This is a genomic window from Aeromonas sp. Y318-3 (genome assembly GCF_027706185.1).
GTDB classification, from domain to species: Bacteria; Pseudomonadota; Gammaproteobacteria; order Enterobacterales; family Aeromonadaceae; genus Aeromonas; species Aeromonas veronii.
This window is the reverse complement of sequence record NZ_JAPDCN010000003.1, coordinates 288,358-375,855: the sequence shown is the minus strand read 5'-3', so window position 1 is coordinate 375,855 and position 87,498 is coordinate 288,358. Positions and strand designations below refer to the sequence as shown.

The following is an 87,498-nucleotide window of genomic DNA, read 5'->3' as shown; positions in this document are numbered from 1 at the left end:
CAGAGGCAGAGGCAGAGGCAGAGGCAGAGGCAGAGGCAGAGGCAGAGGCAGAGGCAGAGGCAGAGGCAGAGGCAGAGAATGATTCCATAGTCACAGGCTTATGGGTATTGCTTGATACCCGCGATGGCGCCTCTGTTCACCCCTTAAACCTGATCAGCTGTTCCACGAGCCATAGCAACACTGATGAAATGGCAGGCAAAGCAACCGCCTATCCCCTTAGAGTGCTAATAAAGCATAATCGCATTACAGACGGGGCCTAGGTCAATCCTGGTGAGCCCCTCCCCTTAATCCTCTTCGAATACCCAGTAACAACTGTTGTGGTTGCGATGGAACTGGAGGCGATTCACAGGGGATGATTACTCCCCCTGAATCGCACGCATAAAAAAACCGGCGCCTTGGCGCCGGTTTTTGCTCACTATCTCTCGATTACAGAGAAGCAGTGAAGGTACGGGTGATGACGTCTTGCTGTTGCTCTTTGGTCAAAGAGTTGAAGCGAACGGCATAACCGGATACGCGGATGGTCAACTGCGGATATTTCTCCGGGTTTTCCATGGCGTCCAGCAGCATTTCACGGTTCATCACGTTAACGTTCAGGTGCTGACCACCCTCTACGTTGGATTCGTGGTGGAAGTAACCGTCCATCAGGCCAGCCAGGTTGGCTTTCTGGGCTTCCATATCTTTACCCAGTGCGTTCGGAACGATGGAGAAGGTATAGGAGATACCATCTTTAGCGTAAGCGAACGGCAGCTTGGCTACGGAAGTCAGGGAAGCAACAGCACCTTTCTGGTCACGACCGTGCATCGGGTTTGCACCCGGGCCGAACGGAGCACCGGCACGACGGCCATCCGGGGTGTTACCGGTCTTCTTGCCATATACCACGTTGGAGGTAATGGTCAGAACAGACTGGGTAGCAACAGCACCACGGTAGGTGTTCAGCTTCTGAATCTTCTTCATGAAGCGCTCAACCAGGTCACAGGCGATATCATCAACGCGAGCGTCGTTGTTACCGAACTGCGGGTATTCGCCGTCGATTTCGAAGTCGATGGCAACGCCATCTTCGTCACGAATCGGCTTGACCTTGGCGTACTTGATGGCAGACAGGGAGTCAGCCGCTACAGACAGACCAGCGATACCACACGCCATGGTGCGATATACGTCACGGTCGTGCAGCGCCATCAGAGAGGCTTCGTAGCTGTACTTGTCATGCATGTAGTGGATGATGTTCAGCGCAGCAACGTATTGCTTGGCCAGCCAATCCATGAAGTGGTCCAGACGATCCATTACGTCGTTGTAGTCGAGGTACTCGGACTTGACCATCTCGGTTTTCGGACCGACCTGGATCTTGAGCTTCTCGTCCATACCACCGTTGATTGCATACAGCATGGTTTTGGCCAGGTTGGCACGAGCACCGAAGAACTGCATCTGCTTACCAACGATCATCGGGGATACACAGCAAGCGATGGCGTAGTCATCGTTGTTGAAATCCGGACGCATCAGATCGTCATTCTCGTACTGAACGGAAGAGGTCTCGATGGATACCTTGGCACAGTACTTCTTGAAACCGACCGGCAGCTTCTCGGACCACAGGATGGTCAGGTTCGGCTCAGGGGACGGGCCCATGGTGTACAGGGTGTTCAGCATACGGAAGCTGTTCTTGGTGACCAGAGTACGGCCATCAACGCCCATACCAGCCAAGGTCTCGGTCGCCCACATCGGGTCGCCGGAGAACAGTGAATCGTATTCCGGAGTACGCAGGAAGCGAACCATACGCAGCTTCATGACCATGTGGTCCATCAGCTCCTGGGCTTCTTGCTCGGTGATCAGGCCTTTCTGCAGGTCACGCTCGATGTAGATATCCAGGAAGCTGGAGGTACGACCGAAGGACATGGCTGCACCGTTCTGGGACTTGACTGCCGCCAGGTAGGCGAAGTAGGTCCACTGTACGGCTTCTTTGGCGTTCTTGGCCGGTACGGAGATATCGCAACCGTACTTGGCAGCCATCACCTTCATCTGTGCCAGGGCACGGTGCTGCTCGGAGATCTCTTCGCGCAGACGGATGGTGGCTTCCAGGTTGACGCCGTTTTCCAAGTCAGCTTGCAGGGACTTGAACTGAGCCAGTTTGTCGGCCATCAGGAAGTCAACACCGTACAGAGCAACACGACGGTAGTCACCGATGATACGGCCACGGCCGTAGGCATCCGGCAGACCGGTGATAACACCAGACTTACGGCAGTTCAGGATGTCTTTGGTGTAAACGTCAAACACGCCCTGGTTGTGAGTCTTGCGGTATTCGGTGAAGATCTTCTCGACCATCGGGTCCAGTTGACGACCGTACACTTCGCAAGAAGTTTTAACCATCTTGATACCGCCGTTGGCGATGATGGCGCGCTTCAGCGGCTTGTCAGTCTGCAGACCAACGATCTGCTCCAGGCTCTGATCGATATAACCGGCATCGTGTGCGGTAATGGTGGAGGGCAGGTCAGTATCAAAATCAACCGGCGCATGAGTGCGGTTCTCGATTTTGATCCCTTCCATGACCTTGTCCCACAGCTTGGTGGTCGCTTCGGTCGCGCCAGCCAGGAAGGACTCGTCACCTTCATACGGGGTGTAGTTCTTCTGGATGAAGTCACGGGTGTTGACAGAGGTCTGCCATTCACCGGCCGCGAAGCCTTCCCATGCTTTTTGGAACTGTTCGTTAAGTTCTGCCATTTTTCATTACCTCACACGGTATTGATGTAGTATCCCGCAATCATCCTTAATGATGACGACGGAAGATAAACCAGTAAGTCAGACCAACCATCACGCCACCACCGATGATATTGCCGATGGTCACGGGGATGAGGTTGTGTAGGACAAAGTTGGATACGGTCAGGTCAGCAAAGGTTGCCGGATCCTGGCCGATGGCCTGCCAAAATTCCGGACTAGCCACGCTGTGGATAGCGATACCAACCGGAATCATAAACATGTTTGCGATGCTGTGCTCGAAACCTGAGGCAACGAACATGGCAACAGGCAGCAGCATAACCACTACCTTGTCAGTCGCGCTGCGGGCACCAAAGGCCATCCATGCAGCAAGACATACCATCAGGTTACAGAGGATACCGAGCGCCACCGCTTCGAAGAAGGTGTGGTGAATTTTGTGTTGGGCCACTTTGAGGGCGTTAAGGCCCCACTGACCGTCTGCTGCCGTGTACTCTGCAGAAACGATGATCAGCGCCACCATCAGCAGACCGCCAATCAGGTTACCGAAGTAGACCAGACCCCAATTCTTGAGCAGCTGAGCCCAGCTGATGCGATTGGCAGCCTTGGCCACCAGTGTCAGGGTGGTGGAGGTGAACAGCTCGGCACCGAGCAGCACACAGAGAATAAGTCCGAGAGAGAAGCAGAGACCGCCCACCAGCTTGGCCATACCCCAAGGCATGGAGCCGGTTCCGGTCGTCACTGTGATGTAGAAGATAAATGCGATGGCGATGAAAGCGCCTGCGGTGATGGCCAGTGGAATGACCTTGTATGCCGGCTTGGTAGCCTTGGCATAGGTGATGTCTTCAGCCAGTGCAGCGATGGCTTCGGGCTTGAGACAATCGAATGGAGATTCAGCTTTCAATTATTTTCTACCTGAATGTTTTGCCTGTTGAAATCATAACAAAGGGCCAAATAGCCAAAATTGACATTGATCAAGTTTATCAGAGTGCGAATGTAATTTTACTACAAATATTTTAGTGCGATGGCTACGCCACTTTACACCAGGTATCAGCTGAAACAGAAATATCACATTTTTAATGCAATGATTTTAAAGAATTTATTCCAGAGCATGGAAATGTGGCATTGGCAAGATATCTTTGCAGATCGACAGCACATCCCCTGCCCTGCCATCAACCCCCTTAGGGGTATTTTTTGTTTTTTATTTCATCTTTGAATAACTATCCCGTGCCTTGCTGCACGATAAACAGAAGGGGCCACTCGGCCCCTTCCTTTACAGCAACAATCACGCCCAGTGATGGGCTCGCTTGGCCTTCTGCAGCTTCTCGTAAGCCGCCAGCAGCTTCTGGTGCAGCGGGAACTGGGAGAGCGACAAGTCGGCCGCCTCCAGACCGTGGAAGCGTGCTTCGCCAGTGGCGTTGGCCCATGCCTGTGCCAGCGTCTCTTCACCATACATGCGGGTGAAGACGGCGCGATACTGCTCCGGATCCCGCTCCTCGTCGAGGAACAACTCGACGCAGGCACGCAGGGCGCGGTAGTAGCTGGCTCGCTCGGCAGTGAACACCGACTGGTTGAACTCCATGGTCCAGTCGATGAGATCCAGTGCGGTCTCCAGCTCACCGGCGGCCAGCGCCAGCATGGCTTTCAGCTCGCCAACGCGCAGGGTGTGCAGCGCGGTACCCTTGGCAGCGGCGATGCCCAGCAGCTCGCGTACACGGGTACGCTCGTCGTGCCCCTCTTCATCCAGTTGATCAAACAACGCCATGTACTGCTCGGCATCCCAATCAAGTGATGGCAGTGCCAGGATCACTTCGCGCAGGTTGGCGCCCATATTGTTGTTGGCCAACAGCAGATCTTCAGCCGGATAGATGTCGGACATGCCCGGCACCAGGATGCGGCAGGCGTAGACACCCAGATGCTCGTAGTCGGCGATATAGACCGGCTGCTCCAGCTCATGGAAGATGCCGATCAGGTGATCGAACTCCTCCTGCGAGGTGCCACGAAAATCCCAGTCGGCAAACTCGAAGTCCGCATCCTGCTTGAACAGATCCCAGCTGATAAGGCCCGAGGAGTCGATGAAGTGAGTCTCGAGGTTATGGTGATCCGCAACCTGCTCGTTATCGAATGACGGCGGCACGAACACGTCGAGATCTTTGAGACCACGGCCCTGCAGCAGCTCGGTCACGGTGCGTTCGAAGGCCACTTCGAAGCGCGGGTGGGCGCCGAAGGAGGCAAAGCAGGTGCCGTTGCTCGGGTTGAGCAGCACCACACAGATGACCGGATAACGGCCACCGAGGGAGGCATCGAAGCTGTAAATGGGGAAGCCTTCCGCTTCAAGGGCGGCGATGGAGGCGGCAATTCCCGGATAACGGGCAATCACCTCGTCCGGGATCAGCGGCAAGCTGATGGCCTCGGCAATGATCTTGTTCTTCACGTGGCGCTCGAACACCTCGGAGAGCGCCTGGGTGCGCGCTTCGGTCTTGGTGTTGCCAGCGCTCATGCCGTTGGAGACATAGAGGTTGCCGATGATGTTCATCGGGATGTAGACGGTCTCGTGATCGGACTGACGCTCGAACGGCAGGGCGACGATACCGCGCTCTTCGTTGTTTGACTGCAGATCCACCAGCATGTCGGCGGTCACTTCACCGTCCGGGTTGTAGAACTTGCGGGTGAAGCTGTCGAGCAGACCGGCCGGGAACTGGTCACCCTCGATGGGGAACCACTTCTCGTTCGGGTAGTGAACGAAATCGCCGTTGGCGACCTGCTCGCCCAGATAGAAGTCGGCGAAGAAGTAGTTGGTGGAGAGACGCTCGAAATATTCGCCAAGGGCAGACGCGAGGGCCGCCTTCTTGCTGGCACCCTTGCCGTTGGTAAAGCAGAGGGCGCACTCTTTGTCGCGAATATGCACCGACCAGACGTTCGGCACGGGGTTGAGCCAGGAGGCCTCTTCGATATCAAACCCTAAGGCTTGCAGCTTGGTCTGGAAGCGTTCGATGGAGTCTTCCAGCGCCGCGTCCTTGCCGGGAATAAAAGTGTGGTCAGTCATCACGATATCCTGATTTTTATTGGCTCATGTTCGGCCGCAGATAATAGCAGGGGTCGGCAGCTTTGGCAGGACAAAAATCAGCAAACAGGGGTGAGTCGCACGGTGAGAAACCGGCTTGCCCCCTCTCCCCCGCCACAAACAGCGCGGGCCCGGGGATTGCCCGGGCCCGCTGGTTACGCGACGCGATAAACCGTCAGAGCTGCTTGCCCTGGCTCGCAATCACCTGGCTGTACCAGTGGAAGCTCGCTTTCTTGATCCGGCGAAGGGAGCCCCCCTGCTCGTCACGCTCCACATAGACGAAGCCGTAACGCTTCTGGTAGCCGTTGAGCCAGCTCAGGATGTCGGTGAACGACCAGGCGCAGTAGCCGAGCAATTCCACCCCATCCTGCATCGCCTCCTGGCACGCCTTGACGTGGCTGCGCAGGTAATCGATGCGGTACTCATCGTTCACCTTGTCGCCCGCCTCCAGCTTGTCGAACTCGCCAAGACCGTTCTCGGTGATCATCAGCGGCAGACCATAGCGGGAAGAGAGGCGACGCAGGGCGATACGCATCCCGGTCGGGTCGATGGCCCAGTCCCAGTTGCTGGTCTCAAGGTGCGGATTGGGCGCCGTCTTGTAGAGGCCCGGGATGCCGCTGGACGGTGTAGTGCCCTTCTTGCCGGTGGTGTTGATCCGCTGCAGGGTCTGACCGCCCAAGGGGTTATCAGTGTAGGTCAGGGTGTAGTAGTAGTTGACGCCGATGTAGTCGGGCGTCCCCTCTCGCAGCAGCTCCATATCACCCGGCAGGATCTCCGGCGCCTCGCCGTTTTCTCGCAAGTAAGCGAGCGCCGCCTGCGGATAGCGGCCAAAGCAGTAGGCATCCAGCCACCAGAGGTTGTTGAACTCCTCGGCGTTCTCATAGGCCAGCATATCTTTCGGATTGCACGACGCCGGATAGGCAGGGGAGTAGGCAAAGCTCGGGCCGATGAGGCCATTTGGCACATGCTGGCGAAACGCCTTGATCACTCGGGCATTGGCCAGAAACGCGATGTGGTTGGCGGCAAAGAAGCGCTTGCGATCCTGCACGGCAGGCGGATGGGTGCCGAGCTGATAGGCGTTGGTCAGGTTGTAGTTCTGCTCGTTAAGCGACACCCAGTACTTCACCTTGCCGGCAAAACGCTGATAGAGGGTCACGCAGTAGCTCTCGAAATCCTCGATAATGCGTCGGTCTTCCCAGCCGCCGTACTCATCCTGCAGCGCCTGCGGCAGATCCCAGTGATAAAGGGTCAGCACCGGTTCGATCTGGTGGGCCAAGAGGGTGTCGATCAGCTTCTCGTAGAAGGCCAGCCCCGCCTCGTTCACCTCCCCCCGACCGGTGGGATAGATGCGCGGCCAGCTCACCGAGAAGCGGTAAGCCTTGAGCCCCATCTCGGCCATCAGCGCCACGTCCTCTTCCATGCGGTGGTAGTGATCCACCGCCACATCGCCGTTGCTCCCCTCAAAGGTCTTGCCCGGCAGCTTGGTGAAGAGATCCCACACCGAGGGCCCCTTGCCATCGGCATTCCAGCCTCCCTCCACCTGATAGGCGGCGGAGGCGGCGCCCCACAGAAAATCGCTCGGGAAGTCGTTGAACTTGTGGTGATGCATCTGGTGTTGCTCCTTCTGCGCTGATGGTGTCAGCCATCTCTGATAACTCGGCGCCCCCGTGCCGGGGCATCCGAAATGAATTGGCATAAGCATCCATCACTTCTAAAATTCCGTCCAATGACAAATTTGACCACTCAACATTCCCAACAGGAATGAAAGGAGCCCTGATGGAGCTACGGGATCTGAAAGCTTTCGTCACTCTGGGGGAAGTGCTGCACTTCGGCCAAGCAGCGGTACGTCAGCATGTTACCCAGTCGGCCCTGAGCAAACAGATAAGGCGGCTTGAGGAGGAGCTGGGCGGCGAGCTGTTCGAGCGCAACGCCAGTACCACTCGCCTCACCGGACTGGGCAGGGCGCTGTATGAGGATGCCCGCGCAGTGGTCATCCAGAGCGAGCTGCTCTCGCGCACCGCCCGCGACGTGCTGGCGGGCAATGTCGGCACCCTGCGCATCGGCTTTGGCGTGGCCACCAAAATCCTGGTGCCCGCCGCCATTGCCCGTTTTCGCGCCGAGCGGCCGCAAGTGACCATCGAGCTCAACGATCTCTCCACCCACCACCAGCTACTGGCGCTCAGTGAAGGCAAGCTGGATCTCGGTTTTTGCCGCATGCCCGCCCCCAAGGGGTGGCACGCCCTGCCGGTGGTCGAAGCCCACTTTGTCGCCGTACTGCCCGCCAGCTACCGCGATGTGAGGGAGTTGGCGGATCTGGTGGACAAACCGCTGGCGATCCTGCGTCGAGACAAGGCGCCGTCGTTTTACGATCACCTGATGAACTATCTGGCCCAGAGCGGGCTGCGTTTTCGCGATATCCAGTACGTCAACGACTTCGCCGCCGGTGTTGCCACCGCGGCGGCAGAGATCGCCTGGACCCTGGTGCCCTCCTCCACCACCATCGAGCACCCGGATGTGCTCACCCTCCCCTTGAGAGACGGGGAAGCCTGCTGGACCATTGGCCTTATCCGTCCGCCCCACAGCAAGGGGCCCTTGATCGATGCCTTCTGGGCAACCATCGCCGATATGGCGCCAAGATAAACACGCCGTTGGCAAACAGCAGATGGCGGCCGCGCATCAACGATAGCGTTCGACGATACGCGCCAACTCGCCGCTTTGTCGCAGCTGTTGCAGGGCACGGTTGAACTCGGTTATCCGGGTATTGAAGCGGGAGTGCTTGCCGATGCAGAGATTGAACGGGGTAGAGGCAAGCTGCAGCGGCACCTCGACCACCTGCCCGGACAATCCCAGCTGGTTGAGTTTGAAACGAGCCACCAGTGGGTCGGTCACCATCAGATCCCCCCGACCCGCCGCCAGCATTTTGAAGACATTATCAACATTGATGGTGTGATGAACGGTGAAGCCCGCCAGGTTCTCCTTGCCCCAGCCGTTACCGAAATAGTCGAGAAAGGTAAGCGATTTGAAGTCGCTCAAGCGGCTGGCTCGCTGAAACTCCGCCATGCGGGGATGGGCGCGCTGGGTAAAAATGGTTAGCACTGTGGTGGTGACCGGCTCTTCCACAACCAGGGTATAACTGCGCCGCTCCCGGGTGGCGATGGTGACAAAACCATCGGCCTGCGCCATCCGCACCATTTTTTGCGCCCGTTGCCACGGATAACCTTCATGGCGCACCCGCAGCCCCATGTGCGCTGCCACCCGCTCCATCACGTCGATCATCAGCCCGCGCATCTTGCCCTGTTCGTCACGCCACGAATATGGGGCAAAGTCGTCAAAGTAGACCAACTTCAACTCGGCCGCTGGCGCCGCCCAGACACTCTGCCACATCAGCAATCCCCACAAGATTGCGCTCCCCAGACTGACTCTCATGGCCGCGACTCCATCCACTTCTGCCACCTCTGAGCCTAGTGCAAAGCGGGCTGCGGCAAGGTTCAGGATCCAGTGGAAAAAGTGGCCAACGAAAAAAGAGAGAGGAAGCAGTGGCTTCCCCTCTCTCGTTCGTTTTTCAGCACGCCACCTTACCGATGGCGGTCACGGCTTGCCGGTTACGCCAGCTCGGCCCGCAGCGCCCTGGTGGCATCGACCATCACCTTGAGGGCGGCCTCAGTCTCTTCCCAGCCGCGAGTCTTGAGGCCGCAATCCGGGTTGACCCAGAGCCGCTCGGCCGGGATCTGTTTGGCCGCCTTGCGAAGCAACCCCTCAATCCAGCTCTGGCTCGGCACGTTAGGCGAGTGGATGTCGTAGACGCCCGGGCCAATCTCGTTGGGGTAGTTGAAGCGTTCGAACGCTTCGAGCAGCTGCATCTGGCTGCGGCTGGTCTCGATGGTGATCACGTCCGCATCCAGCGCCGCCACCGCCTCGATGATGAGGTTAAAGTCGCTGTAGCACATGTGAGTGTGGATCTGGGTGCTGTCCGCCACCGGGCTTGCGCTCAGACGGAAGGCCCGCACCGCCCAGTCGAGATAGGCCTGATGATCCTGCTTGCGCAGGGGCAAGCCTTCGCGGATCGCCGGTTCGTCGATCTGGATGATCTTGATGCCGGCGGCTTCCAGATCTGCCACCTCGTCGCGAATAGCCAGCCCGATTTGCAGGGCCGATTGCTCGCGGCTCACATCTTCCCGCGGGAAGGACCAGCAGAGGATGGTCACAGGGCCAGTCAGCATCCCCTTGACCGGCTTGTCGGTCAGGCTCTGGGCAAACTTTGTCCATGCCAGGGTCATGGGAGTCGGGCGGTCAATATCGCGGGTGATCACCGGCGGCTTGACGCAGCGGGAGCCATAGCTCTGTACCCAACCGAAGCGGGTGATGGCAAAGCCATCCAGCAGTTCACCGAAATACTCCACCATGTCATTGCGCTCGGCCTCGCCGTGCACCAGCACGTCCAGCCCGATGGCCTCCTGACGCGCGATGGCATCGCGGATTTCGGCCTTTATGCCCGCCTCGTAGGCGCTGTCATCGATGCGACCAGCGCGCCAATCCTGCCGCAACCCCCGGATCTGCGAGGTCTGCGGGAAGGAGCCGATGGTGGTGGTGGGCAGCAGCGGCAGTTTGAGATCCGAGCGCTGCAGCTCGGCCCTGACCGGATAGGGGCTGTGGCGATCAAAATCGCTGTTGGTGAGGCTGGCGAGCCGTGACTGCACCGCTTTTTTGTGCACACGGCTGTCGGACTCCCGAGCGACGATGGGCTGGCTGTAGGCGGTGATTTTGTCGAGCTCGCCCCCATCCAGATACTCTCTGAGCAGTCCCAGCTCGAAACATTTTTGCAAGGCGAAGGCGAACCAGCTGCGGGTCTGGGGATCCAGCTCCTGCTCCAGAGTCAAATCCACCGGGCTATGCAGCAATGAGCAGGAGGAGGCCACCCAGAGCCGCTCGCCGAGTTTGGCTTTCAGTGCCTTCAGAGTCGGCGCCAGCTTGGCCAGATTGGCACGCCAGACGTTGCGGCCGTTGATCACCCCGGCGGAGATGACCCACTGGGCCGGCAGATGCGGCACCAGGGTCTCCAGCTGTTCGGGGGCGGCCACCAGATCCAGATGCAGGCCATCTACCTTGAGGCTGGTGATGATGTCGCGCTGATGAGCCACCGAACCGAAATAGGTGGTGAGCAGCAGCTTGCAGGGGCCCGTGAGGCGCTCGTAGGCGTTGAGATAGGCCAGCCGCCACTCGTCCGGCAAGTCCAGCGTCAGCGCAGGTTCATCGATCTGCACCCACTCCACCCCTTGGGCGGCCAACTTGGCCAGGATCTCCTGATAGACGATGAGCAGGCGATCGAGCAGTTCAAGGCGAGAGAAGCCGCTCTCTTTCTCCTTGCCGAGCCACAGATAAGATACCGGTCCCAGCAGCACCGCCTTGACCGGCAGCCCCAGCGCTTTGGCCTCTTCGACCTCGTCAAACAGCTGGCTCCAGCCCAGCTTGAAGCGCTGATCACGGCTGAATTCCGGCACCAGATAGTGATAGTTGGTGTTGAACCACTTGGTCATCTCGGCGGCCGCCGCCGCCGGGCCGGTCGGCGCACGGCCGCGGGCCACCCGGAACAGGGTGTCGAGATCGGTCTCGCCATGGCGGTGGCGGGCAGGCACCGCATCCACCAGCAGGCTGGTACCGAGCACCTGATCGTACCAGGCAAAGTCGCCCACCGGCAGCAGATTGACCCCGGCGCCGTGCTGGGCCTGCCAATGGCGCTCACGCAGCGTCTTGCCCACGGCAACGAGTTCGGCCTGAGTGGTCTCGCCACGCCAGTAGGATTCGAGGGCAAATTTCAGCTCGCGCTTTGCGCCGATACGGGGGAAGCCCAGGGTGTGTGCTCGTGTCATAGGTTCATTTCCTTATGCTCATTCATCTGATGGGAAGCTGGATGATTTAGCCATCCAGATGTTTACACATCCAAAATGACAAGATAAGGTGACGCTGGCTATTGAATCCTCTTCAAGTGGCTCTCAAATAATCCTCAACTGGCCGCCGAACAGGTTCACCGCGAGGATACAGAGGCCGATGTTTACAGGTGCAAGAGGTGCCGGAGTCAAGAAGCGCAGCAGGGTAACCGCCGGCCGCAACCTCAGCGCCATACGCAATCTCACAAGGAGCCATCTTATGGCAGTGCCAAGCAATGCAGGGATAGAGATCAAACACTTGAAAACATTAACCGCGCTGGCCGAGCAGGGCTCGCTGGCCGGTGCGGCGCTGACCCTCAACCTCACCCAGTCCGCCCTCTCCCACCAGCTCAAAGAGCTGGAGACCCGCCTCAATCTGGAGCTTTACCTGCGCAAAAGCCGCCCGCTGGTGCTGACCGCAGCCGGCAGCCAGCTGCTCGCCCTCGCCCGTCAGGTGTTGCCCGCTCTGGCCCAGACCGAGAAGCAGTTGCAAGCCCTGCAGAGCGGCGATGCGGGCAGGCTGCATCTGGCGCTCGATTGCCACAGTTGCATCCAGTGGCTGCTGCCGCTGTTGCCCGATTTTCGCCGCCAGTGGCCCGGGGTAGATCTGGAGGTGGAGTCAGTGCCGGGCTTTGATGCCATCAATGCCCTGCTCGGCGGCCAGCTCGATCTGCTGCTCACCTCCGATGTGCAGGCCCGCGGCGATCTCCACTTCGAGCCGCTTTTTGCCTTCGATCTGACTCTGGTGATGGCGCCGGATCACCCCCTCTGCCACCAGAGCCGCATCGAGCCGGTCGATCTGGAGCCGGAGGTGCTGCTGGTCTATCCGGTGGAGCGCAGCCGCATGGATATCTTCAGCCGCTTTTTGCAACCCGCCGGGGTGGAGCCCGCCCGTTGCAAGCCGGTGGACAACACCTCGGTGATGCTGCAGATGGCCGCAGCCGGCCTCGGGGTTGCCGCCCTGCCACGCTGGGCCAGTGACGAGTTTGTCAGACAGGGAATGCTCTGCGCCCGCCCCCTAGGGAGCGGTATCCGTCGCCATATGTACGGCGCGGTGCGGGCCGCCGATCGGGATCAAGCCTGCCTGCAGAGCCTGTTCGAGCGCATTCGCCGCAAGATGGAGGGATAGCCCTCCTCAGCGTGGCTGACCGACCTCTGCCAGCAGTGCAGGCAACTGCGCCTTGATAAAGTCGATGAGGGCCCTGACCGCCGGTGACAAACCGCGCCGCGCGGGATAGAGCATCACCAGCTTGCCATCTTTGGGACGCCACTCGGGCAACAGTTGTTGCAGCCGCCCATCCGCCAACTCATTCACGCAGGCGTAAAGTGGCAAGCCCACCATCCCGACCCCCGCCAGCGCCGCCTGTTTGAGGGTTTGCACATTGTCGCTGCGCAGCAGCACATTGACCGCCACCTCCTCACTCTCCCCACTGTCGTGCCGCAGCCGCAGCAGATCGGCCTGACGCTCCAGCGAGCTGAAAAGCAGGGCATCCTCTCCTTCCAGCTGCCGTGGATGCGCCAGCGCATTGTGGCGCGAGAGCCATGCCGGGGTCGCCAGGACGCCCCTCTGCACCGTGCAGAGCGGCACCTGCACCAGACTGGAGGGGGCCTGCTCGAAGGCCACCCCGCGGATCACCACATCCAGCCCCTCCTCCAGCAGATCCACCTGCCGATTGCTGGCTTGCACGGCGAGCCTCACCTTGGGGTATTGCGCCATAAAAACGGGCAACAAGCGGGCAAGCAGCGCATCGGCAATGGTAATGGGCACGCTGATGCGCACCAGACCGCTCGGCTCCTGCTGCCGTTGCCGCACAGCCGCCTCTCCCGCCTGCGCCTCGGCCAGCATCGCCTGACAGTGGCGATAGAGCACCTCACCGGCATCGGTCAGGCTGAGCTGGCGTGAGGTACGTTGCAGCAGCCGGGCATCCAGTCGCTCCTCCAGCAGCCGGATCCGGCGCGAGATCCGCGACTTGGGCACGCCAAGCGCCCGCGCGGCGGCAGTGAATCCCTGCCGCTGCACCACATGGGTGAAGAGATAGAGATCATTCAAATCAAGTTCCAGTGGTGTCATCGGGCAGCCTTGGTCAGGGTGAGGTGCATTCACATCGTTCCACCAATAGAACGATAAGAACCTATTTCACCAGATTGTCGCCATTTTTGCAGCCATCATAATGGCCCTGTCCCCATCAGACGGTTGCTGTGCGGGCAATCCGCCCCACCAGCAAGGGCCGTTTGACTGTTCCGATATCACAAGGAGTTCACCATGAAACTGCGACAAATCTGCTCTGCCACCCTGCTCGGTCTGGCGACCCTGACCACCACGCTGGCCACCACAGCGACACCGGCCATGGCCGCCGAGGCTGCCAGCCATCCAACCGTATCACCCAACCGCTATCTGGAGATGCTCTCCCGAGACAATGCGGTACTGCTGCTGGTCGACCATCAGGTCGGCTTGCTGAGCGGCGTGCGCGACACCACGGTGGGCGAGCTCAAGCACAACGTGGTGGCGCTGGCCAACGCCGCCCGCGCCCTCGGCGTGCCGGTGATCGTGACCGCTACCATGCCCGATGGCATGTGGGGCCCCACCATGCCTGAACTGACCAGTGCCCTGCCGGATGTGAAGGTGATCAACCGCACCGTCATCAACGCCTGGGACGATCCTGCCGTGCGCGCCGCCATTGAGAAGACCGGCCGCAAACAGCTGATCATCGCCGGGGTATCCCTCGAGATCTGCGCCAGCTTCCCGGCCCTCTCTGCCAAGGCTGCCGGCTATGATGCCCGGGTGGTGCTCGATGCCTCCGGCACCTTCAACGAAGCCAAGCGTACCACTGGGCTGCAACGCTTGCTGGGGGCCGGTATCCCGGTCACCGACTACGCCTCCGCCGCGGTCGAGATGCTGCGCAGCAACGTCGACCCCAAGGCGCACGATGTCTACAGCGCCCTCGACATGCCTTTCGCCACCCTGGTGTGGCAGATGCAAGAGGGTGCCAAGAAGTCGTAACTCGCCCCGCCTTCGGTCAGATGACCGAAGGCTTCTTTTGTCTTCAAGAGGTTATATCGATGACCAGACGTCTGACTCTCTCCGCCCCCGTCAAGGGCCAACCGCTGCGCATTGGCAGCGGCTTTGCAGCCAGCCATTTTGGCGAACACTTTTTCAACGGTCTGATAGACCCCGTGGTGATGGTGGATCACTTCCAGATGACCGCCCCCACCTTCGAGCCCCATCCCCACGCCGGGATCTCTGCCGTCACCTATCTGTTCGAGGATTCGACGAGCCCCCACGTCAACTACGACTCCCTCGGCAATCAGGGCCCCATCGAACCGGGAGCGCTCCACTGGCTGGCGGCCGGGCGCGGGGCCGTGCATACCGAGCAGCCGGAGGGGGCATCGCCCTATGTCCACGCCCTGCAAATCTTCGTCAACCTGCCTGCCCGTCAGAAGATGGCGTCGCCTTTTGCCGTCCACGCAGCCGCAGCCACCATCCCCGAGTTTCATGGCGAAGGGGTGCGAGTACGGGTGGTCGCAGGCCACAGCAACGGGATAACGGCACCACACTCAGTAGAACTGCCCCAACCCTTTACCCTGCTCGATGGGCATTGCGCGCCCGGCAGCCGCTTCACCCATCTGCTGGCGGCAGGCTGGAATGCCATGATCTATCCCCTGACCGGATCGCTGACCCTGCAGGCGGAGGGTGAGCGGCACCTCATCCCGGCAGGTCACGGGATGGGTGTCAGCCTCTCTGCCGATGGCGGCGAGGCGGTGGCACTGCAACTTGAGGCCACAGAGCCCTGCCACTTCGTGCTGCTCTCAGGCCAGGCGCTCAATGAACCCCTGGTCAAACATGGTCCCTTCGTCATGAACAGCCACGACGCCATTGCAGATCGGCTGCATGCCTATCAGCGCGGCGAATTTGGTCAGCTCAACGATGAGTGGCTGCGCAACGGCCAATATCGGCCATGAGCACGCTCGCTGGCCACCAGCCACAAAGCACGCGCTGGCCTCTGGTCTTCCTCGCCATTTTTGCCGGTGCCAGCGGCGCCCTCTGCCTTGGCAAAGTGCCCGCCGTACTCGGCATACTGCGCAGCGAGCTGGGGCTGACACTGGTTGAAGCCAGCTATCTCGCCTCAGCTTTCAATACGCTGGCGATCCTCTTCAGCCTCTTTCTCGGCCTGCTGCTGACTCGCTGGAGTGGGCGGCAAACCGGGGTTGTGGGGCTGCTGGTTATCGTCACAGGCGGGGCGTTGGCACTGCCCGCCACCGGGCTGGCCATGATGCTGCTGTCGCGCATTGTCGAGGGGATTGGCTTTTTGCTGGTCTCGGTGGCCATGCCCGCCTTTATCGTGGCGGTGACCCGGGAGGAGGATAAGCGGCTGGCCCTGAGCCTGTGGGCGGTCAACCTGCCCCTTGGTGCGGCGGCCGGCATGCTGCTCACCCCCTGGCTCACGGCGCAAGGTGGCTGGCGACTGGCCTGGCTGATCCTGATGTTCCCGCAACTCTCTGCCCTGCTGCTTCTGCTCGCCAGTCGTTCGGCAGATAAACTGCGGGTCTGGGCACCCCAAAACTCGATCAACTCGGGCCACCCGCTGCGCCAACTCACGGTGCTCCGGCAGAAGGCACTCTGGCGCTACGGGTTGGCGTTCACGCTCTACAGCCTGATGCTCTGGGCGCTCTTTGTCTGGCTGCCAACCATGTTGCAAGGCAGCCCCGGGATTGGCCAAAGCCAGATCGCCCTGCTTTCAGCGCTGGCGGTGGTCGCCAATATTCCCGGCAACCTGATGGGGGCATGGCTGCTGCGCCGGGGCGTGGCACGAGATCGGCTCATCAGCTGGGCACTGGGCCTGATGGCGCTGTGCGGCATGCTCGCCTTCTGGCCCGGCCTGTCGCCGTGGTGGGCCTATGGATTGTGCCTCGTCCTCTCCCTTTCGGGTGGCATGGCGCCGCCGGCGATCCTCTCGTCTGCGCAGGGAGTGAGTCAGGGGCCGGTGCAACTGGCCATCGTGCAGGGATTTTTTGTCCAGCTCGCCAACCTCGGTCAGCTGCTGGGGCCCTTGCTGCTGGCCGCCCTGATGACAGACAACGGCTATTGGGGAAATGCTCGCTGGCTCTTTCTGGACGGCTTGCTGCTGGTCGCGCTACTCTATGCCGCGGGCCACCTGCCGGGCTCAAGCATGGCTGCAAAACAGGCTCGATCGCATTCGCGGCAAGATGGAAAATGACGAATAGAGAGTGAAACATCACAGTTATCGCAGGGAATGCTAGCCGGACAAGAGGCTGTTCAGTATGTTAACTGTTTAATTTTGCTTAACGGTAGCCACCATGTCTCAAGTCGATCTCAATCTCTTTCGCGTCCTCGATGCGGTGATCCGCTATGGTGGTGTCACCACGGCCGCCGAGATGATGGAGATGACCCCCTCGGCCATCAGCCAGGCCATCAGCCGCCTGACCACCCTGGTGGGCGAGCCGCTGTTTGTCCGCCAGGGACGCGGCATCACCCCCACGGCGCGAGCGCTCAGTCTGCACCACGAGATCATGGTGCCGCTGCACGACATGGAGCGCAGCCTGCAGCGCACCGATCTCTTTGATCCCCAGACCAGTCGGCGCACCTTTCGCATCGCGGGGGTGCCCGATATCGATATCTTCTTCCTGCCGGAGCTCAACAACCTGCTGCAGACCCAAGCCCCCAACTGTCAGCTGGAGTGGAACACCCAGGTGCAGGACGAAGCCCTGCGCCAGAACAGCCTCTATCTGCACAGCGTGGATCTGGTGCTGGCCACCAAGCCGATGGCGGAGCAGGGGATCGAAAACGAGCAGATCATGTCCCAGGCCCTGCGCATCGCCTGCCGCAAGGATCACCCCAGGATCCGCCAGGCCCCCGACATGGCCACCTTCTTCAACGAAAAGCATGTGGTATTGCAAACCAGGCGGCTCGACAGCTTGCTGCTCAACACCCTGACCAAGGCGCCGCTGCCGCCGCGCCAGATTGCCTACGAGAGCGACTCCCTGCTCACCGCTCTTCATCTGGTGAGTCGTACCGACTGGCTCTGCGTCGCCAGCCAGTGGCACATGGAGAAGCTGGGGCAGGCGCTGGATCTGGCCAGCTATCCCCTCCCCTGGCTCTCGGAGGATTGCCCCGTCTACATGAGTTGGCACAAGAGCTCCGGTCAGGATACCGGGCTTAATTGGCTCAAAGATCAGGTGCGGGCCGTCAGTTCGTTTTAATTATGCTTAACAGTCAAGCATGCCCTTCTCCTCATCCGGGCTATCGCTCTTCTCGACAAACCGCCTTATGGATAATCCCCCTTCAGGATAATCGGGGGCCTTTTCTCAACCATTAAGGCGCAGCTCATGACGACATCGTCGTGCCGAAATAGCTGCGCAGCGCCTCCACCACCCGCCGCACCTTCTCCGGGATCTCCCGCTGCGGCGTGATGGCGTGGATCTCCATCGGCTGCACCCGAAAACCGGGCAACAGTTCGAGCAGACGCCCCTGCGCCAGATCCTCGCCAATCTCCCCCTCCGGTTGCAGCGAGATCCCCTGCCCCGCCAGCGCAAACTGGCGCAAGGGCAACACGTTATTGCAGAGCACCTTGGCCTTGAACCTCACCCTGTGCTCGCCCCCCTTCTCATCCTGCAGCAGCAAACCGTTGCCCAGCATGTCGCCGCAAAGCCAGTCGTGGGTGGCCAGATCGGCGGGCGTGCGCGGCGCTCCCTTGCGCGCCAGATAGGCGGGGGCGGCGCAGAGCAGCATCCGGGTCTGCCCCAGTTTGCGGGCCACCAGGGTCGAGTCGGGCAAGGTGCCGACCCGCAGTGCCACATCGATCCGCTCGGCAATCAGATCCCGCTTCTCGTCGTCGGCGATGATCTGGATGGTGAGGCCGGGGTGGGCCTGCAGCAGCGGAGAGAGGGCCAGCGCCAGCGGCTGGCCCGCCATCCCCACCGGGGCGGTGATCCGCACTTCCCCGAGCAGGGCGTCGCGCACCTCCGAGAGGCGCAGCTCGGTCTCGCTCAGAGTCTGCTGCAACGCCCGACACCCTTGCCACACCACCTCTCCCGCCTCGGTCAGACTGAGACGACGGGTGGAGCGATGGAGCAGGGGCAGTCCGAGCAGGCTCTCCAGCTGACTGATATGCTGACTGACGGCGGAGGGGGTCATGCCAAGGGATTTGGCCGCCCCTGTCATGCTGCCCGCTTCCACCACGGCGGCGAAGATGGCGTAACGTCTGAGCTGTTCCATTATTAAATCCAGCTTATAAGTGAATGCATTTTTGAGGTGATTATTAAATCATAAATGGCGGCGTAGGATAGCCCCATTCCAACAGTGAAGGAGAGTTCCCCATGAAGATTGCCCTGATCGGTGCCAGCGGTTTTGTCGGTTCAGCCATCCTGAACGAGGCCATCAGCCGCGGCCATCACGTCACCGCCATCGTCCGCGATGTCAGCAAGGTGGCCGCCCATCCGCAGGTCACCGCCGTGGCGGTGGATGCCCAAAACCCGCAGGCATTGGCCGAGGTGCTCAAGGGGCACGATCGGGTGATCAGCGCCTACAACCCGGGCTGGAGCACACCGGATATCTACGACCAGTACCTCAAGGGCGCCAACGCGATCGTCGCAGCAGCCAAAGCGGCCAACAGCTGGCTGCTGGTAGTAGGTGGCGCCGGCAGTCTGGAGGTTGCCCCCGGCGTGCAACTGGTGGATACCCCTGAGTTTCCGGCCGAGTGGAAACAGGGGGCGCTGGCGGCCCGCGACGGTCTCACCGCCCTGCGTCATGAAACCACCCTCGACTGGCGCTTTGTCTCTCCCCCGGTGTTCCTCGAACCGGGCGAGAAGCGCGGCGGCTATCGGATTGGTGGCGATCAGGTGCTGTTCAGCGGCGAACAGCCTGCCGGGATCACCGCCGGTGATCTGGCTGACGGTGTGCTGAACGAGGTGGAAAAACCGGCTCACCAGCGCCAACGCTTTACCCTGGGTTACTGAGAGCCAGCAATCGGTTAAGGCCAGAATGCGCGGTCACTCACCTACGCTTCCGGTCAGGTGAACACCCGCTCAACCAGAAGGGAGGCATCCGCCTCTCTTCTGTTTTGGCCATTTTCTGTTTTGGTCATTTTTGCCGCTGGTAGCTTGCCTCTGGTTATCACTCTCCCCCTCATCGTTGCCCCTTTACCCCGCAATGGCTGCGCAAAAAACCTTCAGCCCATCAGGCGCCGAATTCCATTTCGAATTTTGTATATAACTAAGAATAATTTGTTGTTTCATTCTTATAACACCGAACAGTAGCATCCCCTTTATCCCAGATGGCGCCACACTGTCGCGCCATCCCGTTTGCCGCTTATCAGGTCTGCCAACAGCGGAGGCAGTGCAAGAGATGGCGCCAGAGATAACGAAAGAGTGAGGAGGTGCACATGGAACATTCACCACTGCCGATCATCGATCTGGCTGCCCTCAACGGGGCACCCGAGGTGCGTCACCCTATGCTGGCCAGGCTGGCCGCGGCCGCCCGCGATGTGGGCTTTTTCTATCTGGTCGGCCACGGCTTGAGCAAGATTGAGATGCTAGAGACTCTGGCGCTGGCAGAGCGCTTCTTTGCCCTGCCGGAGCAGGAGAAGCTGACGGTGCAGATGGTCAACAGCCCCCACTTTCGCGGCTACAACCGGGTCGGTGCCGAGCTGACCCGCCAGCGGCCGGATCTGCGAGAGCAGTTCGATATCATGAATGAGGCGCAAGCCCTGCCTGCGGCCCTGACCCGTGCACCCTGGCAGCGGCTGATCGGCCCCAACCAGTGGCCAACCGCCCTGCCCGAGATGAAAGGCCATCTGCTGGCGTGGCAGGAGCGGCTGAGCGATATCACCCTCACCCTGCTGGCCGCTTTTGCCGAGGTGTTGGAGCAACCGGCCAACGTGTTTGACGACAGTATTCGCGGCGCCCCCTACCAGCACATGAAGCTGATTCACTACCCGGGGCAAGAGGCGGGTGGCAACAGTCAGGGGGTCGGCGCCCACAAGGATCCTGGCTACCTGACGCTGGTGATGCAGGACAATCACTCGGGGCTTGAGGTCGAGACGGCCGACGGCTGGATCTCCGCACCGCCCCTGCCGGGAGCGCTGGTGGTCAATATCGGCGAGCTGTTGGAGCTGGCCTCCAACGGCTATCTCAAGGCGACCCTGCATCGGGTGGTAAGCCCGCCGCCCGGCGTCTCGCGCCTCTCCTGCGCCTTCTTTATGGCGGCGCGGCTTGATGCCACCGTGCCACTGCTCAGCCTCTCCCCCGCGCTGGCAGCGCAGGCGCAAGGGCCGGAGAGTGACCCGACCAACCCGCTCTTTAATCAGGTGGGGAAGAACGTGCTGAAAGGGCGGCTGCGATCCCACCCGGATGTGGCGGCGCGTCACTATGGGGAACCCGCTCGCCTCCCGTGCACAGAGAGCGAAGCGATACCGGCCTAAGCAGCGCAGAGATCCGCCGGCGGGTATATGCATAAGCCACAAGCAGCATGGATATACCCGCCCAGACAAAACACAACATGTAACGAACAACAAAACACAACCAGTCATGGCCAGAGCCTGGCCATCACGGAGCAACACGATGAAATTCAAGACCATGAGCGTACACAGCGGCCAGCGGATCGACCCCCAGACCGGCGCCCTCACCACCCCGCTCTACCAGAGCAGCACCTTCAGCTACTTCAACGCTCAAGCGGGTAAGGATCGTTTCGCAGGTCAGGCCCCCGGCTTTATCTACAGCCGCTTTGGCAACCCCACCACCGCCGAGCTGGAGCAGAAACTGGCGGCGCTTGAAGGTGCCGATGAAGCGCTGGTGGTGGCGAGCGGCATGGCGGCGGTGAGCGCCATCATGTATGCCCTGGCCGACAGCGGCGATGAGGTGGCCTATATCGGCCCGCTCTACGGCGGCACCGATGCGTTCCTCAAGCAGACCTTCAGCCGCGCCGGTATCAAGGTCACCGCTTACGAGAGCGATCGGGATCTGCTGGCCAACATCCGCCCTGCTACCAAGGTGGTACTGTTCGAAACCCTGACCAACCCCACCCTCAAGGTGGTGGATCCGCGGCTGGTGGTGGAAGCGGCCCGCAAGGTGGGCGCCATCACAGTGTGTGACAACACCTTCCTCACCCCCTACCTGCTGCGTCCGCTGGAGCTCGGGGTCGATGTGGTGATGCACAGCGGCACCAAGTATCTGGGTGGCCACGGCGACATCATCGCCGGGGTGGTGGCGGGCTCTCACGCCCTGATGAAGTCGATCCGCACCGTGGCCCTCAAGCATATCGGCTCCCCCATCGGCCCGCAGGAGGCCTACCTGCTGCAACGCGGGGTCAAGACCCTGCCGCTGCGGATGGATGCCCACCTGCACAATGCCCAGAAAGTGGCCGAGTTTCTGGCCGCCCACCCGGCGGTGAAGAAGGTGATCTACCCGGGGCTTGCCAGCCATCCGGGCCACGATGCTCTCAGCGCCTTCGCCAGCGGCTTTGGCGGCATGGTGAGCATTGAGCTGGCAGGCGGGTTTGAGCGCTGCGCTACCCTGCTCGACAACCTGCAGCTATTCGTGCAGGCGGTGAGTCTGGGGGATCTCGAGAGTCTGGCCTGCCATCCGGCCAGTACCACCCACGCCGCCATGGACGAGGCGAGCCGCCTCGCCGCCGGGGTCAACGACGACCTCATCCGCTTCAGCATCGGGGTGGAAGATGCGGACGATCTGATCGCCGATCTGGCCGCCGCGCTGGCGCAGATCTAACCGGGAGCACGCATCTCACTTGCCCGCCAAATGGCGGCGAGTGAGATGCCCCAAACACAACAACGGCCCATCAAGGGCCGTTGTTGTTTGTTGCGCTATGGAAAAACGGGATTTACTCCTCCCAGACCACCACTTGGGATGAGGGCCAGCGATCCCCAACCTGGGCGTACTTTTGCTCCAGCAGGTGACGCTTGATCTTCATGGTGGGGGTCAGCACGCCGTTTTCGATATTCCAGGGAGTCTTCACTACCAGAATGCCGCGAATTTTGGCATGAGATTCCAGCTGATCGTTGACCCGTACCCGCGCCGCTTCCAGTCTGGCGTTGACCTCCTCCCGATTGCCCCTCATGGCGCTCTCGGCCAGTTGCACCAGCGCAATGGGCTGGGGCATGCCATAACCAATCACGCAGAGCTGTTCGATAATGGGCTCCTGCCCCAGCAGTCCCTCGATGGGCACCGGCGCCACATACTTGCCCTTGGCGGTCTTGAACACATCCTTCATCCGGCCGGTGATGGTGAGATAACCCTCCTTGTCCAGCTTGCCCATGTCGCCGGTATGGAGCCACCCCTCGGCATCGATGGCCTCGGCGCTGTGCTCGGGATCCTTGTAGTAACCCAGCATCATCCCTTCGCAACGGCAGAGGATCTCCCCCTCGTCGGAGATCTTAATGGTCACCCCGATCCCCGCCTTGCCGACGGTGCCGATCTTGTCGGCACGGAACGGGTAGTTGATGGTGGAGTAGGCGTGGTTCTCGGTCATGCCCCAGGCTTCAGTCACCTTGAGACCGATGCTCAGATACCACTCAAGCAGCGCAGGGGAGACAGGCGCGGAGCCGCAGCCGAGTACACGGGCCTGATCCAGTCCCAACCCCTTTTGCAGCTTGCGTTTAATCAGGCCTGAGATAAGCGGGATCTTGAGCAGCAGTTCGAGTTTCTTCTGGGGCAGCTTCTCGTGGATCTTGATGCGGAACATGGCCCACAGCCGTGGCACCGAGATAAAGACGGTGGGACGGCAGCGTTTGACATCTTCGATAAAGGTGTCGAGAGATTCAGGGAACGCGATGGTAGCGCCGCCATAGAGACTTCCGCCGTAGATGTACACCCGCTCGGTAATGTGGGCCAGCGGCAGGTAGGAGAAACCCCGATCGGCCTGGCTCAGGCTCACCGTCTCCACCAGCTTCTCGCACGACCAGGCGTAGCGCTCGACGCTCAGCATGGCCCCTTTCGGCTTGCCGGTACTGCCGGAGGTGTAGACCAGACTCAGCAGGGAGTCAGGGGCCTGCACCGGGCTGTCAGGGATCGGCTCATGCGCCTCCAGCAGATCGTCCCACTGGTGGCTGGCCGGCATGGTGTCATAGGGGAAGGCGATGCGCAGCAGATCGGCGGGTACGCCCGCCTCCTGACTCTTCCAGTCATCCAGCTTGCCGACGAAGATCGCCTTGGCCTCGCTGTGGCGCAGCACATATTCGATGGTGTCGACGTTGGCAGTCGGGTAGATGGGCACGCTCACATACTGCCCCATCTGCATCGCCAGATCGGCGATAAACCACTGGGCGCAGTTCTTGGAGAGCAGCGCCACCTTGTCACCGGCCACCAGACCGAGGTGACGCAAGGCCGTCACCATCCGCCGCGCTTCATCGGCCACTTCACCCCAGGTGAAATCGACATATTCGCGGTTGATGGTTTGACGCAGGTAGATTCGATCAGGACACTGCCGCTCCCAGTGATAGAGCATCTCGAGCGGCAGTTTATTGGCAATGCGTGAGGAGGAGGCCATAGTTTAATCCCTGAAACAAAAGGCGAAACTTATTATTAACCTTTCACTAACTTCAGGGGAAGAATAAACTCAAACTTCAGTTTGAATTGTGTATCCGATCAAGCTTCTGCGTCTTGTTGCAAACGACTCCACATCGCCTGCACCAGTTTTTCATCCTCTTCAGAAAGCTCACCTTGCAAGATCGCCTCGTTGAGGCTGCGCAGCACATAGCTCTTGACGTCCCGCACCAGGGTCTTGCCTTCCAGCTCGGCCCGGGCAACGGCCAATGAGATATGACCTCGCAGGTAACCCCCCGCAAACAGCTCATCGTCGGTCGCGGTGGCAACCATGCTGTCGATCAGTCCCAACAACTTGTGCTCAAAATCGTGAATCGTCATGTAACGCAGCCTCATTTGCGGCAAAAAATTCGGGGGTATGGAACCGCAATCCGGTTGATTGCAGCTCTCTGGCGCCAGGCCAGCAGCGTCCTTGGCGTCCTATTCCGGGTTGGCCACCGGGTAGATGACCTGATCCTTGTATCCCGTGGTTATTCGCAGATAACCACGCAACGCCCGGTTTAATTGCGGATCATCGGTGTCCACCAGCAGCGGCCTGCCCACAAGGGCGGCAAGCTTGTCTTTGGTTGCCAGCACCTGGATATTGTCCAGCCCGACACACCGAATCACCTCAGGACTCAATTGCTGATTTCCGCGCCCGAACAGATGTCCCTGTCCGCCTATCAGGGTAATGATCAGTCGGCAGCGACGACCGCGGATCCGGGTCAGGATCTCGGCGGCGCTGAGATCCTGCCCGATAAGTCGGCCATTTTCCACCAGATCCACACCGAGCAAAGTATTTTCCAGACCGAGCTCTGCCATACAGGCTGCCACCGTGCTGCCGGAGCCCATCAGATAGAGGGTATCGGGCTCCATCTGCTCCACCACACCGGCGGCGAGATCCGCCAACACCAGCTCTTCGGACTCCTTGCCCCCCTGTTTTACCGCCTGTACGTAACGCAGATCGCCGGGCACCTTCAACTGGCCGTAGTGGCGGGCCCGCACCTTGCCCGCGCGAAACGCCTCCTCGTCGATGTCGCGCACCTCGGCATCGATCAGGCTGAGCAGTTCCCCTGCAATCATCCGCGCCACCACCCGCCCGCTGGCGGCGGGCGTCACCCCGTAGACACCGGAGTGGATCTTGCACCCCGCCGGAATGCCGAGCACATGGCAGGACTCCCCCACCGCGGCGCAGATATCCCGCGCCGTGCCATCGCCACCGGCAAACAGCAGCAGATCGACCCCAGCTTCGCGCATCAGCCTGGCGGCGTGGCGGGTATCATCGGCCGAGGTGCTCTCCCCGGCCGGTTGATAGATGACCCGACAGGGTAGTCCCAGAGATCGGGCTACCGTCTCCCCCATCTCTCCCGCCACCGTCAGCAGTTCGAACGGGACGCTCAACTCGCACAGTGGCAACAAGGCTTGCCGCGCCCGCTCCTGCGCCTTGGGCACGGCACCACGAGCAAGCGCCTCATCCACCACGCCGTCACTGCCCTTGAGCCCCACTGCGCCGCCAATCCCGGCGACCGGATTAATGATGAACCCTAATCGAAACATGCCTGCCTCCCTTGCGATGGCCACCATTTTTATCTTTTCCCCCCTCTGGGACAAGCAGTGGCGCCCCTGCTAGAATGCGCTGCTTCAATTTTCCAACCAATTTTCAACCAAGGTTCAATCATGCTGGAATGGGTTCTTGATCCCTCTGCCTGGGTCGCACTCGCCACCCTTACCCTGCTCGAGATCGTGCTGGGCATCGACAACATCATCTTTATCTCCATCCTGGTCGGTCGCCTGCCGGAGGCGCAGCGTCAAAAAGCGCGCATTCTGGGTCTGGGGCTCGCCATGGGTACCCGGATCCTGCTGCTGCTCTCGCTGGCCTGGGTGATGCGCCTCACCGATCCGCTCTTCACCGTGCTGGGTGAAGCCATCTCCGGCCGCGATCTGATCCTGCTGCTGGGGGGCCTGTTCCTCATCGGCAAGAGTGCTCACGAGATCCACGTCACCCTGGAAGGGGCGGCCGAGCCGGAGAGCGTCAGCAAAGCGGCCTCGGGCTTCATCAGCACCCTGATCCAGATCGCCATCCTCGATATCGTCTTCAGCCTCGACTCGGTGATCACCGCAGTCGGCATGGCCGATCACGTGCCGGTGATGGTGCTGGCCATCATGATCGCCGTCTTCATCATGATGTTTGCCGCCAAATCCATCGGTGATTTCGTCGACAGCCACCCCACTATCAAGATGCTGGCCCTCTCCTTCCTCACCCTGGTGGGCTTCGCCCTGATGGCCGAGGGGATGGACCTGCATATTCCGAAGGGCTACATCTACTTCGCCATGGCCTTCTCGCTGGTGGTGGAGATGATCAACATCCGCCTGCGCAGTCATCACGACAATAACGGGCAAAATAGCGCGCAGTAACCCTGCCCCCGCATGCCCTCGCGACCCCAGCTGTCGCGATCAAAAAGAGCGCCGATCGGGCGCTCTTTTTTGTATGGGTAACGAAACGATGAAAGGGTTATTGATCGCTGATGACGATGGCAACCCGGCGGTTGGCGGCCCGGCCCTCTCTGGTCTTGTTATCCGCCAGCGGCATGGTCTCGCCACGGCCATGGATCTCCAGATTGGCTGGCTTCATGCCGACCGAGACCAGCACATCGGCCACCGACTGGGCCCGCTTCAGGGAGAGCTGCTGGTTGTAGCTGCTCTCGCCGGTATTATCGGTGTGGCCATCCACCCGCGCCTTGTCCAACCCTACGCCAAGCAGTGTTTTACCCAGTTTTTCAACGGATTGGCGAGTCTGGGAATTGAGCGCCCCCACGTTGTTGGCAAACAGCACCCGGTTGGCCAGATCCAGCGTCCACCCCTCATCGGTCAGATAAAAGCCCTGCTCCTTGAGCACGGCGATTTGCTCCGGGGTCAACCCTTTGGGCGCGCTCTGGCAACCGGCCAGCAGCGACAACATCAACCCCAGCAGGGTCACTTTCAACAGGTGGGTGATCTTCATGGTTTGCTCCTTGTTTATGTTGTTATGCTTGCCAGTCAGGCGATGGTTTGCTGTTCGCTGCGGCGCGCCCGTTTCGCCAGATACATGGCTGCATCGGCCTGATCACACAGCACGCTGGCACTCATGCCCGCCTGATAGACGGCAAAGCCGACACTCACCCCGGCCACCAGCTGACGACCGTCACGCAGCGCCACCGGTTCGCTCATCGCCTGCTGGATGCGGCCAATCACCTCTTCCACCTCATGCTGTCGCTGGAGTGGGCCAACCAGCACTGCAAACTCGTCACCACCGAGGCGAAACACCAGATCATCCGGACGCAGCTGATGTTGTACCCGTCTTGAGAGCGCGATCAGCACATCGTCACCGGCGTTGTGCCCCAGCGTGTCATTAATTTGCTTGAAGCGATCGCAGTCGAGATAGAGCAGCGCAAACCCCTCTTGCTCGCCGAGGGAGATGGCCTGCGCGAGCCGCGCTTCAAACAGGGCGCGATTGGGCAGTCCGGTGAGAGCATCGTGGGTCGCCTGATGTAGCAGGCTGGCATTTTCGCGGGCCTGCTGGGCCTGCCAGGCTTGCAGCTCGTCCAGCAGGGAGTTGAAGTCATCCCCCAGCTCGTTAATCTCGACGATATCGGCCGGTGGTGCCCGCATCCCCAGGGTGCGTTGTCGGCGTACCGAGTGGGCGACAAGTGCCAGTTTGCGCAGCGGTGCGGTGATGGAGACCTGCATCCGGTCAGCCACATAGAGTGCCACCATGGCGCTCAGCATCAGGCAAACCACCATCGCCAGCAGCGCCGAGAGCAAAAACAACAACAGGTATTCACCGTGGCCGCGCAGCTCGATGGTGGCGATCTGTTCACCACCCCGCAGCATGGGGAGTTTGACAGGCCCCGGCATCAGCAGTTGGGCCAGATAGTCTTCGAGCGTCACCAGCGGGTTGCTTCTGGGGCGCTCCCAACTGGCGAGCAGCTGGCCATTGGTCAGCACGATAGTGGCTTCGGCCACCTCTTCCTTGGCAACGATGCCACTGAGCGCCTCGCTCGCCGCCTCCTCATCGTGGAACACCACCGCCGCCTCGGCACTGTAGCTGATGGCGCGGGCTACCAGCTCCAGATTGTGGTCGGCGTAAAAACGCACTACCAGCAGTGCCACCAGAGTAAAAAAGAGTCCTGCCACGCTGACGGCTGTGATGGCGGCCACCAGATGGGTTCGCCCCAGGCTCTGACGCAGGGTCAGACGGCGAGGAGCCGCGCTCACCTGTCGTCTCATGGGACCCCCTTGTCGGCATGGGCCAACTTGAGCACGGCGGGATGCACCCGCACGCCGCTCAGGGCCAGAGCATCAAGGTTCACTTTAAACCGCACCCGCACGCTGTCCGGCGAGGTCTGCAGGCAGAACACCGAGCTGGTGGAACAGTCGTGGTTGTATTCGCTGATGCTGAGCACTGGGTGTCCCTGCAGGCGGGCAAACAGCGCAATCCGGGTCGGCTCGTCGAGCACTCCCAGATAGAGTACATCGCAGTGATCGCTGATGGCCGGATCGCTCGCCTCGTAACGATGGACCTGCACGGTACGGCCATTGGCCTGACGATCGATGGTAAAGAGGGCGCCGGCATATTCGGTCGGCGCCGCCACGCACATACGCAGCACCGCAGGCTCGGTGGGCCAGCGGGTGTAACTCATGATATCGAGCACCAGCTCCCTGACCGCCGTCGCCCGGCTCTCTGCGGCCGTTTCCGCCAGCGCGCGGGGCAACAGCAGGCCAAACGCAACCAACAGGAGCGCCAGACGGGCAGTTAAACGGGGGGAAAAGAGTAACAGCATGATCGGGAGGTAGTCGCCTTGACAATACCGCTGCTATGGCATTGCGGTTCGGGTAGATGAACCCAGATAGTAAGTTGGCTGACACTGGCCTGACAAGTCTCACCCCGCCATCATCTACCGAGTTCGTGTAAAGAAAACGGAGAGCCCGTCTGGTAACGGGCTCTCTGGTGGCAGGCAGCAAGGCGGGAATCACTTCTTGCTGATGCCGTATTCCCGCAGCTTGTTGGCGATGGCGGTATGCGACACGCCCAGGCGTTTGGCCAGCTGGCGCGTCGACGGGAAGGCGGGATAGAGCCGGGCCAGCAGCTGGCTCTCGAAGCGCTTCACCGCATCGTCGAGATTCCCCTCAAACCACTCGTCGATCAGCGGCATGGTATCGGCCGCCACCGGCAGGTCGATCTGCTCGGGCCCCAGCTCATCCCCTTCCAGCAGGGTCATGGCACGGTAGAGACAGTTGCGCAGCTGACGCACGTTGCCCGGCCAGCGGTAGGCGGTCAGGTAGTCGGCCATGTTGCGGGTAAAGCGCGGACGGGGTCGCTGCAACTCGCTGGCAAACCGGGAGACAAACTGCTGGGCCAGCACCATGATGTCTGCCTTGCGCTCGCGCAGGGGGGGCAGCGCCAGACTGAGCACGTTGAGACGGTAGTAGAGATCCTCGCGGAAGGTTCCTTCGTGCACCAGATCCAGCAACTGTTTTTGGGTGGTGCAGATGAAACGCACGTTGACCTTCACCTCCTGCTCGTCACCGACCCGGCGGAACACCCCATCCTGCAACACCCGCAGGAACTTGGTCTGCAGATGGGGAGACATATCGCCGATCTCGTCCAGCATCAGGGTGCCGCCGCTCGCCAGCTCCAGCACGCCGCGCTTGCCCTCGGTGTTGTTGCCAAAGGCGCCGGGGGCATAACCAAACAGCTCGCTCTCGGCCACGTTATCGGGCATGGCGGCGCAGTTTAGGGCCATAAAGGGGTGGCTGGAGCGCAGGCTGGCCCCGTGACAGGCACGGGCCAGCAGCTCCTTGCCGGTACCGGTCTCACCGACAATCAGCAGCGGCGCATCCTGCATCGCCAGTTTGCGCGCTTGCGACAGCACCTCTTTCATCTTGGGGCTCTCGGCCTGCAGATGCTCGAAGCCCCCCACTTCCACCGCATGAAGCGCGCTGAAGTGCAGGCCGACCCGACGGGCAGATTTGAGCACCACCACGGCACCGGCCAGCGCCTGCTTGCCGCGGGCTTCTGCCACGAACAGCGGCATCAGATCTGCCAGATACTCTTCGCCATTGAAACTGAGCTTGCAGGTCTGCGGCTTGATCTCGCTCGCCTCCAGCCAGCGGGTGAAGGAGAAACCCTTAACCAGCGAACCGAGCGCCACGCCGCGCACCTCCTCCACCGGCAAGCCGAGGGTGGTGAGGGCAGACTGGTTGGCCTGGGTCACCTTGCCCTTGCTGTCGAGGGAGAAGACCAGATCCGGCAGCGCCTTGAGCAGCGCCTCGATCTCGTGGTGCTCTCGCTCGGAAGGCATGTAAGGGATGGTCTTGACGTCGTAGACGCCGGGAATGCGGCGGATCTCCGGCATCAGGTGCTGAAAATCACTGAACTCCAGCTCGGGAAAGTTGAGATAGATGATGCCTGAGGTATCGATTTCGATGCCGCGCAGATCGATATTGTGCTCCACCAGGCGGTCGAGCAGTTCCCGGGTCAGGCCCAGGCGGTCTTCACAGCTGACTTCAAGACGCATTCGGGACACACTTCCTAGCTAACTCTATGAATGAGCGGATAATACAGTCTCGATCCCCCCAGTGCGAGCGCCAGCCCATAAAAATGCGGGCCTGCCCCGCTTTCGCAGGCAGGCCCGGGTCAACCGATGACGCTGGTGTGGGGTGCGATTACCGGAGCAACTGATCGGTGCACGCCGCCATGATGAAGTCGTTGCGATGCAAACCGCCGATCTTATGCATCCACCAGCTGACGATCACCATATCGCTCACTCGATGAGTGGTGGCGTTCACTTCAGCAGCTCATCCGTGCGTGCAGCCATGATGAAGTCGTTGCGGTGTAATCCGCCGATCTTGTGGGTCCACCAGCTGACGGTCACCTTCCCCCACTCGGTCAGGATGGCCGGATGATGGAACTCCGCTTCCGCCAGATCCCCCAGGCGGTTGGTAAAGGCCAGCGCCTCCTTGAAGTTGCGAAACGTAAATTCCCGCCGCAGTTGCAGCGCCCCCTCCACCACCAGCGGCTGCCAGTCGGGAATAAGCTGCATCAGCTCGCGCAGCTCCTCATCGCTCACCTTGGGGGCATCGGCGCGGCACGCTTCACACTGCTGGCTGGCCAGTTCGGACATGGGTTACTCCTGCTTGAATTAATGAAAATGAAATAGGGTTGTTTGCTTTTGGTCAGCTCGCCTGTTTGCCAGCGGCAACCTCAAAACGCGGCGGATAGAGGCCAAGCCGACTGGCCTCGGCCAGAGCAGCCATGATCTCCTCCCCGGTCAGCTGGTAGAGATGATCGAGACTCGGCAGCACAAAATAGGTGGGCTGCATGATGTCAATGCGATACGGGGTGCGCAGCACAGTCAGTAGATCGAAGGGTTGCAGCAGCGGCTGGCCGGAGAGGGCATAGGCGGTCTCGCCGATGGAGGAGAGAATGCCGCCACCGTAGATACGCAGCCCGTCCGGCGTCGCCAAGAGGCCAAACTCCACGGTGAACCAGTAGAGCCGCGCCAGAAAGACCCGCTGCTCCTTGCTCGCCTGCTGCCCCAACTGGCCGTAAAGATGGGTAAAGTGAGCAAAGGCCGGATTGGTCAGCATGGCGCAGTGGCCGAAGATCTCGTGAAAGATATCCGGCTCTTGCAGGTAGTCGAGCTCGTCCCGGCGCCGGATAAAAGTCGCTACCGGAAACTGGCGGTTGGCCAGCAGGGCGAAGAAGCGATCGAACGAGATAAGCGCAGGCACCGCCGCCACCGACCAGCCGGTCACAGGCTGCAAGACGGCGTTGATCTCGGCCAGCTGGGGGATGCGATCACGGGGCAGCCCCAGCCTGTCGAGACCGGCCAGATACTCGTTACACCCCTTGCCAGCAAGAGCGGCGAACTGACGCTCGATCAGGATCTGCCAGGTGCCATGCTCCTCGTTGCTGTAGTGGATCACCCCGTCAGCATCCGGCTGGTGGGCGGTGTAAAAGGTTGCCATAGCGGTTCCATCCTCTGGCGCCACATCAGGCGCCTTGCCGTTTCATCACGGCTTCACTGTAACGAAATGGCAACAAAAAAAGCAGCCGACCCATGAGTCGGCTGCCGGAAACAGTTGTAAATAAATTGTGACAACCCGCTAACCAATCCCCACTACAGCTTGACCATGATATGGCGCGGCACCGTGTAATCCTCCAGCGCATAGAGGGAGAGATCCTTGCCGTAGCCCGACATCTTCATGCCGCCGTGGGGCATCTCGGAGGTGAGCATGAAGTGGGTGTTGATCCAGGTGCAGCCATATTGCAGGTGGCTGGCCACCTTGCTGGCGAGGCTCAGATCCTTGGTCCAGACCGACGAGGCGAGACCATAGTCCGAGTCGTTGGCCCACTGCACCACCTGCTCGGCATCGTTGAAACGGGTCACCGACACCACAGGGCCAAACACCTCACGGCGCACGATCTCATCCTCCTGCCGGGCCCCGACAATCAGGGTCGGCTCGAAGAAGAAGCCGTTGCCTGGGCGGATCTTGCCCCCCGCCGTCACCTCCACATGACCGCTGCTCTGGGCCCGCTCGACAAAGCTGGCGACCCGGTTGCGCTGTCTGTCCGAAATAAGCGGCCCCATCTCCACCCCCTCCTCGTACTGGCTTCCCACCTTGATGGAGGCCACCGCATCGGTCATGGCGGCGACGAACTTGTCGTAGATCTTGCCCTGGGCATAGATACGGCAGGCGGCGGTGCAATCCTGGCCAGCGTTGTAGAAACCGAAGGTGCGAATGCCCGCCACCACCGCCTCCAGATCAGCATCGTCGAAAATGATGACCGGCGCCTTGCCTCCCAGCTCAAGGTGGGTGCGCTTCATGGTGCGGGCAGCGCTTTGCAGGATCTTCTGGCCGGTTGCGATATCGCCGGTGAGCGACACCATCCGTACCAGCGGGTGCTCCACCAGCGGTGCCCCCACGCTTTCCCCCCGCCCGCAGATGACGTTGATAACGCCGCGGGGGAAGATCTCGCTGGCCAGCTCCGCCAAACGCAGCGCGGTGAGCGGGGTCTGTTCGGAGGGTTTGAGCACCACCGTATTGCCCGCTGCCAGCACCGGCGCCATCTTCCAGGCCGCCATCATCAGCGGGTAGTTCCAGGGGGCGATACTGCCCACAACACCTATGGGGTCGCGGCGGATCATGCTGGTGTGCCCCTCGAGATACTCCCCCGCCAGCGGCCCTTGCAGGCAGCGGGCCGCCCCGGCAAAGAAGCGGAAGCAGTCCACCACCGCGGGCAGCTCGTCGTTGAGCACTGCCAGATAGGGTTTGCCGCAGTTGAGGGATTCGAGCGCCGCAAACTCCTCGGCGTGGCGCTCGATGAGATCCGCCAGACGCAGCAGCAGGTTGCTGCGGCTTGCCGGGGTGGTGCGGCTCCACTGGGCGAAGGCGCGCTGGGCACCGTTCACCGCCCGGTTCACCTGTTCGAACGAGGCTTCGGGCACGGCGGCGATCTGTTCGCCGTTGGCCGGGTTGAGAATGGGTTCGGCCTGCCCCTCGCCGGTCACAAACTGGCCATCAATCAAGAGTTGGGTTGAGAGTTTCATGGTTGCATCCTTGCGCACGCGTTGAGTCATCATTTGCCACTGCCAGCGACATCATGGGTGTCGCGAGTAAGGTAGTAGGCAAGCAAAATGGGGATAGTGGTGAAGGCCACTATGATGAGGGCCACCACGTTGGTGACCGGCCTGTCTCGGGGACGGATCAGCTCCTGATACATCCAGATGGGCAGCGTGGTCTGCTGGCCCGCCGTAAAGGTGGTGACGATCACTTCGTCAAAACTCAGGGCAAAGGCCAGCATGCCCCCCGCCAGCAGCGCCGTGGCCAGATTGGGCAGGATCACGTAGCGCAGGGTCTGGAAGCCGTCGGCCCCGAGATCCATCGACGCCTCGATGAGGCTCTGGTTGGTGCGGCGAAAACGGGCCAGCGCATTGTTGTAGACCACCACCACGCAAAAGGTGGCGTGGCCGATAACGATGGTCCAGAAGCTGAACGGGATCTCCATCAGGCCGTAGGCTGAGCGCAGCGCGATACCGGTGACGATACCGGGAAGCGCGATGGGCAGCACCAGCAGCAGTGACACCACCTCCTGACCGAAAAAGCGGCTGCGAGCAATGGCCCCTGCTGCCAAGGTGCCGAGGATCATGGCCGCCAGTGTCGCCAGCCCCGCGACCTCCAGTGACAGCTGGATGGCACGCCACACATCGGGGCGATTGAGGGTCACCTCGAACCACTTGAGGGTGAGCCCGGGGGGCGGAAACTGGTAACTCTTGCTCTCGCTGGTGAAGGCGTAGAGGAAGATAAACAGAATGGGAAAGTGCAGGAACAAGAGTCCACCGATGGCGGCGTACTTGAGCAGGCCCGAAGGGCGCTCTCCCTGACGGCTCACTGAGCTAGCTGACATGACGGCCTCCTTGCTGCCGGTTCAAAGCGATAGAGTCAAAGCGCATCAAAGGCTCCTAACCGTTTCGCAATCGCCAGATAGATGGCGATGATAAGGATCGGCACCAGCGAGAAGGCGGCGGCAAAGGGCAGATTGCCCGCCGTTCCCTGCTGCATGTAGACCACCTGACCGATATACATGGTCGAGTTGCCGATGATGCCGGGGATGATGTAATCACCGAGGGTCAGCGAGAAGGTGAAAATGGAGCCCGCCACCACACCGGGCAACGCCAGCGGCAGGATCAGGTTGCGAAAGGTTTGGGCGGGTGTCGCCCCCAGATCGCTGCTCGCCTCCAGCAGGGATCGCGGAATACGCTCCACCGCCGCCTGAATAGGCAGGATCATGAAGGGCAGCCAGACATAGACGAACACGATAAAGGTGCCGAGCCGCGAGAAGGAGAGCGACGGGCCACCTATCACCGGCAGGGAGAGGATGGCATCGAGCAGCCACTCCAACCCCATGCTGTCGGCCAGCCAGCTCACCACCCCCTCTTTGGCCAAGATCAGCTTCCAAGCATAGACCCGTACCAGATAGCTGGACCAGAGCGGCAGCATGATCCCCACATAAAACAGCGCCCGGGTCTTGCCACTGGTGTAGCGTGCCATGTAGTAGGCAACCGGAAAACCGAGCAGGGCGCAGGCCAGGGTCACCAGCAGCGACATGCCGACGGTGCGGCCGATCACATCCAGATTCTCCGGTCGCAGCAGGGCGACGAAGTTTTGCAGCCCCAGCTCGTGGCGCACCTGACCGCTGAACTCGTCCAGCCCGAACAGAGAGTTGGAGAGCAGCATCAGCAAGGAGCCGACATAGATGATGCCGAGCCACAGCAACGGCGGCCCCAGCAGGATCGCCAGCAGCAGGCCGGGCCGACCATAGAGCAGGGTCGAGAGGCGCCGCAGCGGCCTGAAACGGGCAGGTTCGGGCTGATGGTTCATGGCAAGACTCGCACTGTGAGGGGCACTCATGGCTGCGCCCCCTGATGGGCGCCGCTCAGGCGGTGGATGGCCTGCTCCGGCCAGCTGAGGCTGACCCTGCTGCCACGCGCCAGACGGGCCTGCCCCTCATTGGGGTGGTTGATGATGATCTCGAGTTGCTCCCCGAGATCAACCCGATAACGGACGAAAGGGCCCAGATACTCCACCTCGCGGATCTCCCCCGACCAGCCCGGCGTGCCCGCCTCAGCGAGCCGGATCCGCTCCGGGCGCACCATCATCTGGCTGCCGTCGCCGCACAGCCGTCTGGCCTGCTCCCCTTCGAACAGATTGACGGTGCCAACGAAGCGGGCCACAAACGGCGTCGCCGGAGCGTCGTAGATGGTATCGGGGGCGGCAATCTGCTCGATCTTGCCCTGACTGAAGATGCAGATCCGGTCGCTCATTGAGAGCGCCTCCTGCTGATCGTGGGTGACGAAGATAAAGGTGATGCCCAACTGGCGTTGCAACGCCTTGAGCTCAAGCTGCATCTGCTCGCGCAACTTGAGATCGAGGGCCCCCAGCGGCTCGTCCAGCAGCAGGATGCGTGGCTGGTTGATAAGCGCCCGGGCGATGGCGATGCGCTGGCGCTGGCCGCCGGAGAGCTGGCTTGGGCGGCGCTTGCCGACCCCGGGCAGTCGCACCAGCTCCAGCATCTCGTCCACCTTGCGGTAACGCTCCGCCTTGGCGACCCCCTTGAGCATCAGGCCATAGCCGATGTTGTCGCGCACATCCATGTTGGGAAACAGGGCGTAGTCCTGAAACACGGTGTTGAGGTTGCGATCATAGGGGGGCACGGTGGAGCAGGGCTCGCCGAACAGGCGGATCACCCCGTCGCTCGGGTACTCGAAGCCCGCGATCATCCGCAGGCAGGTGGTCTTGCCGGAACCGCTCGGCCCCAGCAGGGTAAAGAATTCCCCTGAGGGGATCTGGAAAGAGATGTCATCGACCGCCTTCACCTCGCCATAGTGGCGGCTGACCCGGTCAAATTGTACGGCGTTCATGGGGCGTCCTTGTCTGTGCTGGGATGGGCCGGACTCCTGTCCGGCCCGCTTGATTATCCGCTCTCGGCAGTCGTGCAGAGGAGGCGCAGCTCCCCTGCCGTTGGCAAGGTGGCAGCGGTTCCGACCACCTTGCTCACCCCGCCTTAGCGGCCGCCCAGAATGGCGATATAGTCGGAAACCCAGCGGTAATAGGGCACGCAAGTTCCCTGGCTCTTGCACTGGGAAACCGGAGTGCGCCAGAAGCGAACCCGATCGAAGTTGTCGATACCGTTGGTTTTGCACCCGGTCGGGCCCAGCAGGGCATTGCCCTCACAGGCGGCAGGTACCACAGGCACCGAGCCAAACCAGGCGGCGAGATCCCCCTGCAGCTTGTTGCTCAGGGAGTGCTCCAGCCACTTGTAAGCGCAGGTGAGGTTCTTGGCATCGCTGTGCACCATGCTGGTATCGGCCCAACCGGTCACTCCCTCTTTCGGCACAGTGGTGGCGATGGGCTGCTTGTCGGCAATCAGGGCATTGGCCTGGAACGGCCAGGAGCCTGACGCGACCACCCCTTCGTTCTTGAAGTCATCGATTTGAACGAAAGCATCATGCCAGTAGCGTCCCACCAGCTGGCGCTGCTTGCGCAGTAGATCGAGGGAGGCCTTGTACTGATCCTCGTTCAGCTCGTAAGGATCCTTGATGCCCAGGGCAGGCTGATGGGTCATCAGATAGAGGGCGGCATCGGCGATGTGGATCGGGCCGTCAAAGGCCTGCACCCGCCCCTTGTTGGACTTACCATCCGCCAGAGTCTGCTCCTCGAACACCACGTTCCAGGAGTCCGGAGCCTTGGGGAATACCTTGGTGTTGTACATCAGGATATTGCCGCCCCACTGGTAGGGCACGCCGTAGTGCTTGCCATCCACTGTGTGCCAGGGGGCATTTTGCAACCGGGGATCAATCTTGCTGTAGCTCGGGATGAGTGCCAGATTGAGCGCCTGCACCTTGCCACCGGCAATCAGACGCAGACTGGCATCGCCGGAGGCGGTCACCAGATCGAAGCCCCCCTCGTTCATCAAGGCCACCATCTCGTCCGAGGTGGCCGCCGTCTTGACGCTCACCTTGCAGCCGGTCTCTTTCTCGAATCCGGTCACCCAGTCGTAGTTCTTGTCTGTCTCGCCACGCTCAAAGTAGCCAGCCCAGGCCACGATATTGAGCTGGCCTTCACCCTTGCCGAGCTCGGTCGGGGCAGCCTGGGTCTGGCCTGCCAGCAGCGCCGGAACAAGAGCCAGCATCAGAGGGGTCAATTTCATCATGCACTCCTTGCATTGTGTTGACTTGCATCAGGTGAGGGAACGCCGCCGTGGGCGTTAACATCCTGTTAACCAGCAATGAGCTTAGGGGAGTGGCAATACGATGAATATTTCAATTTTTGGTGGCTCAGGTATCAGCTAAATCGATATCGAGTGCAGATGAATCTGATTTTTGGTGGCTACCCCGCAAGAGATGGCTAGCGAGGGAGCGCCTGACGGGCCCGCAACCGGCTCTGATCCCGCGCAATATCGATAAATTCCCGCGCCGTCCAATCCAGCCGAGAACCACGGCGCCACACCAGCCCGATATCGATGGCGGGAATGGGCTCCTTGATGGGGCGCGCCTCGACCCGCTCCTGCTCCAGCGACCAGGGGCGATAGGCAAAATCGGGTAACAGCGCGACCCCGAGCTGGCTGGCGACCAGACTGCGCACTGCCTCCACCGACGCAGTGCGCAGCACGATGCGAGGGGAGATGCCGTAACGGCGCAGGCCGCCCCCGATGATCTGAGCGAGCTGATCGGCGGTCAGCGAGATCATCGGCTCCTCCCCCAGCGCGGTGAGCGAGAGAGTCGACTCGGCACAGAGCGGGTGGTTGGCAGCCAGCCAGAGCCGCAGCGGGGAACGGGTCAGCAACTCGGTATCAAACGCCTCTTGCCGGATGGTGCGGTTGGTCATCAGGATCCCCACATCCACCTCGCCATTGACGATCTGGTGCTCCAGAAAAGGCTGTTCATCCTCCTTCACCTCAATCTGTACCGCCGGAAAGGCACGGCGAAAACGGCCAAGCGCCTCAGAGAGGTAGTAACCCGCCACCAGAGTAGTCACACCGATGGTGAGTCGTCCCTGATCCTGCTGGGCCACCGCTTTGAGGGAGTGGCTCGCCTCGGTCATGGCGCCGAGAATGCGGCGGGCGTGGAGCAAAAACTGGTGGCCCTGAGTGGTGAGGGTGACGCCGCGCGGATTGCGCTCGAATAGCGGGGCGCCGAGCTCGGTCTCCAACTCGCGAATGGCGCTGGTGACCGCCGACTGGGAGATATGCAGCTCGGCGGCGGCGCGACTCACTGAGAAACTGTCGGCCACGGCCACAAAATAACGGATCTGGCGAAAGGTAAAGTTCATCGGGCATCCTTGCCGATTGGTACTATTGGTGTGATTGGTAAGATTGACTGCCAGCTTAACCGTAAACGGGCGCCTCGCCAAAACCGGGCACTGCTGCCAACTCAATGATCTGCCGATTAAAACCATGCCCCTGCGGCTTGGCGAGCACGACAGGGGCATGGGTCATCGCAGCAAGGTGCAGACAGGGCTATCAGGATTTGTTGAGATACCCCGCCAGCTGGCCGATCAGCCGCTTGCGCAGCTCGCCGAGTTTGGGTTTCTCGTCCGCACACCAGGGCAGCGGTCGGCACGCCTCTATGGTGCGCAGGCCAAGGCGGGCGGTGAGCAGACCGGCCCCCACCCCTTGCGCCGCGCGGGCAGAGAGCTTGGCGGCAAATTCGGCGCCCAGCAGATCCATCCCCACCTCGGTCACCAGCTCGGTGGCACCGGCGTAGAGCATGTTGCGAAACACCTGACGGATGAGGCGTATGCGGCTCCAGTAGCCGAGCTCGATGGCATAGACATCGGCGATATCCTCGATCATCCGCAGGTTGCGCCACAACATCAGCATCATGTCGACGGTGGCGAGCGGGCTTAGCGCCACCAGCACGGCGGCCTCCCCCGACCATTTGGCCACCCGCGCCTGGGCCAGCTTGTCGCGCTCGCCGAGCACCAGCTGGCTATAGAGGGTCAGCACTTCCCGATCGCTGTGGCTCTCGTCGAGCTGAGCCAGCCAGGTCTGATACCCCTCGCGCCCCTTGTCGCCACTTTTGACCGCCAACCCTTCGCAAAAGGCTTGCCCCTGCCCGACTCCCTGATGAGCAAGCAGATCTTCTGCTCGCGAGCGCACATCCTGGCGCCGCTTGAGGGTGCGCAGCCGCAGCCACTCGCGCCCCACCACGCTGGCGGTCCCCGCCGCCACCAGCGCCGAGGCTGCCAGCCAGGCGCTGCCCCAGAGCGGGGTGGTGAGGAATTGATCGTAAAGAAAGGCGCCATACTGGCCCAACGAGAGCAGACCGACCGCCCCCAGCCCCCACGCCAACAGCCGATGACGGCGACGCGGTTTGATGACGAGGGCACTCTCCACCTCGGTGAAATCGTCCAGCTCGTCGAGGCGCTCGAAGCTCGCCTCCTCCAGCCGCTGGGCCGGTGCGGGCGGGCGCTCGTCACTGGCCACCGTCAAGGCAGGCTCAAGGATCACCTTGCCCTGCAGCGGTGGCCGCTCTTTTACCTGATCGTTCATCGCATTGTTCTCCTGTGCGCAGCCTTCGGCTCAGGTGCCAAGACCGCACACCGTTATTCGAGGTGATCCCCGAGCAGAAACTCCAGCGCCGCATCGAGCCGGATATGGGGCAGCGCCTGATGGGCGCTCATGGACATGGGGCGAAACGCCTGAAAATCAAAGCCCTGACTGTTCCACCACTGCGCAGACGGAATATGGGGCGGCACCTCCCCCGGAAAGAGCAGCAGCGGCTCACCCGCGAGGCTGGTGCCGCGGATGGCGGGGAACTCGCGGCCATTGGCCACCCCCTTGCCCACCTCGGTCGCCTTGATGGCTGCGAGCGCCAAGCACTCAGTGGTGATCCCCTCAAAACGAGCCTGGCCGCGACCGCTGCGTACCAGATGCTGGAGCAGGGAGACCATGGGCGCATGCTGTTCGGGGGTGACGTGATCGGCCTTGCTCGCCACAAACAGCAGCTTGTCGATACGGGGCGAGAAGAGTCGCCGCCACCAGTTGCTCTTGCCGTAGGCAAAGCTCTCCATGATGCGGGCGATGGCCTGCTGCATGTCGCCAAAGCTGGCCGCCCCGGCGTTGAGCGGCTGCAGGCAATCCACCAGCACGATCTGGCGATCAAAGCCGGCAAAGTGCTGCTCATAAAAACCCTGCACCAGATGCTGCTTGTACTGCTCGAAGCGCTGCTTGAGAGTGGCGTAAAGAGTGCCATCGGTGGGCTCGCTGGCAGGCATCTCCCACACCCAGGGGACAAATTGCAGCATGGGAGCACCGGCATACTCCCCCGGCAACACGAAGCGACCGGGTTGAATGAGGTGCAATCCCAGCTCCTGTTTGCAGGCATGCAGATAGGCGGTGTAGCGCTCGGCCAGCTCCGCCACTGGCCGCTCTTCGAAGCGCTGATCGACCTGCCACCCGGGTGTCAGCCAGCTGGCAGCGAGCGCCTGCAGCTCGGGACGACGCATTTGCTCGCGCACCTGTTCACTCCACTGCTCGTAGTTCATCTCAAGGAGCGGCAAGTCGAGCAGCCACTCCCCGGGATAGTCCACCAGATCCACGTAGAGGGTCGAGATCTCCCCCAGATGTTTGCGCAGGGGATGACGGGTGCGATAGCGAATTTCGAGACGCACTTCGGCCACGCCGCGGGTGGGCTCGGGCCAGGCTGGTGGATCGCCAAACAGGGAGTCGAGGCCACGCTCGTAGGCAAAGGTAGGGATGTGGGCATTGAGCTGCGGCACCCGGCGGGCGCCGAGGATGCGCCCCTGACGCAGGGCATCCCACAACGGCAAACGGCCGTCGATGGCCGCGTGTTCCAGCTGGTTGACCAGCGCCGTGATAAAGGCGGTTTTGCCGCTGCGAGAGAGGCCGGTCACCGCCAGCCGAATATGGCGATCCCGCACCCGGTTCACCACGTCGTTCGCCTTGTGTTGCAGGCGAGTCAACTTCTGTTCCAGTTTATTGAGTATCAAGGCTTGACCCGTTCTCCCTTGGTGGTTGCATCCGGCGTGTTCAGCCGTGCGAGAGGTCGACCGCTTATCCACGTCTGGATAGTTGTCGTCGATGGTGGATCCTCGCAGAAGATTCCACCATCGACATTGAGTGCTTTGGCAAGCACTACAGCTTGCGAAACTCCCGCTGCAGGGTGAACTCCCTGGAGGTCACCAGCTTCTCGATCCGCTGAACTCTGGGCTCCAGCGCGTCAAGTTCCTGCGCGATGCGGCCCAGCGCCTGATGAGGGGTGATCCCCGCCTGCCAGCTGCGCGCCTTCATCCGCACCTCGGCAAAGTCGGCATCCTCTTGCGAATAGAGGGTGACCGGCTTTTTGTCGAGCAAGAACCAGGCAGCGATATAGGCGGTGAAGGTAATGAAACCGGCGAAGATAAGGCCACTGATGGCGAGCAGCCGCACGATCCAGGTCTCCACCCCGAAGTACTCTGCCAAACCGGCACAGATCCCGGCTATCTTGCCACGCTGGGGATCACGATAAAGGTTACGCCCTTCACGACTGGCACTGCTCATACCTTGTTCCTCCAACCGGGTACTTCCGCGTCCAGAATCGACTCCAGTGCCCCTACTCGCTCCTGCATCTTCTCGGTGCGAGCCAGCAGCCCTTGCAGCTGTTCCCGCTCGCTATCGGCAAGACCGGCGCCAATCCGCCCCTTGGCACGATAGTGCAGCACCAGCCAGATGGGGGCCACCACCACCATGAAGACCACCATGGGAACCATCAATACGCCCAGCAGATCTTCCATCTGTTACTCCCCCTGTTTGCCTTCGCTTTTGCTGTCGCCCTGACCCAGCTTCTGGCGCATCGCTTCCAGCTCGCGGCTTATCTGATCGTCCACTTCCAGCTCGGCAAACTGCTGCGCCAGCGCCTTGTCGGACTGTCCCAGATCGGCGCGTGCTTCCATTTCGTCGATACGACGCTCCATCCGCTCGAACTTGCTCACCACCGCCTGGCTCTCGCCACGGGCGACCTGACTCTGCACATTGAGACGGCTGCTGGCCGCTTCGGTGCGAATGGCCATCGCCTTTTGACGGGCGCGGGCATCTTCCAGCTTGGCTTCGAGCTGACGGATCTCTTCACCCAGCTTCTCGATGCCGCTGTCGACCGCCTGCTGCTCGCGGTAGAGGGTCTCTGACAACTCGGTCTGTGTCTTCTTCTCGATAAGGGCGGCGCGGGCCAGATCTTCACGTCCCTTGGTCAGGGCCAGCTCGGCCTTGGCTTGCCACTCGTCGACCCGCTCCTGATGACGGGCGACCTGACGACCAATCTCTTTCTGGCTGGCGAGGAAGCGGGCCAGATTGGAACGCTCCTTGACCAGCTCGTCCTCCATCTCCTGGATGATCAGGCGCACCATCTTCTGGGGATCTTCTGCCTTGTCGAGCAGGGCCGTCAGGTTGGAATTGATGATGTCGGCCAGACGGGAAAAAATACTCATGATTGCACTCCTGTTATTGGCATGGCGTTGTTTCTCCATTGACAATGGCAACTTGTGTGCCAATCTGGAACAAAATTTAACTTGTTGATTTATATGGGGCAGAATAACCGGATTGCAAGATGCCTCGCGCAAGAGATGATTAAAATCACCAACTTTTGGTAAGATTGACCAGCTTTTACAACTGACAGGGATCACTATGACCACGGCCACGGAAAGCCTGCTGGGGGAATCCAACGCATTTCTCGAGATCATTGAGCAGGCCTCACGGCTCGCCCCGCTGCGCAAACCCGTGCTGATCATCGGTGAGCGTGGGACGGGCAAGGAGCTGATCGCCCACCGCCTACATTATCTCTCGGCGCGCTGGGATCAAAGCTTTGTCACCATCAACTGCGCCACCCTGAGCGAGAGCCTGCTGGAGACCGAGCTGTTCGGTCACGAGGCGGGATCGTTTACCGGTGCGGCCAAGCGCCATCAGGGCCGCTTCGAGCGGGCCGATGGCGGCACCCTGTTCCTCGACGAGCTGGCCACCACCAGCGCCCGGGTGCAGGAGAAGTTGCTGCGGGTCATCGAGTATGGCGAGTTCGAGCGAGTGGGTGGGGCCAAGCCCCTCAAGGTGGATGTGCGGCTGGTCTGCGCCACCAACGAGGATCTCCCTGCGCTGGCCGACAAGGGGCTGTTTCGCTACGATCTGCTCGATCGGCTCGCGTTTGATGTGATCACCCTCCCCCCCTTGCGGGAGCGGCGGGAAGATATCCTGATGCTGGCGGAGCACTTCGCCCACAGCATGACCCGGGAGCTGGGCTATCCGCTGTTTGCCGGTTTCTCGCGCAAGGCAACCCAGCTACTGCTGGATTACCACTGGCCGGGCAACGTGCGGGAGCTGAAGAACGTGGTGGAGCGCAGTATCTATCGTCAGGGCAATCCCCAGCTGCCGCTCTCGACCCTGGTGCTCAACCCGTTTGATTCCCCCTGGCGACCACAGGTCACGCAACCTGCGCAAGAGGCCCGAAGCGAGGTACAATCTGCATCCCCCCTCGCCTTGCCGCTCGATCTCAAGCAGGCGGTGGCGGAGTACGAGATTAATTTACTCAAGCAAGCGATGCAGCAATCCCAGTATAATCAGCGCAAAGCCGCTCAACTGCTGGCCTTAAGCTATCACCAGTTCCGTGGCATGCTACGCAAATATCAGCTGCTGGATGGCGATAACGATGCAGAACAAGAGTGAAGGAGCGCGGTTGATGCCGACTCCAGCAACACGCCAGCCTTCGCGCTGGCACATTTGTATCAAAACGTGCGTACAAAACCCCTATAAGAACATGGTTCAACAATGAGAATGCTCACACCCTTGCTGCTGGGTATGCTGGTGCTGGTCACCGGCTGCCAGAAGCAACCCGAGGCCTCCAAAACCGGACTCATCTATTGTGCTGAGGGATCCCCCCTCTCCTTCAATCCCCATGTTTCCAACTCCGGGGTGACACTGGATGCCAGTGCCCGTCCGCTCTACGACCGCCTGCTGGAGGTGAACCCCAACACCCTGGCGCTGGAGCCGGCGCTCGCCACCAACTGGCATGTCAGCGAGGATGGCCTCACCTATACCCTGACCCTGCGCAAGGGGGTGACGTTTCACCATACCCCCTGGTTCAAGCCCACCCGCACTTTCAATGCCGATGACGTGGTCTTCACCTATGCCCGCCAGCTGGACGAGCAGCACCCCTATCACAATGTGTCCGGCGGCGATTACCCCTACTTCTACAGCCTGGGGCAAGATCTGCTGATCAAGCGGGTGAGCAAGAAGGGGCCGCAGACGGTAGTGTTCGAGCTGAACCAGCCGAACGCCTCCTTCCTCGCCACCCTGGCCAGCGACTATGCGGTGATCCTCTCCGCCGAATACGCCGAGCAGATGTTGCAGGCGGGCACGCCAGCCCTGCTGGATAGCCGCCCCATCGGCACCGGGCCGTTCAGCTTCAAGGAGTATCGCCACAACGAGTTCATCCGCTATCTGCGCCATCCCGGCTACTGGGGCGGCGATGCCAAGATTGAACAGCTGGTCTACGACATCACCCCCAAATCCGCCAAACGGCTGGCCAAGCTGCTGACCGGCGAGTGCGACGTGATGAGCACTCCTTCTGCCAGCCAGCTCTCGGTGATCAAGCAAAATCCGGCGCTCAGTCTCTCGGTCCAGTCGGGGATGAACGTGGCCTTTTTGGCCCTCAATACCCGCAAGCCGCCGTTCAACAACGTCAAGGTGCGTCAGGCCATTGCCAGCGCCATCAATATCGACAACCTGTTGCAGGCGGTCTATTTCGATACTGGTCTGCCCGCCAACAGCCTGCTGCCGACCCTCTCATGGGGGTACAACCCCAGCCTGCCCGAGCGAAAACCCGACCTGAAACGGGCGCGCCAACTGCTCAAGGAGGCGGGGCTGGAGAAAGGGTTCGAGATGCAGGTGCTGGTACAACCGGACGCCCGCCCCTACAACCCGGATGCGGTCAAGACCGCCCAGCTGATCCGCAGCGATCTGGCCAAGGTCGGGATCAAGCTCAAGATCGTGCAACGGGAGTGGCCGGTGATCGAAGGCCGCCTCACCAAGGGGCTGTACGACAGCCTGCTCTCCGGCTGGATTGCCGATAACGCCGATCCGGACAACTTCTTCCGCCAGCTGCTGAGCTGCTCGGCAGTGGAGCGGGGCAACAACTACAGCCGCTGGTGTAGCCCGGCCTTCGATCAGTTGCTGGATGATGCGGTCACCACGCCCCAGCTCTCGTTCCGGCTGCGCAACTACTACTATGCCCAGACCCTGCTCAACGAACAGCTGCCGCTGATCCCGCTGGCGCACGCCTTGCGTACCCAGGTCAGCCGCAGCGACATCGAGGGGCTGACGCTGATGCCCTTTGGCGGCACCTCCTTCAACCAGGCTCACAGGGAGTAAGCATGCTTCTATACACCTTGCGCCGCATCAACCTGCTGCTCATCACCCTGCTGGCGCTGACCTTTGTTGCCTATCTGCTGGACTATCGGCTGATCGGCCATCAACTCAGCTTCTGGAGCGGCTACCCCGATTTCCTGCGTCGCATTTTCGCAGGTGACCTGGGGCTCTCCAGCGTCTCCGGGCTACCGGTGCTGGACGAGATCCGCCACTACTTCCCGGCGACCCTGATCCTCTGTCTGGCGGCGTTCGCCATCTCACTACTGGTGGGGATCCCTCTCGGCACCCTGGCGGCCCTGTCCCAGGGCAAGACGCTGGATCTCTCCATCATGACTGCCGGTCTTATCGGCTATGCGGTGCCGGTGTTCTGGCTGGCGCTGCTGGTGGTAATGCTCTTTTCGCTGGATCTCGGCTGGTTGCCAGCCTCCGGGCAGATCAGCCTGCTCTACGACGTCCCCCCCATTACCGGCATCGCGGTGATCGATGTGCTGCTCAGCAACGAACCCTGGCGGCAAGCGGCGCTGCACGATGCCCTGCGCCACCTGATCCTTCCGTCATTGGTGCTGGCGGTGGTGCCCACCACCGAGGTGATCCGCCATGTGCGCAGCTCCCTCATCGACGTGATGAAGCAGAACTACATCAAGGCGGCAGCGAGCCGGGGCCTTTCCAAAGCGCAGATCGTCTGGCGCCATGGTCTGAAGAACGCCCTGCCGCCGGTACTGCCGCTGCTGGGTCTGCAGCTAGGCAGCGTACTCACCTCCGCCATGATCACCGAGGTGGTGTTCGAGTGGCACGGGATCGGCCGCTGGCTTATCAGCAGCATCGCCCTGCAGGATTACGCCGCCATTCGCGGCGCAACCCTGGTGGTCGCCAGTTTCGTGATCCTGACCAGCGTCAGCACCGAGTTGCTGACCACCCTTATCTATCCGGCACGGCGCAAAGAGTTGTATGCCAAACAAGATTGAACGCGCTCATGGCGTGACCAGGAGCCAGGTATCCTATGCAAGATAAATCGAACATCTATCCCGAGCTCAAGATCCTCTCGCCCCTTGAGCAGACGTGGGCCTCCTACAGCCGCAATCCGTTGGCAATGGCGGGGCTATGGTGCTTTTTGCTGCTGCTGCTCATCACGCTGGTGGGGCCGCTGGTCGTCCCCTACGGCATCGATGAACAGCACACCGACAAGCTGCTGCTGGCCCCCTCGTGGGCGGCGACCGGCAACATCGACTACTTCCTCGGCACCGACGATCTGGGGCGCGACATGCTCTCCCGGCTGGTGGTGGGGGCGCGTCTCACCTTCGGCTATGCGCTGGTCGTGGTGGTGATCGCCATGGTGGTGGGCTCCGCCATCGGTATCCTCGGCGGGATGAGCAAGGGACTTAAATCGAGCGTGCTGCACCACCTGCTCGATACCCTGCTCTCCATCCCCTCGCTGCTGATGGCCATCATCATGGTCGCCATCATGGGGCCGGGTTTTGGCAATACCCTGATAGCCATTACCCTGGCGTTGATCCCGCCCTTTATCCGGGCCACCTACAACGCAGTACATGCCGAGATGCAGAAGGAGTACATCACCGCCAGCCGCCTCGATGGCTCGCCCCCCTTCCGGATCATGCGTCTGGCTATTTTGCCCAACATTGTCGAAACCCTGGTGGCCCAGACCACCCGCACCTTGTCGGCGGCCATTCTCGATATCTCGGCGGTCGGTTTTCTCGGCCTCGGCGCCCAATCCCCCCAACCGGAGTGGGGCACCATGCTGGCCGATTCGAGCGACCTTATCTATCTCGCCCCCTGGACCGTCACCCTGCCCGGCATCGCCATCCTGTTCAGCGTGCTGGTGACCAATTTAGTTGGTGAAGGCATTCGCGAAGCACTCAAAGAGGGGAACGACTGATGCCGCTGCTCGACATTCGCAATCTCACCATCGAGATCGACACCCCGCAAGGCAAGGTCAAGGCGGTGGACAAGGTGAGCCTGACCCTGACCGAGGGGGAGATCCGCGGTCTGGTGGGTGAATCCGGCTCCGGAAAAAGTCTGATCGCCAAGGTGATCGTCGGCATCGAGAAAGACAACTGGACGGTTCGTGCCGACCGGATGCGTTTCAACGACATGGATCTGCTGACCATGGCTCCCAAAGAGCGCCGTCGCATCATGGGTCGCGAGATCGCCATGATCTTCCAAGACCCCATCAGCTGTCTCGATCCCTCCGAGGAGATCGGCACCCAGCTGGAAGAGGCGATCCCGACCGATTCGTTCGAGGGACAATTCTGGCAGCGCTTCCAGTGGCGCAAGAAGAAAGCCATCGCCCTGCTGCACCGGGTAGGCGTCAAGGATCACCGCAAGGTGATGCGCGCCTATCCCCACGAGCTGTCGGATGGCATGTGCCAGAAGGTGATGATCGCCATGGCCATTGCCAACCAGCCGCGTCTGCTGGTAGCCGACGAGCCCACCAGCGCCATGGAGTCCACCACTCACTCCCAGATCCTGCGACTGCTGGACAAGATGAACAAGCTGGGCAACACCACCATCCTGATCATCAGTAACGACATCGCCGCCATCGCCAATCTGACCGATACCATCAACGTGATGTACTGCGGCCAGATGGTGGAAGTGGGCACCCGGGAGCAGATCCTCGAGACCCCGCACCACCCCTATACCGATGCCCTGCTCAAATCGATCCCCGACTTTGACAAGCTGGTGCGCCACAAGTCGCGCCTCGAGACCCTGCCCGGCGTCATCCCACCACTGCAACACCTGCCCATCGGCTGCCGTCTGGGGCCGCGCTGCCCCTACGCCCAGAAGCAGTGCGTGCAGACCCCCCTGATGAACAAGATCAAGGGCCATCAGTTCAGCTGTCACTTCCCGCTGAACATGGAGGAGCCGAAAAAATGATGACCGTTAATGCCCCCATGAAGGAGCCCCGCTTGTGATCGAGCCATCCCTGTTGCAGGTCAGAGGCCTTAGCAAAACCTACCAGAACCGCACCGGTCTGTTCCGTCGTCAGGCGGTGGAAGCAATCAAGCCCCTCTCGTTCGATCTCGAAGTGGGCCAGACCCTCGCCATCGTCGGCGAGGCAGGCTCCGGCAAGAGTACCCTCGCCCGCATTCTGGCTGGCATGATCGAACCCACCAGCGGCGACATCGCCATCGACGGCCAGCTGATGGTGCATGGCGATTACCAGACTCGCTGCAAACTGCTGCGGATGATTTTTCAGGATCCCAACACCTCGCTGAACCGCAAGATCCGGGTCGGCCAGATCCTGGAAACCCCGCTGCGTCTCAACACCGAGATGACCGAGGAGGAGCGCCGCGAGAAGGTGGTGCAGACCCTGCGTATGGTGGGGATGCTGCCGGATCACGCCCTGTTCTATCCGCAGATGCTCTCCTCCGGTCAGCAGCAGCGGGTGGCGTTGGCGCGTGCGCTGATCCTCAACCCCAAGATCGTGGTGGCCGATGAGGCGCTCTCCACCCTGGATATCTCGGTGCGCTCCCAGATCATCAACCTGCTGCTGGAGATGCAGGAGACCATGGGGCTGAGCTATGTGCTGGTAGCCAACGATCTGGGCATCGTCAGCCATATCAGCGACGAGGTGCTGGTGATGCACGAAGGTCGGGTGGTGGAGCGCGGCAAGACTCTCAAGGTGTTTGCCGATCCCCAGCATGAGGTGACTCGCCGTCTCATCCAGAACTACAACAACGAATACCGCAAATAGAGAGGCGCTGGCCACCTCCCTCACCGCTGTGTTTCGCCGAGCTCACACAGCGTGTCTAGTCCTGAAATAGGTTTACACATTTTCAACTAGCATTTCTCTACTCAGAACCCCCTATGTACCGCATCGGGGGTTCTGTATTTCAACGCATGATGCGGCCGCTCCGCGTTGTAAATATCCACTGCTTCACGCACCATTTCCCGCGCTTGCGTCAAATCCTGCGGGCTTTGCAACAATAACTCTCCTTTCAAAATCCCGTTCACCCGCTCCGCCAACGCATTCTGGTAACAGTCATACCCATCCGTCATCGAGCATTTCACCCCGTACCGTTCATGTAGTGACTGATACAGCCCAGAGCAATACTGCACGCCGCGGTCTGAGTGATGGATTAGCTCCCCGCTGCCACGCCGTTGCTTCAGTGCTTTCTTGAACGCCATCGCAACCGACTCCGCGTGCATTCCTTCGTGTACGTGATGGCCTACTATCTTGCGTGAGTAGGCATCCGTCACCAGGCTCAGGTACAGCGGTCCGCTCCTGGCTGGCAGATAGGTGATATCAGCGACCCAGACCTGCTCCGGGGCCACCGGCGTAACCTGTTCTGGCCCCGCCTTGAGCAAGTTGGGATGACGGTAGAAACGGTGAAAACTGTGGGTGGTCTTGTGATACGCCCGCCTAGGCAGCACCAGCAGGCGGTGCTCGGCCAATATCTGAAACAGCCTGTCCCGCCCGACCTTGAGCCCGCCATCATCCTGACCCTGCAGCAGATAATGCAGCTTGCGGGTGCCCACCCGAGGTTGTCGCAGTCGAACCTGACGCACGAAGCGCACCACCTGCAGCCCCTGTGCATGGCGCACGTCTGCAACCCGATTGCGCTTGTAGTAAGCCTGCCGGCTTATTCCCAGAAACAGGCAAGCCCTGACGATGCTCAGCCTCTCGACTTGCCGCTGCGAGAGGACTTGCCGGGTCGCTTTTTTACGATGGAGACGCCGTAGTCATTCTTCAGTACATCGACGACGGCCTCAAAGAACTGGGCCTTCTGACTCATCAGCGCCAGCTGCTGCTCGAGTTCCTTGATGCGCTGTTCGGGTGTCTGGTTGTCGGGGTCAGGCATGGTGATGCTCCTGCCGGCACGCACAGAAGCCCCCTGGCTCCAATCTTGCCGACCATGTTTACGCAACCATACCAGAACGGTGGAGCGGCCCTGAATGCCATAGCGCACCTGAGCCTGTTTGTAGGTGAGCTCGCCTTTTTCAATCTGCTCGACCAGTGCCAGTTTAAAAGTCAGCGAGTAATCGCGCTGTGTCCGTTTCACACCTTGTCCCATCGGGTTCTCCATTTATTGGGAGGAAAGGTGTAAACCATATTCAGGATGGGACAGCGGGATCAAAAAAGCCCACTGCATGCAGTGGGCTTTCTGTTACCGGCGTTGCTGCTTAGGCTTGCAGCAACAGGCGGTTGATGCGGGAGACGAAGCTCGCCGGATCGTTCAGCCCGCCCTGCTCGGCCAGCTGGGCCTGTTCATGCAGCAGGGTGACCCACTCACCGAACAGTGCCTCGTCTTCAATGGTGTCGAGTTTCTTCACCAGCGCATGGTCAGGGTTGAGCTCCAGAATGTACTTCTGCTCCGGTACCGGCTGGCCGGCCGCACGCATCAGCTTGATCATCTGGGTGCTCATACCGTAGGCGTCGGTGACGATGCAGGAGGGAGAGTCGGTCAGACGGTGGGTGACACGCACCTCTTTCACTGCATCGCCCAGGCTCTTCTTGACCCGCTCCACCAGACCGGCGTTGGCCTTCTCGGCCTCCTCCTGCGCCTGTTTGGAGGCTTCGTCTTCCAGATCGCCGAGATCCAGTTCGCCACGGGTGACGGAGATAAGCTGCTTGCCGTCGAACTCGGTCAGGTGGCTCATCAGCCACTCATCCACACGCTCCCACATCAGCAGCACTTCGACACCCTTCTTGCGGAAGATCTCGAGATGCGGGCTGTTCTTGGCAGCGGCATAAGAGTCGGCGGTGATGTAGTAAATCTTCTGCTGACCTTCCTTCATGCGGCCAACGTAATCCTCCAGCGACACGGTCTGGGCTTCGCCCTCACCAGCGGTGCTGGCAAAGCGCAGGAGCTTCGCGATCTCTTCGCGGTTGGCGTAATCCTCGGCCGGGCCCTCTTTGAGCACATTGCCGAACTCGCTCCAGAACTTGGCGTACTTCTCGGCATCGTCTTTCGCCAGCTTGGAGAGCATGGTCAGAACCCGCTTGGAGCAAGCCTTGCGCAGGGAGGCGGTCACCTTGTTGTCCTGCAGGATTTCACGGCTGACGTTGAGCGGCAGATCGTTGGAGTCCAGCACCCCTTTGACGAAGCGCAGGTAGGTCGGCATAAACTGCTCGGCATCGTCCATGATGAAGACGCGCTGCACATAGAGCTTCAGACCGTGCTTCTGCTCGCGGTTGTAGAGGTCGAACGGTGCGCGGGCCGGTACGTAGAGCAGGCTGGTGTACTCCTGCGCCCCTTCCACCCGGTTGTGACCCCACAGCAGCGGATCTTCAAAGTCGTGGGCGACGTGCTTGTAGAACTCCTGATACTCCTCGTCCTTGATATCTTTCGGGTTGCGGGTCCACAGTGCCGTGGCGCGGTTGACCTGCTCCCACTCGCCCGGGGTGCCGACGATGGTCTCGCCATCCTCTTCCCGATCAGGGGTGCCCTCTTTGAACATCTCGACCGGTACGCTGATGTGATCGGAATATTTGCCCACCACGGAGCGCAGACGCCAGTCGTCGAGGAACTCGTCCTCTTCGGCGCGCAGATGCAGGATAACGTCGGTACCGCGACCCTCTTTGGTCACGTCAGCCACGGTGAAGGAGCCTTCCCCTTCCGATTCCCACTGCACGCCCTGCTCCGGAGCAGTACCGGCGGCGCGGGAAACCACGGTCACCTTGTCGGCAACGATAAAGGCGGAGTAGAAACCGACCCCGAACTGACCGATCAGCTGGGAGTCACGTCCCTGATCGCCAGAGAGGTTTTTGAAGAATTCTGCGGTGCCGGACTTGGCGATGGTACCCAGGTGCTCGATCACCTGATCACGGGTCATACCGATCCCGTTATCGGAGATGGTCAGGGTACGCTTCTCTTTGTCCACCACCAGGCGCACACGCAACTGGCCGTCGTTTTCGAACAAAGAGGCATCGGAAAGCGCCTTGAAGCGCAGCTTGTCCGCCGCATCGGATGCGTTGGAGATCAGCTCGCGCAGGAATACTTCTTTGTTGGAGTAGAGGCTGTGAGCCATCAGGCTCAGCAGTTGTTTGACTTCAGTTTGAAAGCCGTGGGTTTCGGCATGAACACTTTGGGTCATGGACCAATCCTCAGAAACATCGGGTTGAACATACGCCCAACCTAGATGGGGACAGCGATCCAAATATCAAGGGGGCGAATGCGCAATCCTGCTCATTCGCCCCCTTTTTCCATTCAACTGCCGATTTTCTGATCAGGCCGCAATGATACAGCCCTATCCAGCCCCTTATTTGAGACGCTGGCGCCCCATCAGGGAGTGGGAGAGCGTGGTGCCATCCACCAGCTCCAGCTCGCCCCCCACCGGTACGCCATGGGCGATGCGGCTCACCTCCACCCCGGCGGCACGGGCCATATCGGCGATATACCAGGCGGTGGCATCCCCTTCAATGGTGGGATTGGTGGCGAGGATCAGCTCGCTGATGTGCTCTTCCTTCAGACGGCGCTCGAGAATATCGAGCCCCAGCTCCTCCGGGCCGATACCATCGAGCGGGGAAAGATGACCCATCAGCACGAAGTAGCGGCCGGAAAACTGGCCGGTCTGCTCGATGGCGGCCACGTCGGCCGGACTCTCCACCACGCAGAGCAGACCGTTCTCTTCCCGCTTGGGATTGGCGCAAATATCGCAGCGATCGTTCTCGGTAAAGGTGCGGCAGTGGCTGCAGTGGCCAATCTCGGTCAGGGCGCGAGAGAGCAGCTGGGCCAACCGCAAGCCGCCGCTGCGCTCACGCTCGAGCAGGGTAAAGGCCATCCGCTGGGCAGACTTGGGCCCCACCCCCGGCAATACCTGCAGGGCTTTCATCATCTCATCGAGCAGGGGACTGAACTTCATAACACTCCTTACACAGGCCTGCCCCTCGCCACCACCAGGGCCACGACGGGTCAGCAAAACAGGATAACGCTATTGGCGCAGGACTATACCCGAGCCCGCCGCCCATCGCCATCGGCTTGCCCACAGCGCCCGCAAAAAACCGGATAGCAAAAAGCCCCGATGTTTCCATCGGGGCTTTGCAATTTGGCGGTGAGGGAGGGATTCGAACCCTCGATACGTTGCCGTATACACACTTTCCAGGCGTGCTCCTTCAGCCACTCGGACACCTCACCAAATTTTGGTCTGTGGTTTAACGTGTTCAGCCAACACGGTGTTCTCTGCGCCGTTGCGCTGGAACGGGGCGTAATTTAGGGGAAAGCCCCGCCCGCGTCAACGGCTTTTTTCACCTGGCGAACCGTTCGAACACTTAATGCACAGATTCCGGCGCAACCTGGATTTCTGGCAGGTTGAGGAAGCCGGAACGTTCGCATTCGGCAACCAGTTCGTGGGTGGCAGCGATGGTGCTTTGCACGAACAGCAGGAACTGCTCGACGCTGAGTCCGGCCTTGGTAAAGACGGTATGGCCGACCACCAGCCGCGGCAGGTTGTCATCGATGATATCGAGGAACACCTTGAGGGAGGGGTACTGCATATTGAGTCGTCCCAGTTCGGCAACCAGTGGTAACAGGGCCGAGGGGCGAACTTCCAGCTCGGAGGAGAACAGCAGACCTTCCTCTTCCACGAAGATCCGGCTCTCCTGAATACCATCGACCGACTGCAAAGAGACAATGTGGATACCGTGACACTGGTCGCAGACATAGTGCTCGATACGAGCCTGTTGCAACCAACGCATTATCATTTCGGAGCTGGGGATATTCATCATTTCCACGACAAGATTGGGATCAAGGGGCGCAGTCTAAACCAATTTGCCAGCAACAAAAAGCGCGCCAACCCGATAACCATGCGGCTCGCTTCTTTTTGGCAAGCGCTATGCATATACTCAGCCAAATCCACGATGACGCTTGCCCCACAGGGGGCCCCATGACCATCCAAGAAAAGTATCGCCTTCATCTGAAATCACTCTCGGATGAGCTGCTCACCCTGCAAAAACCCATCCGGATTCTGGATGCCATCAAGTGGCCACGCCATCTGCAAGAGCGCTTTCTGGCAAGCAGTGGCAGAGAGCAGCCCGCTATCGACAGGCACTTCTATGATGCCCTCCCCCTTGGCTTCGAGCCGCGTAACAAGTATCTGGAACTCAAGGAGCTGCGGGACAGGATCCGCAGAAAATTGGGGCCACAGGACGATCTTGGCCGGATCCTGCAAGAGACGGTCGATCAGTACATGGTGGTGATCGAGATGCTGCGCCAGCGAGGCCAACCCGATTTTCAGCGTTACAGCCAGCTGCTTTATGGCTCTGCCAGCGATCACCTGCGCGGGGATCGCAAGACCCTCAAGGAGCTGGGCTCCCGCCTGTGCGATATCTTCTCCCTACCCGGAGCGCGCCATCTGGTGCGCCCCTACCCCAAGGAGTTCGAAGGAGAAGCGGCAGTTGCCAAACTGCAGGGCAAGCTGTCGAGCTACTTCAGTGACGGCACGGTGCAGGTGAAGCTGAGCGATGGGATTGTCTCCGACGCCGCAGCCGGTGGCGACTACATCAAGCTCAACTCCCACGCCCGTTTCTCCGAACTGGACTTGCAGGTGCTGGAGGTGCACGAGGGCTGGGTTCATGTCGGCACCACCCTCAACGGTCGCCAGCAGCCCTATGCCACCTGGCTGAGCGCAGGTTCACCGCGGATCACAGCGTGCCAGGAGGGGCTGGCGGTATTGATTGAGACACTCACCTTCAGCTCCTTTCCGGATCGGGCCAAGCGCATCTCGGATCGGGTGATGGCCATCGACATGGCCGAGCGGGGCGCCGATTTTATCGAGGTGTTTCAGCACTTCGTACAGCAAGGCACCAGCGAGCACGACGCCTACAAGATCACCCAGCGGGTCTTTCGGGGCGGCATGGTGGGCGGCGGCGCCTGCTTTACCAAGGATCTCTCCTACGTGCGTGGCTATGTGGAGACGGTCAATTTTATCCGCAGCGCCGTGCTGGAAGGGGTGCCCGAGATCCTGCCGATGCTGTTTGTCGGCAAGGTGACGCTTGATGATATTCCGGTACTCTATCAACACTATCTGGAGGGGCTGATTGCCGCCCCCCGCTATTTGCCGCCGATGTTTCGCGATCTCACCGGCCTCTATGTCTGGTTCGGTTTTGCCTCCGGCATGTCGCTGGTGGATATCGGCCAGGTACAGCACCATTTTCGCCAGCTATTTCAACGCCTGCCGGTGGCCGACCCCATCATTGCGCCGGTGGATATCGAGATAGACTGAACCACAGCGATACAAGTTGGGGAAAATAAAAAGGGCGCCAGATGGACGCCCTTCTCGACGATTCAAATATCGCAGCCGAATTACTTGTAGGCCCGACCTTCCAGATAGTGTTTGCGGCACAGTGACACATAGCGATCGTTGCCACCGATCTCCACCTGCTCGCCATCACGCATCACCTGACCCGCCTCGTTGACCCGGGAGTTCATGTGAGCCTTGTTGCCGCACCAGCAGATGCTCTTCAGCTCTTCAAACTTGTCGGCCAGACAGAGCAGATGGTATGAGCCCGGGAACAGCTCGCCGCGAAAATCGGTCTTGAGGCCATAGGCCATCACCGGAATATCCTGCTCATCAACGATGCGGGCCAGCTGGTAGACCTGCTCACGGGTCAGGAACTGGGCCTCGTCCACGATAAAGACATCGATATGTTTCTTCGCATGACGCTCTTTCACCATTTCAAACAGATCACAGCTGTCGCTGAACACGTCCACCTTCAGTTCAAGACCTACCCGGGCACTGATCACCCCGACCCCGAAACGGTCATCGATGGCTGGCGTCATCGCCAGAGGATGCATGCCCCGCTCCAGATAGTTGAAGTGCGCCTGAATGAGCTGGGTGGATTTGCCTGAATTCATGGTGGCAAATTTGTAGTGCAGTGAAGCCATGATACTGTTCCGAAACTGAATTTATGGGGCGCATGCTAACCAAAGCCCCTGACAAAACCAAGGGGCCCGCGGGCCCCTTGCTCTATAAATGTTACGCGGTGGCCAGCGCTGGCCGCGCTTTGGCCTTTTTCAGGTGATAGCTGGTAAAGAGCACAAACCAGAGGGCACTGACACTGAAACCGGCCAGGCTGGAGTGCATCAAGCCCATCGCCAGGTAACCGATGGCCGCGCCGAAGGCGATGGCCAGTGCATAGGGCAGCTGGGTCATCACGTGATCGATGTGATGGCAACCGGCACCGGTGGCAGAGAGGATGCTGGTGCTGGAGATGGGTGAGCTGTGATCCCCGAACACCGAGCCAGCCAGTACCGCAGCCAGCATCGGCAGCATCAGGCTGATGTCGCTGGCGGCGGCCATGTCACCGGCCAGCGGCAGCATGATGCCGAAGGTACCCCAGCTGGTGCCGGTGGCAAATGCCATGGCACAGGAGAGGATAAAGACCACGGCAGGCAGCACTTCGATCGGCAGGTTGCCGTTAGCCAGCGAAGCCAGGTACTTGCCGGTCTCAACGTCGCGCACCACGGCACCTATGGTCCAGGCAAACAGCAGGATGTTGATGGCTGGCAGCATGGCCATGACGCCTTGCGGCGCGGCCTTGATCCAGTTCTTGGCACCCAGCTTCAGGCGCATAGCCAGACCGATGGAGACCACCAGACTGCACAGGGCACCGTAGACCAGCGAAGAGCCGACGTTGGTATTTTCGAACGAGCCGAGCACGCTGAAGGGCAGCCCTTTCTCGCTCAGCACCGCAGCACCGGAATCAATCATGAAATAGATGGTGGCGGCGGTCAGGGTCAGGATCGGCAGTACCATGTCGATCATGCCGCCGTTGCTCTCTTCCGGGCTCTCCATATCCAGACCGATGGGGCGGCCCTTGGACTCATCCCACAGCTTGCCTTCCAGCGCCCACGCTTCGTGTTGACGCATCGGGCCGATATCCAGCTGACAGGCGATCACCACCAACACCATGATCAGGGTGAAGACGGCGTAGAGGTTCATCGGGATCATCTCGACAAACGCAGCGATGGGGCTCTGCTCGGTCAGACCGTGGGCCGCCATGATGCCGCCAACCAGGGCGATGATATAAGCCCCCCAGGAGGAGATGGGCATCAGCACGCAGACCGGCGCCGCGGTGGAGTCCAGCAGATAGGCCAATTTGGCACGGGAGATCTGGAAGCGGTCGGTCACCGGACGGCAGATGGCCCCCACCGACAGGCTGTGGAAGAAGTCATCGATAAAGAAGGCAAACACCATCATGCCAGTCAGGGCTTTGGCGCCCTTGCGGGTCTTGGCACGACGCTCGGCCCACTCGGCAAAGGCACGGGTCGCCCCGGAGACGCTCATCAGGCTGATGAGGCCACCCAGCAGCAGCATAAACAGGATCATGTTGACATTGTCACTATTGAGCGCGCCATCGACCCAGAAGATCTTGAGCACGGTATTCAACATGTAATGCAGGGATTCGAGGGGTGAAAACTGATTGAGCAGCAAACTGCCGGTGACGATGCCCACACCAAGGGACAGCAGCACGCGGCGGGTCATGATCGCCAGCGCGACAGCCAACAGGGGGGGAAGAACGGACCAACCGGAGTCGGCGAAATGACTAATGTCCATGATCTCTTTGCACCTAAAGATTACAGGTGGAGATCTACCGAGAGGATCTAAAGAAACAAAACCTATGGGGAGGTCATACTCCTCAGCCCCTTCAGGTAGCGCTCCATAGTGGATGACTATGGCAGTCCTGCACCTATTAGATGCAGAACCAGCAGCCCGGTATGATGGCCTGGCCACTTCGGCGCTGACTCCTTTCCTTGTGCATCACAGGCATCACCCTCCGCACAAATACTCATAGGCAGCGCGCCTCTACTTAAAGGTATTCGCTGCATATTTTATCGAGATGGCAGCTTATAGCAAGTTTTTTGATTAAATAGTCACGATAAACATATCAAGGTCGAAAAATGGTAGTCAAATGATGCAACAACGCCTGTTTTGACGCTATTTTCACCTACTGCGGCTTCATTGGCCGCGAATTCAACTTCGAAGTGCAATTCCCGATTAAAAATCAGGCTGCTTTCAGAAGTTCGTCAAAAACCACCTGTGGCTGTTTAAATCCCAAGCATTTGCGCGGCCTGAAGTTCAGCCGCTTTTCGACGGCTGACAGTGCCTCTGCTGTCACCACACTCAAATCACTGCCTTTGGGCACATATTGCCGCAGCAGACCATTGCTATTCTCATTCTGTCCCCGTTCCCATGCACTGTATGGATGCGCAAAGTACACCTGCGCTTCCAGCTCTGCTGCAACACGTTCATGTTCGACAAACTCGCTACCATTGTCAGCTGTGATGGTATGGACATGTGCCTGGTAGGGTTTCAGCATGCTGATAATGGTGTCCGCCACCGCGCTGGCTGTTTTGCTGGGAACGTATTGAACCAGGTAGAGCCGGCTCTTACGCTCCAACAGACTCACTATTGCACCGCTGCCTTGCTTACCCAACACGGTATCGACTTCCCAATCTCCCACACGGCTCCGCTCATTGACTATCGCAGGGCGTTCATCAATCGATACCGGATTGGGAATGACACTGCGTTTGCTGTTCTTACCCTTGCGATAGCGTTTGTGACCCTGACGCAGATGCCGGTATAGCGTGCCACCGTTGGCCTTGTCGCGTGCCACATAGCGGTATATCCACTCGTGGCTAACCGGGCAGTTAATCATGTCTCCAACGCCACTGATTTGCTCGGGACTCCAGTCCGCGACCAGCGCCATGCAAACAAAGTCGATGGTATCAGACGGGACAGTACGCTTCTGACTCGTCAGCCGTCGTGCCGTGGCAAGTTGGTGAGCCTGCTGCGGCTGATAGGCCTGCCCAGCACAATTACGACGAAGCTCACGACTGATAGTCGATGGATGAACCCCGAGCTGTTTGGCAATGCGGGCCTGTGACAGGCCATGGTCACGGAGGCAGGCAATCTGGTATCGTAGCCCCTCGGTCAACTGCTGGTATTTCATGGTGTATCGCTTTGTTTCTTTGGCGAGAAGAAGCGTACCCTAACTGGTAGTTGACCGCCTCTCTCCTATGCACCATGGGCATTGCACTTATTATCTGAATTCACGGCATCCAATCTCCAAGCCTATTGCAGGCCATATTAAATATCTGTATTGATGTTCCCCACGGATATTATATTTAACCCGGCTTGACTTATTTAAATCGCCAAGCAAGAATCAGCTAGAACATAATATTTTTCTCTGACTCGACGTGGTAACTCCTATGAATGAATTTTTAAAGGTACTGCTTAATATCCGCAGTCTGCGTGCTACCTGCCGCGAACTTTCTCTGGAACAACTGGAAGAGGCACTGGAAAAACTCTCTGCGATCGTTGCTGAGCGTCAGCAGGATGAAGCTGCCGAGCGTCAGGCCCGTGAAGAGCATCTGCGGAAAATTAACGAATATAGCGAAATGCTGAAAGCCGCCGGTATTGACCCGGCCGAGCTGGTCAATGCCGTTGCAACAACATCTGGCAAGACCGAAAAAACAAAGCGGGCGCCACGTCCTGCCAAATATCGCTATCAGGATAATGGCGTAGAGAAAACCTGGACCGGCCAGGGCCGTATGCCTTCGGCTATTGCCAGCGCAGTGGCAGCAGGCAAATCACTGGAAGACTTTGCTATCTGATCTCAATCTCGTTGCTAATAAAAAACCTCGCCAAGGCGAGGTTTTTTATTGCCGCTTAAACGTGAAATATCAGATAGCCGATTGCGGGCGATCTGCTGCCTTGACCCACAGCACTTCACGATCCCCTGCTACGCAGATGAGATAGCGGGCAACGGTAAAGAACCAGTCACTCATCCGGTTCAGATAGGGCAGCACCTCGGGATTGACCCGCTCTTCCCGGCTCAATGTCAGCAGCAAGCGCTCGCAATGACGCACCAGAGTACGCACCACATGCGCTTGCGCCGCGGCACGGGAACCACCCGGCAATATAAATTGGCGCAGCGGTGGCAATGGCTCACTATAACGATCTATCTGCTGTTCAAGGCGAGTGGTCCAAGCGGCATTAACCTGCCAAATCGATTCATTCTGGGCGTCACTGGAGAATGCCAACTCCCCCCCCAGATCAAACAACTCCTGTTGCAACAGCTGTAAATCAGCCAATAAGCAGAGCTCTTGCGGCGGGACGTCACAAATCAGCAAGCCAATATGGGAGTTGAGCTCATCGATATAACCGTAGGTCTCGACCCGCAAATGATCCTTTGGCAACTGGATACCATCGGCCAGCCGGGTCATGCCCTTGTCGCCCTGCCTCGTATATATTCTCATACCGACATCCTGTTAATAATGGGAATAATCATGGATTCGAGTCCATTGAGCTTGATTTCGTAAGCCAACGCCAGCGTCTGGCCCAATTTACCCGCCGGAAAACCGCTGCGCGCCATCCACACCAGATAGGGCTCTGGAATATCGATGATACGCCGCCCCTGATATTTACCGTAAGGCATCTTGTTGGTCAGGGTCAGCAGTACCTGCTCGTCGGATAGCCAATCCATATTAATCAATATCCAGATATTTATGAGTCTGGATTGAGAGTCGCCAGTTACGCGCGATACAGGTATCCATCGCCAATTGGGTGGCCCTTGGCTTCTGGCTGATCGGCTGCAAGGCAATGACCACATCAGGGCGCAGGGTAGCGGTAGCGAGCAGCATATCCAGCTCTTCAATATGGTGCTCGGTCGCCACCGGATGCTTGATCTCGTTGGCCCGCTCCAGCGCCGAGACCAGCACAGGCAGCCCCCCTTTCATGCCAATTTTGGGGGAGACGGTCACCCAGGTCTGCTCATGGGTCTTGATCTCGCTGGTGCCACTAGTTTCAATCTGCACCTGATAACCCGCCGCCAGCAGGGCTGACGAGAGTTCGTGCAGATCGTAGAGGCAGGGCTCGCCACCGGTGATCACCACATGGCGCGCCTGATAACCCAGATCGCCAAAGCTCTTGATAATCTGCGTGGTGCTGAGTTGGCTCCAGCAATCGGATTCATTGGAGCGATCCAGCACCGCCGCCTTGCCCACTTCACGAGCCGGATCAACAACCCAGGTATGACGGGTATCGCACCAGGGGCAGCCCACCGGGCAACCCTGCAGGCGAACAAAGATGGCGGGCAGGCCGGTAAAGATACCCTCCCCCTGGATGGTCTGGAAAATCTCGTTGATTGGGTAGTGCATCTCGATCACGGCTTGTTGCAAAAGTCGCGGATTATACCCCAAGCCACGGCAAGACGCAGGCTCACTCTGCGCTTTTCTCACCCAGCCCGGTTTTCTCAAACAGTCTGGCCATGATGCCCGCCTTGTCGGCCAGATAGTTGTTCAGGCCGCGACTGCGCAGTTCACACGCAGGACACGTGCCGCAGCCGTCACCGGCAATGCCGTTGTAGCAGGTCAGGGTCTGCTGGCGCACCGTGTCGAGGTGACCATAGTGATCCGCCAGTGCCCAGGTTTCGGCCTTGTCGAGCCACATCAAGGGAGTTTCAAAACGGATACCGCGATCCAGCCCCAGCGACACCGCCTGATTGAGGGCCTTGACGAACTCGTTACGGCAATCGGGATAGCCGGAGAAGTCGGTCTCGCACACACCGGTGATCACCGCTTCGGCGCCTACCTGATAGGCATAGATGGAGGCCAGGGTCAGGAACAGGATATTGCGGCCCGGCACGAAGGTGTTGGGCAGCCCGTTATCCTGCAGCTCGCTGCTGACAGGAATGTCGTCACGGGTCAGGGCAGAGACCGCCAGCTCATTGAGCAGCGTCACATCCATCACCTTGTGGGCGGTAATCCCCAGTGCACAGCCTAGACGGCGCGCGGTGTCGATCTCTTCCCGATGGCGCTGGCCATAGTCAAAGGTGATGGCGTGCACTTCATCATACTGAGCCAATGCCTGTACCAGACAGGTGGTGCTGTCCTGACCGCCACTGAAAACCACGACTGCTTTTTTCATCTTGATAACTCCTTCAAATGTCACGCGCGGCGGCCTTCGGCAAAGTCCTGCCACTGGGTATTCAACCGGTTAAACAGGGTCAGCAAGGGCGCATAGTGCTCCGGCCTCCCCTCCCACCGGGACAAGAGGTGATAGCCCGCCTCTATGGTAGAGAGGGCATCGGGAAAGGGTTTCTTGCGAATGGCATATTGACCGGCAATGGCACCAATACCGATGCGGGGCAAGCGGGCCAGTGCCGGGTTGCTCTGCAACATGCGATAGGCTTTGCGCCAGGTGCCGTCAAGCAAGATAAAGGCGACTGATGCGGAGCCAGAGGATTCACTCTCCCACTGCTGGCGAAGATCGGTCAGCGAAATGGCATCCTCATCCGGCCAGAGCAAATAATAACGACGGGATTGGTCAGCCAGCAGCACATTGAGCCACTCATCGCGGGAAAAGTCCTCCCCCACATGGATCTCGCACTGTTGCAAAGAGGCCGCCAGCAGCGCCGCAGTCCCCTTGGGATGTGCCACCTCGTTGGAGTGCTGCAAGATGTAGAGGGGCGTGTGATTGTCAACCGGCACAATATAATCGCACAGGCAGGCTTTGAGGGCTCGGGTGCAACGTGTACAGTATCGACTGTTCTTGTCGTTGGACTGTTTCATGTTGTCAGACAAATCTGGATTGCTCTGGGTTATCACGCTCTCTCTCACCAGCTTGCTACTCTTCTTTACCGTTCCCAATCTTCAGCTCTCCTTCGATCGGCCCTTGATCGCCGGGGGCGAAGGGTGGCGGATCATAACAGGCAATCTGGCTCATACCAATCTGTGGCACCTGCTGCTCAATCTGGGCGGCCTCGCCATCCTCTATAGCCTGTTTCGCGACTATCTGGGTGGGGCTCGCCTGCCGCTGCTGATGTTGCTGCTCTGGCTGGCAGTGGGCTTGGGGATCTGGTGGTGGTGCCCGCAGACCCAGTGGTACATGGGACTATCCGGCTCGCTGCATGGTCTGTTTGTCTGGGGGGCAATGCAGGATATCCGCCACGGACGCCGCACGTCGGGCTGGCTACTGTTGGCAGGGATGGGGCTCAAGCTGGCGATGGACTTCTACAACGCAGGAGAGAGCCCGATATCCACCCTGATCAATGCCAAGGTACACATCGGCTCTCATCTTATCGGGGCAGGTGCAGGCCTGTTGCTCGGCCTGCACCGTGTATCACTGAGTGAGCCTGTTACGCACCAACCAGCTCGGCATTGATGCTGGCCAGCATGGCGGCCGGATCGGCAGCCTGCGTAATGGGGCGACCGATAACCAGATAATCGGACCCCGCCTCGACCGCCGCTTTCGGTGTCATCACCCGGCGCTGATCCCCAGCCGCTGAACCGGTCGGGCGAATACCCGGGGTCACCAGCTTGAAATCGGCGCCCAACAAGGCTTTCAACTCATGGGCCTCGTTGGCAGAGCAGACAACCCCATCCAAGCCGGATGCCTTGGTCAAGGTAGCCAGCCGGATCACCTGCTCGGCCGGGCTCACATCCAACCCGAGGGGGATCATGTCGGACTGCTCCATGCTGGTCAGCACGGTCACGCCGATAAGCAGGGGGGCCTTGTCGCCATAAGGCAGCAGCGCCTCTTTGGCGGCACGCATCATCCGCTCACCACCACTGGCATGCACGTTGACCATCCAGACACCGAGCTCGGCACTGGCTGCCACCGCTTTGGCAACAGTATTGGGAATATCGTGAAACTTCAGATCCAGAAAGACATCGAATCCCTTGGCCACCAGCTGGCGTACAAACTGCGGGCCAAACAGGGTAAACATCTCCTTGCCTACCTTGAGACGGCACTGGGCCGGAGAGATACGTTCAACGAACGCTAAGGCATCTGCCTCGTGCTGATAATCCAGCGCTACCAGTACTTTGGGATCTTGCATCTCACATCCTATTGCTTGTTATTCACCGTCCAGACCGCGGATCGGCTTGATGGAACCCCACTGGCGACAAGACGGGCACTGCCAGAACAACGAGTGAGTGGCAAAGCCGCACTGCCGACACTTGTGGGTTGACTTGATTTTTATCTGCTCGCCGACCAGCTGTTGCAGCAGTTCGAGGCTCTCCTTGGCAGGCCCCTCCTCCGCACTGGCCAGTTGAAAACCCACCAACTGGTAAAAACCTTTCATCGAGGGATGACGACGCAGCTGACGCAGCACCAGTGAACGGGCCTGGCTCAGGCCATCACGCTCTTCAACCAGCTTGGCAAGGGCCAGGGTCACGCTGACACCGGCGTGATCTTCCACTGCCTTCTCAAGCAGCGGGATCAACGCAGGCGTGCGCCCCAACTGCTGATAGCACTCGAGCAATTTGGGCATCGCCTCGGAGGCAAAGTCGATATCCTGCTCGAACACCCGCAGCAGCTCCTTGCTGGCCTGCTCATACTCCCCTTCCGCCATGGCAAGCTCAGCGAGGCGCAAACTGGCCCGGGCACATGCCGGATTGATACTGAGCGCCCGTTTGAGCTTGGCCAGCCCCTCCCCTTTATTGCCCTCACGCAGCGCGATCTCGGCTTGTTCGCAATAGAAATGGGAGATGGGGTCGGCCAGCTTCTTGCCCTGGAATTTTTGCAGACGCACCGCCACATCGATGGCCTTATCCCAATCCCGCAACTGCTGATGGATGATCAACAGCTGTGCCAGCGCCGTCTCTTCAAAATCGCTGTCGTCACACAGCTCATTCCAGAGCGCTTCCGCCCGGTCCAGCAGACCAGCAGCCAAAAAGTCGCGCGCAAGCTCCTGCAGGGCAAGCTGTCGCTGCTCCCGGGTCAGTTGGCGGGTTACCAGGTTCTGGTGGATCTTGATGGCACGATCGACCTCCCCACGCTGGCGAAACAGGTTGCCGAGGGAGAGGTGTGTTTCGATGGTTTCACTGTCCACCTCAAGCAGCTGGATAAAGAGATCCACCGCCTTGTCGGATTCATCGGACAGCAAATAGTTGAGGCCCGCCACATACTGGCGGGAAAACTGGTTACTCTGTTTTTGGGTGTCCTGGCGAACACTCCTGCGACCCATGTACCAGCCATAACCGGCGGCGATGGGCAACAGCAGGAAAAGCAGTTCAAGCATTGAGGAACATTATTCCTTACCCGGTGACCGGGCCAGCTCCAACTCGCGGGATTGACGACGCATGGTGCGGTTGAGGGTGCGGTTTTGCATTTTCAGGCGCAGGAACAGCAGGCCGAATACCAGCCAGCCCAGCAAAAAACCGCCAGCGAAGAAGAAGCCCAACAGCATGGCAAGCGAAAACTCACCCTGAGCGATCAGGTAATTGAACTGAACCAGCTGGCCATTTTGTGAGCCCAGCGCCAGGGTCAGAACAAACACCAGCACCAGCGGAATGAGGGCCAAAATACGCTTCATAAGAGCTCCCTGTCAGTATCTAATGAGAGGCTGATTATCCTTAAAATCGCAGGCAGACTCTAGAGTGAATGGGAAAAGAGTTTAAGAAACAAGACGATTGGCACAGGAATCGGTGCCAAAAACAAAAAAGGCATACCCGAGGTATGCCTATTTCTGCATTATTCAATGATGTTGACGCGCTCGCGCAACTCTTTGCCAGGTTTGAAGTGCGGGACATATTTCCCGGTCAGTTCAACCTTGTCCCCAGTCTTGGGGTTGCGGCCCACACGGGGCGCACGATAGTGCAGTGAAAAACTGCCAAATCCGCGGATTTCAATCCGGTCGCCGTTTTGCAAGGTCGACGCCATCTGCTCAAGGATCTCCTTGATGGCGGCTTCGACATCCTTGGCCGGCATATGCATGCGGCTGGCTGCCAGTTGTTCGATGAGATCTGATTTGGTCATAACGTTAAATCTCCTTCCCCGATCACATGCAATATTCATTTTGCCAGGATAAAAAAGGGCGGCGCAATGCCGCCCTTTTCTTGCATCAAGGATTACTCACCCTTGGCGGCTTTGAACGCTTCCATCATAGCATTGCTGAACACAACTTCTTCTTGCTGGTTCAGGTTATCGATAGCAACACGCTCATCAGCCTCGTCCTTAGCACGGACAGACAGGCTTACGGTGCGGTTCTTACGATCAACGCCCATGAATTTAGCTTCAACTTCGTCACCAACAGACAGCACCAGAGTGGCGTCTTCTACACGGTCACGAGCAGCGTCGGAGGCACGCAGGTAGCCTTCTACGCCATCAGCCAGTTCGATAACGGCACCTTTGGCATCAACCTCGGTAACCTTACCCTTCACGATAGCACCTTTCTTGTTGTCAGCCAGGTACTTGTTGAACGGGTCTTCTTCGATCTGCTTGACACCCAGGGAGATGCGCTCACGCTCCGGATCCACTTGCAGAACAACGGCTTCGATCTCGTCGCCTTTCTTGAATTCACGCACGGCTTCTTCGCCCTGGTTGTTCCAGGAGATGTCAGACAGGTGAACCAGGCCGTCGATGCCACCATCCAGACCGATGAAGATACCGAAGTCAGTGATGGACTTGATCTTGCCGGAAACACGGTCGCCTTTGGCGTGAGTTTCGGCAAACAGCTGCCACGGGTTGGATTTGCACTGCTTCAGACCCAGGGAGATACGACGACGCTCTTCGTCGATGTCCAGAACCATCACGTCAACCACGTCGCCAACGTTAACAACTTTGGACGGGTGGATGTTCTTGTTGGTCCAATCCATCTCGGATACGTGTACCAGGCCTTCAACGCCTTCTTCGATTTCAACGAAGCAGCCGTAGTCGGTCAGGTTGGTCACGCGGCCAGACAGACGGGTGGTCTCCGGGTAACGCTTGGCGATAGCAACCCAGGGATCTTCGCCCAGCTGCTTCAGACCCAGGGATACACGGGTACGCTCGCGGTCGAACTTCAGAACCTTGACAGCGATCTCGTCGCCAACGTTGACGATTTCGGAAGGATGCTTAACGCGCTTCCACGCCATGTCGGTGATGTGCAGCAGACCGTCAACACCGCCCAGATCTACGAATGCACCGTAGTCGGTCAGGTTCTTGACGATACCCTTAACTTCTTGACCTTCTTGCAGGTTAGCCAGCAGGCTTTCGCGCTCGGAGGTGTTCTCGGTCTCGATCACGGCACGACGGGAAACAACAACGTTGTTGCGCTTCTGGTCCAGCTTGATGACTTTGAACTCGAGTTCTTTGTTTTCCAGGTGAGCGGTGTCACGGATCGGACGCACGTCAACCAGAGAACCCGGCAGGAAGGCACGGATGCCGTTCAGTTCAACGGTGAAACCACCCTTGACCTTGCCGTTGATGATACCGATAACGGTAGCTTGCTCTTCGTAAGCCTTCTCAAGCTGCAGCCAGGCTTCGTGGCGCTTGGCTTTTTCGCGGGACAGCTTGGTTTCGCCGAAACCATCTTCGATAGAGTCCAGAGCCACGTCAACGGTGTCGCCGACGTTGATTTCCAGCTCGCCCATGGCGTTCTTGAATTCTTCAGCCGGGATAGCGGACTCGGATTTCAGACCGGCGTCAACCAGTACGAAACCGTTCTCGATAGCAACGACAGTACCCTTGACGATGGAACCTTGACGGGTTTCAACGGCGTTCAGGGACTCTTCAAAGAGTTGAGCAAAAGATTCGATCATTGTTTATGTCACAAATGAAACATCCACTTGCAATCCGGCACAAGCGGGGCTGTTTTAAATAATCTGCGCCATCCTTGGTGCAGACGACCGGATGTCAGCTTGCGCTGGCATCACCAAGTTGTTGCTCTGCATAGGCGAGTACTGTTGCCAGCACTTCATCTATGGTCATGGCGGTAGAGTCTACCACCAGAGCATCTTCTGCCGGTTTCAGGGGTGCAGTAGCGCGATTTCTGTCGCGATCGTCACGTTCCCGAATCTCGGTTAAAAGACGCTCAAAGTTAACATCAAAGCCCTTATCTTGCAACTGCTTATAGCGACGCTGGGCCCGTTCTTCGGCACTGGCGTCGAGGAAAATCTTCACCTCGGCCTCGGGGAAAACAACTGTGCCCATATCACGACCATCGGCAATCAGACCCGGGGCCTGACGAAAAGCACGCTGACGGCGCAACAATGCTTCGCGCACCCGGGGGAAGGCGGCGATTTTACTGGCAGCATTACCCACTTCTTCGGTGCGGATGGTGCGGGAGACATCTTCCCCTTCCAGGATAACCTTGACCAGATCGCCCTCAACCTGAAATTGCACATCCAGATTGGCAGCCAACGGCACCAGTGAGGCTTCACTGTCCAGCTCTACATCGTGATGCAGGGCGGCCAGGGACAACACCCGATAGATGGCGCCCGAGTCCAGCAAGTGCCAACCCAGCTTCTCAGCAAGCAGCTGACACAATGTGCCTTTACCTGCACCACTGGGGCCATCAATTGTCATTACGGGGGCCATCTGAGGCATAACTTCTCTCCTGCACTGTGTTGCTCCCATCCCGAAGGGGTGGGTTAATGGGCGCCGATTATACCCGAATGTGGTGAGCCTGGCAGTCATCAATCCGCACAAAGGGCCAAAACCCCGACGGACAGCTGTGCTTGTATCTCATTTGGAGATTTCATTAAGCAATGCAGGGACTTGTTCTTATGGTCGTTCCTGACAAGGCGCGCTAAACTGGCCCCCTTTTTTGAGCCGTTAGTAGTAAGGAGCAACCTATGAGCAGCGTTACCCTCGTGGCCAAATCCAAATTGCCAACCCCCTGGGGCACCTTCACGCTGGTAGGTTTTCAGGAAACCGGCACAGGCAAAGATCACGCCGCACTGGTGATGGGCGACATTACCGGTGAAGAGCCCGTGCTGGGCCGGATCCACTCAGAGTGCCTGACCGGCGACGCCCTGTTCAGCCTGCGTTGTGACTGCGGTTTCCAGTTGCAGGCGGCCATGGAGAATATCGCCAAAGCCGGTCGTGGCGTGTTGCTGTATGTGCGTCAAGAGGGCCGTGGCATCGGCTTGCTCAACAAGATCCGCGCCTATCACCTGCAGGATCAGGGGGCCGATACCGTGGAAGCCAACGTGGCCCTTGGTTTCGCCGCCGATATGCGCGATTACACCATCTGCGCCGATATGCTCAAGCAGCTTGAGGTCAAGTCTCTCAAACTGATGACCAACAACCCGCGCAAGATGAAAGCCATGGAATCCTTCGGTATTCCGGTGGCCGAACGGGTACCATTGCAGGAAGGGCGCAATCCCCACAACGAGTTCTATCTGTCGACCAAGGCCAACAAGCTGGATCATATGCTGAAGAAGTGAGCCTGCATTGACGAATATCAGATAGTCAAACGCCTCCCATTGGGAGGCGTTTTTCTTGGGACGACCACACATCAACCCAAGCTATCTAAGTGGCACGGTCAAATTGGCCAGCAGTGCTTCAAGCTCTTCGCCAGTGCGGGCAGCACAGTATTGGTCGACCCGCTCGCGGGTCAATTGCGGCGCGAGACGTTCAATCAGATCGTAGAGATAGCCGCATAAAAATGTCCCTCTGCGCAACCCGATAGTGGCCACACCGCCTGGTAGCCAGGGCGCCGTTTTGAGCACCAGATCGCCATCGCGCTGGGGCTCCCAAGCAAAAGTTGCCATCACCCCGATGCCCATTCCTTGTCTGACATAGGTCTTGAGCACATCGCTGTCGCTCGCACAGCAGGCGATCCGGCTCTCGGCATGAGCGCAATCAGTGCCATGTGCAGCAGAGAGCGCCCTTCCATCGGTCACCAATGCAAACTCCACCAGCTCGGCCGGGGTCAGCGATGTTGCTTTGGCCAACGGATGATCCTTGGGCAGCACCAAGCCCCGTTGCCACTGAAAAGAGGGGAGCATGAGCAGATCGCTCCCCTCCTCCGGTTCATCCGCCAGCAGCAGATCGGCAGCGCCATCATGCACGGCTTCGCGGCACTGCGCCGCACTCCCCTGCATCACAGTTACGGCAACTTTGGGAAAGCGGGCCATGAAACCCTTGAGGATGGCGGGCAGAATATAACGGGCTTGCAGATGAGTAGCGGCAATGGTGAGGGTTCCCTGCTCCGGATGCACATGCTGCCTGGCCATGACCTTGATGGTGGCGACCTTGTCCAGCACCTCCGCGGCCACTTTGATCACATCCCGACCGATGGGAGTGATTTGGGTCAAGTGTTTGCCGCTGCGCTCGAAGATCTGGATCCCCAGCTCATCCTCCAGCATCCGCACCTGTTTGCTGATCCCGGGCTGGGAGGTAAAGAGGCTCTCGGCGGTGGCCGACAGATTCAGCCTGTGGTTCGCCACCTCGACGATATAGCGCAATTGCTGCAATTTCATGGTGTAGCCCTCAAGCGAACCCACCGTTAATAGTAACAAACTTTCAGCTATGGCCCGCCGCCATCAGGCCGGGCGCTCCTTGAGTAGAAAATCACGCAAGGCACGGTTGGCCATGGATAGCGGATCACCACGCCGCCACGCCACACAGAGATCGAGATAGATGGGCGGGTCAAAGGGCACGCCACTCAGATCCGGCTCCTCTTCCAGCACCATCCGCAAGAAGGTGGTCACCGCAAAACCTTGCCGCACCACCGCCTTGAGCAGAGGGATAAGATTGCTCTCGAAGGCGATATCGGGTTCAACGCCCAGGCTCTGGGCCAGCGCCTCCATATGCTCCCGGTGGTAAAAACCACGGCGAAACAGCGCCAGCTCCTGAGCGAAAAACTGCGAGAGGGTGACGGCCGATGCGCCACGCAAGGGGTGATCGTCCCCCACCACCATCAGCATCTCTTCGCTCAGCAGATGTGCCCCCTCGATGGCGGGTGGGAGATCACTGGTGATGAGGATGGCCAGATCGAGGGAGCCATCCACCATCCGGCTGAGCAGCTCACGGGTGCCGGCCTCTTCGACCCGGATCTTGAGGCCGGGGTAGCGGTGCTTGAAGGCCATCAGACGAGGGGGGAAATAGTAGGAGCCCATCATGTAGGGGATCCCGATCCGCACTTCCCCCCGCTCCAGCCCCTTGAGCTCAGCCATCTCGGCCTCAGCCTGATGCATCTGCAGCAACAGACGCTCGGCATGGCGACATAGCACCTCTCCCTCCGGGGTGAGCCGTACCGCCCGGTCCTGTCGATCAAACAGCCGCAATTCGAGCTGCTGCTCCAGCTTGGCGATGGCCATGCTGATGGCCGGTTGTGCCACATGCAAACTGTTGGCTGCCTTGGTAAATGAGCCGGCATCCCTGACCGCCAGCAGATAGGTGAGCTGTTTCAGATCCATGTATCAATTCATCTTATGAGATGGATAACTTAAATATATTATATTTATAACCGTAAGGACTCTACCCTGACCAAAAGTAGTCAGGACAATACGCAATGATTGAAGTTGGAAGTCGCGAGTGGATACGTGCAACCCTGGCCCTCAGCCTGGGCTCCTTTCTGGTGTTTCTGAACCTCTACCAGACCCATCCCCTGTTACCCCTGATCGCCGAGGTCTTCTCGGTCAACTCCCTCTCGGCCAGCTGGACCCTGGCAGGATGCACAGCAGGCCTCGCCGCCTCCCTGCTGATCTGCGCCAGACTGGCGGATCGCCATGGCCGTCGGCAGGTCATGCTGGGTACCCTCACCCTGGCGATCCTGCTCTCACTGTTGATCCCGCTGGTTGAGCAGTTTGGCTCCCTGCTGTTGCTGCGCATCCTGCAGGGCGCGCTGCTGGCAGGACTGCCCGCGACCGCGATTGCCTATATGGGGGAAGAGTTCAGCAAACGGGCGCTCCTCTCGGCGGTGGGGGTCTATATTGCCGCCAACTCCCTCGGTGGCATTGCCGGTCGGGTGGTCGGCGGCCTATTGGCAGGCTGGTTTGGCGACTGGCAGCATACCTTTCTGGGGATTGGTGTGATCAGCCTATTACTGCTGCCGCTGGTCTTCTGGCTGCTGCCCCATCAGACCCGCTTTGTGGCGAGCGCCCCCGTTCGCGGCCAATTTGCTCGCGCCTTGCAACAACACCTGACCAATCCCTTGCTGGTAGGGGCCTATCTGATTGGCGGCCTCAACTTTATGGTGTTTCTGAACCAGTTCAGCTACCTCACCTTCTTGCTGGCCAAGCCCCCCTTCTCCCTGCCCACCCAATGGCTCGGCATGCTGTTTCTCACCTATCTCTCGGGGACTGTAGCCTCCTCCTTGAGCGGCCGCTTTGCCAACCGCTGGGGGGCACAATGCATGCTGCTGGTCGGGATCGCGCTGATGGCTATCGGCAGTCTGTGGCTGCTGCAGGGCAGTCTGCTCGGGATCCTGAGCGGCTTGCTGGTCTCCAGCTTCGGTTTTTTCCTGGCACATGCCTGTGCCAGTGCCTGGGTGGGTCATCATGTCGAACACAACCGGGCCCTCGCCTCCTCCCTCTATCTGGTGGCCTACTATCTGGGGGCGAGTCTGGGGGGACTTTATCTGCACCCCTTCTGGGAGCAAGGCGAGCTGGGCGGTCTGGTCATGGGAATTGAACTGGTCCTCATCCTGACGACGGGCTTGAGCCTCTGGCTCGGTCGCTTCAAGCAACGAACAGAATCGCCACTGTCTGCCCAGCAGCCCCACCGACACGGGTAACGGGCGATGCGCAAACAGGGTCACCCACGAGCAGATAGCGCTCTCGCAACCAAGCACCGCCAGATAACAAAAGGGGTCACACCGTGACCCCTTTTGCTGCGTTATTCAAGAGCCTGTCAGGCTCGCACCGCATTTAGAGCAGGATCACTCCTGATCGGAATAATCCGCAGGCACCGCGACCACAGCGTCGGTCGCTACCTCTTCGGCGATCACCTCAGCCAGCGGGCGCAGGTGAAACTTGATCTGGCCGGAGGGCAACATCAGGCCAATATCGGGGTTGCGGGTATCCTGCATGTTGCCGGTTTTGAATGGCAGCTCGGGATAGCGCGCTACCAGATCTTGCAGTGAATTAACCACCAGCTCGATATGTTCCAGCCCCTCCTGATGGACGCGACCCGGTTTCGGTGCAGCCAGCTCGATACAGGGTACCTGTACCTCACCAGCCAACAGAGGCTGATGCAACTGATAAGTGGCGATGGGACGTCCCCCAATCATACCCTCCACCAGCAAGGAGCCCGCCTCAGCCAGCACAGCACATAGCGCGCGGTACTCCTGCAGGGTAGCCGCCCGATAACAGAGGTGATCGACCGTTGGCTGTGAAATTGTGACGCCAGTGGCGGCCAGTTCGGCCAACAGCTGAGAAACAAATGGGGCCATTGGCCCCAGTGTGGAATCGAGTGGATGGGACATGCTTACCATTTCTTCTTGGGTTGAAACAGGACATCGAGCTCGTCGGCTTCCTTGTCCTTGATGTTTTGCAGATCCTGCGCGCTATTTTGCTGCTGCAGCTCTTCAAGCTCCTTGAGCCCCTGACGCATATCTTCTTCACGGGCCAGCAGATAGGGATCCTTGTCGCCCACGCTCGCCATGGCCGACAGACCCTTGGTATAGAGCTGGCGGCATGTACCATATTGGCCCTGAATGCGGGCATCCATCGCCCGCTTGACCAGATTGGAGATGTTGATCTTGAGCTGCATCAGCTCGAGGCGGCGCTCTTCCTGGGCAAACCCCTGAGGATCAATCTTGCCCTTGTTGTGCTCGACCCGCAGCACGGCCCGCATCTTCTTGACCAGCTGCAGCATCTGGATCGCCTGACGATCGGACTCCGGGGTCTTGAACTGCCCCTCATCCTGCACGCTGTAGTTCTCCTGCACATTCTTGATCTGGGTCTGCACATCAACGATGCGCTGCTTGATTTGATTGTTCGGCATCACCTGGGCGATGGCGCGATAGGCATCGAGGATCCGGTGCTGCAACAGCAACACCATGTTCTTGGAGAAAGGCACCAGATTGACGTTCAGCAACACCTCTTCGGTCTCGTCGGCCACCGTCTTGTGTCTGGCAACGGCGTGACGCTTGTCCGCCTCTGCCTTCTGCTTATATTGCTGCACCACGTTATAGGCGATAACCAAAAACAGGAGTGCGCCAATAGACAGCAATACCAAAGTTAAAATCATAGGATGTCCAAACCCCTGTTCCTATCCAATTGCGTGATCCTACAACAGCTTACCCACTTAAGGTAGCCTGCAGATCCCCCCTTGCCCACGATTTGTCACCAAGCTGTGCCCCCGGTCTCAGGGAGAGATTGCAGGATCAGGGGATGATGACCATGACGGTCACCTCCCCATAGTATCGCCCATCAGTGCCATTACTTGAGGTTAAAGCCCCGCGATTGCAGGAATCCCAGCATGAAAGGGCGGGACTCCTTGCCCAGAATGGCGCGGATCTGGCCGCTCCAGGTCTGCTGCTTGTTGTTGCTGCTACGGGCCTGATAGTAGTCCGCGATCTGCTGATCGTACCGGGCCAGCAGGTCGCGATCCAGCTCGTGCTGGTAGCGCTCCTGATGCACCACCAATCCCCTGGGCAGACGGGGTTTCTGCTCCGGCTGCTGGGCAGGATGACCAAGGCAGAGGCCAAACAGCGGGATCACCTGATGGGGCAAGCCGAGCAGTTCGCTCACCTCGGCCGGATGGTTGCGAATGCCGCCGATATAGACCCCGCCCAGCCCCAGCGGCTGCGCCGCCAGCAAGGCGTTTTGCGCCATCAGGGCGCCGTCGATGGCTCCGATCAGCAACTGCTCCGCATAGCCGGTCTGGGCCTCGGGCACGATCTGGGTGTGGCGGTGGTAATCGGCGCAGAACACCAGAAACTCGGCCGCCTGCACCACATAGGGTTGATTGCCCGACAGCATGGCCAACTGCTGACGCGCCTCGGGCTCGCAGACTCGCACAATACTGGTCACCTGCAAAAAGCTCGAGGTCGAGGCGGACTGGGCGGCGGCGAGGATGGCATCCAGCTGCTGCGGGGCAATCGGCTCGGCAGTGAACTGACGAATGGAGCGATGGGAAAGGATAAGATCGATGGTCTGATTCATGGCACCTCCAAAATGAGGTAACACCATAGCGAAAAAAACGAGGGAGCCCAAGGCTCCCTCGCACACCCAGCTTAAGGGGCCGGATAGACGTAAGGGGCTTGCAACCCGAGCGGGAAGCCGAGCGCCCAGTAGAGCAGCAGGAAAATCGTCCAGCTCACCAGGAAGGCCAGCGAGTAGGGCAGCATCATGGAGACCAGAGTACCGATCCCGGTGCTCTTTACATACTGCTGGCAATAGACCACCACCAGCGGGAAGAAGACCATCAGCGGGGTAATGATATTGGAAGCAGAATCCCCGACCCGATAGGCCGCCTGGGTCAGCTCGGGGGAGATCCCCACCGCCATCAGCATGGGTACCAGGATCGGGCTGATCAGCGCCCACTTGGCCGAAGCCGACCCCACCACCAGATTGACGCTGGCGGTCAGCAGGATCATCCCGACGATAGTCACCTCACCGGGCAGCGCCAGCGCATGGAGCACTTCGGCACCGGAGAGGGCCAGCAGGGTGCCCAGATTGGAGTCACCAAACGCCTTGATAAAGAGCGCGCAGAAGAAGGCCATCACCATGTAGGAGCCCATCTTGTTCATGGTGGCCGACATGGCATCGATCACATCCTTGCCACTCTTGAAGCTGCCTGCGACAAAGCCGTAGACAATCCCGGGCAGGATAAAGAGCAGGAAGATGAGCGGCACAATGGACTTCATCACCGGCGCGGCGAAGGTGGTCAGCGAGCCATCGGCAGCACGCAGCGGTGAATCGCTCGGGGAGAGCGCCAGCGCCAGCAGCACGATAGCCGCCAGCATGGCAAACCCGGCCCAGTTGAAGGCCCGGCTCTCTTGCGCGCTGTAGCGCCCCATCTCGTCGGCACTCTCCAGATCCTCGTTGAGCGCCACATGCTTGAGGCGCGGCTCCACCACCTTTTCGGTGATGAACCAGCCGACGCAGATGATCAGCAACGAAGATGCACCGGTAAAGATGATGTTGCACAGGGTGTTGACCATGTAGTCAGGATCGAGCAATTGAGCGGCGGACTGGGTAAAACCCTGCAGCAACGCATCCCCGCCGGAGGGCAGGAAGTTGGCGGCAAAACCGCCGGAAACGCCGGCAAAGGCAGCGGCGATCCCCGCCAGCGGATGGCGTCCGGCAGCGTGGAAGATGATGCCACCGATGGGGATCACCAGCACATAACCCGCATCTGCGGCGGTGTGGCTGACGATCGCTACCAGGATCAGCATGGGAGTGAGAAAACGGGCAGGCGTCACTTTGAGCAACTTTTTCAGACCGGTATTGATAAAACCGGACTGCTCGGCCACCCCGACCCCGAGCATGGCCACCAGCACGATTCCCAGCGGGGCAAAGCCGGTAAAGGTCGTGACCATGGTAGAGAGAAACTCGGCCAGACCGGCACCGGTCAGCAGGTTGTTGACCACTACCGCCTCCCCGGTACGGGGGTTGACCAGATCAAACTGGAATTGTGACAACACCCAGGAGCCGACCCAGACGATCAGCAAGGCGTAGAGGAACAGCATGGCGGGGTCGGGTAATTTGTTCCCGGCTTTCTCGACGCCATTGAGGAAACGGTTCAGCCAACCTTTGGGAGGGCTGGCCGGACGGTCATTGACAGCAGCATGACTCATTATTGCGATACTCCTTTCCCTAGAAACGAGGTCGCATGCTAGCAACTCCAGCCAATCCGTCTCATGACCGATCGCAAAAGAATGATTAATTTTGATTAAATATTGCGGAATAAAATCCCAAGTTGTGGCCTAACGCACACTTGTTACTCTGCCATCACGGCATCTAGCAGTGGATAACGCCCAACCTGGCACTCCACCACGAAACCGCTCGCCTCGACTTGCGCCACAGTCAGCGGCTTGCTGAACAAATATCCCTGGAACACATGGCACCCCTGGGTCTGCAGGGCGGCCAGCTCGTGAGGCTCCTCTACCCCTTCCGCCATGATCCCCAATCCCAGATTGGTGGCCATGGCCGCAGTCGCCCGGATCACCGGCAAGTTGAGGCCGACCACGAAGGAGCGATCCAGCTTGATGTTGTTGATCGGCAACCGGTTGAGATAGGCCAGCGAGGAGTAGCCGGTACCGAAATCGTCGATGGCAATCTTGATCCCCTGCTCGCTCAAATCGTCGAGAATGCCGAGGCACCCCTTCATATCGAGCATCAGCACGGTTTCGGTCAGCTCCAGCGTCAACAGGGAGGCATCCACCCCGTGCAGCTCCAGCTGCTGGCGAACTTGCCCGGGCAACGCCGACGAGAGCTGGAAACCGGAGAGGTTGACGGAGACCGGCACCCGCTGCTGGAAGCGCTTCTGCCAGCTGGCTACCTGTGCCAACGCGGTGGAGAGCACCCAGCTGCCGATCTCGCGGATCAGCCCCATCTCTTCGGCCAGCGGGATAAATTCCACCGGCGAGACATGGCCGAGCACCGGGTTGTACCAGCGCAGCAGCGCCTCGTAACCGATCAGACGCCGTTTGGCGGCATCGACCTGCGGCTGGTAACAGAGGCTCAGCTCCTGACGGCCGATGGCCTTGGCCAGAAACTGTTTGAGATTGAGCTTGCGCTGCAGGGTCTGTTGCATGCTGGGGGTGAAACGCTGCCAGCGCAGCCGCCCCATCTGCTTGGCCTGATACATGGCCATATCGGCACGGGTGATAAGGTTGTCCCCGTCATCCGCATCATCTGGATAGATGGCGATACCGATACTGCCACCGATGGTCACCTCCGGCAGCCCGCTCAGTTGCAGCGGCTTGGTCATCTGGGAGAGCATCTGATCGGCCACCTCTTGCGCCCGATCCCCCTGATTGCCCAGCGGCACCAGTGCTGTGAATTCATCGCCACCTAGGCGAGCCAGCTCCACATCCCGCGGGCAAATCTGTTTGAGGCGACCGGCGACCCGCTCCAGCAAGCGATCTCCCGCCTTGTGGCCGTAGTTGTCGTTGACCAGCTTGAAGTTGTCCAAATCCATGAACACCAACGCGAAACGCTCCCCCAGCCCGCAATAGGCCTCAAGGGATTTCATCAAGCCATAGCGATTGAGCAGGCCGGTCAGGGAGTCGTGCCAGGCGAGGTGGCGATGCTCCAGCTCTTCGAGTTTGCGATCGGTAATATCCCGCATGGTGAGCAGGATCCGTGCTCCTTGCTGGATATAGCGGAACTGATACTGGAACCAGCGCATCCCCTTGAGGGTGCGGCACTCCCCCTCGGTCACCACTTCATCGAGACGGGAGAGCTTCTGGTAGAAGCTGTCATCATTGCCGGAGAAAACCTGGGAGAGCTTGGCGATCTGGTGGCCAAAACACATTTCGAAGTGATAATTGCCACTCTCGAACACACCATGGCTATCGAACAGGCAGGCCAAGGTATCGCCGGTTGCCAGCGAGGACTCCTGATAGAGGGTATCGGAGTCGAGCACCGCTTCGGTCATCATCATCAGACGGCCAGCCAGTTGAATACCGGAAAGGCGCAGATAGATCTGCTTCTTGACCCCCTTTGGGGAGAGGGTCCACCACTCGTTATAACTGCGCCCCTGCTGAAAATCACCCAGATAGCGCTGCAGCAGCAGATCGATGGCGGTTGCCATATCGGCAGAGAAGTCGCGGGAGCAGAGTTCGTCGAGAGACGTCGCCTCCCACACGGAGAGCGCGGCGCTGTTTGCCCAGAAAATATGGTGATGCTCGATGTCATAAACCCAGATCGGGGTATGCAGAACATCCATCGTCTTCAGTAACCGTTCGTCAAGCGTATTCATCTGGTCAAGGTCATTCATGCTGGATGGTCACTGGTTAACCGGAAAACAGATCTGGCAAACCGCTAGCTGCAGAATGCAAGGTGCAAATACCTCTCGGCCATTATCCCTTTTCACATAGCCAAGAGCGGACAAAACTATTTCAGATATCAACAACAGGGCAGCCTGTACGGCGATACTACAAAGGACTCAGCCAAGGACCCTGTTAATCCAGGCAAATCATATAGTCGATTTTTAACTTTTTTCCCCAGTAAAAACAAGCACTAAGAGCTATCCACTCGAGACCTTGAAAGAGCAATTGCATATTTGCTGCGACAAATTTGTTATTAACATTTAAATCAATGGCGGAAATAGTCATCACTCTCTGTCACAAAGCTTCCATTAATTAACCAAGCGGATGGATAAACAGCCAAAAAAACGCCAAAACGGACAAAAATAGTTCACTAAGGCGGAATTGATATACCCCAAATTCATTTTTCAACAGGCAATGAGAAAAACCAGAATATATGATCTGCATCACATTGGCTGGGGATGGAAAACCACCCCGGCTGAGCACACAGAGCAACCCTGCGCCCTTCCATCAGGTTGCAATATCGGCCTTCGCCCGCGGTTATAGCAGAACAAATCAGGGTATATGGCAAGCATCACTGCCGCAGTACCATTTGGCATCGTGCCGAAATAATCACCAGCTCGGGGAAACTGAGATGACAGGCGGGTGGATAACTGGTATCAACAGAAATCGAATCCAGATCAATTAAACGCTGAATTACCCTTGCCAACCCGGAACGCTCTTTTTATGGTTGCCCCCTTGTTACACCCAGAACAGCGTTTATGAAGCACATCGAAGAGTTCTACCTGTTCGTCAAGGTGGTGCAAGAGGGAGGATTCTCCCACGCTGCAGCCGCACTGGGCATGCCAACAGGCACCATCAGTCGACGCATTTCCCAGCTGGAAGAGCAACTGGGTTGCTCCCTGCTACATCGCTCTACCCGCAAGCTCCGCCTGACCGATGATGGCCTCAGATACTACGAACGTCTCTGCACGCCACTCGCACAAATCGAGCAGGCCACCAGCGAGATCCAGGGTCAAGAGGCCGACATCACCGGGCTTATCCGGATAGCTGCGCCGATCGCACTCTCCAACACCATCCTCATCGATATGCTGGCCGAATTCGGGCTGCACTATCCCGAGGTACAGTTCGATATCACCCAGACTAATGATCACCAGCACCTGTTCGACAATGATCGGGATCTGGTGTTCTTCAACGGTGAGCTGCCCCAGTCGCTGCCCAATGCGATCTGTCTCGGCCATATCGAGTACGGTCTGTTTGCCTCACCACTCTATTTGACCAAAAAGGGCACCCCCTCCCATCCCAACCAGCTGGAAGAGCATGACCTCATCTACTGCTGGCCTCACCAGCACTGGCAGCTGACCGACAAGGATGGCCAGAGCGTCTGCATCAAACGCAGCGCCAAACTGACCGTCAACCAGACCCAGGCCGCGGTACGCGCAGCCCGACGTCATCTGGGGATCGTCAACGCCCCGCTGCACTATCTGAGCAGCTTCCTCCATGACGAGCAGCTGGTGCCGGTACTGACCGACTGGCAAACCGGCAATCGCCCCTTCTACATGTTGTGTTGCCAGCACCAGTTCGCTCCGTTGCGTGTTAAGATGTTCGTTGAATTTGTTGAAAAATACTCAGCACGCTATCGCAATCGGCAGTGGGACAACCAATTTTCACAAGGTGATAGCCTCACCCATTGCATCTGACCGTTAGCGGGCCACACTTATAGCATCCCTTGCCAACAGAGCCTGCCTAACGCCATGAATGTATTGATATGTGATGACTCCGGGTTCGCCCGCAAACAGCTGGCGCGGGCGCTCCCGGCCGACTGGAAAGTCGATTTGCACTACGCAGCCAATGGTCTCGAAGGGATCGAACAGGTGCTGATGGGTCATGGCGATCTCATCTTCCTCGATCTGACCATGCCGGAAATGGACGGTTACGGCGTGCTGGAGACCCTCCAACGGGAGGGTCTGCGCAACAAGGTGATCGTGGTCTCCGGGGATATCCAACCAGAGGCCTATCAACGGGTCATGGGGCTGGGGGCGCTCGATTTCATCAAGAAACCCGCAGCCCCCGAAACCCTGCTCGCCCTGCTCAAAAAGCATGATTTCTGGAGTGCCGCCCCGAGCGGTCAACCAAGCGCCCCCGAGCAGCTGACAAGCGGCGTGGTAGCCGATGCAGGCGTCAAGATCACCCCCGAAATCCGCGATGTCTATCAGGAGCTGGCCAACGTCTCCATGGGTCAGGCCGCCGACTTGCTGGCTCGTCTGCTCAACGCCTTCGTGGTACTGCCCATCCCCAACGTCAACGTGCTGGAAGTATCAGAGTTGCATATGGCCCTCTCGGCTGCTGCGGATTCAGATACCCTCTCCGCCGTCTGCCAGGGCTTTATTGGCGCAGGGATCGCGGGGGAAGCGCTGATCCTGTTCCATGACTCCAGCTTCAAAGATTTGGCCAAGCTGATGAACCATCAGGGGACGCTGGATCGCACCGCCGAACTGGAGCTGTTGATGGATACCGCCAACGTGCTGATCGGCGCCTTCCTGCGCGGCTACGCCAACCAGCTCGACACCCCCTTCAGTCAGGGGCACCCGGTGGTGCTCGGCCAGCACAGACCCATCAACGAGCTGATCAACACCAACAAGAGTCGCTGGCGCCGCACGCTCGCCATCGAGATCAACTACCGGATCCAGGATTACGCGGTGCAGTGTGATCTGCTGCTGCTGTTTACCGAAGATTCCATCGCCACCATGAACAACAAAATCATGCACATGCTCTAGGAGTGACTATGGAAATCCGTGAATTTCATTGGTTGATGAACATAGTCCAGAACCTGGACGTAGGCCTGGTAGTGCTCGACAAGGAGTACAAGGTTCAGGTGTGGAACGGCTTTATGGAGAGCCACAGCGGCCGACTGGCCAGTGACGTGCGCGATGGCGTACTGTTCGAGCTCTTCCCCGATGTGGACAGAGCCTGGTTCGAACGCAAGGCCAACATGGTCTTCAAACTCAACAACCGCGCCTTCAGCACCTGGGAGCAGAAGCCCTATCTGCTGCGTTTCTCCAACTACCGCCCCATTACCGGCTCGGCCCCCCACATGTTCCAGAACCTGACGCTGGTGCCACTGGCCGATTTCGGCGGTCAGGTGACCCACATCGCGGTGATGATCTACGATGCCACCGATGAGGCCATGCTGATGAGCGGCCAGCGGCAGGCTTGAGCTTTCAGCAAATAACAGAGGGCGCCGCGGCGCCCTCTGTTATTTCGGTATGAACAAGTCTTGGCATAACCTCTACTTGACCAGCCGTCTCAACGCGCCCCGAGATACTCGGTGAAGGCGTCGATCACCTCTTCAATATCGTCATCGTTGATTTGCAGATGGGTCACCAGCCGCAGCTCGCCGTAACCGGAGAAGAGGATCCCCCGCTCCTTCATAAAGGCCAGCAGAGAGGCCGATTCCCCCTCACGCAGCCGCAGGAACACCATGTTGCTCTGCACCAGCGAGAGGTCGAGCTCGATGCCCGGCAGTGCAGCCAACCCTTCGGCCAGCCGTTTGGCACGGCGGTGATCATCGGCCAGGCGGGTCACATGCTGCTCGAGGGCAAACAGACCGGCTTGCGCCAGAATCCCCGCCTGACGCATGCCACCTCCCAGCATCTTGCGTAGGCGGCGCGCACGGGCGATGAAATCGTGGCTGCCCACCAGCAGCGAGCCCACCGGTGCCCCCAACCCCTTGGAGAGACAAATCGAGATGCTATCAAATGGAGCGGCGATCACCTCGACCGGGGTCTCGCTGGCCACGGCGGCGTTAAAGAGCCGTGCGCCATCGAGATGGAGCTTCAAACCACGTTCAGCAACAAATGCCCCCATCTCCTGCAGATAGGAGAGCGGCAGCACCTTGCCGTTGTGGGTGTTCTCAAGGCAGATCAGGCGAGTCTGGACGAAGTGGGCATCATCAGGGGCCAGCGCGGCCCTGATATCATCGAATGCCAGTGTGCCATCGCGCTGCATCGGCAAGGGTTGCAGGGCTACGGAGCCCAGCACGGCACTCCCCTGCGCTTCATAGCGATAGATGTGAGCGGCGTTGCCGAGGATGGCACCCTCACCGCGCTGACAGTGGCTCATCACCGCCAACAGATTGGACATGGTGCCGGACGGCACAAACAGCGCCGCCTGTTTGCCCAGCAATCTGGCCCCAAAGGCCTCCAGCGCGTTGACGCCCGGATCTTCACCATAGACATCGTCACCGACTTCGGCGTGGAGCATGGCTTGACGCATGGCGTCAGTAGGCTGGGTGACGGTGTCACTTCGTAAATCGATATAGCGCATGAGATCCCTCCTGAAACAGGAGAGTGACGTTAGCCATGCGCCCCTCGCTTGGCAAGGGGCGCATGAGCAGAATGTGAAGCCAATAGACGTCCATAGAACCCGCTGGCGGGATCTACCAAGGCAGCGGCTGACCGTTGAGATCCAGTAGCTGACCCGATTGGGTCAACGATAACCCCTTGATGAGATTGAGCAGCTTCACCGCCACCTCGGCAGGCTCCTGCAATTGCTCCGCAGGCAACTCGCTCAGAAAGGGGGTATTCATCGGGGAGTCCATCAAGCCGGGCGCAACGGCCACCACCCCTGCTTGCGGGAAACGTTGCGCCCACTCGAGGGCCAGCGTTTTCACCCCCATGTCGAGGGCCGCCTTGCTCATCCGGTAGCTGTAACGCCCCCCCTCCAGATTGGCGGTGATGGAGCCCGCCAGATCAGAGATGGCACAGAGCCACAGCGGATGGTCACTGCCCATCAACCGACTGAAACGGGCAGCCAGCGCCAGTGTTGGCCAGGCATTGGCCAGCAGGCTGTCGCACAGCCACTTGGGGTGCACCTCTTCGACCCGCCGCTCTGGCATAAAGCTGACATCGTGCAACAGGCCGATGGTGTTGATCACAACTGTGGGGAGCGGATCGGTATCGTAGAGGGTAAACAGGGCGTCGAACGAGATGGCGTCCACCTCTTGCAGCGGGAAGAAAGCCCCCATCTCGATCCCTTTTGGATAGGTGCGCCCGGCCAGAAGGAAGGACTCCTCCCTTGCCATCAGCTCTTTTGCCAGCGCCGAGCCCAGCGCACCACTTCCGAGGATCAAGTAGCTCATCGCCCATTCCATGGAGAGTTATCTTGCTTAGAGCGTATCAGAATAATCAACCGGCCGTGACACGACCAAAGGGTAATATGCCCCTCATCACGCTTCCCCCAGATGGCGACCAAACTCCCGCGCCAGCGCCAAGTCGAGAAAACCGTCCGCTTTCTTGTGGGTGCGCAAAAACTGGTAATAGGCGAGCAGGGTGACCAGAGCCTCCTCATCGGGCAGCCCAACCCCGGGTTGCTGCTCGCCCAGCAGTAGCTGCGCCGCTGCCAGCGCCTCCCTGTCTACCACTTCCGCCTGACGGTAGAGATAACCGCAGCCAGTTGCCAGCCACTCCAGCGAGCAGTTGGCCCCCATGGCGATCTGGTTGGCCCGCGCCAGGCCAGGCTCGGCCCCCTTCAAATATTTGCGGATCAGCGCTTCACTGAGCCCCACCTTGCGGGCAAACGCGCTCACGCTCATCTCCCCGATCAGGCTCTGCAAGCGCTCGGCAAATCCTTCCATCCAACTCTCTCCCCTACTCTGCGGTCAGAACCAAAGTTCGAATCATGCCACTGCCCATTATTGCTTTGCCAGCCACATGAGGCCAAGATGCCCGCAGTCATCTATGTTGCACATCGTTTTCGCATCGTGTTTTTCAAGGAGTCAACCATGTCTGTATCCCGTGTCGCCCTGCATCCGCAAGGTCCCACCTTCTCTCGCCTCATCATGGGTTACTGGCGCCTGATGGAGTGGCAGCTCTCTCCGGCCGCTCTGCTCGATCTGATGAAATATCATCTGGATCTGGGGGTCACCACCATCGATCACGCCGATATCTATGGTGGCTACCAGTGCGAAGAGGCCTTTGGTCACGCCCTGCGCCTCGAGCCTTCCCTGCGCAGCCGGATGGAGATCGTCACCAAGTGCGGTATCGCCCTCACCGCCAAGCCGGAGCATGCTCTCAACCACTACAACACCGGCAAGGACCATATCATCGCCAGCGCCGAGGCCTCGCTGCGCAAGCTCGGCACCGACCATCTGGACCTGCTGCTGATCCACCGCCCGGATCCCCTGATGAACGCAGATGAAGTGGCCGACGCCTTTATCACCCTGAAACAGGCGGGCAAGATCAAACACGCCGGGGTATCCAACTTCACCGCCCGTCAGTTCGAGCTACTGCAATCGCGCCTCCCCTTCCCTCTGGTCACCAACCAGCTGGAGATCTCGCCGCTCCATCAGGAGGGGACCCTCGATGGCACCCTGGATCAGTGCCAGCAGCTTGGCATCAAGCCGATGGCCTGGTCATGTCTCGGCGGCGGCCGACTGTTCAGCGATGACGCCTATGCCCCGCTGCGTGCCGAACTGGAGCAGGTCCGTCAGGAAGTGGGCGCCCAGACTATCGAGCAGGTGGTCTACGCCTGGGTAATGATGCTGCCAAGCCAGCCGCTGCCATTGATTGGCTCCGGCAAACGAGAGCGGATTGCTGCCGCCGTGGCCACCGAATCCATCGTCCTCAATCGCCAGCAGTGGTTCCGCATCCGCAAGGCGGCGCTCGGTTACGACGTCCCCTGATAACAGCAAAACGTCCAGAAACAAAAACGGCATGGGGGAAACCCATGCCGTTTTTTTATTGCCGAGGCACCTTAGCGGTGGCGCTGTTGCGGGCGACCACGGGGAGCATCTGTCTTCGGTTTGGCCTGGTTGACGGTGATGGTACGGCCACCGACTTCAGTGCCATGCAGACCAGCGATGGCCTTTTCGGCATCACCATTGACCGGCATTTCAATAAAACCAAACCCCTTTGACTGGCCGGTATCGCGGTCGATGATGATATCAACCTTGTCGACCTGTCCAAACTGGCTGAACAGGGTTTTCAGTTCGTCGGCCGTCATCCGGTACGACAGATTTCCTACGTAAATCTTCATGCCATCCACTCTCGATTCAAGGTGCCTTCTCTATGCAATTCCCAGCATAACGGTAAGGGCACAACCCCTATGCCGGACCTGCCATGGCTTCATGCCGTGGCCTTCTCCACACTGTCGTCAAGTGATTGATCTCTTGGGTTAACAGTGCAGACAAGATCAATTCGAGTCACTGGCAGTATCTGAGCTTTGCCGGGAATTGTCGAGAAAATAGTCGACTCAGGCCGATTGCAGATCTGACAACCGTTGTGCCAGCATCCGGCGACCGTGCCAGGCCCGTTTAAAGCCGAAGCGATAGACAGACGGGCTCACCAGATGGAGCTCCCCCGCCTTGAGATCCAGCAAGGTCATGGCCGCCGCCAGCTCCTCTTCACTCAGTTGCAGATCGAGGCTGAAGTCGAGCCACTGGCCGTCGTGACCCACTCGCCTCTCTCGTTCGAGCGCCACCAACTGACTGCGGGGCAGTGCCAGCGCTTCATCCTTATTCCCATTGAGCAGATAGATATGCTGTTCATCCCACCCCAGCTCCGCCAGGCGCCAGGGCTGCCAGCTGCGGGGCAGCGACACCATGATCCCAGTGATGCCACCAAAGACCACGCCTACCCAGTTGAGCAGCGCCATGGCACCCCAGCCATCCCACAAGGAGGCCACC

General features: G+C 59.6%; 85 protein-coding genes, 1 tRNA gene and 1 riboswitch (1 of these 87 only partly in view). Of the genes, 26 read left to right on the top strand and 60 right to left on the bottom strand.

Annotated elements, in window-relative coordinates; genetic code table 11:
• On the top strand, positions 1–260 hold a 260-nt coding region (locus OKB77_RS06310), incomplete at its 5' end, for a hypothetical protein (RefSeq protein ID WP_270817152.1).
• 166 nt (positions 261–426) lie between these two features.
• Here the strand turns inward: OKB77_RS06310 and pflB are convergent.
• From pflB to OKB77_RS06290, 4 genes are all read right to left on the bottom strand, one after another.
• Entirely contained in the window at positions 427–2,709 is a 2,283-nt protein-coding gene (pflB, locus tag OKB77_RS06305; protein WP_058056933.1) for a formate C-acetyltransferase, read from the bottom strand.
• Between the two features lie 46 nt (positions 2,710–2,755).
• Positions 2,756–3,604 carry a formate transporter FocA gene (gene focA / locus OKB77_RS06300; protein WP_005333620.1) on the bottom strand — a complete coding sequence of 283 codons (849 nt, stop codon included), beginning with the start codon at positions 3,602–3,604 and terminating at the stop codon, positions 2,756–2,758.
• Positions 3,605–3,985: 381 nt separating this feature from the next.
• Positions 3,986–5,746: a 30S ribosomal protein S12 methylthiotransferase accessory factor YcaO gene (ycaO, locus tag OKB77_RS06295; protein ID WP_005352574.1), complete on the bottom strand. Its 1,761-nt coding sequence runs from the start codon at positions 5,744–5,746 to the stop codon at positions 3,986–3,988.
• A 193-nt stretch (positions 5,747–5,939) separates the two neighbouring features.
• Complete coding sequence (locus tag OKB77_RS06290; RefSeq protein ID WP_270817151.1) at positions 5,940–7,373, bottom strand: glycoside hydrolase family 1 protein; 1,434 nt, start codon at positions 7,371–7,373, stop codon at positions 5,940–5,942.
• Positions 7,374–7,540: 167 nt separating this feature from the next.
• Here OKB77_RS06290 and OKB77_RS06285 point away from each other — a divergent pair, with 167 nt between their 5' ends.
• On the top strand, positions 7,541–8,404 hold the full coding sequence (locus tag OKB77_RS06285) for a LysR family transcriptional regulator (protein WP_270817150.1): 864 nt from the start codon (positions 7,541–7,543) through the stop codon (positions 8,402–8,404).
• A 36-nt stretch (positions 8,405–8,440) separates the two neighbouring features.
• On the opposite strand, the gene OKB77_RS06280 is transcribed toward OKB77_RS06285, so the two are convergent.
• Positions 8,441–9,190 (bottom strand): substrate-binding periplasmic protein, encoded by a 750-nt coding sequence (locus OKB77_RS06280; protein ID WP_270817149.1) that lies wholly within the window; start codon positions 9,188–9,190, stop codon positions 8,441–8,443.
• 176 nt (positions 9,191–9,366) lie between these two features.
• A complete protein-coding gene (gene metE / locus OKB77_RS06275; protein ID WP_270817148.1) occupies positions 9,367–11,631 on the bottom strand; it encodes a 5-methyltetrahydropteroyltriglutamate--homocysteine S-methyltransferase in 2,265 nt (754 codons plus the stop codon).
• Between the two features lie 277 nt (positions 11,632–11,908).
• Between metE and OKB77_RS06270 the strand changes: the two genes are divergently transcribed.
• Positions 11,909–12,817: a LysR substrate-binding domain-containing protein gene (locus OKB77_RS06270; RefSeq protein ID WP_270817147.1), complete on the top strand. Its 909-nt coding sequence runs from the start codon at positions 11,909–11,911 to the stop codon at positions 12,815–12,817.
• A 6-nt stretch (positions 12,818–12,823) separates the two neighbouring features.
• On the opposite strand, the gene OKB77_RS06265 is transcribed toward OKB77_RS06270, so the two are convergent.
• Positions 12,824–13,759, bottom strand: coding sequence for a LysR substrate-binding domain-containing protein (locus tag OKB77_RS06265; protein ID WP_270817146.1), 936 nt, complete (start codon positions 13,757–13,759; stop codon positions 12,824–12,826).
• Between the two features lie 192 nt (positions 13,760–13,951).
• Between OKB77_RS06265 and OKB77_RS06260 the strand changes: the two genes are divergently transcribed.
• The 4 genes from OKB77_RS06260 (at position 13,952) to OKB77_RS06245 (ending at position 17,907) form a co-directional block, all read left to right on the top strand.
• Complete coding sequence (locus tag OKB77_RS06260; RefSeq protein WP_005333630.1) at positions 13,952–14,689, top strand: isochorismatase family protein; 738 nt, start codon at positions 13,952–13,954, stop codon at positions 14,687–14,689.
• 59 nt (positions 14,690–14,748) lie between these two features.
• Positions 14,749–15,648 (top strand): pirin family protein, encoded by a 900-nt coding sequence (locus tag OKB77_RS06255; protein WP_111900656.1) that lies wholly within the window; start codon positions 14,749–14,751, stop codon positions 15,646–15,648.
• Positions 15,645–16,904, top strand: a complete 1,260-nt coding sequence (locus OKB77_RS06250) for an MFS transporter (RefSeq protein ID WP_270817145.1) — start codon at positions 15,645–15,647, stop codon at positions 16,902–16,904. Before OKB77_RS06255 ends, OKB77_RS06250 begins: the two co-directional genes overlap by 4 nt.
• A gap of 100 nt (positions 16,905–17,004) precedes the next feature.
• Positions 17,005–17,907 carry a LysR family transcriptional regulator gene (locus OKB77_RS06245; protein WP_005352600.1) on the top strand — a complete coding sequence of 301 codons (903 nt, stop codon included), beginning with the start codon at positions 17,005–17,007 and terminating at the stop codon, positions 17,905–17,907.
• 124 nt (positions 17,908–18,031) lie between these two features.
• Here the strand turns inward: OKB77_RS06245 and OKB77_RS06240 are convergent, their stop codons facing one another.
• A complete protein-coding gene (locus tag OKB77_RS06240; RefSeq protein WP_159143870.1) occupies positions 18,032–18,922 on the bottom strand; it encodes a LysR family transcriptional regulator in 891 nt (296 codons plus the stop codon).
• Between the two features lie 101 nt (positions 18,923–19,023).
• Here OKB77_RS06240 and OKB77_RS06235 point away from each other — a divergent pair, with 101 nt between their 5' ends.
• The 3 genes from OKB77_RS06235 to OKB77_RS06225 all read left to right on the top strand — a co-directional run bounded on the left by OKB77_RS06235 (position 19,024) and on the right by OKB77_RS06225 (position 22,428).
• Positions 19,024–19,662, top strand: coding sequence for an NAD(P)-dependent oxidoreductase (locus tag OKB77_RS06235; RefSeq protein WP_270817143.1), 639 nt, complete (start codon positions 19,024–19,026; stop codon positions 19,660–19,662).
• A 425-nt stretch (positions 19,663–20,087) separates the two neighbouring features.
• Entirely contained in the window at positions 20,088–21,125 is a 1,038-nt protein-coding gene (locus OKB77_RS06230; protein WP_270817142.1) for an isopenicillin N synthase family dioxygenase, read from the top strand.
• A 139-nt stretch (positions 21,126–21,264) separates the two neighbouring features.
• Complete coding sequence (locus tag OKB77_RS06225) at positions 21,265–22,428, top strand: trans-sulfuration enzyme family protein (protein WP_247822943.1); 1,164 nt, start codon at positions 21,265–21,267, stop codon at positions 22,426–22,428.
• A 112-nt stretch (positions 22,429–22,540) separates the two neighbouring features.
• On the opposite strand, the gene OKB77_RS06220 is transcribed toward OKB77_RS06225, so the two are convergent.
• The 3 genes from OKB77_RS06220 to OKB77_RS06210 all read right to left on the bottom strand — a co-directional run bounded on the left by OKB77_RS06220 (position 22,541) and on the right by OKB77_RS06210 (position 25,797).
• Positions 22,541–24,205 (bottom strand): AMP-binding protein, encoded by a 1,665-nt coding sequence (locus tag OKB77_RS06220; protein WP_247822944.1) that lies wholly within the window; start codon positions 24,203–24,205, stop codon positions 22,541–22,543.
• A gap of 98 nt (positions 24,206–24,303) precedes the next feature.
• On the bottom strand, positions 24,304–24,582 hold the full coding sequence (locus tag OKB77_RS06215; RefSeq protein ID WP_005333639.1) for a YfcL family protein: 279 nt from the start codon (positions 24,580–24,582) through the stop codon (positions 24,304–24,306).
• Positions 24,583–24,681: 99 nt separating this feature from the next.
• A complete protein-coding gene (locus OKB77_RS06210) occupies positions 24,682–25,797 on the bottom strand; it encodes an ATP-NAD kinase family protein (protein WP_247822945.1) in 1,116 nt (371 codons plus the stop codon).
• Between the two features lie 120 nt (positions 25,798–25,917).
• Here OKB77_RS06210 and OKB77_RS06205 point away from each other — a divergent pair, with 120 nt between their 5' ends.
• Entirely contained in the window at positions 25,918–26,655 is a 738-nt protein-coding gene (locus OKB77_RS06205; protein ID WP_005333641.1) for a TerC family protein, read from the top strand.
• 97 nt (positions 26,656–26,752) lie between these two features.
• Here OKB77_RS06205 and OKB77_RS06200 read toward each other — a convergent pair whose 3' ends face one another.
• The 18 genes from OKB77_RS06200 to pspA all read right to left on the bottom strand — a co-directional run bounded on the left by OKB77_RS06200 (position 26,753) and on the right by pspA (position 43,269).
• Positions 26,753–27,241, bottom strand: coding sequence for an OmpA family protein (locus tag OKB77_RS06200; protein WP_270817141.1), 489 nt, complete (start codon positions 27,239–27,241; stop codon positions 26,753–26,755).
• 35 nt (positions 27,242–27,276) lie between these two features.
• Complete coding sequence (locus OKB77_RS06195; protein WP_167569893.1) at positions 27,277–28,506, bottom strand: diguanylate cyclase domain-containing protein; 1,230 nt, start codon at positions 28,504–28,506, stop codon at positions 27,277–27,279.
• Complete coding sequence (locus tag OKB77_RS06190) at positions 28,503–29,060, bottom strand: YfiR family protein (protein WP_005333646.1); 558 nt, start codon at positions 29,058–29,060, stop codon at positions 28,503–28,505. The genes OKB77_RS06195 and OKB77_RS06190 overlap by 4 nt, the downstream gene beginning before the upstream one ends.
• A gap of 189 nt (positions 29,061–29,249) precedes the next feature.
• Positions 29,250–30,797: a transcriptional regulator TyrR gene (tyrR, locus tag OKB77_RS06185; protein WP_005333656.1), complete on the bottom strand. Its 1,548-nt coding sequence runs from the start codon at positions 30,795–30,797 to the stop codon at positions 29,250–29,252.
• Positions 30,798–30,945: 148 nt separating this feature from the next.
• Positions 30,946–31,068, bottom strand: a complete 123-nt coding sequence (locus tag OKB77_RS06180; RefSeq protein ID WP_270817140.1) for a 4a-hydroxytetrahydrobiopterin dehydratase — start codon at positions 31,066–31,068, stop codon at positions 30,946–30,948.
• Positions 31,065–31,403 carry a 4a-hydroxytetrahydrobiopterin dehydratase gene (locus OKB77_RS06175; protein WP_247822946.1) on the bottom strand — a complete coding sequence of 113 codons (339 nt, stop codon included), beginning with the start codon at positions 31,401–31,403 and terminating at the stop codon, positions 31,065–31,067. The genes OKB77_RS06180 and OKB77_RS06175 overlap by 4 nt, the downstream gene beginning before the upstream one ends.
• 52 nt (positions 31,404–31,455) lie before the next feature.
• Positions 31,456–32,250, bottom strand: coding sequence for a phenylalanine 4-monooxygenase (gene phhA, locus OKB77_RS06170; protein ID WP_270817139.1), 795 nt, complete (start codon positions 32,248–32,250; stop codon positions 31,456–31,458).
• A gap of 152 nt (positions 32,251–32,402) precedes the next feature.
• A complete protein-coding gene (locus OKB77_RS06165) occupies positions 32,403–33,833 on the bottom strand; it encodes a gamma-aminobutyraldehyde dehydrogenase (protein WP_270817138.1) in 1,431 nt (476 codons plus the stop codon).
• Positions 33,834–33,862: 29 nt separating this feature from the next.
• Positions 33,863–34,690: an ABC transporter permease gene (locus OKB77_RS06160; protein ID WP_005352644.1), complete on the bottom strand. Its 828-nt coding sequence runs from the start codon at positions 34,688–34,690 to the stop codon at positions 33,863–33,865.
• Between the two features lie 35 nt (positions 34,691–34,725).
• A complete protein-coding gene (locus OKB77_RS06155; RefSeq protein ID WP_005346227.1) occupies positions 34,726–35,694 on the bottom strand; it encodes an ABC transporter permease in 969 nt (322 codons plus the stop codon).
• Complete coding sequence (locus OKB77_RS06150) at positions 35,691–36,704, bottom strand: ABC transporter ATP-binding protein (protein WP_270817137.1); 1,014 nt, start codon at positions 36,702–36,704, stop codon at positions 35,691–35,693. Before OKB77_RS06150 ends, OKB77_RS06155 begins: the two co-directional genes overlap by 4 nt.
• 143 nt (positions 36,705–36,847) lie before the next feature.
• The gene (locus OKB77_RS06145; RefSeq protein WP_247824196.1) at positions 36,848–37,993 is read right to left on the bottom strand and encodes an ABC transporter substrate-binding protein; all 1,146 of its coding nucleotides are present in this window, start codon (positions 37,991–37,993) and stop codon (positions 36,848–36,850) included.
• Between the two features lie 197 nt (positions 37,994–38,190).
• Complete coding sequence (locus OKB77_RS06140; protein ID WP_247822950.1) at positions 38,191–39,114, bottom strand: LysR family transcriptional regulator; 924 nt, start codon at positions 39,112–39,114, stop codon at positions 38,191–38,193.
• Positions 39,115–39,304: 190 nt separating this feature from the next.
• Positions 39,305–40,336, bottom strand: a complete 1,032-nt coding sequence (locus OKB77_RS06135; protein WP_247822951.1) for a YcjF family protein — start codon at positions 40,334–40,336, stop codon at positions 39,305–39,307.
• A 53-nt stretch (positions 40,337–40,389) separates the two neighbouring features.
• Positions 40,390–41,796 (bottom strand): YcjX family protein, encoded by a 1,407-nt coding sequence (locus OKB77_RS06130; RefSeq protein ID WP_270817136.1) that lies wholly within the window; start codon positions 41,794–41,796, stop codon positions 40,390–40,392.
• A gap of 145 nt (positions 41,797–41,941) precedes the next feature.
• The gene (pspC, locus tag OKB77_RS06125; RefSeq protein ID WP_247822953.1) at positions 41,942–42,346 is read right to left on the bottom strand and encodes an envelope stress response membrane protein PspC; all 405 of its coding nucleotides are present in this window, start codon (positions 42,344–42,346) and stop codon (positions 41,942–41,944) included.
• A complete protein-coding gene (gene pspB, locus OKB77_RS06120) occupies positions 42,343–42,579 on the bottom strand; it encodes an envelope stress response membrane protein PspB (protein WP_005333672.1) in 237 nt (78 codons plus the stop codon). The genes pspC and pspB overlap by 4 nt, the downstream gene beginning before the upstream one ends.
• 3 nt (positions 42,580–42,582) lie before the next feature.
• Positions 42,583–43,269 (bottom strand): phage shock protein PspA, encoded by a 687-nt coding sequence (pspA, locus tag OKB77_RS06115; protein ID WP_270817135.1) that lies wholly within the window; start codon positions 43,267–43,269, stop codon positions 42,583–42,585.
• Between the two features lie 196 nt (positions 43,270–43,465).
• On the opposite strand from pspA, the gene pspF reads away from it, so the two are divergent.
• From pspF to OKB77_RS06085, 6 genes are all read left to right on the top strand, one after another.
• Entirely contained in the window at positions 43,466–44,494 is a 1,029-nt protein-coding gene (pspF, locus tag OKB77_RS06110; RefSeq protein WP_270817134.1) for a phage shock protein operon transcriptional activator, read from the top strand.
• Positions 44,495–44,602: 108 nt separating this feature from the next.
• Positions 44,603–46,198: an ABC transporter substrate-binding protein SapA gene (gene sapA, locus OKB77_RS06105; RefSeq protein WP_162628426.1), complete on the top strand. Its 1,596-nt coding sequence runs from the start codon at positions 44,603–44,605 to the stop codon at positions 46,196–46,198.
• 2 nt (positions 46,199–46,200) lie between these two features.
• Positions 46,201–47,160 (top strand): ABC transporter permease, encoded by a 960-nt coding sequence (locus tag OKB77_RS06100; protein ID WP_005333676.1) that lies wholly within the window; start codon positions 46,201–46,203, stop codon positions 47,158–47,160.
• Positions 47,161–47,195: 35 nt separating this feature from the next.
• The gene (locus tag OKB77_RS06095) at positions 47,196–48,089 is read left to right on the top strand and encodes an ABC transporter permease subunit (RefSeq protein ID WP_005333677.1); all 894 of its coding nucleotides are present in this window, start codon (positions 47,196–47,198) and stop codon (positions 48,087–48,089) included.
• Positions 48,089–49,087 carry a peptide ABC transporter ATP-binding protein gene (locus OKB77_RS06090; RefSeq protein WP_005333679.1) on the top strand — a complete coding sequence of 333 codons (999 nt, stop codon included), beginning with the start codon at positions 48,089–48,091 and terminating at the stop codon, positions 49,085–49,087. The genes OKB77_RS06095 and OKB77_RS06090 overlap by 1 nt, the downstream gene beginning before the upstream one ends.
• 34 nt (positions 49,088–49,121) lie before the next feature.
• Complete coding sequence (locus tag OKB77_RS06085) at positions 49,122–49,907, top strand: peptide ABC transporter ATP-binding protein (protein WP_005333681.1); 786 nt, start codon at positions 49,122–49,124, stop codon at positions 49,905–49,907.
• A gap of 101 nt (positions 49,908–50,008) precedes the next feature.
• Here the strand turns inward: OKB77_RS06085 and OKB77_RS06080 are convergent.
• The 5 genes from OKB77_RS06080 to OKB77_RS06060 all read right to left on the bottom strand — a co-directional run bounded on the left by OKB77_RS06080 (position 50,009) and on the right by OKB77_RS06060 (position 54,881).
• A protein-coding gene (locus OKB77_RS06080; RefSeq protein ID WP_270817133.1) for an IS3 family transposase occupies positions 50,009–51,228 on the bottom strand; the annotation gives its coding sequence in 2 pieces (ribosomal slippage) (positions 50,009–50,880 and positions 50,880–51,228; 1,221 coding nt in all).
• 109 nt (positions 51,229–51,337) lie between these two features.
• Positions 51,338–53,251, bottom strand: a complete 1,914-nt coding sequence (htpG, locus tag OKB77_RS06075; RefSeq protein WP_247822955.1) for a molecular chaperone HtpG — start codon at positions 53,249–53,251, stop codon at positions 51,338–51,340.
• A 165-nt stretch (positions 53,252–53,416) separates the two neighbouring features.
• Positions 53,417–54,019: a recombination mediator RecR gene (gene recR / locus OKB77_RS06070; RefSeq protein ID WP_019444931.1), complete on the bottom strand. Its 603-nt coding sequence runs from the start codon at positions 54,017–54,019 to the stop codon at positions 53,417–53,419.
• Positions 54,020–54,203: 184 nt separating this feature from the next.
• Positions 54,204–54,291 (bottom strand) — tRNA-Ser (locus OKB77_RS06065).
• A gap of 134 nt (positions 54,292–54,425) precedes the next feature.
• Positions 54,426–54,881, bottom strand: a complete 456-nt coding sequence (locus tag OKB77_RS06060) for a YbjN domain-containing protein (protein ID WP_005346451.1) — start codon at positions 54,879–54,881, stop codon at positions 54,426–54,428.
• A 158-nt stretch (positions 54,882–55,039) separates the two neighbouring features.
• On the opposite strand from OKB77_RS06060, the gene OKB77_RS06055 reads away from it, so the two are divergent.
• The gene (locus OKB77_RS06055; RefSeq protein ID WP_270817131.1) at positions 55,040–56,377 is read left to right on the top strand and encodes a flavohemoglobin expression-modulating QEGLA motif protein; all 1,338 of its coding nucleotides are present in this window, start codon (positions 55,040–55,042) and stop codon (positions 56,375–56,377) included.
• Positions 56,378–56,457: 80 nt separating this feature from the next.
• Here the strand turns inward: OKB77_RS06055 and OKB77_RS06050 are convergent, their stop codons facing one another.
• From OKB77_RS06050 to OKB77_RS06040, 3 genes are all read right to left on the bottom strand, one after another.
• Entirely contained in the window at positions 56,458–57,039 is a 582-nt protein-coding gene (locus OKB77_RS06050) for a thymidine kinase (protein WP_005337121.1), read from the bottom strand.
• Positions 57,040–57,130: 91 nt separating this feature from the next.
• Positions 57,131–58,711 (bottom strand): Na+/H+ antiporter NhaC family protein, encoded by a 1,581-nt coding sequence (locus OKB77_RS06045; RefSeq protein WP_270817130.1) that lies wholly within the window; start codon positions 58,709–58,711, stop codon positions 57,131–57,133.
• Positions 58,712–58,799: 88 nt separating this feature from the next.
• Positions 58,800–58,971, bottom strand: a riboswitch (Lysine riboswitch).
• A gap of 188 nt (positions 58,972–59,159) precedes the next feature.
• Positions 59,160–60,107, bottom strand: a complete 948-nt coding sequence (locus OKB77_RS06040; protein ID WP_012564931.1) for an IS30-like element ISAeca1 family transposase — start codon at positions 60,105–60,107, stop codon at positions 59,160–59,162.
• Positions 60,108–60,366: 259 nt separating this feature from the next.
• Here OKB77_RS06040 and OKB77_RS06035 point away from each other — a divergent pair, with 259 nt between their 5' ends.
• The gene (locus OKB77_RS06035; protein WP_047438330.1) at positions 60,367–60,771 is read left to right on the top strand and encodes an H-NS family histone-like protein; all 405 of its coding nucleotides are present in this window, start codon (positions 60,367–60,369) and stop codon (positions 60,769–60,771) included.
• Between the two features lie 69 nt (positions 60,772–60,840).
• On the opposite strand, the gene OKB77_RS06030 is transcribed toward OKB77_RS06035, so the two are convergent.
• From OKB77_RS06030 to OKB77_RS06010, 5 genes are all read right to left on the bottom strand, one after another.
• Positions 60,841–61,416 (bottom strand): cob(I)yrinic acid a,c-diamide adenosyltransferase, encoded by a 576-nt coding sequence (locus OKB77_RS06030; RefSeq protein WP_139405266.1) that lies wholly within the window; start codon positions 61,414–61,416, stop codon positions 60,841–60,843.
• Positions 61,413–61,643: a DUF3820 family protein gene (locus OKB77_RS06025; protein ID WP_005337126.1), complete on the bottom strand. Its 231-nt coding sequence runs from the start codon at positions 61,641–61,643 to the stop codon at positions 61,413–61,415. Before OKB77_RS06025 ends, OKB77_RS06030 begins: the two co-directional genes overlap by 4 nt.
• Before the next feature lies 1 nt (position 61,644).
• A complete protein-coding gene (gene queE / locus OKB77_RS06020; protein WP_270817127.1) occupies positions 61,645–62,316 on the bottom strand; it encodes a 7-carboxy-7-deazaguanine synthase QueE in 672 nt (223 codons plus the stop codon).
• A 61-nt stretch (positions 62,317–62,377) separates the two neighbouring features.
• A complete protein-coding gene (gene queC, locus OKB77_RS06015; protein WP_270817126.1) occupies positions 62,378–63,085 on the bottom strand; it encodes a 7-cyano-7-deazaguanine synthase QueC in 708 nt (235 codons plus the stop codon).
• 20 nt (positions 63,086–63,105) lie between these two features.
• A complete protein-coding gene (locus OKB77_RS06010) occupies positions 63,106–63,729 on the bottom strand; it encodes a tRNA-uridine aminocarboxypropyltransferase (RefSeq protein WP_270817125.1) in 624 nt (207 codons plus the stop codon).
• Here OKB77_RS06010 and rrtA point away from each other — a divergent pair.
• On the top strand, positions 63,728–64,321 hold the full coding sequence (gene rrtA, locus OKB77_RS06005; RefSeq protein WP_164537041.1) for a rhombosortase: 594 nt from the start codon (positions 63,728–63,730) through the stop codon (positions 64,319–64,321). The genes OKB77_RS06010 and rrtA overlap by 2 nt on opposite strands.
• On the opposite strand, the gene pyrF is transcribed toward rrtA, so the two are convergent.
• The 6 genes from pyrF to cmk all read right to left on the bottom strand — a co-directional run bounded on the left by pyrF (position 64,296) and on the right by cmk (position 69,469).
• A complete protein-coding gene (gene pyrF, locus OKB77_RS06000) occupies positions 64,296–64,997 on the bottom strand; it encodes an orotidine-5'-phosphate decarboxylase (protein ID WP_021231398.1) in 702 nt (233 codons plus the stop codon). The two genes, rrtA and pyrF, sit on opposite strands and share 26 nt — an antisense overlap.
• Before the next feature lie 18 nt (positions 64,998–65,015).
• Positions 65,016–66,182 (bottom strand): lipopolysaccharide assembly protein LapB, encoded by a 1,167-nt coding sequence (gene lapB, locus OKB77_RS05995; RefSeq protein ID WP_005351163.1) that lies wholly within the window; start codon positions 66,180–66,182, stop codon positions 65,016–65,018.
• A gap of 9 nt (positions 66,183–66,191) precedes the next feature.
• Positions 66,192–66,476: a LapA family protein gene (locus tag OKB77_RS05990; protein WP_005337143.1), complete on the bottom strand. Its 285-nt coding sequence runs from the start codon at positions 66,474–66,476 to the stop codon at positions 66,192–66,194.
• 158 nt (positions 66,477–66,634) lie between these two features.
• On the bottom strand, positions 66,635–66,919 hold the full coding sequence (gene ihfB, locus OKB77_RS05985; protein ID WP_005299934.1) for an integration host factor subunit beta: 285 nt from the start codon (positions 66,917–66,919) through the stop codon (positions 66,635–66,637).
• A gap of 92 nt (positions 66,920–67,011) precedes the next feature.
• Positions 67,012–68,682: a 30S ribosomal protein S1 gene (gene rpsA, locus OKB77_RS05980; protein WP_005337148.1), complete on the bottom strand. Its 1,671-nt coding sequence runs from the start codon at positions 68,680–68,682 to the stop codon at positions 67,012–67,014.
• Between the two features lie 94 nt (positions 68,683–68,776).
• Entirely contained in the window at positions 68,777–69,469 is a 693-nt protein-coding gene (gene cmk / locus OKB77_RS05975) for a (d)CMP kinase (protein ID WP_019444698.1), read from the bottom strand.
• Between the two features lie 248 nt (positions 69,470–69,717).
• On the opposite strand from cmk, the gene ribA reads away from it, so the two are divergent.
• On the top strand, positions 69,718–70,311 hold the full coding sequence (ribA, locus tag OKB77_RS05970) for a GTP cyclohydrolase II (RefSeq protein WP_005337152.1): 594 nt from the start codon (positions 69,718–69,720) through the stop codon (positions 70,309–70,311).
• Positions 70,312–70,392: 81 nt separating this feature from the next.
• On the opposite strand, the gene OKB77_RS05965 is transcribed toward ribA, so the two are convergent.
• Together OKB77_RS05965 and OKB77_RS05960 are read right to left on the bottom strand one after the other, a co-directional pair.
• Positions 70,393–71,349 (bottom strand): LysR substrate-binding domain-containing protein, encoded by a 957-nt coding sequence (locus OKB77_RS05965; protein ID WP_247822962.1) that lies wholly within the window; start codon positions 71,347–71,349, stop codon positions 70,393–70,395.
• A gap of 63 nt (positions 71,350–71,412) precedes the next feature.
• Positions 71,413–72,288, bottom strand: coding sequence for a LysR family transcriptional regulator (locus OKB77_RS05960; RefSeq protein WP_005351154.1), 876 nt, complete (start codon positions 72,286–72,288; stop codon positions 71,413–71,415).
• 95 nt (positions 72,289–72,383) lie between these two features.
• On the opposite strand from OKB77_RS05960, the gene OKB77_RS05955 reads away from it, so the two are divergent.
• Complete coding sequence (locus OKB77_RS05955; protein ID WP_247822963.1) at positions 72,384–73,607, top strand: MFS transporter; 1,224 nt, start codon at positions 72,384–72,386, stop codon at positions 73,605–73,607.
• Positions 73,608–73,751: 144 nt separating this feature from the next.
• Here the strand turns inward: OKB77_RS05955 and OKB77_RS05950 are convergent, their stop codons facing one another.
• The 5 genes from OKB77_RS05950 to OKB77_RS05930 form a co-directional block, all read right to left on the bottom strand.
• The gene (locus tag OKB77_RS05950) at positions 73,752–74,306 is read right to left on the bottom strand and encodes a VOC family protein (protein WP_247822964.1); all 555 of its coding nucleotides are present in this window, start codon (positions 74,304–74,306) and stop codon (positions 73,752–73,754) included.
• Positions 74,300–75,064 (bottom strand): hypothetical protein, encoded by a 765-nt coding sequence (locus OKB77_RS05945; protein WP_005337161.1) that lies wholly within the window; start codon positions 75,062–75,064, stop codon positions 74,300–74,302. The genes OKB77_RS05950 and OKB77_RS05945 overlap by 7 nt, the downstream gene beginning before the upstream one ends.
• Before the next feature lie 191 nt (positions 75,065–75,255).
• The gene (nfsA, locus tag OKB77_RS05940) at positions 75,256–75,981 is read right to left on the bottom strand and encodes an oxygen-insensitive NADPH nitroreductase (protein WP_270817123.1); all 726 of its coding nucleotides are present in this window, start codon (positions 75,979–75,981) and stop codon (positions 75,256–75,258) included.
• 71 nt (positions 75,982–76,052) lie between these two features.
• Entirely contained in the window at positions 76,053–77,618 is a 1,566-nt protein-coding gene (locus tag OKB77_RS05935; protein WP_005351146.1) for an AbgT family transporter, read from the bottom strand.
• A gap of 143 nt (positions 77,619–77,761) precedes the next feature.
• Positions 77,762–79,714: a putative bifunctional diguanylate cyclase/phosphodiesterase gene (locus tag OKB77_RS05930; protein ID WP_236324938.1), complete on the bottom strand. Its 1,953-nt coding sequence runs from the start codon at positions 79,712–79,714 to the stop codon at positions 77,762–77,764.
• 861 nt (positions 79,715–80,575) lie between these two features.
• Here OKB77_RS05930 and OKB77_RS05925 point away from each other — a divergent pair.
• The 3 genes from OKB77_RS05925 to OKB77_RS05915 are packed head-to-tail and all read left to right on the top strand — an operon-like array spanning position 80,576 to position 83,031.
• A complete protein-coding gene (locus OKB77_RS05925) occupies positions 80,576–81,514 on the top strand; it encodes a LysR family transcriptional regulator (protein WP_005337171.1) in 939 nt (312 codons plus the stop codon).
• A 54-nt stretch (positions 81,515–81,568) separates the two neighbouring features.
• On the top strand, positions 81,569–82,591 hold the full coding sequence (locus tag OKB77_RS05920) for a response regulator (protein WP_111901339.1): 1,023 nt from the start codon (positions 81,569–81,571) through the stop codon (positions 82,589–82,591).
• Between the two features lie 8 nt (positions 82,592–82,599).
• Positions 82,600–83,031 (top strand): PAS domain-containing protein, encoded by a 432-nt coding sequence (locus tag OKB77_RS05915; protein WP_005337175.1) that lies wholly within the window; start codon positions 82,600–82,602, stop codon positions 83,029–83,031.
• Positions 83,032–83,120: 89 nt separating this feature from the next.
• On the opposite strand, the gene ltaE is transcribed toward OKB77_RS05915, so the two are convergent.
• From ltaE to OKB77_RS05900, 3 genes are all read right to left on the bottom strand, one after another.
• The gene (ltaE, locus tag OKB77_RS05910; protein WP_247822967.1) at positions 83,121–84,140 is read right to left on the bottom strand and encodes a low-specificity L-threonine aldolase; all 1,020 of its coding nucleotides are present in this window, start codon (positions 84,138–84,140) and stop codon (positions 83,121–83,123) included.
• Between the two features lie 112 nt (positions 84,141–84,252).
• Entirely contained in the window at positions 84,253–84,954 is a 702-nt protein-coding gene (locus OKB77_RS05905) for a short-chain dehydrogenase (protein ID WP_247822968.1), read from the bottom strand.
• 87 nt (positions 84,955–85,041) lie between these two features.
• Positions 85,042–85,449 carry a helix-turn-helix domain-containing protein gene (locus tag OKB77_RS05900; protein WP_005351138.1) on the bottom strand — a complete coding sequence of 136 codons (408 nt, stop codon included), beginning with the start codon at positions 85,447–85,449 and terminating at the stop codon, positions 85,042–85,044.
• A 147-nt stretch (positions 85,450–85,596) separates the two neighbouring features.
• On the opposite strand from OKB77_RS05900, the gene OKB77_RS05895 reads away from it, so the two are divergent.
• On the top strand, positions 85,597–86,496 hold the full coding sequence (locus OKB77_RS05895) for an aldo/keto reductase (protein ID WP_120414621.1): 900 nt from the start codon (positions 85,597–85,599) through the stop codon (positions 86,494–86,496).
• Positions 86,497–86,567: 71 nt separating this feature from the next.
• On the opposite strand, the gene OKB77_RS05890 is transcribed toward OKB77_RS05895, so the two are convergent.
• Together OKB77_RS05890 and OKB77_RS05885 are read right to left on the bottom strand one after the other, a co-directional pair.
• A complete protein-coding gene (locus tag OKB77_RS05890; protein WP_005337180.1) occupies positions 86,568–86,849 on the bottom strand; it encodes an RNA recognition motif domain-containing protein in 282 nt (93 codons plus the stop codon).
• 216 nt (positions 86,850–87,065) lie between these two features.
• Positions 87,066–87,498, bottom strand: partial view of a hypothetical protein gene (locus OKB77_RS05885; protein WP_270817122.1) — the 3' portion only. The gene runs 110 nt beyond the window's last position; 433 of the gene's 543 nt are visible here — the last part of the coding sequence; its start codon lies off the right edge, out of view — the gene reads right to left on this strand; the stop codon is at positions 87,066–87,068.

Bases quoted from the DNA above. Each gene is read 5' to 3' on its own strand.
- OKB77_RS05990 (WP_005337143.1), bottom strand. From the start codon at position 66,476: ATGAAGCGTATTTTGGCCCTCATTCCGCTGGTGCTGGTGTTTGTTCTG.
- pspB (WP_005333672.1), bottom strand. From the start codon at position 42,579: ATGGAAGATCTGCTGGGCGTATTGATGGTTCCCATGGTGGTCTTCATG.
- pyrF (WP_021231398.1), bottom strand. From the start codon at position 64,997: ATGCAAGATCCCAAAGTACTGGTAGCGCTGGATTATCAGCACGAGGCA.
- OKB77_RS06150 (WP_270817137.1), bottom strand. From the start codon at position 36,704: ATGAACGCCGTACAATTTGACCGGGTCAGCCGCCACTATGGCGAGGTG.
- lapB (WP_005351163.1), bottom strand. From the start codon at position 66,182: ATGCTTGAACTGCTTTTCCTGCTGTTGCCCATCGCCGCCGGTTATGGC.
- rpsA (WP_005337148.1), bottom strand. From the start codon at position 68,682: ATGATCGAATCTTTTGCTCAACTCTTTGAAGAGTCCCTGAACGCCGTT.
- OKB77_RS06050 (WP_005337121.1), bottom strand. From the start codon at position 57,039: ATGGCTTCACTGCACTACAAATTTGCCACCATGAATTCAGGCAAATCC.
- OKB77_RS06245 (WP_005352600.1), top strand. From the start codon at position 17,005: ATGTCTCAAGTCGATCTCAATCTCTTTCGCGTCCTCGATGCGGTGATC.
- OKB77_RS06040 (WP_012564931.1), bottom strand. From the start codon at position 60,107: ATGAAATACCAGCAGTTGACCGAGGGGCTACGATACCAGATTGCCTGC.
- OKB77_RS05930 (WP_236324938.1), bottom strand. From the start codon at position 79,714: ATGGATGTTCTGCATACCCCGATCTGGGTTTATGACATCGAGCATCAC.
- OKB77_RS05905 (WP_247822968.1), bottom strand. From the start codon at position 84,954: ATGAGCTACTTGATCCTCGGAAGTGGTGCGCTGGGCTCGGCGCTGGCA.
- OKB77_RS05890 (WP_005337180.1), bottom strand. From the start codon at position 86,849: ATGAAGATTTACGTAGGAAATCTGTCGTACCGGATGACGGCCGACGAA.
- OKB77_RS06260 (WP_005333630.1), top strand. From the start codon at position 13,952: ATGAAACTGCGACAAATCTGCTCTGCCACCCTGCTCGGTCTGGCGACC.
- OKB77_RS06025 (WP_005337126.1), bottom strand. From the start codon at position 61,643: ATGGATTGGCTATCCGACGAGCAGGTACTGCTGACCCTGACCAACAAG.
- OKB77_RS06255 (WP_111900656.1), top strand. From the start codon at position 14,749: ATGACCAGACGTCTGACTCTCTCCGCCCCCGTCAAGGGCCAACCGCTG.
- OKB77_RS06030 (WP_139405266.1), bottom strand. From the start codon at position 61,416: ATGAGAATATATACGAGGCAGGGCGACAAGGGCATGACCCGGCTGGCC.
- OKB77_RS06055 (WP_270817131.1), top strand. From the start codon at position 55,040: ATGACCATCCAAGAAAAGTATCGCCTTCATCTGAAATCACTCTCGGAT.
- OKB77_RS06140 (WP_247822950.1), bottom strand. From the start codon at position 39,114: ATGAACTTTACCTTTCGCCAGATCCGTTATTTTGTGGCCGTGGCCGAC.
- OKB77_RS06155 (WP_005346227.1), bottom strand. From the start codon at position 35,694: ATGAGTGCCCCTCACAGTGCGAGTCTTGCCATGAACCATCAGCCCGAA.
- OKB77_RS05965 (WP_247822962.1), bottom strand. From the start codon at position 71,349: ATGAAATTGCAGCAATTGCGCTATATCGTCGAGGTGGCGAACCACAGG.
- ihfB (WP_005299934.1), bottom strand. From the start codon at position 66,919: ATGACCAAATCAGATCTCATCGAACAACTGGCAGCCAGCCGCATGCAT.
- OKB77_RS06190 (WP_005333646.1), bottom strand. From the start codon at position 29,060: ATGCTGTTACTCTTTTCCCCCCGTTTAACTGCCCGTCTGGCGCTCCTG.
- OKB77_RS06090 (WP_005333679.1), top strand. From the start codon at position 48,089: ATGCCGCTGCTCGACATTCGCAATCTCACCATCGAGATCGACACCCCG.
- OKB77_RS05935 (WP_005351146.1), bottom strand. From the start codon at position 77,618: ATGAGTCATGCTGCTGTCAATGACCGTCCGGCCAGCCCTCCCAAAGGT.
- OKB77_RS06280 (WP_270817149.1), bottom strand. From the start codon at position 9,190: ATGAGAGTCAGTCTGGGGAGCGCAATCTTGTGGGGATTGCTGATGTGG.
- OKB77_RS05960 (WP_005351154.1), bottom strand. From the start codon at position 72,288: ATGGATCTGAAACAGCTCACCTATCTGCTGGCGGTCAGGGATGCCGGC.
- htpG (WP_247822955.1), bottom strand. From the start codon at position 53,251: ATGACCCAAAGTGTTCATGCCGAAACCCACGGCTTTCAAACTGAAGTC.
- OKB77_RS06290 (WP_270817151.1), bottom strand. From the start codon at position 7,373: ATGCATCACCACAAGTTCAACGACTTCCCGAGCGATTTTCTGTGGGGC.
- OKB77_RS05925 (WP_005337171.1), top strand. From the start codon at position 80,576: ATGAAGCACATCGAAGAGTTCTACCTGTTCGTCAAGGTGGTGCAAGAG.
- OKB77_RS06160 (WP_005352644.1), bottom strand. From the start codon at position 34,690: ATGTCAGCTAGCTCAGTGAGCCGTCAGGGAGAGCGCCCTTCGGGCCTG.
- tyrR (WP_005333656.1), bottom strand. From the start codon at position 30,797: ATGCGTCTTGAAGTCAGCTGTGAAGACCGCCTGGGCCTGACCCGGGAA.
- cmk (WP_019444698.1), bottom strand. From the start codon at position 69,469: ATGCCTCAGATGGCCCCCGTAATGACAATTGATGGCCCCAGTGGTGCA.
- OKB77_RS06210 (WP_247822945.1), bottom strand. From the start codon at position 25,797: ATGTTTCGATTAGGGTTCATCATTAATCCGGTCGCCGGGATTGGCGGC.
- OKB77_RS06100 (WP_005333676.1), top strand. From the start codon at position 46,201: ATGCTTCTATACACCTTGCGCCGCATCAACCTGCTGCTCATCACCCTG.
- ycaO (WP_005352574.1), bottom strand. From the start codon at position 5,746: ATGACTGACCACACTTTTATTCCCGGCAAGGACGCGGCGCTGGAAGAC.
- ribA (WP_005337152.1), top strand. From the start codon at position 69,718: ATGAGCAGCGTTACCCTCGTGGCCAAATCCAAATTGCCAACCCCCTGG.
- OKB77_RS06165 (WP_270817138.1), bottom strand. From the start codon at position 33,833: ATGAAACTCTCAACCCAACTCTTGATTGATGGCCAGTTTGTGACCGGC.
- OKB77_RS06200 (WP_270817141.1), bottom strand. From the start codon at position 27,241: ATGAAGATCACCCACCTGTTGAAAGTGACCCTGCTGGGGTTGATGTTG.
- queE (WP_270817127.1), bottom strand. From the start codon at position 62,316: ATGCACTACCCAATCAACGAGATTTTCCAGACCATCCAGGGGGAGGGT.
- OKB77_RS06220 (WP_247822944.1), bottom strand. From the start codon at position 24,205: ATGGCCTCCTCCTCACGCATTGCCAATAAACTGCCGCTCGAGATGCTC.
- OKB77_RS06265 (WP_270817146.1), bottom strand. From the start codon at position 13,759: ATGACACCACTGGAACTTGATTTGAATGATCTCTATCTCTTCACCCAT.
- OKB77_RS05915 (WP_005337175.1), top strand. From the start codon at position 82,600: ATGGAAATCCGTGAATTTCATTGGTTGATGAACATAGTCCAGAACCTG.
- OKB77_RS06250 (WP_270817145.1), top strand. From the start codon at position 15,645: ATGAGCACGCTCGCTGGCCACCAGCCACAAAGCACGCGCTGGCCTCTG.
- OKB77_RS06060 (WP_005346451.1), bottom strand. From the start codon at position 54,881: ATGATGAATATCCCCAGCTCCGAAATGATAATGCGTTGGTTGCAACAG.
- OKB77_RS06235 (WP_270817143.1), top strand. From the start codon at position 19,024: ATGAAGATTGCCCTGATCGGTGCCAGCGGTTTTGTCGGTTCAGCCATC.
- OKB77_RS06095 (WP_005333677.1), top strand. From the start codon at position 47,196: ATGCAAGATAAATCGAACATCTATCCCGAGCTCAAGATCCTCTCGCCC.
- OKB77_RS06035 (WP_047438330.1), top strand. From the start codon at position 60,367: ATGAATGAATTTTTAAAGGTACTGCTTAATATCCGCAGTCTGCGTGCT.
- pspA (WP_270817135.1), bottom strand. From the start codon at position 43,269: ATGAGTATTTTTTCCCGTCTGGCCGACATCATCAATTCCAACCTGACG.
- pflB (WP_058056933.1), bottom strand. From the start codon at position 2,709: ATGGCAGAACTTAACGAACAGTTCCAAAAAGCATGGGAAGGCTTCGCG.
- OKB77_RS05900 (WP_005351138.1), bottom strand. From the start codon at position 85,449: ATGGAAGGATTTGCCGAGCGCTTGCAGAGCCTGATCGGGGAGATGAGC.
- OKB77_RS05955 (WP_247822963.1), top strand. From the start codon at position 72,384: ATGATTGAAGTTGGAAGTCGCGAGTGGATACGTGCAACCCTGGCCCTC.
- OKB77_RS06215 (WP_005333639.1), bottom strand. From the start codon at position 24,582: ATGACGATTCACGATTTTGAGCACAAGTTGTTGGGACTGATCGACAGC.
- metE (WP_270817148.1), bottom strand. From the start codon at position 11,631: ATGACACGAGCACACACCCTGGGCTTCCCCCGTATCGGCGCAAAGCGC.
- OKB77_RS06225 (WP_247822943.1), top strand. From the start codon at position 21,265: ATGAAATTCAAGACCATGAGCGTACACAGCGGCCAGCGGATCGACCCC.
- OKB77_RS06135 (WP_247822951.1), bottom strand. From the start codon at position 40,336: ATGAACGATCAGGTAAAAGAGCGGCCACCGCTGCAGGGCAAGGTGATC.
- sapA (WP_162628426.1), top strand. From the start codon at position 44,603: ATGCTCACACCCTTGCTGCTGGGTATGCTGGTGCTGGTCACCGGCTGC.
- OKB77_RS06010 (WP_270817125.1), bottom strand. From the start codon at position 63,729: ATGAAACAGTCCAACGACAAGAACAGTCGATACTGTACACGTTGCACC.
- OKB77_RS06175 (WP_247822946.1), bottom strand. From the start codon at position 31,403: ATGTCCGAACTGGCCAGCCAGCAGTGTGAAGCGTGCCGCGCCGATGCC.
- OKB77_RS06195 (WP_167569893.1), bottom strand. From the start codon at position 28,506: ATGAGACGACAGGTGAGCGCGGCTCCTCGCCGTCTGACCCTGCGTCAG.
- nfsA (WP_270817123.1), bottom strand. From the start codon at position 75,981: ATGAATCAGACCATCGATCTTATCCTTTCCCATCGCTCCATTCGTCAG.
- OKB77_RS05945 (WP_005337161.1), bottom strand. From the start codon at position 75,064: ATGATTTTAACTTTGGTATTGCTGTCTATTGGCGCACTCCTGTTTTTG.
- recR (WP_019444931.1), bottom strand. From the start codon at position 54,019: ATGAAGTTCAGTCCCCTGCTCGATGAGATGATGAAAGCCCTGCAGGTA.
- pspC (WP_247822953.1), bottom strand. From the start codon at position 42,346: ATGAGCAGTGCCAGTCGTGAAGGGCGTAACCTTTATCGTGATCCCCAG.
- ltaE (WP_247822967.1), bottom strand. From the start codon at position 84,140: ATGCGCTATATCGATTTACGAAGTGACACCGTCACCCAGCCTACTGAC.
- OKB77_RS06205 (WP_005333641.1), top strand. From the start codon at position 25,918: ATGCTGGAATGGGTTCTTGATCCCTCTGCCTGGGTCGCACTCGCCACC.
- OKB77_RS06230 (WP_270817142.1), top strand. From the start codon at position 20,088: ATGGAACATTCACCACTGCCGATCATCGATCTGGCTGCCCTCAACGGG.
- OKB77_RS06240 (WP_159143870.1), bottom strand. From the start codon at position 18,922: ATGGAACAGCTCAGACGTTACGCCATCTTCGCCGCCGTGGTGGAAGCG.
- OKB77_RS06285 (WP_270817150.1), top strand. From the start codon at position 7,541: ATGGAGCTACGGGATCTGAAAGCTTTCGTCACTCTGGGGGAAGTGCTG.
- OKB77_RS06145 (WP_247824196.1), bottom strand. From the start codon at position 37,993: ATGAAATTGACCCCTCTGATGCTGGCTCTTGTTCCGGCGCTGCTGGCA.
- OKB77_RS05920 (WP_111901339.1), top strand. From the start codon at position 81,569: ATGAATGTATTGATATGTGATGACTCCGGGTTCGCCCGCAAACAGCTG.
- OKB77_RS06270 (WP_270817147.1), top strand. From the start codon at position 11,909: ATGGCAGTGCCAAGCAATGCAGGGATAGAGATCAAACACTTGAAAACA.
- OKB77_RS05950 (WP_247822964.1), bottom strand. From the start codon at position 74,306: ATGGTAAGCATGTCCCATCCACTCGATTCCACACTGGGGCCAATGGCC.
- queC (WP_270817126.1), bottom strand. From the start codon at position 63,085: ATGAAAAAAGCAGTCGTGGTTTTCAGTGGCGGTCAGGACAGCACCACC.
- phhA (WP_270817139.1), bottom strand. From the start codon at position 32,250: ATGGCAACCTTTTACACCGCCCACCAGCCGGATGCTGACGGGGTGATC.
- OKB77_RS06045 (WP_270817130.1), bottom strand. From the start codon at position 58,711: ATGGACATTAGTCATTTCGCCGACTCCGGTTGGTCCGTTCTTCCCCCC.
- OKB77_RS05895 (WP_120414621.1), top strand. From the start codon at position 85,597: ATGTCTGTATCCCGTGTCGCCCTGCATCCGCAAGGTCCCACCTTCTCT.
- pspF (WP_270817134.1), top strand. From the start codon at position 43,466: ATGACCACGGCCACGGAAAGCCTGCTGGGGGAATCCAACGCATTTCTC.
- rrtA (WP_164537041.1), top strand. From the start codon at position 63,728: ATGTTGTCAGACAAATCTGGATTGCTCTGGGTTATCACGCTCTCTCTC.